Annotated in this window: 99 protein-coding genes and 1 pseudogene; 44 read left to right on the top strand and 56 right to left on the bottom strand. The window is 42.4% G+C overall.

Going from position 1 to position 115,343, the window contains the following annotated elements; all coding sequences use genetic code 11:
• Positions 1-235: 235 nt before the first annotated feature.
• From nirD to DFP80_RS05670, 11 genes are all read right to left on the bottom strand, one after another.
• Positions 236-568: a nitrite reductase small subunit NirD gene (gene nirD / locus DFP80_RS05720; RefSeq protein WP_113915856.1), complete on the bottom strand. Its 333-nt coding sequence runs from the start codon at positions 566-568 to the stop codon at positions 236-238.
• 4 nt (positions 569-572) lie between these two features.
• Positions 573-3,143: a nitrite reductase large subunit NirB gene (gene nirB, locus DFP80_RS05715; protein ID WP_113915855.1), complete on the bottom strand. Its 2,571-nt coding sequence runs from the start codon at positions 3,141-3,143 to the stop codon at positions 573-575.
• A gap of 60 nt (positions 3,144-3,203) precedes the next feature.
• On the bottom strand, positions 3,204-4,445 hold the full coding sequence (locus DFP80_RS05710) for an NAD(P)/FAD-dependent oxidoreductase (protein ID WP_113915854.1): 1,242 nt from the start codon (positions 4,443-4,445) through the stop codon (positions 3,204-3,206).
• Positions 4,438-5,286, bottom strand: coding sequence for an ABC transporter ATP-binding protein (locus tag DFP80_RS05705; protein WP_113915853.1), 849 nt, complete (start codon positions 5,284-5,286; stop codon positions 4,438-4,440). The genes DFP80_RS05710 and DFP80_RS05705 overlap by 8 nt, the downstream gene beginning before the upstream one ends.
• A 39-nt stretch (positions 5,287-5,325) precedes the next feature.
• Positions 5,326-6,297 carry an ABC transporter permease gene (locus DFP80_RS05700; RefSeq protein WP_113915852.1) on the bottom strand — a complete coding sequence of 324 codons (972 nt, stop codon included), beginning with the start codon at positions 6,295-6,297 and terminating at the stop codon, positions 5,326-5,328.
• 63 nt (positions 6,298-6,360) lie between these two features.
• The gene (locus tag DFP80_RS05695; RefSeq protein ID WP_113915851.1) at positions 6,361-7,770 is read right to left on the bottom strand and encodes a CmpA/NrtA family ABC transporter substrate-binding protein; all 1,410 of its coding nucleotides are present in this window, start codon (positions 7,768-7,770) and stop codon (positions 6,361-6,363) included.
• 354 nt (positions 7,771-8,124) lie between these two features.
• The gene (locus DFP80_RS05690) at positions 8,125-9,318 is read right to left on the bottom strand and encodes a CmpA/NrtA family ABC transporter substrate-binding protein (protein ID WP_113915850.1); all 1,194 of its coding nucleotides are present in this window, start codon (positions 9,316-9,318) and stop codon (positions 8,125-8,127) included.
• Positions 9,315-9,920: an ANTAR domain-containing response regulator gene (locus DFP80_RS05685; protein WP_113915849.1), complete on the bottom strand. Its 606-nt coding sequence runs from the start codon at positions 9,918-9,920 to the stop codon at positions 9,315-9,317. The genes DFP80_RS05690 and DFP80_RS05685 overlap by 4 nt, the downstream gene beginning before the upstream one ends.
• 214 nt (positions 9,921-10,134) lie before the next feature.
• Positions 10,135-10,755 (bottom strand): response regulator transcription factor, encoded by a 621-nt coding sequence (locus DFP80_RS05680; protein WP_113915848.1) that lies wholly within the window; start codon positions 10,753-10,755, stop codon positions 10,135-10,137.
• A gap of 104 nt (positions 10,756-10,859) precedes the next feature.
• Positions 10,860-12,191, bottom strand: a complete 1,332-nt coding sequence (locus tag DFP80_RS05675; protein ID WP_113915847.1) for an HlyD family type I secretion periplasmic adaptor subunit — start codon at positions 12,189-12,191, stop codon at positions 10,860-10,862.
• Between the two features lie 2 nt (positions 12,192-12,193).
• Complete coding sequence (locus tag DFP80_RS05670; RefSeq protein WP_113915846.1) at positions 12,194-14,482, bottom strand: type I secretion system permease/ATPase; 2,289 nt, start codon at positions 14,480-14,482, stop codon at positions 12,194-12,196.
• Positions 14,483-14,626: 144 nt separating this feature from the next.
• Here DFP80_RS05670 and DFP80_RS05665 point away from each other — a divergent pair, with 144 nt between their 5' ends.
• The gene (locus DFP80_RS05665) at positions 14,627-14,998 is read left to right on the top strand and encodes a hypothetical protein (protein ID WP_113915845.1); all 372 of its coding nucleotides are present in this window, start codon (positions 14,627-14,629) and stop codon (positions 14,996-14,998) included.
• Positions 14,999-15,039: 41 nt separating this feature from the next.
• Here the strand turns inward: DFP80_RS05665 and DFP80_RS05660 are convergent, their stop codons facing one another.
• Genes DFP80_RS05660 through DFP80_RS05640 form a run of 5 tightly spaced genes read right to left on the bottom strand, consistent with a single transcriptional unit; the run spans position 15,040 to position 19,389 of the window.
• Complete coding sequence (locus DFP80_RS05660; protein ID WP_113915844.1) at positions 15,040-16,989, bottom strand: bifunctional diguanylate cyclase/phosphodiesterase; 1,950 nt, start codon at positions 16,987-16,989, stop codon at positions 15,040-15,042.
• A 10-nt stretch (positions 16,990-16,999) separates the two neighbouring features.
• Entirely contained in the window at positions 17,000-17,722 is a 723-nt protein-coding gene (locus DFP80_RS05655) for a transglutaminase-like cysteine peptidase (RefSeq protein ID WP_206610563.1), read from the bottom strand.
• The gene (locus tag DFP80_RS05650) at positions 17,697-17,990 is read right to left on the bottom strand and encodes a DUF1244 domain-containing protein (protein ID WP_113915842.1); all 294 of its coding nucleotides are present in this window, start codon (positions 17,988-17,990) and stop codon (positions 17,697-17,699) included. The genes DFP80_RS05655 and DFP80_RS05650 overlap by 26 nt, the downstream gene beginning before the upstream one ends.
• A gap of 42 nt (positions 17,991-18,032) precedes the next feature.
• On the bottom strand, positions 18,033-18,632 hold the full coding sequence (locus tag DFP80_RS05645; RefSeq protein WP_113915841.1) for a tRNA-uridine aminocarboxypropyltransferase: 600 nt from the start codon (positions 18,630-18,632) through the stop codon (positions 18,033-18,035).
• A gap of 31 nt (positions 18,633-18,663) precedes the next feature.
• Positions 18,664-19,389, bottom strand: coding sequence for a pyridoxine 5'-phosphate synthase (locus DFP80_RS05640; protein WP_113915840.1), 726 nt, complete (start codon positions 19,387-19,389; stop codon positions 18,664-18,666).
• A gap of 145 nt (positions 19,390-19,534) precedes the next feature.
• On the opposite strand from DFP80_RS05640, the gene DFP80_RS05635 reads away from it, so the two are divergent.
• The 3 genes from DFP80_RS05635 (at position 19,535) to DFP80_RS05625 (ending at position 21,268) form a co-directional block, all read left to right on the top strand.
• Positions 19,535-20,209: a DNA-3-methyladenine glycosylase I gene (locus tag DFP80_RS05635; protein ID WP_113915839.1), complete on the top strand. Its 675-nt coding sequence runs from the start codon at positions 19,535-19,537 to the stop codon at positions 20,207-20,209.
• A gap of 44 nt (positions 20,210-20,253) precedes the next feature.
• A complete protein-coding gene (locus DFP80_RS05630; RefSeq protein WP_113915838.1) occupies positions 20,254-20,895 on the top strand; it encodes a DsbA family oxidoreductase in 642 nt (213 codons plus the stop codon).
• A 178-nt stretch (positions 20,896-21,073) separates the two neighbouring features.
• Positions 21,074-21,268: a (2Fe-2S)-binding protein gene (locus tag DFP80_RS05625; protein WP_113915837.1), complete on the top strand. Its 195-nt coding sequence runs from the start codon at positions 21,074-21,076 to the stop codon at positions 21,266-21,268.
• A 13-nt stretch (positions 21,269-21,281) separates the two neighbouring features.
• Here DFP80_RS05625 and bfr (DFP80_RS05620) read toward each other — a convergent pair whose 3' ends face one another.
• From bfr (DFP80_RS05620) to parC, 3 genes are all read right to left on the bottom strand, one after another.
• Entirely contained in the window at positions 21,282-21,746 is a 465-nt protein-coding gene (gene bfr, locus DFP80_RS05620) for a bacterioferritin (RefSeq protein ID WP_113915836.1), read from the bottom strand.
• Positions 21,747-21,757: 11 nt separating this feature from the next.
• On the bottom strand, positions 21,758-22,231 hold the full coding sequence (bfr, locus tag DFP80_RS05615; RefSeq protein WP_113915835.1) for a bacterioferritin: 474 nt from the start codon (positions 22,229-22,231) through the stop codon (positions 21,758-21,760).
• A 120-nt stretch (positions 22,232-22,351) separates the two neighbouring features.
• Positions 22,352-24,649 (bottom strand): DNA topoisomerase IV subunit A, encoded by a 2,298-nt coding sequence (gene parC, locus DFP80_RS05610; RefSeq protein ID WP_113915834.1) that lies wholly within the window; start codon positions 24,647-24,649, stop codon positions 22,352-22,354.
• Between the two features lie 181 nt (positions 24,650-24,830).
• Here parC and DFP80_RS05605 point away from each other — a divergent pair, with 181 nt between their 5' ends.
• The gene (locus DFP80_RS05605) at positions 24,831-25,562 is read left to right on the top strand and encodes a hypothetical protein (RefSeq protein ID WP_113915833.1); all 732 of its coding nucleotides are present in this window, start codon (positions 24,831-24,833) and stop codon (positions 25,560-25,562) included.
• 6 nt (positions 25,563-25,568) lie between these two features.
• Here the strand turns inward: DFP80_RS05605 and DFP80_RS05600 are convergent, their stop codons facing one another.
• The 15 genes from DFP80_RS05600 to DFP80_RS05530 all read right to left on the bottom strand — a co-directional run bounded on the left by DFP80_RS05600 (position 25,569) and on the right by DFP80_RS05530 (position 40,792).
• Positions 25,569-26,456, bottom strand: coding sequence for a GNAT family N-acetyltransferase (locus DFP80_RS05600; RefSeq protein WP_113915832.1), 888 nt, complete (start codon positions 26,454-26,456; stop codon positions 25,569-25,571).
• A 346-nt stretch (positions 26,457-26,802) separates the two neighbouring features.
• A complete protein-coding gene (gene aguB / locus DFP80_RS05595) occupies positions 26,803-27,681 on the bottom strand; it encodes an N-carbamoylputrescine amidase (RefSeq protein WP_113915831.1) in 879 nt (292 codons plus the stop codon).
• A gap of 49 nt (positions 27,682-27,730) precedes the next feature.
• Positions 27,731-29,635, bottom strand: a complete 1,905-nt coding sequence (gene speA / locus DFP80_RS05590; RefSeq protein WP_113915830.1) for a biosynthetic arginine decarboxylase — start codon at positions 29,633-29,635, stop codon at positions 27,731-27,733.
• Positions 29,636-29,883: 248 nt separating this feature from the next.
• The gene (lipA, locus tag DFP80_RS05585) at positions 29,884-30,843 is read right to left on the bottom strand and encodes a lipoyl synthase (protein ID WP_113915829.1); all 960 of its coding nucleotides are present in this window, start codon (positions 30,841-30,843) and stop codon (positions 29,884-29,886) included.
• Position 30,844: 1 nt separating this feature from the next.
• Entirely contained in the window at positions 30,845-31,489 is a 645-nt protein-coding gene (lipB, locus tag DFP80_RS05580; protein WP_113915828.1) for a lipoyl(octanoyl) transferase LipB, read from the bottom strand.
• A complete protein-coding gene (locus DFP80_RS05575) occupies positions 31,490-31,795 on the bottom strand; it encodes a YbeD family protein (RefSeq protein ID WP_113915827.1) in 306 nt (101 codons plus the stop codon).
• 29 nt (positions 31,796-31,824) lie between these two features.
• Positions 31,825-32,973 carry a D-alanyl-D-alanine carboxypeptidase family protein gene (locus DFP80_RS05570; protein ID WP_113915826.1) on the bottom strand — a complete coding sequence of 383 codons (1,149 nt, stop codon included), beginning with the start codon at positions 32,971-32,973 and terminating at the stop codon, positions 31,825-31,827.
• Positions 32,974-33,055: 82 nt separating this feature from the next.
• The gene (locus tag DFP80_RS05565; RefSeq protein ID WP_113915825.1) at positions 33,056-33,991 is read right to left on the bottom strand and encodes a septal ring lytic transglycosylase RlpA family protein; all 936 of its coding nucleotides are present in this window, start codon (positions 33,989-33,991) and stop codon (positions 33,056-33,058) included.
• On the bottom strand, positions 33,978-35,033 hold the full coding sequence (gene mltB / locus DFP80_RS05560) for a lytic murein transglycosylase B (RefSeq protein WP_113915824.1): 1,056 nt from the start codon (positions 35,031-35,033) through the stop codon (positions 33,978-33,980). Before mltB ends, DFP80_RS05565 begins: the two co-directional genes overlap by 14 nt.
• Positions 35,033-36,154 (bottom strand): rod shape-determining protein RodA, encoded by a 1,122-nt coding sequence (gene rodA / locus DFP80_RS05555; protein ID WP_113915823.1) that lies wholly within the window; start codon positions 36,152-36,154, stop codon positions 35,033-35,035. The genes mltB and rodA overlap by 1 nt, the downstream gene beginning before the upstream one ends.
• The gene (mrdA, locus tag DFP80_RS05550; protein WP_113915822.1) at positions 36,147-38,027 is read right to left on the bottom strand and encodes a penicillin-binding protein 2; all 1,881 of its coding nucleotides are present in this window, start codon (positions 38,025-38,027) and stop codon (positions 36,147-36,149) included. Before mrdA ends, rodA begins: the two co-directional genes overlap by 8 nt.
• 9 nt (positions 38,028-38,036) lie before the next feature.
• Positions 38,037-38,504: a 23S rRNA (pseudouridine(1915)-N(3))-methyltransferase RlmH gene (rlmH, locus tag DFP80_RS05545; RefSeq protein ID WP_113915821.1), complete on the bottom strand. Its 468-nt coding sequence runs from the start codon at positions 38,502-38,504 to the stop codon at positions 38,037-38,039.
• An 11-nt stretch (positions 38,505-38,515) separates the two neighbouring features.
• The gene (gene rsfS / locus DFP80_RS05540; RefSeq protein WP_113915820.1) at positions 38,516-38,869 is read right to left on the bottom strand and encodes a ribosome silencing factor; all 354 of its coding nucleotides are present in this window, start codon (positions 38,867-38,869) and stop codon (positions 38,516-38,518) included.
• A 14-nt stretch (positions 38,870-38,883) separates the two neighbouring features.
• Positions 38,884-39,543: a nicotinate-nucleotide adenylyltransferase gene (gene nadD, locus DFP80_RS05535; RefSeq protein WP_113915819.1), complete on the bottom strand. Its 660-nt coding sequence runs from the start codon at positions 39,541-39,543 to the stop codon at positions 38,884-38,886.
• Positions 39,533-40,792 (bottom strand): glutamate-5-semialdehyde dehydrogenase, encoded by a 1,260-nt coding sequence (locus tag DFP80_RS05530; RefSeq protein WP_113915818.1) that lies wholly within the window; start codon positions 40,790-40,792, stop codon positions 39,533-39,535. The genes nadD and DFP80_RS05530 overlap by 11 nt, the downstream gene beginning before the upstream one ends.
• Before the next feature lie 132 nt (positions 40,793-40,924).
• On the opposite strand from DFP80_RS05530, the gene tsaA reads away from it, so the two are divergent.
• Complete coding sequence (tsaA, locus tag DFP80_RS05525) at positions 40,925-41,638, top strand: tRNA (N6-threonylcarbamoyladenosine(37)-N6)-methyltransferase TrmO (RefSeq protein ID WP_113915817.1); 714 nt, start codon at positions 40,925-40,927, stop codon at positions 41,636-41,638.
• A gap of 11 nt (positions 41,639-41,649) precedes the next feature.
• The gene (locus tag DFP80_RS05520) at positions 41,650-41,898 is read left to right on the top strand and encodes a hypothetical protein (RefSeq protein ID WP_113915816.1); all 249 of its coding nucleotides are present in this window, start codon (positions 41,650-41,652) and stop codon (positions 41,896-41,898) included.
• A 135-nt stretch (positions 41,899-42,033) separates the two neighbouring features.
• On the opposite strand, the gene rpsA is transcribed toward DFP80_RS05520, so the two are convergent.
• The 6 genes from rpsA to gyrA form a co-directional block, all read right to left on the bottom strand.
• Positions 42,034-43,716, bottom strand: coding sequence for a 30S ribosomal protein S1 (rpsA, locus tag DFP80_RS05515; protein WP_113915815.1), 1,683 nt, complete (start codon positions 43,714-43,716; stop codon positions 42,034-42,036).
• Between the two features lie 181 nt (positions 43,717-43,897).
• Positions 43,898-44,581: a (d)CMP kinase gene (cmk, locus tag DFP80_RS05510; RefSeq protein ID WP_113915814.1), complete on the bottom strand. Its 684-nt coding sequence runs from the start codon at positions 44,579-44,581 to the stop codon at positions 43,898-43,900.
• Positions 44,582-44,600: 19 nt separating this feature from the next.
• The gene (locus tag DFP80_RS05505) at positions 44,601-46,847 is read right to left on the bottom strand and encodes a bifunctional prephenate dehydrogenase/3-phosphoshikimate 1-carboxyvinyltransferase (protein ID WP_113915813.1); all 2,247 of its coding nucleotides are present in this window, start codon (positions 46,845-46,847) and stop codon (positions 44,601-44,603) included.
• Between the two features lie 22 nt (positions 46,848-46,869).
• Positions 46,870-47,991, bottom strand: coding sequence for a prephenate dehydratase (gene pheA, locus DFP80_RS05500; RefSeq protein ID WP_113915812.1), 1,122 nt, complete (start codon positions 47,989-47,991; stop codon positions 46,870-46,872).
• A 40-nt stretch (positions 47,992-48,031) separates the two neighbouring features.
• Positions 48,032-49,111 (bottom strand): 3-phosphoserine/phosphohydroxythreonine transaminase, encoded by a 1,080-nt coding sequence (serC, locus tag DFP80_RS05495; protein WP_113915811.1) that lies wholly within the window; start codon positions 49,109-49,111, stop codon positions 48,032-48,034.
• 90 nt (positions 49,112-49,201) lie between these two features.
• Positions 49,202-51,889, bottom strand: a complete 2,688-nt coding sequence (gene gyrA / locus DFP80_RS05490) for a DNA gyrase subunit A (RefSeq protein WP_113915810.1) — start codon at positions 51,887-51,889, stop codon at positions 49,202-49,204.
• A 347-nt stretch (positions 51,890-52,236) separates the two neighbouring features.
• Here gyrA and ubiG point away from each other — a divergent pair, with 347 nt between their 5' ends.
• The 3 genes from ubiG (at position 52,237) to DFP80_RS05475 (ending at position 56,818) form a co-directional block, all read left to right on the top strand.
• The gene (ubiG, locus tag DFP80_RS05485; protein WP_113915809.1) at positions 52,237-52,959 is read left to right on the top strand and encodes a bifunctional 2-polyprenyl-6-hydroxyphenol methylase/3-demethylubiquinol 3-O-methyltransferase UbiG; all 723 of its coding nucleotides are present in this window, start codon (positions 52,237-52,239) and stop codon (positions 52,957-52,959) included.
• Between the two features lie 20 nt (positions 52,960-52,979).
• Entirely contained in the window at positions 52,980-53,723 is a 744-nt protein-coding gene (locus tag DFP80_RS05480; protein ID WP_113915808.1) for a YciK family oxidoreductase, read from the top strand.
• A gap of 203 nt (positions 53,724-53,926) precedes the next feature.
• Positions 53,927-56,818: an insulinase family protein gene (locus DFP80_RS05475; protein WP_113916044.1), complete on the top strand. Its 2,892-nt coding sequence runs from the start codon at positions 53,927-53,929 to the stop codon at positions 56,816-56,818.
• Between the two features lie 29 nt (positions 56,819-56,847).
• Here DFP80_RS05475 and DFP80_RS05470 read toward each other — a convergent pair whose 3' ends face one another.
• Positions 56,848-57,387 (bottom strand): hypothetical protein, encoded by a 540-nt coding sequence (locus DFP80_RS05470; RefSeq protein ID WP_113915807.1) that lies wholly within the window; start codon positions 57,385-57,387, stop codon positions 56,848-56,850.
• Positions 57,388-57,488: 101 nt separating this feature from the next.
• A complete protein-coding gene (gene fabV, locus DFP80_RS05465) occupies positions 57,489-58,691 on the bottom strand; it encodes an enoyl-ACP reductase FabV (protein WP_113915806.1) in 1,203 nt (400 codons plus the stop codon).
• A 164-nt stretch (positions 58,692-58,855) separates the two neighbouring features.
• Here fabV and DFP80_RS05460 point away from each other — a divergent pair, with 164 nt between their 5' ends.
• A complete protein-coding gene (locus tag DFP80_RS05460; protein WP_113915805.1) occupies positions 58,856-60,088 on the top strand; it encodes a glycosyltransferase in 1,233 nt (410 codons plus the stop codon).
• A gap of 36 nt (positions 60,089-60,124) precedes the next feature.
• Here DFP80_RS05460 and DFP80_RS05455 read toward each other — a convergent pair whose 3' ends face one another.
• The 4 genes from DFP80_RS05455 to yihG form a co-directional block, all read right to left on the bottom strand.
• Positions 60,125-60,316, bottom strand: coding sequence for a DUF1289 domain-containing protein (locus tag DFP80_RS05455; RefSeq protein ID WP_113915804.1), 192 nt, complete (start codon positions 60,314-60,316; stop codon positions 60,125-60,127).
• Between the two features lie 61 nt (positions 60,317-60,377).
• Positions 60,378-61,094: a YebC/PmpR family DNA-binding transcriptional regulator gene (locus tag DFP80_RS05450; RefSeq protein ID WP_113915803.1), complete on the bottom strand. Its 717-nt coding sequence runs from the start codon at positions 61,092-61,094 to the stop codon at positions 60,378-60,380.
• A gap of 158 nt (positions 61,095-61,252) precedes the next feature.
• Entirely contained in the window at positions 61,253-62,419 is a 1,167-nt protein-coding gene (locus DFP80_RS05445) for an aminotransferase-like domain-containing protein (RefSeq protein ID WP_113915802.1), read from the bottom strand.
• Between the two features lie 114 nt (positions 62,420-62,533).
• A complete protein-coding gene (gene yihG / locus DFP80_RS05440; RefSeq protein ID WP_113916043.1) occupies positions 62,534-63,436 on the bottom strand; it encodes a 1-acylglycerol-3-phosphate O-acyltransferase, YihG family in 903 nt (300 codons plus the stop codon).
• Between the two features lie 241 nt (positions 63,437-63,677).
• On the opposite strand from yihG, the gene DFP80_RS05435 reads away from it, so the two are divergent.
• The 9 genes from DFP80_RS05435 to DFP80_RS05395 all read left to right on the top strand — a co-directional run bounded on the left by DFP80_RS05435 (position 63,678) and on the right by DFP80_RS05395 (position 74,561).
• Positions 63,678-65,093, top strand: coding sequence for an ATP-binding protein (locus DFP80_RS05435; RefSeq protein WP_113915801.1), 1,416 nt, complete (start codon positions 63,678-63,680; stop codon positions 65,091-65,093).
• 22 nt (positions 65,094-65,115) lie between these two features.
• Positions 65,116-65,793, top strand: a complete 678-nt coding sequence (locus DFP80_RS05430) for a response regulator (RefSeq protein ID WP_113915800.1) — start codon at positions 65,116-65,118, stop codon at positions 65,791-65,793.
• Between the two features lie 19 nt (positions 65,794-65,812).
• On the top strand, positions 65,813-66,769 hold the full coding sequence (locus DFP80_RS05425; protein ID WP_113915799.1) for an AEC family transporter: 957 nt from the start codon (positions 65,813-65,815) through the stop codon (positions 66,767-66,769).
• Between the two features lie 46 nt (positions 66,770-66,815).
• Positions 66,816-68,897: a PAS domain-containing sensor histidine kinase gene (locus tag DFP80_RS05420; RefSeq protein WP_113915798.1), complete on the top strand. Its 2,082-nt coding sequence runs from the start codon at positions 66,816-66,818 to the stop codon at positions 68,895-68,897.
• A gap of 1 nt (position 68,898) precedes the next feature.
• Entirely contained in the window at positions 68,899-70,272 is a 1,374-nt protein-coding gene (locus tag DFP80_RS05415) for a sigma-54-dependent transcriptional regulator (protein WP_113915797.1), read from the top strand.
• 150 nt (positions 70,273-70,422) lie between these two features.
• Complete coding sequence (locus tag DFP80_RS05410) at positions 70,423-71,310, top strand: helix-turn-helix transcriptional regulator (RefSeq protein WP_113915796.1); 888 nt, start codon at positions 70,423-70,425, stop codon at positions 71,308-71,310.
• A 22-nt stretch (positions 71,311-71,332) separates the two neighbouring features.
• Positions 71,333-71,869, top strand: a complete 537-nt coding sequence (locus DFP80_RS05405) for a flavodoxin (protein WP_113915795.1) — start codon at positions 71,333-71,335, stop codon at positions 71,867-71,869.
• 257 nt (positions 71,870-72,126) lie between these two features.
• Positions 72,127-72,441 carry a DUF3301 domain-containing protein gene (locus DFP80_RS05400; RefSeq protein ID WP_113915794.1) on the top strand — a complete coding sequence of 105 codons (315 nt, stop codon included), beginning with the start codon at positions 72,127-72,129 and terminating at the stop codon, positions 72,439-72,441.
• 233 nt (positions 72,442-72,674) lie between these two features.
• Positions 72,675-74,561 (top strand): methyl-accepting chemotaxis protein, encoded by a 1,887-nt coding sequence (locus DFP80_RS05395; protein ID WP_113915793.1) that lies wholly within the window; start codon positions 72,675-72,677, stop codon positions 74,559-74,561.
• Between the two features lie 99 nt (positions 74,562-74,660).
• On the opposite strand, the gene gltX is transcribed toward DFP80_RS05395, so the two are convergent.
• Positions 74,661-76,142, bottom strand: a complete 1,482-nt coding sequence (gltX, locus tag DFP80_RS05390; protein ID WP_113915792.1) for a glutamate--tRNA ligase — start codon at positions 76,140-76,142, stop codon at positions 74,661-74,663.
• Between the two features lie 103 nt (positions 76,143-76,245).
• Complete coding sequence (xni, locus tag DFP80_RS05385) at positions 76,246-77,037, bottom strand: flap endonuclease Xni (protein ID WP_113915791.1); 792 nt, start codon at positions 77,035-77,037, stop codon at positions 76,246-76,248.
• A gap of 114 nt (positions 77,038-77,151) precedes the next feature.
• On the opposite strand from xni, the gene DFP80_RS05380 reads away from it, so the two are divergent.
• Both DFP80_RS05380 and DFP80_RS05375 read left to right on the top strand, forming a co-directional pair.
• Positions 77,152-78,408, top strand: coding sequence for a hypothetical protein (locus DFP80_RS05380; RefSeq protein WP_113915790.1), 1,257 nt, complete (start codon positions 77,152-77,154; stop codon positions 78,406-78,408).
• 198 nt (positions 78,409-78,606) lie between these two features.
• Positions 78,607-79,932: a TolC family outer membrane protein gene (locus DFP80_RS05375; RefSeq protein ID WP_113915789.1), complete on the top strand. Its 1,326-nt coding sequence runs from the start codon at positions 78,607-78,609 to the stop codon at positions 79,930-79,932.
• An 86-nt stretch (positions 79,933-80,018) separates the two neighbouring features.
• Here the strand turns inward: DFP80_RS05375 and DFP80_RS05370 are convergent, their stop codons facing one another.
• Entirely contained in the window at positions 80,019-81,317 is a 1,299-nt protein-coding gene (locus DFP80_RS05370; protein ID WP_113915788.1) for a M18 family aminopeptidase, read from the bottom strand.
• 88 nt (positions 81,318-81,405) lie between these two features.
• Between DFP80_RS05370 and DFP80_RS05365 the strand changes: the two genes are divergently transcribed.
• From DFP80_RS05365 to DFP80_RS05345, 5 genes and pseudogenes are all read left to right on the top strand, one after another.
• The gene (locus DFP80_RS05365; RefSeq protein WP_241560199.1) at positions 81,406-83,490 is read left to right on the top strand and encodes a carboxy terminal-processing peptidase; all 2,085 of its coding nucleotides are present in this window, start codon (positions 81,406-81,408) and stop codon (positions 83,488-83,490) included.
• A gap of 99 nt (positions 83,491-83,589) precedes the next feature.
• Entirely contained in the window at positions 83,590-83,880 is a 291-nt protein-coding gene (gene ybfE, locus DFP80_RS05360) for a LexA regulated protein (protein WP_113915786.1), read from the top strand.
• A gap of 70 nt (positions 83,881-83,950) precedes the next feature.
• A pseudogene (locus DFP80_RS05355) lies at positions 83,951-84,528 on the top strand (thymidine kinase).
• A 2-nt stretch (positions 84,529-84,530) separates the two neighbouring features.
• Complete coding sequence (locus tag DFP80_RS05350; protein WP_113915785.1) at positions 84,531-85,427, top strand: recombination-associated protein RdgC; 897 nt, start codon at positions 84,531-84,533, stop codon at positions 85,425-85,427.
• A gap of 297 nt (positions 85,428-85,724) precedes the next feature.
• Positions 85,725-86,894: a cation diffusion facilitator family transporter gene (locus tag DFP80_RS05345; RefSeq protein WP_113916042.1), complete on the top strand. Its 1,170-nt coding sequence runs from the start codon at positions 85,725-85,727 to the stop codon at positions 86,892-86,894.
• Positions 86,895-86,900: 6 nt separating this feature from the next.
• Here DFP80_RS05345 and DFP80_RS05340 read toward each other — a convergent pair whose 3' ends face one another.
• Positions 86,901-88,214, bottom strand: a complete 1,314-nt coding sequence (locus DFP80_RS05340) for a DNA recombination protein RmuC (RefSeq protein ID WP_113915784.1) — start codon at positions 88,212-88,214, stop codon at positions 86,901-86,903.
• A gap of 86 nt (positions 88,215-88,300) precedes the next feature.
• On the opposite strand from DFP80_RS05340, the gene DFP80_RS05335 reads away from it, so the two are divergent.
• The 3 genes from DFP80_RS05335 to DFP80_RS05325 are packed head-to-tail and all read left to right on the top strand — an operon-like array spanning position 88,301 to position 92,406.
• Entirely contained in the window at positions 88,301-88,918 is a 618-nt protein-coding gene (locus DFP80_RS05335) for a YigZ family protein (RefSeq protein ID WP_113915783.1), read from the top strand.
• A 2-nt stretch (positions 88,919-88,920) separates the two neighbouring features.
• Positions 88,921-91,749, top strand: coding sequence for an RNA polymerase-associated protein RapA (gene rapA, locus DFP80_RS05330; RefSeq protein WP_113915782.1), 2,829 nt, complete (start codon positions 88,921-88,923; stop codon positions 91,747-91,749).
• A gap of 6 nt (positions 91,750-91,755) precedes the next feature.
• Positions 91,756-92,406: an RluA family pseudouridine synthase gene (locus DFP80_RS05325; RefSeq protein ID WP_241560197.1), complete on the top strand. Its 651-nt coding sequence runs from the start codon at positions 91,756-91,758 to the stop codon at positions 92,404-92,406.
• 464 nt (positions 92,407-92,870) lie between these two features.
• On the opposite strand, the gene DFP80_RS05315 is transcribed toward DFP80_RS05325, so the two are convergent.
• Together DFP80_RS05315 and DFP80_RS05310 are read right to left on the bottom strand one after the other, a co-directional pair.
• On the bottom strand, positions 92,871-93,797 hold the full coding sequence (locus DFP80_RS05315; protein ID WP_113915780.1) for a histone deacetylase family protein: 927 nt from the start codon (positions 93,795-93,797) through the stop codon (positions 92,871-92,873).
• A gap of 74 nt (positions 93,798-93,871) precedes the next feature.
• Positions 93,872-94,972 (bottom strand): HD domain-containing phosphohydrolase, encoded by a 1,101-nt coding sequence (locus tag DFP80_RS05310; protein WP_113915779.1) that lies wholly within the window; start codon positions 94,970-94,972, stop codon positions 93,872-93,874.
• Between the two features lie 150 nt (positions 94,973-95,122).
• Here DFP80_RS05310 and DFP80_RS05305 point away from each other — a divergent pair, with 150 nt between their 5' ends.
• Positions 95,123-95,581: an EVE domain-containing protein gene (locus tag DFP80_RS05305; RefSeq protein ID WP_113915778.1), complete on the top strand. Its 459-nt coding sequence runs from the start codon at positions 95,123-95,125 to the stop codon at positions 95,579-95,581.
• A gap of 26 nt (positions 95,582-95,607) precedes the next feature.
• Here the strand turns inward: DFP80_RS05305 and DFP80_RS05300 are convergent, their stop codons facing one another.
• Positions 95,608-96,336, bottom strand: coding sequence for a hypothetical protein (locus DFP80_RS05300; RefSeq protein ID WP_113915777.1), 729 nt, complete (start codon positions 96,334-96,336; stop codon positions 95,608-95,610).
• Between the two features lie 193 nt (positions 96,337-96,529).
• Between DFP80_RS05300 and miaB the strand changes: the two genes are divergently transcribed.
• Genes miaB through lnt form a run of 5 tightly spaced genes read left to right on the top strand, consistent with a single transcriptional unit; the run spans position 96,530 to position 101,861 of the window.
• A complete protein-coding gene (gene miaB, locus DFP80_RS05295) occupies positions 96,530-97,885 on the top strand; it encodes a tRNA (N6-isopentenyl adenosine(37)-C2)-methylthiotransferase MiaB (RefSeq protein ID WP_113915776.1) in 1,356 nt (451 codons plus the stop codon).
• A gap of 13 nt (positions 97,886-97,898) precedes the next feature.
• Complete coding sequence (locus DFP80_RS05290; RefSeq protein ID WP_113915775.1) at positions 97,899-98,945, top strand: PhoH family protein; 1,047 nt, start codon at positions 97,899-97,901, stop codon at positions 98,943-98,945.
• Positions 98,945-99,409, top strand: coding sequence for an rRNA maturation RNase YbeY (gene ybeY / locus DFP80_RS05285; protein WP_113915774.1), 465 nt, complete (start codon positions 98,945-98,947; stop codon positions 99,407-99,409). Before DFP80_RS05290 ends, ybeY begins: the two co-directional genes overlap by 1 nt.
• A gap of 12 nt (positions 99,410-99,421) precedes the next feature.
• Complete coding sequence (locus tag DFP80_RS05280; RefSeq protein WP_113915773.1) at positions 99,422-100,288, top strand: CorC family transporter; 867 nt, start codon at positions 99,422-99,424, stop codon at positions 100,286-100,288.
• 1 nt (position 100,289) lies between these two features.
• The gene (gene lnt, locus DFP80_RS05275; protein WP_113915772.1) at positions 100,290-101,861 is read left to right on the top strand and encodes an apolipoprotein N-acyltransferase; all 1,572 of its coding nucleotides are present in this window, start codon (positions 100,290-100,292) and stop codon (positions 101,859-101,861) included.
• A 106-nt stretch (positions 101,862-101,967) separates the two neighbouring features.
• On the opposite strand, the gene DFP80_RS05270 is transcribed toward lnt, so the two are convergent.
• Positions 101,968-102,414 (bottom strand): hypothetical protein, encoded by a 447-nt coding sequence (locus DFP80_RS05270; RefSeq protein ID WP_113915771.1) that lies wholly within the window; start codon positions 102,412-102,414, stop codon positions 101,968-101,970.
• Positions 102,415-102,590: 176 nt separating this feature from the next.
• Here DFP80_RS05270 and leuS point away from each other — a divergent pair, with 176 nt between their 5' ends.
• The 7 genes from leuS (at position 102,591) to DFP80_RS05235 (ending at position 113,203) form a co-directional block, all read left to right on the top strand.
• Positions 102,591-105,038 (top strand): leucine--tRNA ligase, encoded by a 2,448-nt coding sequence (leuS, locus tag DFP80_RS05265; protein ID WP_113915770.1) that lies wholly within the window; start codon positions 102,591-102,593, stop codon positions 105,036-105,038.
• 64 nt (positions 105,039-105,102) lie between these two features.
• A complete protein-coding gene (locus DFP80_RS05260) occupies positions 105,103-105,618 on the top strand; it encodes an LPS-assembly lipoprotein LptE (protein ID WP_113915769.1) in 516 nt (171 codons plus the stop codon).
• Positions 105,619-105,833: 215 nt separating this feature from the next.
• A complete protein-coding gene (gene holA, locus DFP80_RS05255; protein WP_113915768.1) occupies positions 105,834-106,862 on the top strand; it encodes a DNA polymerase III subunit delta in 1,029 nt (342 codons plus the stop codon).
• A 132-nt stretch (positions 106,863-106,994) separates the two neighbouring features.
• Positions 106,995-109,004 (top strand): methyl-accepting chemotaxis protein, encoded by a 2,010-nt coding sequence (locus tag DFP80_RS05250; protein ID WP_113915767.1) that lies wholly within the window; start codon positions 106,995-106,997, stop codon positions 109,002-109,004.
• Between the two features lie 90 nt (positions 109,005-109,094).
• The gene (locus DFP80_RS05245) at positions 109,095-109,754 is read left to right on the top strand and encodes a putative 2OG-Fe(II) oxygenase (protein ID WP_113915766.1); all 660 of its coding nucleotides are present in this window, start codon (positions 109,095-109,097) and stop codon (positions 109,752-109,754) included.
• Positions 109,755-109,953: 199 nt separating this feature from the next.
• The gene (locus DFP80_RS05240) at positions 109,954-110,562 is read left to right on the top strand and encodes a flavin reductase family protein (protein WP_113915765.1); all 609 of its coding nucleotides are present in this window, start codon (positions 109,954-109,956) and stop codon (positions 110,560-110,562) included.
• A gap of 25 nt (positions 110,563-110,587) precedes the next feature.
• A complete protein-coding gene (locus DFP80_RS05235) occupies positions 110,588-113,203 on the top strand; it encodes a cyclic nucleotide-binding domain-containing protein (RefSeq protein ID WP_113915764.1) in 2,616 nt (871 codons plus the stop codon).
• A gap of 71 nt (positions 113,204-113,274) precedes the next feature.
• Here DFP80_RS05235 and DFP80_RS05230 read toward each other — a convergent pair whose 3' ends face one another.
• On the bottom strand, positions 113,275-113,895 hold the full coding sequence (locus DFP80_RS05230; protein WP_113915763.1) for a LysE family translocator: 621 nt from the start codon (positions 113,893-113,895) through the stop codon (positions 113,275-113,277).
• A 355-nt stretch (positions 113,896-114,250) separates the two neighbouring features.
• On the opposite strand from DFP80_RS05230, the gene dapA reads away from it, so the two are divergent.
• A complete protein-coding gene (dapA, locus tag DFP80_RS05225) occupies positions 114,251-115,123 on the top strand; it encodes a 4-hydroxy-tetrahydrodipicolinate synthase (RefSeq protein WP_113915762.1) in 873 nt (290 codons plus the stop codon).
• A gap of 68 nt (positions 115,124-115,191) precedes the next feature.
• Here dapA and DFP80_RS05220 read toward each other — a convergent pair.
• Positions 115,192-115,343 (bottom strand): IS3 family transposase (locus DFP80_RS05220; RefSeq protein WP_147243839.1); only part of this gene is annotated, 152 nt, incomplete at its 5' end.

Here is a 115,343-nt window from a genome sequence, read left to right as displayed (position 1 = left end):
TGGGCCTCGTTGCCTTTTGTAATATCTGTATGCTTTATATGTAAGCCATCGTCGGTTTACGGTGCATCAGTATTATTAATTTAGCAATAAGCAAGCCAACTTTAAAAAACACAGATAAAATACATCGAACCTTATCTCTTATAGCCTGGCAGCGACTCTTTCTGGACACTATTGATTTGTCACGCAACCAATAAAGCGCTTAAACAGTGCAGCCATGCGATACCATGCACCATTTTTAATTGATGGCAATAAACACGTCACCGTCCTCTAGTTTTGCCTGCCAATGAGGCACTGTAATATCCTCTTCAAGACATTGGCCCGACGCCAAGATAAAGTGCTGTTTATACAGTGGACTGGCCACCACCCATTGCTCCTGTAAATGTGCAACCAACCCTCGCGACAAGACATTGGCTTTGCCAACAGGGTCCCAATTACCAATAACAAACACTTTATTGCCTGACTCTGGAACATAGAAGATAGCTACTTGTTCGCCATTCACCATTGCAGCCACACCCGCACCTTCCACCAAATCCTCTTGCTTACAGATTAATTTCCACGGCATCGTCATCGTTTTAACCCACCTTTGCAATTAATTGCTGTTTTTCTACTTCCGTTGCTGGACGTATTTGATTACGTTCTTCAACAAAGACCACATTGCTATCACTTCCTTCATAATTCACAAATTGACGAAAGTTTTTCAATGCGTCGGGGTCTTCCAAGGTGCTTTTCCATTCGCACTGAAAAGTATCGACAACGTGCTGCATACGCGCTTCTAACTCACCACACAACCCTAGCTTATCGTCTATTACCACCTCTTTAAGATAGTCCAAACCACCTTCTAGTCCGTCCATCCAAACGGAAGTACGCTGCAAACGATCTGCCGTTTTGGTGTAAAACATCAATACTCGGTCAATGTATTTCACCAAGGTTTCATCGTCCAAATCTTTAGCAAACAAGTCTCCGTGCCGCGGCTTCATACCACCATTACCACACACATATAGATTCCAACCACCTTCTGTGGCGATCACTCCAATATCTTTACTCTGAGCTTCAGCGCATTCTCGCGTACAGCCAGACACGGCAAATTTGATTTTATGCGGGGAACGTAAGCCTTTGTAGCGATTCTCCAGATCAATCGCCATCTTCATACTGTCATTAACACCATAACGACACCAAGTACTGCCGACACAGGACTTCACCGTACGTAAGGATTTACCGTAAGCCTGACCCGTTTCAAACCCCGCTGCAATTAACTTTCCCCAAATCTCAGGCAATTGCGGTAAAGTAGCACCAAACAAATCGATACGCTGACCACCAGTTACTTTGGTATATAAGCCGTATTCTTTTGCCACTTCACCCAAAACGATTAACCTATCAGGCGTAATTTCACCACCGGGAATTCGCGGCACAATCGAGTAGGTTCCGTCTTTTTGCATATTAGCAAGGAAGCGATCATTGGTGTCTTGTAAGCTAATATGTTCTTTTTTCAATACATAATCATTCCAGACACTGGCTAAGATAGAGCCAACAGCAGGTTTGCAAATTTCACAACCGTGACCTTTGCCGTGTATTTTTAACAACTCGTCAAAAGTTTTGATCTCGCCAATCTTAACTAGGTTGTATAAGTCTTGTCGTGTGTAAGCAAAGTGTTCACAAATATCGCTACTCACTTCGACACCCAAGGCCAACAACTCGTTGTCGACAACTTTTTTCAATAACGCCGCGCAACCACCACACCCCGTTGCCGCTTTGGTTATGCCCTTTACATCACCGACAGATAAAGCTCCATTGCAAACCGCGTCGCTGATATCTTGCTTGGACACATTGTGACAGCTACAAATTGATGCCGTTGCAGGCAAAGCATCCACACCCAAGCCAATCGGTGCGTCGCCCATAGTAGGTAAAATAAGAGCCTGTGCTTGCTCCGGTAAATCAATCGCATTGAGATAATATTGCAGCAAGGTATCGTAATAACTGTTGTCGCCTACCAAAACAGCGCCCAGTAGCTTTTTGCCGTCTTCAGATACGACCATTTTTCGATAGCTCTGACTTAATTCATCTTGATAAACAAATACTTTGCAGCCTTGAGACTGACCGTGCGCATCACCAACTGAACCAACATCACAGCCCAAAAGCTTCAATTTCGTGCTCATATCTGCGCCAGTAAAAGTCACGCCAACACGCCCTAAAAAATCAGCTAACAAATGTTCTGCAGCGGATTTTGCCATCGCGTAACCCGGTGCCACCAAGCCAAAAACACGACCATTCCACAACGCACACTCGCCAATGGCATAAATATCGTCATCACTGGTTTGGCAGTGATTGTTCACGCTGATACCGCCACGCTCACCGACGGTTAGGCCTGATTGACGCGCCAAAGCATCTTGTGGCCGAATTCCCGCCGAGAATAAAATCAGGTCAGTTTCTAAATGAGAGCCATCAGCAAAATTCATACGATGAAAAGCCATCTCTCCGTCTACAATCTCTTTAGTCGCTGTGTCGGTATACACCTTCACATCTAGGCCTTCAATCATTTCTTTAAGAACCGCACCGCCCTTTTCATCCAATTGAACTGGCATTAAACGCGGCGCAAACTCTACCACACAGGTTTCCAAACCAAGATTTTTAAGCGCATTCGCCGCTTCTAACCCTAGCAAACCACCGCCGACAACCGTACCTCGTGTGACCTGTTTCGCACAGGCCCGGATGGCATCTAAATCGTCGAGAGTACGATAAACAAAGGTGTTCTCACGCTTATGACCTGGAATCGGCGGAACAAAAGGATAAGAACCAGTCGCCAGAACAAGCTTGTCATAAGACAATGAGTCACCTTTTTGCAAGATTAGCTGCTTAGTTTCACGGTTGATCTCGCTCACCAAGCTATTAAGAAAGTAACGCACACCATGTTCACTATATAAAGTGCCATCTGTCATAGCCAAATCCGCCGCACCTTTGCCAGTGAAATATTCACTTAGATGAACACGGTCATAGGCTAAATATGGCTCTTCACCAAACACCGTAATTTGAAATTCTTCATGGCCACCTTGAGCAATCATTTGCTCAACAAAGTGGTGCCCAACCATGCCATTACCAATGACAACGATGTGAGGTTTTTGGGTCAGAAAAGACACGGTAGAAATCATTGTTTTCCCCTTTGCAATATTAGTTTGCCTATTGGCTAGCAAGGTCTAAAACAACTTAATTCAGGCTACTTGAGGACAGCAATACGCTTCACCAAATATCAGTAAATCAAGTATGTCAGAGACATTGGTTTTATTTTGAATTAGCTGAAAATACCAGCTTCCATCGGCGACGTTGCCATAGAGAATTGCTCCAACCAGCAAGCCATCGTTGACCACCAGTTTTCGGTAATGATTTGCGCCAACATCTTTAAAAAAGATGCTGCTGTCGTCTTCTGAGGTATGAATTTTACCAACTGAAAAAAGGTTCACACCTGACACTTTTAACTTGGTTGGTGTGGGCTCTATAACAAACGCCGCCTCTTCTCCTGCTAGTGTCTTCATTAAGACATTAATTTGTGCCCAAATAGGGGCGACCAAACCGAAGGTCTGTTGGTCAAATTCACAACACTCACCCAGGGCATAAACATCAGCATGAGAAGTTTGCATCTGCTCATCGACTAAAATTGCCCGATTTGTTTCCAACCCAGCCGATTTAGCTAACGCAATTTCAGGCGAAATCCCTGCCGCCATTACAACCAAGTTGACTGCCAGCGGCTCGCCATTTTGACAAACCACATGGGACACTTTACCGTCATCTGTTTGTAAAAAAGAAGCTGGCGACTCACCAAGACGAAATTCAATACCCATTTGTTCAAGCCGATTAAGCAAAAGTCCGGCTGATTCTTCGTCTAGTTGTCGATTCAACAACCAATTCGAGCGATGAAAAACCACAACTTTATGGCCGCGTTTTGCCAGCCCCACCGCAGCTTCAAGGCCTAACAAGCCACCACCTACTACACAAATAGACTGGCAGCCTTTCAGCTGAGTCATGGCTTCTACATCATTCCATGTACGAAACCCCATTGCGTTAGGAGCAGATGCTCCCTTGATAGGTAATACACTTGCACGAGAGCCCGTCGCTAACACCAATTGGTCATACGTAATTGTCTGTCCACTGGATAAACGAATCCTTTTTGTCTCTAGATCCAGACTCGTTACAGGATCATTTGAATGAATCTGAACGCCATCATCTTGCATTTTTTGCGTATCGACTAATGGCATATCAGCAGGAGAAATATCATTCGCCAATAAAGAAGACAGCATAATTCGGTTGTAGCCAACGTTAGGCTCTTCTCCAATCAAAACGATCTGGAAAAAATGACCATATGTCTGCCATAAATCATTTGCCAACTTGCTGCCAGCCATCCCAGCGCCAACAATAACAAGACGGCGTTTATTCGCCTGATTCACCAAACTAGGCATTGGCAACCTTGACACTAGGGGCCGTTTTCTTGCTCTTAGCGGCGGCTTGAATAGGCTCTACTTTGCGTTGCTTTTCATACAAGAAAGTTAATACTTGAGTGCGGTAATCTACGTATCTTGGGTCATTCGCCAAAGCCAGACGATCACGAGGACGTTCAAGATCAACATGCAGGATCTCCCCTACTGTTGCCTCTGGCCCATTGGTCATCATCACAATACGGTCTGAAAGCAACACAGCTTCATCCACATCATGGGTGATCATAATCACTGTATTGTTAAGGTCTTTTTGAATTTCCATCAAAGAGTCTTGCAAGTGCGCACGAGTCAAAGCATCCAAGGCGCCAAAAGGCTCATCCATCAACAAGACACTCGGCTCCATCGCCAATGCTCTAGCAATACCAACACGCTGCTTCATGCCGCCTGAAATTTCATCCGGACGTTTGTCCGCTGCATGCGTCATATGTACCAACTCTAGATTATGCATAATCCAATCATGCATCTCTTTCTTAGATTTGGTTTTACGAAAAACCTGCTTTACCGCCAATTCAACATTTTGGTAAGACGTTAACCAAGGCAACAAAGAATGATTTTGAAACACCACTGCACGCTCAGGCCCCGGGCCTTTTACTTCTCGACCATCCAATAAAATTCCGCCCTCTGTCGCATCATACAAACCAGCCACTATGTTAAGAACCGTCGATTTACCACAACCTGAATGTCCGATCAGAGAGACAAATTCGCCTCTCTCTATTTTTAGACTGACATTATCCAGCGCTTTAAACGGCCCTTTTGGCGTTGGAAACTCAATTGAAATGTGACTGATGTCTAAATGTGTTGCCATGTTTCTCTCCAATCCAATCTGTTTGTAATGAAAGTCTACTTAGCGCAGTACCTGAGTTTTATCCCAAGAAACAAAACGCTGAATTGTCAGCATGACTCTGTCTAGCAAGTAGCCAATGAAACCAATCATCAACACCGCCACCATAATTCGACCTAATGAATTCGAACTACCGTTCTGAAATTCATCCCAAACAAATTTCCCTAATCCTGGGTTTTGCGCCAACATTTCCGCCGCGATCAATACCATCCAAGCAATACCGAGCGACAAGCGCAGGCCAGTAAACATCAGCGGAATTGCCGACGGAATGACGATTTTTATCACATGTGTCATCCAACCAAGGCGCAGTACTTTTGATACGTTAAGCAAATCCTTCTCGACAGCTGCCACCCCCACCGCGGTGTTAATCAAGGTTGGCCACATACAGCACAAGGTGACCGTAAACATAGACGTCAGAAAAGATTTAGAAAACATCGGATCATCCGACACGTAACTCGCACTCACCACCATGGTAACCAGAGGCAGCCAAGCCAGCGGAGACACAGGTTTAAAGACTTGAATAACGGGGTTTAACGCACTGTAAACAGAGCGATTTAGACCAATTAAAATCCCCAAAGGAATGGCGATGAGGCTCGCCAAACCAAAGCCAGCCAATACGGTATAAAGACTGGTAAATATTTGATCAAAAAAAGTAGGTTTGCCTGTGTAGTCTCTTAACTTACCAACATAACTTGGATCTTTGGTTTGTCGCTCAGCGATACGCACCTCTTGACGAACATAAAACTTGTCTTCTTTTACACGCTCTCTCTGATGCTCTGCAACGAGGCTGTTCCATTGTTGATAAACCACCACTGGACCAGGAAACTCACCCAAAGAGGTGTGAACTCGACTCGCTCCAACTTGCCATAACAAGATGAACACTAGAATGCCAAAAACAGGTAGCAAGATTCCCTTAAAAGAGAAAGCGCTAATTTTGTCTTTTAAAGAGGCCATAGTTACACTTGGTATCATCATCTATTTCTCACTTTATTTAACCCGTAAAGCGACCACGACTATGGCCGCTTTATCCTATTTGGTTTAAATTTGGTCATCGCCTTTCAAACCGATCTTGAAGCTTTTCAAGTAATCATTTGGGTGTTTTCCGTCATAAGTCACGCCATCAATAAAGTCACTTTGTGGTGGTTTAAAACCCTCTTCTTTATCGAAATCAGGAAACTCATTCGCGGTCATCACCCCCTCTTCGATCAAGGCTTTTGCGGCTTGTGCATAAATGTCAGGGCGATAGACATCCTTCGCTATTTTCATAAACCATTCATCGGATTTCGGTTCTGCAATTTGCCCCCAACGACGCATTTGCGTCAGGTACCAAATCGCATCGCTGTAATAGGGGTAAGTCGCATGATGACGGAAGAAAACGTTGAAATCAGGAATCTCGCGCTTGTCGCCTTTTTCATATTCAAATGTCCCAGTCATACTGTTGGCAATTACATCGTAATCAGCACCAACATATTGGCTTCGAGAAAGTATTTCTACGGCTTCAGGACGATTAGCATTGTTGTTCTCATCTAACCATTTCGCCGCACGAATCATGGCTTTTACAACACGAATATGAGTGTTTGGATATTTTTCTGCCCAGTCGCGACTCACACCGAATACTTTCTCTGGGTTGTTTTTCCAGATTTCATAATCCGTAATGACTGGCACACCAATACCTTTAAACACGGCTTGCTGGTTCCAAGGTTCACCAACGCAATACCCTGAAATCGTTCCAGCTTCCATTGTCGCTGGCATTTGAGGAGGCGGAGTGACAGATAACAAAGCGTCGGCGTTAATTTGACCGCTGGTATCGCCTCGCGCTGGCGCGTAATAACCCGGATGAATGCCACCAGCAGCAAGCCAATAGCGCAGCTCGTAGTTATGAGTCGAAACAGGAAATACCATACCCATTTTGAAAGGTTTACCTTGCGCTTTATAACCATCGATCACAGGTTTCAATGCACTGGCACTGATTGGGTGAACAGGCTTGCCGTCTGAGTCATTTGGAATGTTTTTCTTCATTTCATCCCAAACATCGTTTGAGACCGTAATGCCGTTACCATTCAAATCCATACTAAAAGCCGTCACAATGTGGGCTTTTGTACCATACCCAATGGTGGCACCAAGTGGCTGACCTGCTAGCATATGAGCACCATCTAACTGACCATCAATAACTCGATCCAATAAAACCTTCCAGTTTGCTTGCGCCTCTAAGGTGACGTACAAACCTTCGTCTTCGAAATAGCCTCTCTCATACGCAATGGCTAATGGCGCCATATCGGTTAGTTTGATAAAACCAAATTTAAGCTCTTCCTTTTCAGCGTAGCCTAGCTCTGCATGAGCCGCTCCAGACAAAAATGCAGAGCTCAACAATATAGAAAGACTAACTTTTTGAGTGGCATTGACGAATGTCGGCAAAGGAATTACCGATTTCAAAAATCTTAGGTTCATAGTCACGCTCCGCTTAAGGATAAAAAAATACAAAAACAAAAAAAGGCGCATGCGAATCACAAAAAAATGTGTTCGCAGGCGCCTTTGCCATTCAAGAAAGCCCTACATTGGGCTATCAATAATGTGGGTGATCATTAACTATCATTGCTAATTTCACCAAATTTTTTTTAAAACTCTATGTTTCTATATGATTAATAAAGCACACAACGTGCCAAAAAAAACAAACGGTTGATTTTCATAGACTTTAATAAAGCATCTTCATCTAATGCATCTCAATATACGTATAAAACTAATTCCTGCGCCCAATTAGCATGCAGAGCGCACTAAAAAAAGACACTCAAACACTTCATAAAACTACTTATCAAAACCATTTAAAATACCATCTGGGTGCAATCGTATTTTTCCTGTAGCAACGGAGTCTAACCAAGTCGACTCATCCTCAACAGACAAATACCAATCCGGAACACCCTTATCTTCAGACAAACCTAATGCTTTATAATAAAGGTCTTGGCGGTAAACCTGCTCCGCCACGTCATTAAGCGAATGAATATCCCCCAATTGATGCCAACGGTGCATTTGCGCCATAATCCACAAAGCATAACTGGGCAAAGGTTTATTAATCTCACTACCAGAAAAGCGCTGATAAGCTTCCATAGGCCAATCGAATTGCCCCTTTGGTTTAATGGCACTAAAACCATAAACCAACTGCTCTAAGGTGCAATTCAAGTAATCAGGATGACTTAAAATACTCAGCAATTCAGTTTGGTTACTTGGTTCATCTACCCACAGACAGGCTTTTTCCAAAGCACGGATAATGGATAAATACACCCTTTGATTCTGTTCAGCCCAAACAGAATTCACTCCAAAGACTTTTTCTGGTGTGCTGCCCCAAATTTCATACCCCGTCACTAGCATGTGGCCAATACCTTGCTCCACAGCAAGGCTATTCCATGGTTCACCCACGCAATAACCATCAATATCGCCTTGCCTTAAATTATCCAGCATTTTCACTGGTGGAACGACGACTATCCGAACATCTTTGTCAGAATCAATTCCAGCGCGGCTCAGCCAATCTCTTAACTGATAGTTATGGGACGAGTAAGGATAAACCATTGCAAAACGCAGTGGACCAGCATTATCGCTACGTCGATCGAGCAATTTTTTCAATGCTGCACCAGTTCGAATATCAACCGAGGAATCAGCATAATGCTGCAACTCTTCGTACAAAGCATTACCAATAGTAATCCCGTTACCGTTATGACTAACGGTAAAACTAGTCTGCATGGCCGTCTTAATGGTGCCGATTCCTAAGCTGGCCGCAATCGGCATAGACGCCAGCATGTGTGCGCCATCAAGCAAATTGAAAGCCACCTTGTCTCGAACACTTGCCCAAGATGCTTCTTTAGATAACACCACATCCACACCTTCTCGAAGGAAAAAGCCTTTTTCTTGGGCAATAACAAAAGGAGCGCAATCGATCAATGGAATAAAGCCAATACGCACCGGCTCACTATTTTGAATAATATTATTTGCCTGCATCTGGTTCATTTTGAGCCTCCCATCAATTCCATCACAGAAATAATATTACGAGCTACGTCTGTCATTCTCTGACTACGATCCATCGCTAGTTTTCGCAGTGCTTTATAAGCGGCAGGCTCATCACATTGTTGATGTTTCATTATCAGACCCTTTGCTTTATCAATGAGCTTACGATCTTCGAGTTGACTTTTTACAGACTCTAATTCCGATCTTAATGCCTGAAACTCTCGAAACCGTGCAATGGCCACTTGCAGTAATGCTTTAACGCTACCACTATTAATACCATCAACCACATAGGCACTGACGCCCGCTCGAATGGCAGCTTCTACATGCCGAGAGTCATCTTCTTCGGCAAACATAACAATCGGACGAGGATTATCTTTGGTAAGTCGAGACATATTTTCCAACATATCTCGATCGGGGGATTCAATATCAATAATAACCATGTCTGGCTGACATTCTGTTACGGCTTCGGTTAGATTCTTGGCATTTTCCAATCGTCTCACCACACGATAGCCACTATCAATCATGGCCTGCTCTACAATGGCTGCTCGTGCTGGCTCATTGTCAACAAGCATCACGGTTAATTCTTTTTCAGGGGGCGCAGACATGGTGCATTCTCTTAAGAAATATGGAGTAACACCTACATAAAATGCAAGATATGCGCCATTTAGACACACTATATTTCCAGAGATTAAACGCAAAAAAGGCTCAAAATAGAGCCTTTTTAAAAATAATATTACATTACATATCACTACAACAACAAGAATGGACTGAAAGAGTGCAAACTAGCCTGCGTAAAGTGTCAAATTGATGCAGGACGTATCACGCTTGAGCAAGTAGTGCTAAAGCCAAACGATCTTTGGTATTAGTTTTCTTAAAAACAGATGTTAAATGAGCCTTCACGGTACGCTCTGTAATATCCATTTCAAGCGCAATTTGCTTATTAGATAAGCCTTTTGCAACATGCTGAGCAACATCCAACTCTCGCTCAGATAGGTCATCAAGCTCAACATGGTGATTTTCTGCCGGCGCAGTTGACTGCATAATAAGCTGCTGAATAAAAGCTTTACCACCCCAGATTTCTCCTGAGCCAACAACCGACAGCACTAGAGAAAGCTGCTCTTTGCCTATATAAGGAGCACATTGCCCACTAATGCCGACTGAAAAAAGCCTTAAAGCACCAGCTTGACTTAACTGATTAGGGAATACGATCACCTTTTGATTTGGAAAGGCTGAGTAAAGCGCAACCACTTCCTCAACTTGTTTAGGTAAAGACGTATCTTCTAAATAAATAAAGCAATACTGGTAGTTGGATGCGTCAGTCTCGAGTGCATGATAGACATCTTCCAATGTTTGAACTCGAACTAATGAAGTACTTGCACCGACTATTTGATTCCAATGCTTCCATACGGCGTCGTCTGTATTCCAACACAAAATTTTCAAAATAAGCCTCATCCTATAAAGTGCGATAAACCATTCTAACCAGCAAAGGATAACGAGTTGTTAACATTTGTAACTAAGTACCGCGCTCGGAAAGTTTTTTGTAATCATCGCTCACGAAGCGCATTTTGTTTTGCTTTTAAAATAGGTTTTAGTAGGTAATCTAATAGTGTTTTCTTACCTGTAATGATGTCTACTGTAGCCTGCATCCCAGGAATTATCGGTAATGGCGCTTCTTTCGTCCCTAAATAGTTCTTATCTGTTCTCACTCTAACCAAATAAAAGCTGTTACCTTCTTCATCAAGAATAGTATCCGCACTAATGTTTTCAACAACACCATGTAAACCGCCAAAGATGGCAAAATCATAAGCTGAAAGTTTTACCACTGCGCTCAAATCCGGCTTAATAAAACCGATATTTTCAGGGCGAACTTTTGCTTCAATAAGTAGCGAGTCCTCAATCGGAACGATTTCCAGTAAATTCATGCCTGGCTTAATAACACCACCAACCGTATTAATCTGAATCTGCTTTACAATACCTTTCACAGGAGAGCGCACCTGCGTTCTCGATACTTTATCTTCCAATGAAACATTGCTTTCACGAAGTTGATCAAGCTTACTTCTCACCCCCGTAAGGTCTTCTTGAGCATCTGCTCGAAATTTCGCTTCCGCTTCGTCAAACTTACTTTGCGCTTCTTTTAATGCTGACCGAGCACGAGGGATTGCTAACTGGGTAGCCTCTAGGTCTCCTTGCAACTGATTAACTTGGCGCTCTAATTGCAACAATTCAACCCTAGAAACGGCGCCTTGCTCAAACGCTGGCCGGGTTAAGGTTAATTCTTCTTTCGAAAAAGCATAACTCTGCTTTAGATTTTTTAGTTTTGCCTGTAACTCAACGACTTCTTGCTTCTTTTGTTCAATTTGCTGCTGAAAGCTAACTTGATTGGTTCTTAGGGAGTCCAAACGATTTTTATACAAGTCTAACTCACGATTCACTACTTCAGGGTATTCCTTAACCGTTTCAGGGTCGAACTCTGGTTGGACTCCATAAGCTTCGGCCTGCAAGCGGGTTGCACGGACTCTTAAATTGACAGATTCAGCTTGCTGCTCACGTAATGATGATAATGCTTCCGTATTTTCGATCGTCATCAACACTTGTCCACTATCAACCACTTGACCAACTTTGGCATTAATTTCTTTTAGGATACCACCTTCAAGGTTTTGAATTTGCTGGACTTGGCTAGAGGGAATAACTTTCCCTTCTCCCACCGTAACCTCATCTAAAGCCGTATAATTAGCCCATACCAATGCTACAGCTACAAAAATGAAAATAACCCAAAGGATAATTCTACCGCCACGTGGGGTTTTCAACATCAAGGCCGCATTTCGGTCTGTTAGATACTCTAAATCATCTTGTGAAATCGAATTTTTATTACTCATTATTAACTGACCTTCAACTTGCCTTGACGAAGCGCTTCATGCACTTGCGCTTTTGGACCATCAGCAATCAAGCGACCATTATCCATCACGATAATTCGATCAACCATATCTAGCATAGAGGCCTTATGTGTAATTAGAATAAGCGTTTTATCTTTTACCCCATCGACTAAGCGACGCTTCATACGCGCCTCGGTCGTATTATCCATCGAGGCCGTTGGTTCATCCAAAATCAAAATTGGCGGATCAAAAAGCAGCGCCCTTGCAATAGCAATACTTTGGCGCTGCCCCCCTGATAACAAGGCGCCGCGTTCACCAACAATACTATCTAGACCGCTTGGCTTACGATTAGCAAATTCAGATACACCAGATAAATCTGCTGCCCGAATGATTGCATCGTCTTCCATATAGGGAACACCCATTACAATATTATCTTTAATAGAACCGTAGAATAAATTCACATCTTGCGAAACAGCACCAATATTTCGACGCAGATCTGTTGGGTTAACTTGGCGTAAATCCACACCATCAATTCTTATTGCACCACTCTCAGGCGTATAAAGCCCAGTCATCAACTTACCAATCGTCGACTTACCAGAGCCGATCCGACCAATAATGGCCACCTTTTCACCTTGCTTAATATTAATATTAATAGCACTGATGGCGGCTTGCTCTTGATCAGGGTATGTGAAGTTAACTGCCTCAAACTGAAATTCACCTTTGAACTTTGGACGATGAGTAAATTTGACATCATCAGGGTTTTCAACAGGAGAGGACATAATTTCGTTTAATGAAGAAAAAGCAGATTTAGCTTGGTTATAACGTGTCGCAAGGCTAGCCACTTGTCCCATAGGTCCAAGCGCCCTTCCAGTCAACATAACAGACGCTACCAAAGCCCCCATACTCATATTGCCTTCCGATATTTGATAAACGCCGACAATAACAATAATCACTGTTGTTAACTGCTGAGCAACCATAGCAAAAGAGGATGACGATTGTGATAATTGACGCGTTTTCACCCCCCAATCAGCAATATTACCGACAGCATTTTCCCACTGTTTTTGTATTACACCTTCGGCATTATTGAGCTTAACACTTTCTGCGTTATACAAACTTTCAATCAACACAGCATTTTTTTGTGATGCCGTTTTTTGACTTTCTTCAATTGAGCGACGTAATGGTATTTGTATAATAATGCTATATAAAATAATTAACGCTATTGTCACAATAGGGATATAACCAACGGGACCACCAATCAGCCAAATCACGCCAATAATCAAAAACATAAAAGGAATATCGACCAAGGTGGTGATAGACGCCGACGTAATGAAGTCTCTAATGCTTTCAAATTCTTGAAGATTTTTAGCAAAAGCACCGACGGACTTGGGTCTCGATGCCATAGTGATATTATTTACTCTGGAAAAAATCGCCGCAGATATCAAAATATCAGACTTTTTACCAGCAATATCAATGAAATAAGCTCTTAAAGTACGCAATAGAAAATCGAATAAATATACAACAGCAGCACCGATAGCCAACACCCACAGCGTATCGAATGCATTATTCGGCACTACTCGGTCATACACATTCATAACAAAGAGAGGGCTCGCAACTGCGAAAATATTAATCAATAAAGAGGCAATAAAAACGTCTCGATAAATTCGCCAAGAACCCGCAATAGTCCCCCAAAACCAATGCCCTTTTTTGGCGCCTTTTTCCTCACTTTTCTCAGAGCGTTTATCAAATTGATACAAGGGTCGAACAAAGAAACAATAGCCAGTACAAGACTCTGAAAGTGTTTCGATAGACAGTATAATTTCGCCTTCGCCCGATTCCGGACGAAGTATTTTGGCGGTACCTTGTTTTTTATCCAACTCCAGCAGAATGCAGGCTTGCTGATCTTTTAACAGCAACACTGCAGGCATCACCATGTCAGGAATTTTTAACAGAGATCGTTTAACAAAGCGCGTGCTAATACCAATACGCTTAGCCGCTCGCTGAAAAAGCTCTGGCGTCATGGCATTGTCTGTAATTGGTAAGCCTGCAGCAATACCATCAGAGGTATAAGGATTATGAAAATATTTGCTTAACAATACTAAGCAATCTAACAGAGGGTTCGGATATTCTAATGAAGCGCCTTGTGTATTCCACTGCTCTGCATTCTCTTTAGAGCTTTCTTCAACTCCTGTATCCGCCTTCTCTTCGTCTGATTCATTAGTGGTTTCATTCTCTTTATACGAATCATTTTCTAAAGGTGACGAAGAGTTCTGTTCTGAACGACCAGAGTCAGACATACTCTATATTCTCCTAAAACAACGGAAACCTGTTTTTTTATAAACAGATAAGCTACTAATTATAGTCTAGAATAGTGTTTATTAAGTAAGATGTGAAGTGAACTTACCACCTTAGTACAAATTGAAACACAGAAGGAAATCAATATGCTATACGCAAAAGTCAATGAAAAGGGTGTAATTATTGATGTGGCAACATCTCAATCAGATGAGTACAAACTACTGGTTGCCCCAAATGACCCGACAGTTGCTAGCATACTGGAAAAAAAGTTTACGGCTGCAAGCACCAGCACTCAAGATATACTCGCCAGCTCTGATGGTGAAATGATGCGAATTCTGGAAGACCTAGTCGATCTTCTTACTGAAAAACGCCTAATACAATTTACTGAACTACCTCTAGCGGCACAGAAAAAGCTACTTGGTAGAAAATGGGTACGTGGTGTACATAGCAGCCATGACGAAAGCTTAATGACAGATACAGGTATGGCCGAAGGCGACGACGAAGATTCGCTAATCTAAAAATACCAATACCTTAAACGCAAGATAAGTAGCAGAAATCACTACATATCTTGCGCACGACCAATTAAGAACCCTTGCCCACCTGACACATCAAAGCGTTTCAAGGCTATTAATTGTTTTTCACTCTCGACACCGGTTGCGATCACTTCAATATTTAAACTATTAAACATCTTACATAAGGTGTGCATAAAGAAAGACTCAGACTCCTTACCTGCTGCCATTCGTGTATAAGAAGAATCCACTTTCACATAGTCAGGCATCAAGGTTTGTAGGTATTGAAAAGCGGAAAATTGCTTACCAACATTATCAATCCCAAATAAGACACGCTGTGTTTTCAACATTTGCGCGAGCGCATTTGCTTGTTCTTCTTCAATCAAAACACTCTGCTCTGAAATCTCAAACATCAGCTTACTTTTCACGTCCGCACTAAGAAGGCTTAACGTTTTATTTAGCCATGCAATAAAATCCGGTTTAGCATATGAAGAAGCGGATAGGTTAACCGTTAATGGGATAGTCAATTGTCTTAATTTAATATGCTCTATCACTCTCCCTATGATAACTTGGTCGATTTGACTGCCTAAGTTAAATTGCTCAGCTAAGCCAATAAAATAGCCAGCATGGTATTCTTTTCCTGCCTGCTCCAAGCCCATAAAAACTTCTTCATGAAGCACTGTAGAATGCCCATCCAAAGTGGTCACTTTTTGCTTCTTGAGTTTAAACGATTTATGCAAGATAGCTGATTCTAAGATGTCTTTCCAAGCCGTCCTACTAATAGCCATGTTTCGACCCATATTCAGATCAAACACCCGACTAATATTGCTACCTTCTCGCTTAGCTTCACGAAGAGCCGCGTCAGCTTGGGACATAGCGCTTGAACGCTCTACCGATCCATCTATGGTTACCCCACCGATATTTGCCACTGCGGCAGAGTAACTTATACTGGCCGTATTTAACTCCACCAACTCAGCCATAATTTCATCAACTACTTTGGTTAACTGGCTATGATCAAAATTAGGAATAAGTAAAACAAAGTCTGCGCCAGACAAACGTGCTAGAGTCGAAAAAGAAGAAAGCGTTGACACCTTTTTAGTCAAAATATCGGCGGCAGACTGAATAAACATATCAGCGGATTCATAACCTCGCTCGTTATTTAACTTACCCAGATCCGCTAAACTCACCAAAACCAGACCGTCTATACCACGCTCTCTTTCACCAAAATGCGACTTCATCTGACTTTCAAAAAAGTGTCGATTACCTAAACCACTAACAGGATCTTTAAAGGCTCTGGCTTGCAGCCATTGAGCCGTTTCAACCTCCGAAGCAAACTCCTTTTCTAATTTTTCAGCCATGCGATTCATAGACAAAACCACAGATTTCAGTTCTCGTGTTTTAGGCACGGCAATGGTTTTAATAAAGCGACGCTGCTGAATCGCTTCTGCTTGTTTTTCAAGCTCAGCTAAAGGACGGAATAAATAACGTAAAGCAAAGCTACCAACAATAAGTGTAATCGCGCCAATCACAAAGAAAGATACCAATAAATCTCGCGATGCTAGCCAGAGTTGATTATAGCCATAGCCAGCACTACCGGTTATGTAGACTTGTCCAAGCTCACTCCAACCATTTGAAATAATGGCTTTGGCTACAGGAACCTTAAAATCGATCAAATCAATAAACCAGGCCGGCACTCCGTCTATTTTAGTCTCATTAGAGCGAGCTATATCCTTGTCAGTATCATACACATGAATACGCACTTCAGAAAAATAGCCACTATCGAATACAGCATTGATGCTACTTTCCACTGATGCATAATCTTCCAATGCCATAAAATCAGACACAGACATACTCAATGAGGTTGCAGAATCTTGGGTCGTCGATTCCAATTGCCCAATCAAATAACCTTTTGTGGTATTAAAATTTATGCCCATCACCACGGCAAGCATCAATGAAAATATGGCAATAATCGTCATCATTAATTGGCGGAACAGTGTCATCCAAGTTCTCCTAATTTGTCATCGTATTAAAACGATTATTTAAGTCTGTCCACAAGCTCAATCTTGATGAGCCACCTACCAATACACCACGCCCTTTTTCTTTTGAAAGCCACAAATTTTCTGCATTAAAGGAATAAATAGGCAAAAGATCATTGCGCTTTGACGCGGGCTTTAATTCTTTATCTAGATTATCAAGCAAGACAGGGATGGAAGTAGGTTTATGATAGTAGGCCAATACCATATGGTGTTGGTTTAGCTTTAACGCCTTTACATATACTAGTCGTAGTTTTTCATCTGGTACGCCAAGTTCCCTAAGCGTAAAATACTTAGCAATAGTAAAGTCTTCGCAGTCTCCAGCTTGCATGCCTAAAAACTCAATGGGCGTTGCCCAATAATCTTCCTTTCCCCACAAGGTCATGTCATCAACAAAATCCATTTGGTTGAAGAAGTTATTAACCTGAGTGAGTTGATCAACGATAGATAGCGATCGAGAGTTGTCGATCAATTTTCGCCAAGCAAGGATGCGTTTTTCTGCGTTTGAACCATAAACTGAGCCAGCCTGTTTCGCTAACTTTCTATATTTATCCGACACATCAGCATACAGCCAAAAATGTGGCACAAAGCACATAATAAGAAGCACACAAACAAGACGTTTGGAGCTTCTTAAGTACGATAAAAACGAATCTAATCGTTTTTTCACACCAATGTTACTGACCAGACTGAGACTTTGCATTAAAAGCGGCTATCTGCTCTGCGGTAGCTTCTGGTTGATGCTTCGCTTTCCAAGCGTCATAAGGTTCGCCATAGACGAACTCTCGCGCCTCGTTATAGTCCATTTGAACACCTAGCTGCTTGGCCTCTGCCATATACCATTTACTTAAGCAGTTACGACAAAAACCCGCTAGGTTCATCAGATCAATATTTTGCACAGATTTATTATCGTCAAGGTGCTTCAATAGGCGACGCAATACCGCGGCCTCAATTTCAGTTTGTTTGCTCATAATCGTCTTAATTCTCTCTATTTTCTTATCACAAGTTAGCAATTAATCAGGATGTCGATGACTCAAAGGCTGCTTGCGCCATTGCCATTCTTGCGCTGCCAACATAAATTCTCGCAATGGTTGCATGTTTTCACCAGTCACTTGCTCTATCGTATAAGCACAGGCCTCTAACGTTGATAATGACTCAACGTTAGGCGACTTGCGAATACTGTATTGCCCTACTGGCGGGTGAGAAAAACTCACAGCGTCAAATATACGCAACAAGGGCTCACTGAAATACAATTTTTTCGCCTTACGCCAAGTCGCATCTAGCAAAATTACACCTTCAATTTCAGACGCAGTTTCAGCACTCATCACTTCTATGGGCACAGCACGATCTGTCGGAAATACCAAACGCCATTTAACCGGATCTTTTTGCCTCAAGACACTTATCATGGCACTTTGGTTTCCTGTCGAAATACATTCTACCGACGGCAACCCTAAAGATAACAGTGACACTGTGTTCTTCGCATGGCGTGCTTCTTTAAGGTCTTGTAAAATCAAGATTTTTAATCTTGTCGCAAGCTTAGGCACCCACTGACAAACACACTGATTGGCCAAAAAGAGACAATTGTCACAGCGAGTTCTTTTTGCGCATTGCATAGTGCCGCCTCTTACCCTAGCCGCTTACTTTTTATGCCAATTTTTCTAAGTAAGCTTTGACCACGTTATTCCAACCTAGTTCTAAAGCCTCTACCGTCAATGCATGACCAATTGATACTTCCATAATTCTACCTTGCCCACACAAAGCCTGAACGTTGTTCAGGTCTAAATCATGTCCAGCATTCACTTCTAATCCAGCATCCAATGCGGCTTGAGCAGCTTGCTGGTAGGTGTCAAGAATCTCATCAAATCCCTCTTTGCCAAACCCATTAGCATATGCTTCTGTGTACAGTTCAACACGGTCAGCACCCACCTCTTTCGCTAATGCCATATTTTCTGGCTCAGGGTCCATGAACAGAACAACACGAATGCCTTTTGCTTTGAGCTTCGCTATCACTGGACGCAATGCATCTTGGTCACGAGCAATATTCCAACCGTGATCAGATGTCAGCTGATTTGGATCATCTGGTACTAAGGTACACTGGTCTGGCTCAACTTCTAATACAACATCCAAAAACTGAGCATCAGGAAAACCTTCAACATTTAATTCAGCGCCAGGAAAACGCTTTAATAGCACCTTCAAATCATGAGCATCTTGATAAGTCGCATGACGCTGGTCAGGCCTTGGGTGAATGGTAATGCCAAACGCGCCCAGCTCCAGCGTGCGCTCTGCCATATCAATCAAATTTGGATAATCTCTTCCACGAGAATTACGAAGCAAGCCAATTTTATTCAGATTAACGCTTAAGTGTGTCATTCAACTTCTCTCGACAGGGTCATTTATTAGCATTATAGGACAAACACATAGCATCCTTCACTAAAATACCAAACAAGTTATCCGCTCAGCCAATATATAGAGCTAGGCTTATGATAAACTGGGCACCACAAAATAGGAGTCCAATATGAAATACGAACTCTTTCAATCCATTTATGATAGAGCAGCCCTTCGCCATGGTGGGAAAACGCACCTAGAAGCTATGCTCTCTGTGCCTCTGAACACAACCCAACTAAGTCAACACAGCGACGATAGATGGCTGGCGGCCTTCTCTCAGAAAGTTTTTCAATCTGGCATTAATTGGCAAGTGGTTCGCAACAAATGGCCCGGTTTTGAAACGGTCTTTTTCGGTTTTGATATCGAGAAAATGCTACTAATTCATGACGAAATGTGGGAAGAAAAAGCTAAAGATGTGCGCATCATTCGTAACTTTGGCAAGGTAATGACAATCCGAGAAAACGCCCTGATGATCAACGAATGCCAGGCTAGCCATGGGTCATTCTCTAACTTTGTAGCTAACTGGCCGAATGACGACATTATTGGTTTGTGGGCCTATTTGAAAAAACATGGCGCTCGTCTTGGTGGCAACACAGGCCCTTACACGTTAAGAGCAATGGGCAAAGACACCTTTATGCTCACCAGAGATGTTGAAGGCTATTTGCGTCAACATGAGATCATAACCACAGGAAGAGACACTCAGTCCGCGTGGAAAGCAGCCCAAGGCGCATTTAATCATTGGCATGAAGAAAGCGGACGTTCATACACAGAAATTAGCCAATGCCTTGCGTTAAGCGTCAATTAAACACTATACATCCTCAGCAACTTAACTATTTTTTAGGAGAACATATGGCCGATCTGCGTATCGACATTATTTCAGATGTCGTTTGCCCTTGGTGCTATTTAGGCTATTCACGCCTCAAACAAGCCATTGAACAATTGGGAGATGATTACCGAATCGATATTCGTTGGCAGCCCTTTGAACTGCACCCTGATATGCCGTTAGAGGGTGCAGACCGTGAAACTTACCTCGGCAAGCGCTTCGGCAGCCCAGAAAAACTAAACGAAGCCACGCACGCTATCCAACAAGTCGGCATTGAAGCGGGTATTCAATTTAACTTCTCTGAAAAAGACCGAATCCCTAATACCAAACTTGCTCACCAATTTGTGCTTGCTGCCACTAAATCAGGATTAGCGACACCTTTTGTATTGGCGATATTCCACGCCTATTTCACAGACGGGAAAAACATAGGATCAAAAAGTATTCTAGAGGAAATAGCAATTAGTATTGGCCTGCAGACAGCAGACATTGAATACGCACTAAGTACAGAAGCAAAAACACTGACCGAAAAGAAACTACAACATCTACGTAGTTTGGATATCCAGTCTGTACCAACTTATGTCATCAATGACAAATACATGGTTCACGGTGCACATGACCCTGAGTCTTTCCTCAAAGTGCTAACCGACATCGCTGAAAAAGAGCTATAGCCTACCAAAATGCTGATAAGGCCAAACCTACTATTTAGCCTTATCAGCACAACCCGCTAATAAACCTTTGAAAAAACTATTAAACAGTGCAAACAGATAAATTTTTATCTATTGATAATCATTAACATTAAAAATAGAATCCAATAAATAGAATATTAGTGAGAGTGATTTTCATTTTATGTACGTTTGCATTTGTAACCGAGTATCAGACAGAGAAATCAAAGCGTCCATTCAAAATGGAGCGACGACCATGCGTGAGCTATACAAAGAGCACAGCATTGGCAACCAATGTGGGAAGTGCTGCCAGTGCGCAAAAAAGCTACTAAACAGTGAGTTAATCAAAATTGCTGAAACCCAAGTTCAAGTAGCTTAATTGCAGCATTGAATTACATTTGAGATTGCAGGTAATTTTCAAGACCAGAACTGGCAATCAGATGTTGCTGAGTTTCAAGCCAATCTATTTGCTCTTCTTGCTCTTCTAGTATTTTTTCCAACGTATCGCGACTCATAAAGTCTTTTTTCTGCTCACACAATTCGATAGCCGCTTTCAGTGCTGGCAAAGTATCTAATTCAAACTCTAAGTTAGCCGAGATCATTTCTTCACTATTTTCGCCAATGCGCAAACGACCAAGGTCTTGTAGATTAGGCAGTCCCTCTAAAAACAAAACTCGTTCAATCAAACGATCAGCATTTTTCATTTTTTGAATGGAGGTTTTATAATCTGCCTTATCAAGTACACTAAAACCAAAATCTTTAAACATGCGAGCATGAAGAAAATATTGGTTAATACCAACCAGTTCATTCGCCAATACTTTATTTAGGCCAGAAACTACGTCACGATCCCCTTTCATAGCGCCTCTCCTTAATTACCCATCTGCGATTGGTAATAGTTCTGCATGCCAATTTTGCCCATTAAGCCAAGCTGTTTTTCCAACCAATAAACATGATCTTCTTCAGTATCAAACAATAACTTCTCAAGAGTCTCACGTGTTTGGTAATCACCTTCAGACTCACATATCGCAATAACATCTCTTACACAGCGAACCACTTCAAGCTCAAGAGTTAAATCATTGCTCATCATAGAATGCACATCAGAGCCAATTAGTAAGTCACGACGTTTAGTCATGCATGGCACACCTTCCAAAAATAAAATTCGCTTAATAAGCCAATCTGAATGTTGGGTTTCTTCTTCCATTTCATGATTAAGGCGATCATATAACTTACTCAACCCCCAATCTTCATACATACGTGAATGGATGAAGTACTGATCAATGGCCGCTAGTTCATTCGCTAATAATGCGTTTAAACCGTCGATTACTTTTTTACTACCTTTCATGTTAATTTCCTCTGATTGCTGGCAAGTCCATTTCGCATAACGAGTACAGTACTCAAAACCTGACTAATAAAATACTAGAGTCTAGTACATAATCCCAAACTCTAGTATTGGTTTGCTTTTTTAAAAAAGTTCCTGGCTAGGCGGACTGTCAGTTTTCACAACCTTACCTTCGCCCACTTTCACTTCAAGACTGTCTATTCTCTGAAGCCCTCTAGGCAACTTCAAGCCTCTTCGACCACGTTCCCCTAAATATTCCTCTAAATCTTTTTCCGTAAAGGAAATAAAACGCTTACCGGCATAAGCCGTTAAAAGGTCATTTGGCTGAACACACGCCAGAGCAACAACTAACTCCTCTCTATCAGCAGCCCGAGTGCTTGGGATACTGAGCATCTTATTCCCTTTACCTTTCGCCATTTTAGGCAATGAAGCAACATCAAACGCTAACATACGACCTTCGTTAGAAACAGCAACGACACGGCCCGACGCTGGGTTCTGAACGAAGACTGGCGCCATTACTTGGGCACCTTTCGGTAACGACAAGGTCGCCTTACCCGCTTTGTTCTTAGCGTATAGATCTTTTAGTTGAGCAACAAAACCGTAACCTGCATCACTTGCTATGAGGTAATGAGCCTCTTCACTATCAAGTACAGCAGAGACAATAGTAGCGTCTTTTTCTAATGAAATACGACCAGTAATCGGCTCACCTTGACCACGAGCAGACGGCAAGGTGTGCGCTTTAATCGAGTAGGTTCGTCCATTAGACGCTAATAATACAAGTGTTTGATTAGAACGACCTTTAGTACTCACTAAGAACTCATCACCAGACTTATAACTTAAACCACTCACATCAATATCATGGCCTTTTGCCGCCCGGATCCAACCCTGCTTAGAGATCACCACGGTAATAGGATCATTTGACAATAAATCCTCTTCACTAAAAGCTTGCGCTTCTTTGCGAGATACAATTGGAGTACGACGATCATCACCAAAGTCATCTACCGCTTCTTGAATCTCTTCGGTAATGAGTTTTTTCAACTTACGATCAGAAGACAACAGCCCTTCTAGTTTCTTACGCTCTTTTTCTAGCTCGTCTTGCTCGCCTTTGATGCGCATCTCTTCTAGCTTCGCAAGGTGGCGCAATTTCAATTCAAGAATCGATTCAGCTTGCGTATCACTCAAACCAAACCGAGTCATCAACTCTACTTTAGGCTTTTCTTCCGTACGAATAATCTCGATAACTTCATCAATATTTAAGTAGGCAATCAACAAACCTTCTAAAATATGTAAACGATTATTAACTTTATCAAGACGGAACTGTAAACGACGACGTACGACATCAATACGAAAACGCAACCACTCAGACAAAAAGCTCTTGAGCGGTTTCACTTGAGGCAAACCGTCTAAACCAATTACATTCATGTTTACACGGTAGGACTTTTCTAGGTCTGTGGTCGCAAACAAATGCGTCATGACAGAATCAATATCCACACGGTTCGACTTAGGTACAATCACCAATCGGGTCGGGTTTTCATGATCTGATTCATCACGTAAATCCACCACCATTGGCAATTTTTTCGCCTGCATTTGCGCGGCAATTTGCTCTAATATCTTACTACCAGACACTTGATGAGGCAGTTCATTAACAACAATTTCGCCTTCCTCAATTGTGAAGCGAGCCCGAGCCTTAATCTGCCCTTTACCGGTTTCATAAAGCTTAACAATGTCGCTTTTTGGCGTAATAATTTCGCCACCCGTTGGAAAGTCGGGTCCTTGGACATAGTTAAGCAGGTCACCTAATTCTGCATTGGGATTATTAAGCAGGTGAATACAAGCACCACCAATTTCACGCAGATTATGTGGCGGAATATCCGTTGCCATACCAACTGCAATACCAGTGGTACCATTCAATAATAGGTTAGGTAAACGAGACGGTAAAACAGATGGCTCTTGCAATGTACCATCAAAGTTAGGCGTCCAATCCACAGTGCCTTGACTGACTTCTCTCAGCAACACATCTGCGTATTTTGACAAACGAGACTCTGTGTAACGCATAGCCGCAAAAGACTTCGGATCATCAGGCGCGCCCCAGTTACCTTGACCATCAACAAGTGGATAGCGATATGAAAAAGGCTGAGCCATCAACACCATAGCTTCATAACAAGCACTATCGCCATGAGGATGAAATTTACCTAACACATCCCCCACGGTACGAGCCGATTTTTTGTATTTGGCACTGGCTTTCAGGCCTAATTCGCTCATTGCATAAACAATACGACGCTGAACGGGCTTCAAACCGTCACCGATATGCGGCAAGGCTCGATCCAAAATAACGTACATAGAATAATTCAAGTACGCTTTTTCTGTGTAGTCTTTTAATGAAAAGGTTTCATTCGACTCGAAATTTGACAACTCACTCAAGGAATCTTTCCTTCTATAATCGTTTACATGGGCAAATTATCGGCACATGCGGATTTCATAAACTAATATGGGCTCAACTATAAAGAAACATCCCAACTCACTGCAACACTCAGCGTAAGATTATCATGGAAAGGTCGCTATTCTCGTGTTTCAATACGTTCGATAATTAAAAAGGTACGCGATGGTGAACTTATCTGATCAAAACACACACGACCCAATAAACTATAGCCTTGGGGACTCTAGTAAACGCCTTATCATCCACCAACAAGATGACCTTTTTGTTGCGCATGAACATCTTTTTCAGAACGATACGCCAACCCGCTTTTATCATCATGAGACAGACACCTTTCTTTTTATCGCAAAAGGAGAATTATACTTACAGCAAAAAATGCGACAAAATAACGAGCAAGAAACTGTCTTAAAGCAACATCAGGGAGTTTGGCTAACAGCACAAACAATCAACAGCATCACTTTGCTCACCCCAACGGTTGAACTGTGCTTAATAAGGCTAAAAAACGCTAACCAGTCTGAATTGAACAGCTCTCTTAAGAAAGTGTCTTCTGGTACAGTGGATTCAACGTTAGGAAGAAGCAAAATTAAAACATGGCCACTTTGGCAAGGAGAAGCGGGGCACATTGCGTTAGAACTTTACCCGCCTCAATTCAAAGAACCGCTTTATTATCAGAAAACGGCCACACAATACCTGCTCCCTTTAAACGGCACGCCATTTATCTCAAACAACAAAAAAGCCTCTAAAGCCTGCCCAAATTATGGCAAAGTCATTGCCAAAAAGGAGCCAAGGGCTGTTTTCAATCCAAGCAATGAAAGTGTAACTATGCTGTCTGTTATGACTACACAAAACATTAAAGGGCGAATATTGCTGCTAACAAAGCCTGCCTCTGACACACTCTAGCTTATTTTAACGCAACACTAATGCTGTCAGAATATGATCTTCCCATTGTCCATTTATTTTCAAATAATCCCTTGCAACACCTTCTTTATCAAAACCTAGCTTCTGCAATACTGCCGCACTTCGAGCATTTCTTGGCATATAGCTCGCCTGAATGCGGTCAATATGTTGCTCCTTATGTAGGTAATCTATTCCTGCTTTCAAGGCTTCTTGCATAATCCCTTTGCTCTGCTCGCTTTTTCGTAAACTATAGCCAAGATTGCACGCCCGAAAGACACCACGAATGATGTTTGAGTAATTTGTATAAGCGAGCATTTTGTCTTCATTAGGAGAGAGAAAACAAAGGACAATCCCTTTATCTTCCAGAAAGTCTCGACGCATCTCTCTAACACGTAATTGGCAAGTTTCTAGCGAGTAATAACCATCGCTCCTTAAAGGCTCCCATGGCGCCAGAAAATATTTTTCTTGATTAATATAATCATGCAAAAGAGGCGCTTGAGTTTCATCTAATATTTTTAACACTCCCCTTTCGGTCACAATCCTAGGAAAGCGTGAAGCATGTATATCTTGATTAGAGCACTTAAATGACATGTCCTTCATTACTTCGAACAGCTTTAGAGAATATTCTTCATACCAGAAACTTTCGCCAATGGATAAGGTTCTACGCTGCATATCATGGCTCAACCAATCTTCAGCAGCTTCTTTAGTTTGCCAATAAGTCATCAACAAATCCATTTCACCCGAACCATATTCTGCCCCTAAGTAGCCCGGCTGACCTTGCGCCAATTCGAGCATTTTTTCGGCCATTATGCGATAAGTCAAATCATTTAACATAAGCTTGCTAGACAAGATGACGGCAAAATACGGCAATTTATTTGGGGAACTAAATACGTTCATTGACTCTCTAAAATAAATGATGAGACCTTTTAAGTAGATGAACAGGCAAAATTATATTCACATCTATTTAAAATCTCTGTCTATAGTTAATATCTAAGTTTTGGACAGATCTATACTGACGAGGATACGCTTTATTATAAAGCCTTGTAATAAAAAGCATTTTACTCGCTTCAAATTACCGTCAGAGTGTTTTAAAAGCACAAGCATTGCACTGCTTCTTACATACTAATTTTAGGCTTCGAAAAGCCAAGTGCAAATAGATCTTCCTTATTGATGCTTCCCCTTGCATCAATAAGGATAAGGAAAGCCTTGTGCCCGCATCCTGCGGGCACTTTTTTGCCTTTTACTACTTACTCCAAGTAATACCCGCACCTGAAGTAATCGCTTGGTACTGATCTGGACGACGATCCCGAAACAAGCCAAATGACTGACGCGCGTTACGAATAACCTCTAAATCATACTCAGAATACAATATGGTATTTTCGTCACGACCAGCTTCACATTTCATTGCCCCCATTTCATCCGTCATAAATGAAGAACCGTAAAATTGAATAAAGCTGTTTTCACCATTTTCACGACCAACACGATTTGCAGCAATGACTGGCACCATGTTTGCGGCAGCATGTCCTTGCATCGTTCTCTGCCAGTGGTCCTTAGAGTCCCATTCAGGGTAAGGAGGTTCAGAACCAATTGCCGTAGGATAGAAAATCAGCTCTGCGCCTTTTAAGGCTAGCTCACGAGCAAGCTCTGGAAACCATTGATCCCAGCAAATACCACAGCCAATTCGCCCAAACCGTGTATCCCAGACTTTCACACCAGTATTACCTGGTGTGAAATAGTATTTTTCTTGATAACCAGGACCGTCAGGAATATGCGTTTTACGATACAAATCCATCACATCGCCATTGGCATCGATCATCACCAATGAGTTATAAAAGACATTGCCATCGCGCTCAAAAAAACTAATTGGCAAAACCACGCCTAATTCTTTCGCAAGAGCACTCATCGTCTGAATAGCCAAACAATCATTGACTGGCTGCGCCCAATCGAAATACGCTGGCTTTTGATCAATGCAAAAATATGGCCCCATAAATAATTCTTGCAAGAGAATAATATTGGCCTGATTTGCTGCGGCTTCTCTGACTTGTTTAACCGCATTATCTAAATTTGCTTGAAAGTCTGTACTGACCGCCATTTGAACGCAGGCTACTTTTACGTTACTCATCTCTACTACCTCCAAAAAATATATATTGCGTCACACATACAGGAACAATTTATACTTGGGTCAAATATGTTGTACCTTCCAACACTTTTTTATACGTTGCTAGCAAAGTCACTTGCTCTTCTTGACCAAGCGGACTAGCAGCGACCCTATCCTGATAACGCTTCATTAGTTCGTGCTCATTATAGCTAACAGACTTAAGCACATCCTGAACACTGTCACCTCTTAATACGTGATCAATTCTGAAACCGTCGTCTGTTAGATACACGTCGACAGAACAAGTATCACCAAATAAATTATGCAAATCTCCTAAGGTTTCTTGATAAGCCCCAACCAAGAAAAAGCCCATTAAATAATCATCACCTTTTGGCGGCGGCGGAGGTAATGGCAACGAAGACTCAATACCTTGACCATCAACATAGCTATATAAACAACCATCTGAATCACAAGTAACATCTTGAATTTTACCTCGAAAGGTTGGCGCCTGATCCAAACCCTGCAAAGGCAACACTGGGAATAATTGATCAATCCCCCATGCATCGGGCATAGACTGAAACACCGATAAATTAACAAATAGCTTCTCTGCCAAACGCTCATTTAGCTCATCAATGACAGCACGGTGACTTCTATTTCGATTATCTAAACGAGGCAACAAATTTCGACATGCGGATAAAAACAGATTCTCTGCTTGCGCCCTTTGTGAAAGATTAAGCTGACCGTGGCTATATAGAGTCAAGCTATCATTAAAATCATCTAGCAAGTCATGATAAATCTCAACCAAAGATCGACCTTCCTCTTCATTCTCACCTTTCAGACTCTGATAAGATGCCCAAAGTCGCTGCAGCTCTAACTCACAGTCTTCAGCTGGCTCTTCAATCGGCAAGAGCTCTGCACCATGAGAGAAGACATCTGCAATCATCATCGCATGATGAGCGGTCACAGCTCGACCAGACTCAGAAATTAAATGTGGGTGTGGAAGATCGTATTGCTCACAGACATTATGGAAAGCAAACACCACGTTATTCGCATATTCACCAATACTGTAGTTTGCTGAAAAATCATTCTGGCAACGCGTACCTTCGTAATCCACCCCCAAACCACCACCGACATCGACCCATTTAACTTTGACGCCCATTTGGTGGAGTTCAGCATAATAGCGAGCACATTCTTTCAAGCTGTTTTGAATATCGCGAATTCGTGTAATTTGTGAACCTAAATGAAAGTGTATCAATTCAAGGCAATGCAACAAGTCTAATTCACGTAATCGATCAATCGCCCGCAGTAACTGTGAAGTTGTCAGCCCAAATTTCGATTTTTCGCCCCCACTATTTCCCCAATGAGTGGTACAAGTAGACGCTAATCGAATACGAATACCAATACGGGGCTGAACACCAATTTTATCTGCTTCTTCTAGAATCCAATCAAGCTCGTGCATTTTTTCAACAACGATAAATACTTGATGGCCCATTTTTTCAGCCATTAAAGCAAGATGAATAAACTCACGATCTTTGTAGCCATTACAAACAATGATGCCATCAGCATTTTTATGCATTGCCAGAACAGCCATCAACTCGGGCTTACTGCCTGCTTCTAAACCAACAGTAGCCGCATTATCAGGCTGACATGCCGCAATCTCTTCTACGACTCGACGCTGCTGGTTTACCTTAATAGGGTAAACAATGGCGTACTCTGCTTGATAAGCATAATAATCTATTGCTTGTTGAAACGAATTGGTAATTTTCTCAATTCGTGAATGAAGAATATTTGGAAAACGAACTAGGCATGGGTAAGGAATACCTTGTTGCTTAAGTGCTACAGAAAGCTCTGTCAAATCAACACTATTTTCTCTATCAGGCAGCGCAATGACGCGCCCTTTGTCATTGATCGAAAAAAAGCCACTGCTCCAATGGCTTACATTGTACAGTTCCATAGAATCTTTAATTGACCAAGGCTTCATATTATCTCCAAAAATCCAAATAACCGTAAACTAGCACCCTTTCTAATCAAGTAACGTCATAGAAAAACACAAGCATATTTTCTAGGTGTAGTTCAAATAGAGACCTTTGTACGATGTTACAAGTGGAGCCCAAGCGAGCCTATTTTCAACAAAGTATTAATGAGTACTGTAATAGTACAAAGGTCTTAAATAAAAAAAGCGGGGCTAAGAAATCTCTTAACTCCGCTTTATTCTAACAAACAAAAAAATTAAGAAACGTGCTCACCATGTGCCTGCTTATCGGCATGGTAAGACGAACGGACCAAGGGTCCACAAGCCGCATGTTTAAAACCGAGCTCTTTTGCAACCTCTTCATAACGTGCAAATTCTTCAGGCGGTACAAAACGCGCCATCGGGAAATGATGCTTAGAAGGCTGTAGATATTGGCCTATCGTCAACATATCAACGTTATGGGCTCGCAGATCTTTTAGCACTTCAACTATTTCTTCAAACGTTTCACCCATACCCACCATCAAGCCAGATTTAGTCGGTACATCAGGACAACGATCTTTAAAGTTTTTCAAAAGATCTAACGACCACTGATAGTCAGACCCTGGTCTTACTTGGCGGTATAAACGCGGAATGGACTCTAAGTTATGGTTAAACACATCAGGTGGTGCAATTGAAAGTGTATCAATCGCTACTTCCATACGACCACGAAAATCAGGGACAAGAGTTTCGATTTCAATATTTGGACTTTCTGCACGCGTCTCTGTAATACAATCCACAAAGTGTTGAGCACCGCCATCACGAAGATCATCACGATCCACGGAAGTAATAACTACATACTTAAGCTTCATATCACGAATAGCAGCCGCTAACTCTTTCGGCTCATCAGTACTAAGCGGATTAGGACGACCATGCGCAACATCACAGAAAGGGCAACGGCGAGTACAAATTTCACCCATAATCATAAAGGTAGCAGTGCCATTACTGAAACACTCACCTAAATTTGGGCAGTTAGCCTCTTCACAAACTGATGCTAATTTATGCTCACGTAAAGTAGCCTTAATACGGGCTATTTCAGGTGACGCAGGCATACGGACACGAAGCCAATCAGGCTTACGTGGGATTTCTTCAGTAGGAACTATCTTAACGGGAATACGTGCCATCTTATCGGCACCACGTAGTTTTTCCCCTTGGACAACGCGTTTGCGTTCTGCTGTCATTCTATTTCCACCCTTGTTGGATAGCCGGATATTTATATCCGAGTTGCTCAGCCAGCTGATTCGCTAACTGGGCCTTTACATTCGATAAAATAACGTCTTTGTTAAGACGCTTCATATCAACCATTTGTAAGCCTTGATAGCCACATGGGTTAATACGATTAAATGGGGTGAGATCCATATCAACATTTAAGGCAAGTCCATGAAATGAACAGCCTCTGCGCACACGTAAACCCAGTGACGCAATTTTTTGTTCATTGACGTAAACACCTGGCGCATCTGGTTTGGGGTATGCTTCGATTGAATTCAGCGCAAGCGTACCAACTACAGAATTTTCTAGCACGCTCACCAGATCTCGAACACCTATTCCTAGACGTTTTAAATCGACCATAACATAAGCCACTAATTGCCCCGGCCCATGATACGTGACCTGTCCACCACGGTCGACCTGAATAACAGGAATATCACCTGGGGCCAAAAGGTGCTCTTGTTTACCAGCTTGGCCTTGCGTAAACAAGGGTGGATGCTCTAGCAACCAAATCTCATCAGCCTCATCTTTTGAACGAGTTTGAGTAAATTGCTTCATCCGCTCCCATGTTTCAGCATAGTCGACAACACCTAAATCGCGGCAAATTAAGTCGAGATCCATTTACATGACCATCTTAACGGCTTCAATTGACATCAAGTCACTGTGCAAAGCCGATAACTGACCCTCACTTTGAGCCACAATACGAAAACTGAAGCTGATAAAGCGCCCCTTACTAGAGCGGTTAATATTCTCTGCAGCCGTATTCATCTCTGGAGCATGAACAAGCAATCGCTCCGTTATTTCAGTATGGATACCATCTACATCAAGTGAAACCACTTTTATCACATAATCTTCACAAGGGAACTCTATTTTAGGTGCATCAACTGCATTCTCAGCCTGATCACCATTCTTCGTAATTAATGCCATTAATTTAATCTACCACTCGCTATTAGGGCTTAAAACAAGTTCATAAAGAAGAGTTTTATTTTATCAAACATTCGCTTGAAGAAACCACCTTCATCCACGGCTTCTAGTGCGACTACTGAGCGCTCTACTAATACATTCCCTTCAGAGCCAACAACAATCTTACCTAATACATCACCTACAGCAATTGGCGCCATAATTTCTTCCTGCATATCAAGTGTTGCAGGAATAGATGCTCCTTGTTGACGCGGCATTGTTACCAACACATCTTCAGCAAAGCCCACCTTCACATTAGGCTGGCTACCACCCCAAACACGGGCATTATTCACCACTTGACCACGACTATATAACTTACGAGTTTCATAGTATCTGAAGCCGTAATCTAATAGCTTCTGAGACTCAACAGCTCGAGCCGTATCAGAATTCGTCCCCATAACAACTGTAATCAAACGCGTACCGTTTCGAACCGCAGAAGCCGCCAAGCAGAAACCAGCGGCATCTGTGTGACCAGTTTTCATACCATCGACGGTTTTATCACGCCACAGCAACTTATTACGATTTGGCTGGCGAATATTGTTGTAGGTAAATTCTTTTTCAGCGTACATGCTGTAATTTTCTGGAAACTGCAAAATAGTTGCACGCGCTAATTTGGCTATATCGTGTGCACTTGAGTAATGACCTTCTGCAGGAAAGCCCGTTGCATTTACAAAGTGCGAGTTTGTCATGCCAAGAAGTTGAGCGTGCTGATTCATTAAATCAGCAAACGCCGACTCACTACCAGCAATATACTCAGCTGCCGCTACACTCGCGTCATTACCTGACTGAATAATGATACCGCGCATTAGGTCTTCTAACTTAACTTGCGTTCCTTCACGAATAAACATACGAGAACCTTCCATTCTCCATGCTTTTTCGCTCACATTTACCATATCATCCAATGATAAATTTCCGCGAGCCAGCTCATATTCAATAATATAAGCCGTCATTAATTTCGTTAGACTTGCTGGAGGCAAAGCCTGATCAGCATTATGCTCTACCAAAATATCGCCAGTATATGCATCCATAAGAATGTAACTACTCGCTGATAATTGTGGTGGCGTTGGGATTAATGAAGGAGCAGCAAAAATAGAGCTGCTCACGAAGCAAAATACAAGTGATAAAGTAACTAGGAGTTTTTTCATACTCAAAAATATCGTCTTCTAAAAAAATGTTAACAAATGATACTAGAGCCCTCTAAGAATCTCTAGCCCAAACAAAGCGTACCTAAGGTACTAAAGCAACTCTTACGGGGTTACCGAAACCTTCTTGCTGTAATTTTTGTCGCCATTGAGCCAACTCATTAGCATCAGAAAAAGGACCAACCAACACCTTAAACAAACCATCATCTTGCTTATTAGTGACAACCTTCACACTCGTATCAAATGCCTCAAAAAGACGCTGCTTAAGTTTATCCGCAGACTCTTCTGAGCTAAATGCACCCATTTGAAGATGAGAAAAAGCCAATTCAGAAGAAGTACTTACCTTCTCAACTGGAGGAGCAGACGGCACCTTTGCTGGCAAGGCTTCTGGCGGAGTCACAGGCTCTTTAGCAACTATTTTAGGTGGGCTATATGACTGCCCTCGTGCTGGCGTAATTGCCTCAATTCGCACTCGAGCCAAACCTTTTTTATGATAATCAAGACGAGCCGCTGCAGCATAAGAAAGGTCTATCAAACGATCGCCATGAAATGGCCCTCTATCATTAACCCTTACAATAACAGAACGCTGGTTATCAAGATTCGTCACTTTTAGATACGTAGGTAACGGCAAAGATTTATGGGCTGCAGAAAAGCCATACATGTCATATGTTTCCCCATTTGAGGTCTTATGCCCATGAAATTTTTTACCGTACCAAGACGCAGTGCCCTCAGCCACATACCCTTGAGCAGAATCCATTACCCAATATTTTTTACCCCATACTTCATAAGGGCTTTTATTGCCGCCACGACTCTTTGCCTCCCACTTTGGAACTAGATCAGGCAGATGATCCACTTTGATATCACCTGTCGGTGCATGGTCTTGTAAAATGGAATATCGCCCTCCACCTGATGCCTTTTCATAGTCCACATCATCTTTCCCCAAAACATGACGCGTACTCATACATCCATTCAATACCAGCAAACTCACGCCAGCAACAAACAGCATGTTAATTACTTTCATAGGCCCCTATACTCTCAGCGAGCTCCAATACAGACATGGCATATCGTCTACTAGGGTTGTAATCCATAATCGTGAAGAAGTTTTCATACGCCAGCCAATACGTTACATCTTCGGGGCCTGTTCGCAAACCAATCAGCCCCGTCTTTTGCGAAACAAAAGACTGCGCTGGAAGCACATTTAATGCAGACCACTCGGTCATCTCTGCACTAGGCGCCCTACCACGATTAATCAAGTCTTTCACCCTGTCTGGATCTTCTGCATAAGCCATTACAAACCAAGGTTGCTGAGACTGCCAACCATGATGCTTTAGGTAGTTTGCGACACTACCAATAGCATCAGCTTCAGACTCCCATAAATCTATATGCCCATTATTGTCATAATCTATTGCCAATTTTTGATAGTTGCTGGGCATAAACTGCACCATCCCCATCGCTCCACTGTATGACCCTTTTGTTGCGCCAATGTTCCAACCTTCTTGGCGAGCAAGTAATAAATACGCCTCTAACTCGCTTTGGAAATACTCTTTTCGCCTTGGGTAATCAAAGGCCAGCGTTGTAAGCGAGGTAAAAACATCCTTTGACCCCGTAATACGGCCGTAATAGGTTTCTACACCGATAAGAGCCACAATCACATTGGGTTCAACACCAAACTCCTGTTCAGCTTTACGCAACCACTTAACATTACGCTTTGCAAACTCTCTACCAAGCCTTGCCCTTTCTTTATTCACAAAGCGAGTCTTGTACTCATAAAAAGGGGTTATGACTTCAGGCTGGTTATCCGATTTCTCAATTACTTTAGGACGTACTTTTATATGAGAAAAAGCTAATTCAAGGCGTTCTTTGTCATAAGCATGCTCTTTAACCAGACGATTTATAAAGGATTGAACCTCGGGGTTGCCCGCATAAGAATCCGCCCACTCTTTGGGCATATCTTCAAGCAGGGACTCACTGACTCCCGAATTTGAAGGCAATGTAGAATGATCCATACTACTACACGCAGTTAGACCAAGCGCCAAAAACAACAACGTAGCTTGCTTAATCATTATCTTGCTCTTTTATGTGTTTGTATTGACATAAGAATTCCAAATGTCGCCATGATAGTAATAATAGAAGTGCCACCATAACTAACGAGTGGTAAGGGTACCCCAACCACAGGCAGAATGCCTGACACCATGCCAATATTTACAAACATGTATACAAAAAAGGTAAGCGTCAGACTACCTGCTAATAATCGCGCATAATTATCTTCTGCATTCGCAGCAATATATAACCCCCGAGCAATGACAAGCAAATAAGCTAATATCAATACTCCACACCCCAGCATACCGAATTCCTCAGCAAGCACAGCAATAATAAAATCCGTATGGCTTTCTGGAAGAAAATCCAACTGAGCCTGAGTTCCTTCTAAAAAACCTTTACCATAAATACCACCAGAGCCAATGGCAGTTTTAGACTGGATAATATTCCAACCAGAGCCCAGCGGATCACTTTCTGGATTCAAAAAAGTTAACACTCGCTGACGCTGATAATCATGCATGAATTGCCATAATGTATAACCAGCAATAGGTGCCAATGCGGCCGCACCTAATATATAGCGCCACCCCAGCCCAGCAAGAAATAGGACAAAAACACCAGAGACAGCAACTAATAAAGATGTCCCTAAATCAGGCTGCTTTGCAATCATCAACACGGGTAATGCGATCAATCCAAGAACGACTAATATTTGTTTAAAACTAGGGGGGAGTTGCCTATCCGAAAAGTACCAAGCTATCATCATGGGCATAACAATTTTCATAATTTCTGAAGGCTGAAACCGTAACCCTCCAGGCAACGCCAACCAACGTTGCGCGCCCTTCGCACCAACACCAAATAACAATACCCCAACCAAAAGCACAGCAATAAAAATAAATAACATTGGTGAAGCGCGTCGCATATATTTAGGTGGCAGTTGAGCTAGCGCCACACAAATCAGCAGACCTATTATCAATCGAAATATCTGTCTCTCAACCATAGCCACATTTTGACCTGAAGCTGAGTACAGAACAAACAACCCGCCACAAATCAGCAGCAACAACGCCCCCATCAACAAGACATCAACATGAACCAGCTTCCATAAACGAGCATTCGTAAAAGACAGCGCTCTGCGATAAAAGCTATCAGTCATCTTTATTACCTTTTAAATAATCATAACGCGCTGGATAATCATCATGCAGATAAGCATCAAATAATGCCCTCGTTAAATCTGCAGGTTTAGAACTACTGCCACCGTTTTCAAAAATTGCAAAAACGGAAATTTTAGGGTTTTTAGCTGGCGCAAAACCGATAAACAATGCATGGTCATGCAAACGCTTTTCAAGCTTATCTGAATCATACTCTTCATCTTCTTGAAGACTAAATACCTGACCTGTGCCTGTTTTTCCTGCGATATCGTAATCCGTCCCCCGCAAACGTCTTGCCGTACCATGCGAATCCGTTACTACTTTACGCATAGCATCAATCATACGATCCCAATTACGCTGATCCTTTAATACGATATCATGCTCATCACCAAGCCCACCTTCAAACTCAGCAGGCTGGTCACCAACAAGCTTCGTCATACGAGGGTAAAAAAAGTGCCCTTTGCTTGCTAACGCAGAAGTAGCCGAAGCAATTTGTACCGGTGTTGCCACCATAAACCCTTGCCCAATACCAACATTCACAGAGTCCCCTGGATACCAGGGCTCTTTATACTTCGCCTTCTTCCACTCATTAGAAGGTAATAATCCATGACTTTCACCATTCAAATCAAGCAAGTTTGTCTGACCAAACCCGAAGCGTGTTAAGAAATTATGGATAGGCGTGATACCCATCTTGTTGGCTAATTGATAGTAATACGTATCCACTGACTCAATAATCGAACGCTCTAGATCAATCCACCCGTGCCCTGTTCGTTTCCAATCTCTATAACGACGACCATCAGGATTTATTTGATAATAGCCTTTAGCAAAATAACGCTCTGTCCATGATGAAAAGCCATATTCAAGCCCAGCAAGCCCCATGAAAGGTTTGATTGTTGATGCAGGAGGATAACCGCCACGCAAAGCACGGTTAAAAAGAGGGAGTTTTTTGGATTGACGTAATGTGGCGTAATCATCAACTGAAATGCCCCGCACAAAAAGATTAGGATCATAACCAGGCTTAGATACTAAAGCGAGAATTCCACCTGTTGTGGGGTCTATTGCGACTACTGAGCCAGTATAATCCCCTAAAAGATCATAGGCATACTGCTGAAGTCTGGCGTCTAAATACAAATGAAGGTCTTTACCTGGTGTAGGGTTTTGCCGCTCAAGCTCAGACATAATTCGCCCTCGAGCATTTACCTCCACTTTACTTAGGCCTGCTTCTCCAAAGAGGGTCTTTTCGTAATACCCCTCTACACCAGTCTTGCCGATAAATAAGGCACCTTGATAGGCTAATTTATCAACTCTCTTAAGGTCCTTTGAGGTAATTCGCCCAACGTAACCAATCGCATGTGCAAAAGCCTCACCATAAGGGTAGTAGCGGGTTAATTGAGCTTCTACCTGAACACCATCAAGTTTATATAAATCGACAGATACTTTGGCCCACTCTTCATCGGTCAATTGGGATTTTAAAGTAAGGGATTGATAAGGGCGACGATACTCTTTGCGCCTTTCATCGAAATCTTCCCATTCACTATCGCTAATATCAATAATGCTAGAAAGCATTTTTTTGAGCTTGGGAAAACTACCGACACGCTCAGGTATTACCGTCAGACTATGTATAGGACGGTTGTCAGCTAACACCAGTCCATTACGATCATATATCAACCCTCTAGGAGGTGGCTCAGTAACCAGCATAACGCGGTTATCATTTGCCTTAGTTTGATATAACTCATGCTCTACCACCTGTAGATAAAACAGTCGAGCCATCAAAACAATGGCCATCAGCAACACAAAAATAGCGGCAGCAAATACCCGCTGCTGCGTCAGACGCTGCTCTTGGCGATAATTGCGGAAATTTTGATGTCGACGGCTCACAACATTACCTTATCTATGATATGGATGATTGTTCATGAGCGTCCAAGCACGATAGATTTGCTCTGCTAAAATAACTCTTACCATAGGGTGTGGCAATGTCAGGCGAGATAAAGACCAAGCCTGATCAGCACGAGCGGTACATCTAGGATCAAGACCATCAGGCCCTCCTACCAACAGGCTTACATTGTAGCCATCCATTCGCCACTGCCCTGTCTGATCGGCTAATTGATCGGTAGACCACTCTTTTCCGAGAACTTCCATTGCAATTACTTTATCTCCAGAAGGTATAGCCTCAAGCATACTATCTCCTTCCTTACGAATAGCTTTTGGTATATCAGTATTTTTTCCACGAGGCGACATAGGAATTTCGACAAGCTCTAACGCGAAATCTTTCGGTAGGCGCTTAGCGTACTCATCGTACCCTTCAGTAACCCACTTTGGCATCTTATTACCAACAGCAATCAAACGAACACGCATTAAAAAGAGCCTTACATTTGTTCTGGCTTAATATCCCACAGTTTCTCAAGATCATAAAATGCTCGAGCCTCTTCCGTCATCACATGCACAACAACGTCATGCAAATCAACCAGAACCCAATCGCTGCCCATACCACGACCTTCAGAACCCAACGGCTGAAGACCTTGACCTTTTAAATGCTCAAAAACATTTTGACCCAAAGCATTAACATGACGCTTTGAAGTACCGGTACAAATAACCATGTAATCCATCATGTCAGTATGATTTCCTACATTCAATACTGTGATCTTATCGCCTTTCACATCTTCCAATGCTTCAACAGCAAAAGCCAAAATTTGATCTGCAGTGAGGTTAAGCTGACTCATATAATTACGTTACCCTATCGATATAATTGATGTTCTTCTAGATATTTTTGGACGGGCTCTGGCAACAAATAAGCGATCGACTCGTTTTTACGAGCCAATGCCCTAATCATGCTAGAGGATATCCCTAAAGGAGTAAGAGTCTCAAACCAGACCCGCCCTGAGGGCGCGCATTGTAACTCATGCGGCGATGCGGCACGATAGTTTTCGCAAAAACCGCTCAATTCAGAGATCAAGTCAGGTTCCCAGCCGGGACGTGACACTACCAACAAATGAGCGTATTGAATAATCTCCTGCCAATTATGCCAAGTAGGAAGAGATAAAAAACTATCCATCCCCAGCACCATAATCAGTGATTCATCTGAGCCAATTTCCGCACGAAGATCCCGTAGCGTATCAATACTATAGCTTGGACCTTCTCTATCGATCTCACGAGAATCAACACTTAATCGATCATCGCCTGACACCGCAAGCCTAGCCATCTCTAGCCGTTGTTGAGGCAAAACGCTTGGCCGATCTTTATGAACAGGTTGAAAGCATGGTATCAACTTCAAAGCAGAATAATGATAACGATCTAAAATCTCAACCGCCGTTCTTAGATGACCATTATGAACAGGGTCAAATGTCCCTCCCATAATGGCCAATCCAGAAGCCTTCACGCTGTCTCTAGTTGTCACGAGTATGACCATCGCCAAGTACGACATACTTCTGACTGGTCAATCCCAACAAGCCTACAGGCCCACGAGCATGAATCTTGTCAGTAGAAATACCAATTTCCGCCCCAAATCCATACTCAAAACCATCCGCGAAAGATGTCGAAGCATTTACCATCACTGACGATGAATCAACTTCTGTCATAAACGAACGCGTCTTAGAATAGTTTTGTGAAACAATCGCATCTGTGTGGTGAGACCCATACTTATTGATATGGGCAATTGCCTCCTCCATATCAGACACAACCTTAATAGATAATTTAGGAGCTAAATATTCTGTATACCAATCCTCTTCTGATGCTGCCTCTATCGTCGAGCTGATAACACGAGCTTGGTCACAACCCACTAATGAGACACCTTTTTCTTGCAGTGCAATCATCAACTTAGGCAAAACAGCCTCGACAATCGCTGAATGCACCAACAAGGACTCCATTGCATTACACACACCGTAACGACGGGTTTTGGCGTTCATAGCAATAGCAAACGCTTTTTCAAGATCGGCCTCATTATCAATATAGACATGACAATTGCCATCCAAATGCTTAATAACAGGTACACGAGCATCTTTACTAATACGCTCAATCAGACCTTTCCCACCACGAGGAACAATAACATCGACAAATTCAGGCATAGAAATTAACATACCAACAGCTTCGCGATCGGTCGTATTAAGAACTTGCACTGCATGTTCTGGCAAACCAGCAGCGATGACACCTGCCGTTACAGCCTCAGCAATAGCTTGATTTGAATAAAACGCCTCGGACCCACCACGCAAAATAGTCGCATTGCCAGATTTCAAACATAAACTTGCAGCATCAATGGTCACATTTGGACGAGATTCATAAATAATACCAATCACACCAAGAGGAACGCGCATCTGGCCGCGCTGAATACCAGATGGCAGATACACCATATCTGATATTTCACCAATTGGATCAGGCAATGTCGCCACTTGCTTTAAACCCTCAATCATGCCGTCAATACGCGCATCATCAAGCAACAAACGATCTAGTAAAGCTGAATCCAAGCCTTTAACTCGACCATTTTCCATATCCTTAGCGTTTTCAGATATCAATCGAGGTCGAGCATTTTCCAAAGCGTCTGCCATAGCAAACAGTGCCATATTTTTTTGCTTTGTGGATGCTTTAGCAAGAAGACGAGAAGCCGCCCTAGCTTGCTGACCAATTTGATTCATATAAGATTCTAAAGACATTTTTAATCTCTAATAAAAGTAAAAAGAACAAACAGTAGATCGTCAAATAAGTCGCGATCTATTTCACCAAGTCAGTATACTATCATAATATTTTTATTCATTTAGCGCAGATTTACACGTAAGGACCTTCCATTGCCACCTAGCAACTCTTTCACCCTTAACACCATTGGCATAGTGCATTCTTGTTATAAGGAAAAATTCGGCATACCACGACAACCTGGGCTGGTAACTGAAGCAACAGCACGCCTTGAACTCATTCCTCCTTATAGCAGATTAGACATACTAGAAGGCCTAGAAAGTTTTTCACACATTTGGATTCAGTTTGTTTTTCATGCTTGTATGACAGAAAACTGGAAAGCCAAAATACGACCTCCTCGCCTAGGAGGTAAAACAAAAATGGGAGTTTTTGCCACACGTACAACCCATAGACCCAACCCCATAGGATTATCCGTTGTAAAAATCGGTAACATCTACCAAGAAAACAAAAAAACCTTTATTGATTTACACGGCGCAGATTTACTAGACGGCACCCCCGTTCTTGATATAAAGCCTTACCTACCCTATGCAGACAGCATCACAGATGCACAAGGAGGCTTTTTTCCTGCACCAGCACAAATCAAGCCCGTATTATTTTCAGAACTAGCAAAGTCTCAATGCGAAAACTACGAGAATTTGCACAAAAGAGAAATAACAACTTTAATTAAACAAGTTATTGGACAAGATCCCAGACCTTCCTATTTATCAGAACAGCTTGATCGAGAGCATGGAATCACGCTTTGGGACATCAATATAAAGTGGTGTGCAAGAAACGACCACTTTGAAATACTTCGAATCGAAAACAAATAAGAGAGTGGGAGATGAATAAAAAGCAGTTTTTAAATACTTACAAAAAAATTGACTCGCTCAACCAAGAGAGAACAGAAAACACCCAAAACCAAGCACTTTATCGCTCAGAACACGACGAACGTCTAATAAAAGACTTCCATTACGCCAAATTCCAAAAAAACCTCCATAACGCCCAACAAAGTAAAGCGCTCAAAGAGCTGTTAGAGAAAGAGAACTGGGGCGAAGAAGACACTGAAAAATTACTTAACTCTCTGCGATAAAAAAAACATACACCAAGCCTATACCCATGGTTATCCACATGTTCTGTGTATAGTTTTTCTGTCAATAAATTCAAGAAAATAAGACAAAAAAAAGCGGACCTAAGTCCGCTTTTTATGACAACTATTAACCCAAACTTAGTTTTGGTTTTCTAGTTGTGCTTTGATCAAATCACCGATAGTGGTTGGACCATTAGTTTCTGCTTGTTGCTTCTCAGAATGAGATTTCAACGCTGCTTTCTCTTCAGTAGCATCTTTCTGCTTGATAGAAAGAGTGATAGTACGCGCTTTACGATCAACATTAATGATCGCAGCTTCTACTTTATCACCTTCTTTCAATGCAGTAGTTGCATCTTCGATACGCTCGCGGCTGATTTCAGATACTTTCAAAGTAGCTTCAACACCTTCAGCAAGAACAACTACAGCACCTTTCGCATCAACTTCAGAGACAGTACCGTTAACGATAGTGCCTTTGTCATTTTCAGCAACGAAAGCAAGGAACGGATCTTCTTCTAGCTGCTTAACACCTAGAGAAATACGCTCGCGCTCAGCATCGATAGACAATACAACTGTTTCTAGCATATCGCCTTTCTTGTATTGACGTACTGCATCTTCACCAGTTTCGTCCCAAGATAGGTCAGATAGGTGAACAAGACCGTCGATACCACCGTCAAGACCAATGAACACACCAAAGTCAGTGATAGACTTGATTGCGCCAGAGATTTTGTCGCCTTTGTTGAAAGAGGTAGCAAATTCTTCCCATGGGTTCATTGTGCACTGCTTGATACCCAAAGAAATACGACGACGCTCTTCGTCAATATCAAGAACCATAACTTCAACTTCATCACCAATCTGAACAACTTTAGATGGGTGAATGTTTTTGTTAGTCCAATCCATTTCAGAAACGTGTACTAGACCTTCTACGCCTTCTTCAAGCTCAGCGAAGCAACCGTAATCAGTCAAGTTAGTAACTTTAGCCGTTACTTTAGTGTTTTCTGGGTAACGAGCTTTGATAGCAACCCATGGATCTTCACCCAACTGCTTAAGACCTAGAGACACACGGTTACGCTCGCGGTCAAACTTAAGAACTTTAACGTCGATTTCATCGCCAACAGCAATGATTTCGCTTGGGTGCTTAATGCGTTTCCAAGCCATGTCAGTGATGTGAAGAAGACCATCAACACCACCAAGATCAACGAAAGCACCGTAGTCAGTAAGGTTCTTAACGATACCTTTAACTTCTTGACCCTCTTCAAGAGAAGCAAGCAATGTTTCGCGTTCAGCGCTGTTAGTCGCTTCCATAACGGCACGACGAGATACAACAACGTTGTTACGTTTTTGATCAAGCTTGATAAGTTTGAACTCTAGATCCACACCTTCCAAGTGAGACGTGTCGCGGATTGGGCGAACATCTACCAAAGAACCAGGTAAGAAAGCACGGATGTTAGCGATATCAACAGTGAAGCCACCTTTGACCTTACCGTTAATCACACCGTGAACGATGGCATTTTCTTCGTAAGCTTTTTCAAGCACAGACCAAGTCTCTGCACGCTTAGCTTTTTCACGAGACAATTTAGTCTCACCGAAACCATCTTCAACAGCGTCAAGTGCAACTTTAACTTCGTCACCGATGTTTAAGTTAAACTCACCACTATCCGTTAGGAACTGAGAACGAGGAATTACGCCTTCAGATTTAAGACCTGCATGAACAGTTACCCATTCGCTGTCAATATCAACAACGATACCAGTAACAATTGAGCCTGGCGCCATTTCGACGGTTAAAAGGCTTTCTTCAAACAGTTCTGCGAAGCTTTGAGTCATTGTATTTCCTATATAGTCGGCCCATATAAATAACTAGGCCATATCCACATCGCCAGCAAATGTGGGTCAATTTTTTTGGATGATGCGATAAAGGCTTGCTGGCACCCTTATCGACTTGAATAACATTTAATCTATTCTAGCACATTCTAGACACAAAAAAGTAGACGCACAAAAGAACAGATTATACGAGACCCGCTTTTGCTGTTTCAGCAAAAATCATCTCGACAACCTGCTCTATGGTTAAATCTGTACTGTCTATAACTAAAGCGCCTGCGGCAGGCACAAGAGGAGCAACAGCTCGATTAGCATCACGCTCGTCTCTCTCTTTAATCGTTTTAACTAGTTCATCTAGATTAACAGCTTCGCCTTTTTGCTGCAATTGCTGCAAGCGACGCTGCGCCCGCTCTTCTGCCGAAGCCGTTAAGAATACTTTAATCTGCGCAGAAGGAAACACGATCGTCCCCATATCACGACCATCCGCCACCAAACCAGGCGCTTGCGAAAAAGCCCGCTGACGAAGTAACAAACCGTCGCGAACTTCTGGAATAGCCGCCAATTTAGACGCACAATTACCCACTTCTTCAGTTCGAATAGCCTGAGTAACGATCTCGCCCTCTAGAATAATTTCAACTTTACCTTCTTCTGACTGCACAAACTGTATGTCCAGATGCTCAGCCAAGACTTTTAACGTCTCAACATCATCTGAAGACATGCCGTGATGCGATACAGCAAGTGCAAGCAGTCGATATAACGCACCACTATCTAGTATGTGCCATCCCAGCCTTTCTGCGATTAATTGACTTACAGTGCCTTTACCTGCACCACTTGGACCATCAATCGTAATAACTGGGCCTTGGTTGATCATAACTATTCCTCTTAAAAAACTATTGCGCCACAGTGCAGTAAAAACCTAACTGCATAGTGACACTCTCCAACTCGTTAAATTCTTCTAATAATTTTTGGCAATCATTCACTTTTGTAATCGACTGACTTCGCGCCCCTAATGCCAACATAGCAAGCGCTAATTTATCATCACCAGCACAATCCAACTCACCACCCGATGGAAGACCACCCTGAATAAGCAAGTCACCATTCTCATAAACACAGGCAATCTTCATCTGCTTAAGCGCATCTACCAGCGCCAACACTCTATCTTCACAATAATAAGGCAAAGAGCCAACGCCATGAATGCAGCTTTCACCTTTTGCATAAGCCGCAGCAACACACAGCAAAGGCAACTCGCTCCTAAACTGGTAACTCTGTTCTGACGATAAAATAAAAGAGTTAAGCTCAGCAAAAGCTGCTCGAACACTCCCCTCATACAAACCCGAACCACCCAAATCAGGAATAGTGACGTCCGCACCTATCGACTTCAGAAAGGATGAAAAGGCATATGACACAGAATCTAAACCCGCATTATCAATGAGCAATTCAGAACCTGGCAACAAGTTCGCCAGCAACACCAACCAAGCCATTTCATATTCATCACCAGACAATACAATACTCGTACCCACTAAAGGTGCGGAAACAACTTTAAAACCGTCAGCTTGATCTAAAATACTCACACCAAAATGGCGCAGCAACACTTCACAATGAGACAATCCGGTCAACTCTGTCACGACGCTTCCTTCAGCCGGAGAATACAAAGCAGCTAAAAAAGCCGACATACGTAACCGCTCAGAACCAGTCTGCAGATCAATACATACATTCAGCGACTCACCCGGAACAAGACTAACAGGCAGGCAATCGGCGACGTCAGAGACCACACTCCCACCCATCTTGCGCACTAAGGAAAACAAGTCACCCATCGACTGATTTAGCAACTTCTCCTCTGCCACAACTGACACAGAAAATGACTGTCCTGCTAAAACAGGCAACAACAAATACAGACTTTCGCGAGACTGATGGACATTAATTGGCGCAATGGGCGCCTTTAAACCACGAAGACCAACACCATGGACACGTAAGCAATCAGAAGACACCTCCTCAATCACCACCCCCATATCCCGAAAAGCTTGAATTGTAATACGGACATCACCCGTCAAATCAACGTTCTTTATTTCACTTACACCCTCTGAAAGCGCCGCTATGGTAATGACTTTATGTGACAAAGATTTGTCACCCAATAAAGAAATATCACCTTTAATAGCAGAAGCAGGTAAAACAGAGACTGAAACCGGCCGAACTTCTTTGACAGAACCAATTGTACGCTGCTCTAACAATCGAAGAAAATGATCTCGCGCAGACTTAGCACGAGTAAAAACACCAAACATGCTGGCACCATCACCTTGCTCTATTGCAGCACGCATATCAGCAAGGCGATCAGTAAAGTGATCTAGCGTTGCCAAAGTCGCATCTTTATTTGCCATAAAAACATCGCGCCACATCACAGGATCACTAGACGCAATGCGAGTAAAATCGCGGAAACCACCCGCCGCGAATTTAAAAATATCTTGACTACGTTCGCCATTAGCCAACGCATCAACTAGAGTATAAGCAAGCAAATGTGGCAAGTGACTTGAAGAAGCCAACACGTGATCATGATGATTAACATCCATACTCACGACATCTGCCCCAACAGCACGCCAAATACGATGAAGACGATCTAACAAGACAGGATTGCTATCAGATAGAGGCGTCACTATCGCCATGTGCTTTTCAAAAAGCAGCGAATTGGATGCCAACACTCCACTCTTTTCCGCCCCAGCAATAGGATGACCTGGAATAAAGTTAGTTGGCACACACCCAAAAACCTGACGAACCGCCTCTACCACACTCCCTTTGGTCGACCCTACATCTGTCACCAATGTATGCTCAGATAAAAAAGGTTTAAGGTCAGTCAGAACAGACTCCATCGCCCTTACTGGAGTAGCAAGAATGATAACATCCATTTTAGGGACATATTCAGCAGACATTTCAGCAGGGAAATCAATCACCCCCGTTGAAACACCTAGCGCCAACTCCCCTTCTCGACGATCAACAGCATATAATGTAGCCAAGCCGCGCTCTTTTAATGCTTTCGCAAATGAGCCACCTATCATGCCAAGACCAATGATCATGACATTGCCAAATTTCTTTTTCTCTTGAGACGTCACATTAGCCGACGCCTGAAAACCATTTTCACCAGTCAAAGCACAACACTCTTATAAACCACTAAAGCACAGCTACAGGATAGGAACCCAACACCTTCACTTCCGATGCACGCTCACGTAACTCATCAATTACAGCACAACATCCTTCATCTAGATAATGACCGACGAAATCAATATAAAATATATAACCCCAACGACTCATTAAAGAAGGACGAGTCTCTAAACGCGTCATATCAACACCATGACGCTCGAAAGCCTCAAGCAGCCTATACAAAGCACCAGGCTCGTTTTTTGCGCTAATTAGCAACGATGTCTTATCTTTACCACTTGGTGGAACCTCTTGATTACCAACAATCAAAAAGCGAGTCGTATTATCTGGACGATCTTCAATATTAGAAGATACCTTTAGCAAGCCGTACAACTCACAGGCTATTTCACCCGCAATCGCAGCAATAGCACGACCACTGCGACCTGCCTCAGCCGCGAGGCGAGCCGCCTCGGCATTCGAACTCACCGCAATACGCTCAGCATGTGGCCAATAACGATCCAACCAAGCACGACACTGCGCTAAAGATTGCTGATGTGAATAAATATGAGTTACGTCTTCGGCACTAATATTAGGACTCACCAATAGATGATGATGAATACGCTCTTCCACTTCCCCACAAATTTTCAGACGCGAGTCTCGAAAACTGTCTAAGGTATGATTAACAACACCTTCTGTTGAATTTTCAACTGGCACCACACCATAATTAGCTGCGCCAGACTCAACCTCACGAAATACTTCATCGATAGCGGCCATTGGCGCACTAACAATTGATTTACCAAAATGCTTCAACGCAGCTTGCTGCGTAAAAGTGCCTTCTGGCCCAAGAAATGCGATGCGCATTGGCTTTTCAAGCGCTAGACATGAAGACATCACCTGACGAAAGATCTTCGCCATTTCTTCATTACCCAAAGGCCCTTCATTTCGTTCCATTACCTTACGCAAAACTTGAGCCTCGCGTTCAGGACGGTAAAAGACTACCGCATCATCGCCCTGATCAGCCAACTTAACTTCAGCTACTTTTTGAGCGCACGTTGCGCGTTCGTTGATTAGTAATTGTATTTGCGAGTCAATCGAATCAATACGATCACGCAATAAAGGCAATGTACTCGGCACTGCTTGTTTAGAATTTGACATGCTATTTATTATCCGTAGAGATTATTGTCTTTAAAAAGTATTATCCGTGACGCTTTTCAAAACCACGCATAAAATCAATCAAAGCCTCAACACCTTCCAACGGCATTGCGTTATATATACTTGCACGCATACCACCAACAGAACGGTGCCCCGCCAAAGTACGCAAACCAGCAGCCACAGACTCCTGCAAAAAAAGCGATTCAAGGGACTCATCTGCCAAAATAAACGGCACATTCATACGAGATCGATAGTCAGGATCAACAGGGTTTGAGTAAAAATCGCTAGCATCAATGAAGTCATATAAAGCTTGCGCTTTACGAATATTAATCGCTTCAATCGCCTCAACACCACCTTGCTCTTCCAACCACTCGAACACCAAATCGGCCAGATAAATCGCAAAGGTTGGCGGTGTGTTAATCATGGAGTCGTTTTTCGCCAAATTCGCGAAATTCCAAATAGATGGCAATTCATCACTGCAACGTGCCAGTAAATCCTTGCGAACAATACAAATAACTACACCAGCAGGGCCCACATTTTTCTGTGCGCCAGCGTAAATCAAGCCGTACTTGCTCACGTCAATTTTGCGAGACAGAATCGTTGAAGAAAGATCTGCAACAATCGGCAAATTTGTTTCCGGCAACCCAGAAAACTCTAGACCGCCAATAGTTTCGTTTGGACAAAGGTGCAAATAGGCCGCATTCTCATCCAGTTCTAAAGTAGAAAAATCAGGGACCGTAGTGTAATTCTGTTCTTTTGAAGACCCAACTACCTTTACGTTAGTGTATCTCCTAGCTTCTTTTATCGCCTTTGAAGACCAAGCACCAGTATCTAAAAAGCAGGCAGAATCAAAGCCGTTCACTAAATTCGCTGGAATTTGAGCAAATAGAGTAGACGCACCACCCTGAACAAATAAAATTTCATAGTCATCGCTAATATCCATCAAACGTGACAAACGCGCCTTAGCCGAGGCAAGAATAGACATAAACTCAGAACTACGATGACTCATTTCCATAACAGAAACACCAGCGCCATGCCAATCTAACATTTCAGCCTGCGCTTTTTTTAACACCGCCTCGGGAAGCGCTGCTGGACCTGAACAAAAATTATATACTCGGCTCATCCTGCTTATTTACCTCTAGTATTTTCAGGAACTACTTTAAAAGAACAATCTACAACAAAAGCGACGCACCTAGGTGCGTCGCTTTATTTACTATTCCGTATCGCTATCAAGGATATCTGGAGATTCATCGCCATCATCTGGCAACTGATCAACAACGGCATCACCTGCCTCATCAACCTCAATATCTCCCTCATCATCTTCGACAACACGCTCAATGCCAACCAGATGCTCGTCATTGGTCAAACGAATCAAAGTAACACCTTGCGTATTTCGCCCCTGACATGACACTTCCGTCACGCGAGTACGAACCAAGGTTCCTTGGTCTGTAATCAAAATAATCTCATCCGTTTCATCAACCTGAGCAGCCCCTACAACTGGGCCATTACGCTCAGAAACTTGAATCCCGATAACACCTTGACCGCCACGACCGTACACAGGGAAATCTTCTACTAAAGTACGCTTGCCATAACCATTCTCACAAGCCATCAATACCGCAGAACCATCCTGAGGAACAATAAGCGAAACAACCTTAGCATCTTCATTCAAGCGAATACCACGAACACCTGCCGCAGTACGACCCATTGCACGAACGTCAGACTCTTTAAAGCGGATTGTCTTACCTGATGATGAAACCAACATAATATCGTTTTCACCATTGGTAACAGATACACCAACCAACTCATCTGTCTCATCTAAGCTAAGTGCAATCAAGCCAGTTGAGCGAGGACGGGCAAAATGCTGCATCGCAGTCTTCTTAACCGTGCCGTTTGCTGTCGCCATGAATATATAGCTACTAGCTTCAACAATAGCATCATCAGCCACGTCATCGCTTGCTTCAGAGTCAGCCTCAGCCTCTTCGATAACAGGCAATGGCAACAGAGCAGAGATAAATTCCCCCTCTCTCAAAGGCAATAAGTTCACAATCGGACGACCTTTTGCACTACGACTAGCTACCGGAATTTCAAACACTCGCAACCAATAGACTTTACCAAAATTACTGAATAACATGATGGTATCATGGCTACTGGTAACCAATAGATGCTCAATGTGATCTTCGTCTTTCATACTCGCAGATGACTTACCACGACCACCACGACGCTGAGCTTGATACTCAACTAATGGCTGAGATTTCGCATAACCCGTATTCGAAATCGTCACTACCATTGGCGCTTCATCAATCAAATCAGCAATAGTTAAATCCTGACGAGACGTTAAAATCTCAGTACGGCGAGCGTCGCCGAAAGTATCCCGAACCTCTTCAAGCTCCTCACGAATAACTTCCATCAAACGATCTGGATTAGATAGAATATTTAGCAACTCACCAATAAGCTCAATCAGGGATTTATATTCACCCAACAACTTATCGTGCTCTAAGCCTGTCAAGCGATGCAAACGCAAGTCCAAAATCGCTTGCGCCTGATCTGGAGACAAATGATAAGCACCATCAACAAAACCGTAGCCAGCGTCAAGATCATCAGGACGACAAGCATCAGCACCAGCACGCTCAAGCATAGCCACCACATTTCCTGGCTCCCAAGACTCGCTAACAATTTTCTCTTTTGCTTCTGCAGACGTTGGCGATGTGCGAATTAACTCAATGACGCGATCAATGTTCGCCAGTGAAACAGCCAAACCTTCAAGAATATGACCACGCTCGCGCGCTTTACGAAGTTCATAAATAGTACGGCGAGTAACAACTTCACGACGATGCTTAACAAAGCACTCAAGAATTTGTTTAATATTAAGCAACTGAGGACGGCCATCAACCAAGGCCACCATGTTAATACCAAACACTGATTGCAACTGAGTTTGCGTAAAGATGTTGTTAACAACAACATCAGGGTTTTCACCACGACGCAGCTCTATAACAATTCGCATACCATCTTTGTCAGATTCGTCACGAAGCTCACTGATGCCTTCCAGTTTTTTCTCTTTAACTAGCTCGGCGATTTTTTCAATTACTTTCGCTTTGTTTAACTGATAAGGAATTTCAGTGAAAACGATGGCTTGGCGATTGCCTTTTTCCATGTCTTCAAAATGGTGGCGGGCACGCATGTAAATACGACCGCGACCCGTTTTGTACGCTTCAATAATACCTGCTCGACCATTAATAAACGCCCCTGTTGGGAAATCTGGTCCAGGTATATGATCGATAAGCTCATCAATAGTAATGTCAGCGTTATCAATAACCGCTAAACAACCATCGATAACCTCACCAAGATTATGAGGAGGGATATTAGTCGCCATACCTACCGCAATACCTGCCGAACCATTTACTAACAGTCCGGGCACGCGCGCAGGCAGCACTTCTGGCATAAATTCCGTGCCATCGTAGTTAGGCACGAAGTCGACCGTTTCTTTCTCTAAATCCATCAAAAGATGATGAGAGATTTTCGCCATACGGATTTCGGTATAACGCATTGCCGCAGCACTATCACCATCGACAGAACCGAAGTTACCCTGACCATCGACCAAGGTGTAACGCATTGAGAATGGCTGCGCCATACGAACAATCGTATCGTAGACAGCAGAATCACCATGTGGGTGATATTTACCGATTACATCACCGACGATACGCGCCGATTTTTTGTACGGTTTATTCCAATCATTTTTAAGTTCATTCATCGCAAATAGAACGCGACGGTGAACAGGCTTCAACCCGTCTCGCACATCAGGTAATGCTCGACCTACAATTACACTCATTGCGTAATCTAGGTAAGATCCCTTAAGTTCATTTTCGATACTGACGGGAATAATTTCTTTGGCTAATTCACCCATAGATACAATCGATCCTTATGCCTCGGAGTCAAAAAGACTCCCTAATATCTTTTTATAAGCGCCGCATTGTACCATAAGGAAATAAATAACACCCCTTCAAGGAGCATGTTTTGTTGCTCTATATTACATTTATAGAAACCATCTGCTGAACGCCTTCTTTAGCAAAGCAAGTTTGCTATTGGTCACCTCCTAGGTTGGCGCTATACTAGTAGAGACGTTAAAAAAAGACGCCTCTACCTTGAGACCATTAATTGGCAAAATAGCATCACAAAACACAGACCAGCTGTTCAGCACAACGAACACCGCTTTCACCAATCTTAGCGATACAGAAAAACGGAAATCAAACCATGACAAACGCACAACAAAATAATGTAGACCTAAATGAAGTAGCAAAGTTTGAAGCGCTTGCAAGCCGCTGGTGGGATACTGAGAACGAGTTCAAACCCCTGCATGATATCAATCCATTGCGCACAGACTATATAAACGAGCACAGCGAAGGCCTTCAAGGAAAAAAAGTCATTGATGTTGGCTGTGGTGGTGGCATTTTATCAGAAGCCATGGCAAAGCTAGGCGCGAACGTTAAAGGCATCGACATGGGCGAAGCCCCTCTTGCCGTTGCAAAACTACACAGAGAAGAGTCAGGGCTTGATATTGATTATGAAAAAATCACAGCGGAAGAAATAGCACAACGAGAAGCTGGGCAGTATGACGTTGTCACTTGCCTTGAGATGCTCGAACATGTGCCAGACCCATCGTCTGTTATTAAGGCTTGCATGACTCTAGTTAAGCCCGGCGGCCACGTATTTTTCTCTACCATCAACAGAAATCCGAAAGCATACCTTTTCGCCATTGTCGGTGCCGAATACATTTTAAAAATGCTACCGAAAGGAACGCATGATTACGCCAAGTTCATCCAACCAGCAGAACTCAACAATTATGCAAGATTAGCCGACTTAGAAGTCAAACACATGACAGGACTAACTTATAACCCTCTCACCAAAATATACAAACTTAACGACAAAGACGTGTCCGTCAATTACATGATGCACACTCAAAAAATCGACGCCTAACTAAGGCATAAGGAGGAGATATGTTTGATTATCAAGCCCCAAGCCAACTACTTAAAGACAAGGTAATCCTTGTTACCGGAGCAGGGGATGGCATAGGAAAAACTGCAGCTATCACCTACGCAAAGCATGGCGCAACCGTCATTCTTTTAGGTCGCACCACAAAAAAACTCGAAGCTGTTTACGATTACATTGAGAAACAACAATACCCACAGGCCGCCATCGTTCCACTAAACCTTGATGGCGCAGCCGAACACGATTACCTAGACCTTGCCAACACCATAGAAAGTGAGTTTGGCCATCTTGACGGCATCCTTCACAACGCCAGTTTATTAGGCGAGCGAACCACCCTAGCAGCCTACGACCCAACCCTGTTTGAACAAGTCATGCGCGTCAATGTCACCAGCCAACTAATGCTCAATCAAACCCTCCTACCCTTGATGCAAAAAGCCGAAAATGCCTCTATCGTTTTCACTACGTCTAGCGTCGGTAGAAAAGCCAAGGCTAACTGGGGAGCCTATGCTGTATCAAAATTTGCGACAGAAGCCATGATGCAACTCTTTTCCTGTGAACTAGAGGACCTATCGCCTAACGTTCGAGCGAATGCTATCAACCCTGGCGCAACCAGAACTAATATGCGCGCAAACGCCTACCCAGATGAAGATCCAAACACCCTTCCTACCGCTGAAGACATTATGCCGCTTTACCTTTATTTAATGGGTAAAGACAGCCTTACTGTAAACGGCCAATCACTGGATGCTCAATAAAGTAAAAAAACACCAAACGCAATGGGCAATAGATTAGCCCATTGCGCCCCACCATACGCTTCAGTTAATCTGAGGGCATGATCAACATTAAAAGAAAAATCATCACCTACTGCGCCCTACTCACTATACTTGTATCTTTTCCGATACAAGCCCATACCTTTCACCCAACCGAAAGCAACACACAACAAGAAACAAAAAAATTTATGATCAAAGGCAGCACCACACCTCAAGCCACTCAAGAAAACAACCAAACAGAGACACTACAAACCGGCAAGCAGTCGCTAGAAACCTCATACAATAAGATAATCAACATCCCTAATAAGAGCCTGACAGACAAAAACGACTACCACCTAATAACACTGAATAATAATTTAAAAGTATTATTAGTAAGCGACCCTCAGGCTGAACGCTTTGCCGCCTCTCTATCTGTCAATGTTGGTAATTTTCAGGACCCTGACAACCAACAAGGACTAGCCCATTTCCTAGAACACATGCTCTTTCTTGGCACTGAAAAATACCCAGAAGCAGGCAACTACCAATCCTATATAAATACCCACGGCGGCTCACACAACGCCTACACCAGCACAGATACAACTAATTTTCATTTCGACATCAAACCCTCCGCATACGAAGGCGCACTAGATAGATTTTCACAGTTTTTCACTTCACCACTTTTTAGTGAATCCCTCACACAAAGGGAAAAAAATGCCGTAGATTCAGAATACAAAGCCAAACTTAAAGATGAAGGCAGGCGAAACAATCAGGCACTTAAAACACTACTAAACCCTGAACACCCATACAGCCACTTCACCGTTGGCAGCTTAGAAACACTCAAAAACAGACCCAACGCCCCTTTAAGAAAGCAATTACTCAAACTCTATAAAGAGAACTACTTTAGCGAAAACATGGCACTAGTGATGGTAGCAAACCTACCCTACAACCAAATGGCAACACTTGCTCGCCAGTATTTTTCAGATATTCCAAGCAAAACTCCCATACCTAAGAAACACTACCCAACACTCACAATAAAGAACAAGCCACAATTACAATTTGTGCGCTCACTAATTGACAACAGCACATTAAACTTTTACTACCCAATAGACGCCCAAGGTAAAAACTACAAAACCCAACCAACACGCTATTTATCTTATATTTTAGGCAATGAAAATAAGGGATCGCTATACGCATCACTTAAATCTGAGGGGCTAATTAATGGCATATCAGCAAGCACAAGCACAGACTATGGTGATAATGCATTATTCTCTGTGAGAATCGCCCTAACCGATGAAGGCTTAAAAAAAGTGGACACAGTAGCAAAACGCTTTTTCGCCACGCTTAGCACCTTAAAATCCTCTCCAATCAACCCACTCTACTTGCAAGAAGGACTAAAACTTAGCCAACTCATGTTCAACAACCAAAGCTATGTTAACCCCCAAAGCTTAGCGAGATCTCTCTCAGCAAGAATACTCAAAACCCCTACCGAAGATATTTTAAGTTGCTACCGCTTAGAGTCTGCCGCGAACAAAAGCCAAGTTCGCCACCTTCTAAAACAGCTATCCCAAGATAATCTTTTAGTACAGCTAACATCAAACCACGAATTTCCAGAAAGCTGGGCAAAGCAAACGCCAATATGGAAAATTGAACCTTGGTACCAAAGCAGCTACAGCAATAATTACTTTAGTCAATTATTTTTAGACATCATCAATTTATCAGTAAAAAGTACGCAGGTTAGCCTGCCAGAAAAAAATAATTTCATTCCCGAGTCTTTAGACCTAATCAACAAAAAAGACCCCTCGCCCACTATCATTTTTCAAAAAGAGGGCTTCACTTATTGGAACAAATCCGACTCGAGCTTTGGTAAACCCACCGCAATGAACTTCCTAGCAATACGCTTTGCCGATGCTGCAAATACACCAAAGCACACTTTACTAAACAAATTATGGAGTCGACTTTTTAATGACAGCATAAGCGAACTAACCTATGCACCCTATATAGCAGGTCTAGGTTATGCATTTTACCCCCATGCAAATGGGGCAACATTACGAACCAGCGGCTACTCAGACAAGCAAAGTGCCTATGTAACTTGGCTAATAGACCAACTTTTCTTATTTCGCCCAACACCAGAGCGTTTCAAACAAGCAAAAGCCCAACTAGCAAAAGACCTAAGCAACCAAAAAAGCCGACAGGCCTACCGTAATGCTAGCAGCGCACTAAGCACGTTAATTACAAAAAACAGCTTCACCACGAAGCAACTCGAAGGGGCACTAGAAAAGCTCTCCTTAGAAGACCTTCAACAATACACAAAAAGAGCACGAGAACGTTTTGACATAGTCGGCTACAGCACAGGCAATCTAACAAAAGAGCAAGCCGAAAAGCTTGCGAACGCTATTTATGAACGCTTTAGCAATCGACTCACCCCTAGAAAACCACTTGAGATTGAGACAAAAAACCTCACCTCTCAGCAGAATTATCACTACCAATTCGAGTCAACAAGCGACGACAAAGTGGTTTTATACGCATTAATAGACACCAGCGCACAGCTAACCCCAAAAGCCATAAAGGAAAAAGCCTACTTTTCAATACTCAGAAAATTACTCAACAGCCCTTTCTATCAAGAGTTAAGAACCAATCAGCAGCTCGGATATATTGTTGGGGCACAAAACCTTAGCATACGAAACACCCCTATATTAGGGCTACTTGTACAGTCCCCAAACACTGACACTCTTAGCATCATACGCGCCATAGAAGATTTCCTAAAAGAGCAAAGCAAAAGACTACCGAACATCTCTGAAAAAGATTTCTCACAAGCTAAAAGCGCCTTGCTAAGCGAACTTAAAATGGCCGCAAAAAATCTAAGCGATAACGCCCTAAATGAGTGGCATCAAATTGCTAAGCCCGATCCAGATTTTTTAACGCGGGAAGAGTGGATAAACAATGTGGAAGAAATTCAACGCACGGACTTTATTGCCTTTATCAATCGCAAACTGCAATCAACAGATACAACAAAAATAATCATTCACAACAAAGCATTTCCAAAAGAACTCACAGAGCAACAAGACTGGAAAAAAACCTCCCCTAACTCACCTAGCCTTTGAACTAGGATAATTAAGGATAAACGAAAAAATCACCCTCCGATCAGCTTTTCCAGCTTCTCCTGATCGGTTGCAGGAGCACCTTTTGGCCCACTAGCCGCTGGCGCAACACCCTGACCAATTGGCGAAAAATCCCCCACATCTGGCTGCACTTTATCCACTGGCGCAGTGTCTTTTTTTACCTGATCACCAAAAACACCAATCTCTGGCATCATCCGAAGACGTTTAGCCTGAATATCCTCAGGTATATTTCCAGTAAATAAAACAGTAAACGGCGCCTCTTCTGTTCTCTTATTTACCTCGTCGTATATCGCCTGCTCACGCTCGGCAATGGTATTTTCTTCCAAATACGACATACCTTTTCCATCCGCCGTTATAACAATATTTGGACCCAGAGTCATTTTCGCCTTTTCTGCAGGAATAACAGCAACTTCCTCCCGAGAACTTACAACCACCTGATGCTCAGTATGAATCACCTGATCCCCATAAATAATATCAACCGGTTGTCGCTCAATAGTCTGGGCATTGGCAACTAAAGACACCACACCCAACAACCCTAATGAAAATTTCATAATCACCCCGATACAAGACTCCATTCACTATAAGAGATAAACTGCCATAAAAAAAGGAGCCCAAGTAATACTTGAACTCCTTATTAGACCTTCAATAAAAATTAAAGGGTAACAACATCAAAATCCGCTTCTGGATTCGCTTCAGCATCGTAATCAACACCATCTACGCCAAAACCAAACAACTTCAAAAACTCATCTTTATAAAGCTGATAGTCTGTCTCAGCAAACAAGTTAGCATCATTTACCTGAGGCCAAAGCTCACGACAAGCTTGCTGTACGTCTTCACGCAATTCCCAATCATCCAAACGCAAACGATTTTTGTCGTCTGTCAATTCTGCTGGATTGTGGTTGTTGTACAAACGCTCAGAGAACATGCGATAAATCTGATCCATACAACCTTCATGAAGGCCTTTTTCACGCATCACTTTGAAGACCATCGCCAAGTACAAAGGCATCACTGGAATAGCTGAAGACGCCTGAGTTACTACAGACTTCAATACGGCAACATTCGCACCGCCGCCGATTTTAGCTAATTCAGAATCGATGGCTGCAGAGGCACGATCTAAATCTTCTTTCGCTTTACCAAGCGCACCATGCCAATAAATCGGCCAAGTGATATCAGAACCAATGTAAGAATAAGCTACGGTACGAGCACCTTCCGCCAAAACACCTGCTTCTTGTAAAGCAGACATCCAAAGCTCCCAATCCTGGCCACCCATTACGGTTGTAGTCGCTTCAATCTCTTCTTCAGTTGCTGGCTCAATTTCCGCTTCAATGATGACATCTTTATTCGTATCAATGGCAGTGGAGCGGTAAGGCTGACCAATAGGTTTAAGAACTGAACGAATCACCTCACCTGTTTCAGGCATTTTACGAACCGGAGATGCCAGTGAGTAAACCACCATATCTACTTGACCAAGATCTTGCTTAATCAAATCAATAACGGTGTCGCGAGCTTCGTTTGAAAAAGCGTCGCCATTGATGCTTTTAGAATACAAGCCTTCTTCTTTAGCCACTTTGTCGAATGCCGCAGAATTGTACCAACCTGCCGTACCGGTTTTTTTCTCAGTACCTGGCTTTTCGAAGAAAACACCAATTGTTGCAGCACCTGAACCGAACGCCGCAGCGATACGAGAAGACAAGCCATAGCCACTTGACGCACCGATTACGAGTACTTTTTTAGGACCGTTTTCAATCGCCCCTTTGCTTTTAGTAAAAGCGATTTGATCTCTTACGTTTTGCTCACAACCTACTGGATGCGTTGTTGTACAAATAAATCCGCGAATCTTTGGTTTTATGATCATAATATCTTCTCAACGTCATGTTTTGCTTACGTCTTGCCTGGCAATCCCTTCAAATGAGGCAGACAAGACAAATCTTCCTGCCATGATACAATAGCCGGACGAATATGTCCTGATTCTGCTAAAAATTCAGAACCAATAAACCATTGAAACCTTGAGAGAACACCGTGCACCTACTCGTCATCGGCTATGTCTGGCCAGAACCAAACTCTTCCGCTGCAGGCAGTAGAATGATGCAATTACTCAACTGCTTTCACAAAGAGCAATGGCACATCTCTTTTGCGAGCCCCGCTCAGCAAACAGAACACATGGCCGACCTTTCCCTGCTGGGCATTGAAGCCGAGCATATTGAGCTCAATAGCACATCATTCGATCATTATATTGCACACAAAAAGCCAGATATAGTGGTATTTGATCGCTTCATGATGGAAGAACAATTTGGCTGGCGTGTGGAAAAGTTCAGTCCAGACTCATTACGAATCCTTAATACGGAAGACCTTCACTCACTAAGACAAGCTAGACACAATGCGCTGAAACAAAATCGAGACTTTGCGGTTGAAGACCTTTATAGCGATCATGGCATTCGAGAAATCGCCGCCATTCATCGTTGCGATTTAACCCTGATGATTTCGGAGGTAGAAGCAAAACTACTGGTCGATGAGTTCCACGTGCCAGAAACGCACGTATTACACCTCCCCTTTATGCTGCCAGAACCACAAAACACAGACACTTTAATCAGCTTCGAAGATCGCCAGCATTTTATTAGCATAGGCAACTTTCGTCACGCGCCAAATTGGGATGCAATCCTACAATTAAAAACAGAGATATGGCCAAAAATCCGCAAACGCTTACCGAAAGCTGAGATGCATATTTACGGCGCTTATCCGCCACCAAAAGCCACACAGCTGCACAATGCAAAAGAGGGCTTTTTAGTGAAAGGCTGGGCTGAAGATGCTCAAGCCGTCATGCAACAATCGCGACTTTGCTTAGCGCCATTACGCTTTGGTGCAGGCATTAAAGGCAAATTAGTTGAAGCCATGCAAGTAGGCACTCCAAGCATAACCACCAGCATTGGTGCAGAATCTATGCATGGCGCATTCCCATGGAACGGGGTGATAACCGACGAAATAGAAACCTTTGTTGATGCCGCTGTTTCCCTCTATGAGGACAAAGAAAGCTGGTTACTGATGCAGCAAAATGGCAATAGAATCTTACAAGCGCGCTATCAAGCAGAAGAATGGGAACCGAAATTAATCAATCGTTTGAAACTACAGCTTCAACTAAAGGAAAATTTGAGAAAGAAACATTTCTTGGGATTGATGCTACGACACCACAGCCTTAAAAGCACACAATACATGTCACAATGGATAGAGCTAAAGAACGCAGGCGAAAATACTTAAAAAAGAAAAGATAGATAGCAGAGTCAGCAAAAGCACTTAACTAACAAACTGACTCTTAGCTTCCCTCTCTCGAACTTTCTTCATAACCGCCTGCTGCGAAGCCTTATTCATACTTCCCCACTGACTGATTTCCTTACCCGTTCGATAACAACCGACACAGATATCCTCATCATTAAGAAGGCACAAATTAACGCAAGGAGATTTTAACTGAGGTTTTAGCTTGGTCATTTTTAATCAGTGCACCCAAAATAAAAGGCCCTAGCAAAGAACTCCACTAAGGCCTTTAGTTCTAATATTCAGCGTTATGATAAACGCGCTGAACATCATCCAAGTCATTCAATAGGTCTAAGAAGCGATCAAACTGCTCAACGTCTTCACCTTGAATTTCTGTCATGTTTTGTGCAACAAATTGAATTTCATCAACGTCAAATTCAACCTCTCCAAATGCATCCAACAAGGCTGATTTTGCTTTACTATAATCAGTATGTGGGGCAAATACAGTGACTTTACCGTCTTCTAACTCGATATCAGTAACATCCACATCAGCCATCATCAAGGCTTCCAACACAGCTTCTTCATCTGTCCCTGAAAACACAAAAATAGCACTGTGGTCAAACATATGACTCACACTGCCTTGGCTACCAATTTTGCATTTCACCTTATTGAAACAGGTGCGCACATCACCAAAAGTACGGTTGGGGTTATCAGACAAGCAATCAACGATAACCATGGTATTACCAGGACCAAAACCTTCGTAGCGAGCAGTATCAAAGTCTTCTCCACCGCCACCTTTCGCCTTATCAATCGCTTTATCGATAACGTGAGTTGGCACCTGATCTTTTTTAGCTCGATCAATCAGAGAGCGTAGTGACAAATTACCATTAGGGTCGATACCACCGGATTTTGCGCAAACATAAATCTCGCGGCCGTACTTACTGTAAACCTTGGCTTTTTGGTCAGACGTTTTTGCCATGGACTCTTTGCGGTTTTGAAAGGCTCTGCCCATTACATATTCCTATTCTATACAGTCTTAAAAATAAGATTCTAACGTGTCGCCCAAAAAGAAGGAACTGCTAGCCAAGTATAAATACAATAAAAAATGAGCCTTACTGCCACAAAAACACCGTAAAACAAAAACCCTGTCAATATCTAAACAAACGAGAGCTAGGCAAGCTGCCGAATGACTTTCGCAATTACCATAATGGCCTGTTGAATTTGTTCAGGCGAGACACGAGCAAAACTCAACCTTAGAAACGAATCATCAAATGGACTTTTACACGGAAAAAATGGCGTTCCAGGAAGCACCAACACATTATCCTTCAATGCCTCAGTCAGCACTAATTGCGATGAAACACCTTCGGGCAACTTCACCCAAAAGAACATACCACCAGCTGGAAGCGAAAACTTAATGAGATCACCAAGCTCATTTTGTAAAGCCTCCGCCATTGCATCTCGCTTTTCTTTATAGGCTTTTTGGAGCTTGATAACGTGGTCTGGATATTGTCCAGACTTGAGGAACTGGGCAATCATGCTCTGACCAAGACGATTGGTATGAAGGTCAACGGCTTGTTTTACTTTAACCAAGTATGGAGAAAAAGCATCGCAGGAAACAATATAGCCAGTACGTAACCCAGGCCACAACACCTTAGAAAAACTTCCCATGTACAACCAAGGTGCTTGTTTGATCAAAGTGGAAATAGGCGTAAGATCGACATTGTCATAACAAAGATCACGATACGGGTCATCTTCAATCAGCAATATATTTTTTTCATCGAGCAAGGCGGCAATCTCGCGCCGGCGCTCCAAACTATAACAATGCCCAGCTGGATTCTGAAAGTTTGGAATCAAATAAACCGCTTTCGGGTGATACTCCTCAATCGCATCACGCAAAGCGGATACAGACATACCTTCGGCATCAGACAGAACATCTTGAACCTTCGCCCCCTGCAACTTAAACACCTGACAGGCTGCCAAATACGTTGGCTGCTCAGTTAAAATGGTCGAATTTTCATCTAAAATCAGACGACTAACGATATCTAAACCTTGCTGTGAACCATTAGTTACCAGCACATTACCTATCGATGATTGAATCCCACGTTCTGCGGCAATCGATACTATGCATTCTCGTAGAGCCTCTTCTCCTTCACTTGGCCCATACTGGCGACTATCAACTAGTTGCTTCAATTCTGGATAGACGGGCATCAAGTTTTCGTCTGGCAAGCCTCCAGCTAAAGACAAAATGTCTGGCTGTTGACTATAATACAGCAACTCACGAACCAAAGAAGCTTCCATATTTCGCGAGTGAGAAGTCAATAAATGAGAAATATCCATACCAAGCCGCCTCAAAAAATTAAGAATAGAGAAACAGAGTCAGATATTTTCTTAAAATAGAAAAGATACAATTCCCGATTGATTGAAGGATACAGAAGGAAAAACGATTGCTCCCTACTCAAGACCCTTCACTTCTGTTTGCAATAAACACTCAAACTGCTGATCTTTTTGCTGCCAAAGCTTATTCACCCATTGCTGAAAATACGCCCTATACTCTGCATCATTTTGGTAGTCACCAAGCAAAGAATGATCAATCGGCATCACTCGAATATGCACTTTAATATCAGAGACCTCACCACAAAGATAATCAAAAAATTTCGGAGCTCCCTCTGGATAAACAATGGTCACATCAATTAACTGATGCAACTTGCCATCCATTGCATTTAACGCAAACGACAGGCCACCCGCTTTGGGCATAAGAAGGTGCTTATACTGACTCGATTGTTGATCATGCTTTTCAGGGGTAAAGCGAGTCCCTTCAAGAAAGTTCATAATCGAAACGGGGGAATACTGAAATTTATCGCAAGCTTTTTTCGTCACCTCAATATCTTTCCCCTTTAACTCAGGTCGTTTTTTGAGTAATGCTGAACTATAACGCTTCATAAAGGGGAACTCTAAGGCCCACCAAGTCAAACCAATAAATGGCACCCAAATAAGCTCTCGCTTTAGAAAGAACTTAATAAAAGGTATGCGTCTATTAAACAAGCGCTGCAAAACGAGAATATCCACCCAAGATTGATGATTAGCCGTCACCATATACCAATCATCCAATGCAAAATCATGCGTACCCGAGACTAAAATGGCAGAACGCCCTAAATAGCGCTGATTGATGTTATTCACCCCAATCCAAAATGTTGCGATATTATCCAGCACAACATTTAAAGCGGCGCGCGCTGATGCAAATGGCAAAATACACTTAACCACAGCCAAAACCATAACTGGAACGAAACAAATCAAGGTATTGGCAACAATCAAAATAAATGAAACCGAACCCTTCAACATAAGTAAAACAGGCATAAATAAACCTAAGAGACAAAACCCATGCATGATACTAAAGGAAACTCTTTATTGGAAATCCTCATTATTTACACTCCAACTAAGTAGCCAGCTTTCACTGTAAAACTGTATAGTAAACAGACGATTAGAATGACTAACGAACTAGCTTGATACCATGGACATTACAATCTTGTATCGATAATTATTAACGCCCTGTCAATGATACATAAACAGGACACACAATAGGATTTCAAACTCCACTATGGCCGTGACCAAAGGGTTAAAGATTCGACATAAGCTTTTTGCAGTTTTTGTTTTAAGCAATATTTTACTCATTGTTTCAATGTGGCAAGTATTTCAATGGAGCTTTGATAGAGGGTTTGTATCCTATGCTACAGAGCGAGATCGCGACTTCTTAGAACAAATGGCAAATAGAACCGCCAATCTTTATATCTATTACGACGATTGGTACTTTTTGGTTCAAGAAAGTCGGATGGAAAGAGAGTGGTATAAGGCAAAGGTTGAGAACCTACGTGACTTGGTTCCGCCACCCAGTACGCCTAACTTGGACTTAATTTATCCATCTCAGTATTACCGTCAACGTTTTTTATTATTTGATGCCAAAGAAAATCCGATAATAGGCAAAACACGCTTTACTGACGCAGAAACACACGCTGTCACTGTCAATAAAAAAGTTGTTGGCTATGTTGGCTTACGTTCAATACGAGAGCTGGTTCAAGATCAGACATTACGATTTGTTCGCCAACAGGGTGAAGCATTTTTGCTTATCTCTGCCTTCATGTTGGCCATTGCAGCACTCTTAACATGGCCACTGGCTCAATGGCTCAGCCGCCCTATCATTTCCATGCAAAAGGCGACAAAAAAATTAGCGGCAGGAAAGTTCGATACTCGTATATCGGTAAAAGGTGCAGATGAGTTAGCCAGCCTTAGCTGTGACTTCAACAACTTAGCTTGCACCTTAGAGCACACTAGAGAAGCTCGTAAACGTTGGGTTGCTGACACAGCGCACGAACTAAGAACACCGGTAGCGATTCTTAGAGGGGAAATTGAAGCGATGCAGGATGGTATTATTAAAATGACACCTGAAAGCCTCTCATCCTTACACCAAGAAACACTACACATTGCGCGCTTAATTGATGACTTAAACCAATTGTCGATGCATGATGTGGGTAGCTTAAGCTATGAAATGGAAGATATTTCGATAAATGAGATTATTGAACAAACTGTTCAGTCTATGACTCTTCCCTTTAATGAAGCGGGTTTAGAATTAGAGTTTGAATATTCTCAAAAAAGCCCTATTGTTATGAATGGTGATTCAGATAGATTACATCAGCTCTTTTCGAACCTGATGAATAATTCATTAAAATATACAAATGCCCCTGGTGGGCTAACCGTAAAATTAGCCAAAAAGAACAAGAAAGCCATTATTCTTTTTGAAGACACGGCACCGGGTGTTAGCGACGAAGACAAAAATAGAATTTTTGAACAGTTTTTTCGTATTGAAAATTCAAGAAATCGTGCAACTGGCGGACGGGGCTTAGGTCTCGCTATTTGCGCCAGTATTGTGGATGGACATCAAGGCACAATCAGTGCTTATCACTCCCCAGATGGTGGCTTAGGTATAAAAGTAGAATTCCCTTTAAACTACTCTCGTTAAACGAATAGGAACGAATAATATTATGAGCAAAGTACTGATTATTGAAGACGAACCAAAACTAGCAGAGCTAATGTCAGCTTACTTAGAACAAGCGGGCTATGAGCATCATCACCTTGACCGCGGCGATATTGCTGTTAATTACATCAAAAATAACCAAGTTGATATTGTTCTATTAGATCTAATGCTACCCGGTTTAGATGGCGTAGAAATTTGCAAACAAGTTCGCCAATTCAGTGGCGTACCTATTATCATGGTAACGGCAAAAGCGGAAGAGATTGATCGTCTGATTGGTTTAGAAATGGGGGCTGATGATTATGTATGTAAACCTTTTAGCCCGCGCGAAATTGTTGCTCGTGTAAAAGCCAACCTACGTCGCGTAGAGCTCGACCAAGCAGAATCACCAAGAACAGATGGCTTCGATCTAGATGTAGATCGCCTACGCGCAACTTACAAAGGCGATTTAATCGACTTAACAACTGTTGAGTTCCAATTGCTTCAATTGCTAATCAAAGAACCTGGTCGCGTTTTCGGCCGCGATCTTATAATGAAAAGCATTTATGCTGACAGCCGTGTAGTTAGTGATCGTACTATTGACAGTCACATCAAAAAACTGCGTAAAAAAATCTCTGCTGTGGCCCCAGAATTAAATGTCATCCATTCTGTTTACGGTGCTGGCTATCGTTTCGAAAACAACGACTAACAACTCCCTTACCTAAGGAATGGCGTTGAACAATTTTTTTGATGTCTTGGTATTTTCTTTCTCTATAACCATGCCAATATTTTTGATATTGGCATTAGGAGTTATTTTATACCGAATACGAATCATCAATGATAACTTCATTGATGTTGCATCTAAATTAGTGTTCAACGTTACACTTCCCGCCTTACTTTTCATTAGCATTTCCAAGAGTGACATATCTTCAAACACCGACTATTCATTAGTGGTATATGCAATGATAGCGGTAACACTGACCTACATAATATTAGAGCTACTCCTGTCTATTTGGGAGCCTAATAAAGGCGAACGTGCGGTTTTAGTTCAAGGCGCTTTTCGCTCAAACATGGGAATTATTGGTTTAGCCTATTGCGTCAACGCCTATGGAAATGATGTTTTCTCCGTAGCATCCGCCTATTTAGGCGGAGTGACCATATTATTTAATGTCTTATCTGTCATTGGACTAAGTCGAGCCCTAGGTAAAAATACCAGCTTGGTGAGTATCTTAAAAGGCATCGCAAAAAACCCACTTATTATTGCTATTTTAGCCGCCTTTATTACTTCACTATCAGGGGTAACTCTCCCCTCAACACTCTACAAGGCAGGCGATTATTTTGCACAAATGACACTGCCGCTAGCACTTTTATGTGCAGGGGCATCGCTCAACTTTAAGTCGTTAAAAAACGGCATGCTAGGCGCTATACTGGCATCCATAGGCAAACTTATTCTCATCCCCTTCGTACTGACTTTTGGCGGTTTTTTATTAGGTTATCGCAACATGGAGCTCGGCGTATTATTCCTCATGTCATCTGCTCCAACAGCATCCGCTAGCTATATAATGGTCCGGGCTATGAACGGTAACTCCTCGCTTGCAGCAAACATCATCGTTATAACCACCATTGCCTCCTTGATTAGTACCAGCATTGGCGTTACTTTGTTACGCAGTTTCAATTTAATCTAATCCGATTAATGACTGGTACATATAATAAAGGCTAGCGAGACTCTCTTTGATTTCACAATTCCGTAAACATCGCCTTTTCTTTCTTAGTTTCGGTTGCACCCTACTCACCCTACTATTCTTTGGTGTAAACACAATCGCCTACCAGGCACTCATTATAGAAAAGCATTCAGAAGGCCAAGACAAACTACTGGATTACGTTATTGAGTTGCGCAACGAATTAAAAAACTATCATATTCTTCCTTATGCGCTTGCTGACAATCCAACTTTACTTGCCTTTATGAACAATCCTAAAGACCCTGTTTTAACGCAGCGATTACAACGCCAACTAGAGGATTTGACCCATGTATCCAAAACACAGGATTGGTTTATTTTATCGGCACAAGGAGACCTTTTAGTCTCCAGTGAGCAGTCCCCGCATTTCGATTTAGACGACTACTTCAGTAAACAAGACCTAAGCAATGTCCTTAAAGAACAGCAAGGAGAATATATACTGGTATCGGGCTATAACCCAAAACAATATAAATCAGCTCACCTAGTATTGGCTCCTGTCTATACAAAAACAGGCTTAGCTGGCGCAGTTGCCGTTAGAATTAACGTCAGTGATTTGATTGAACGCTGGAACCTTCTTGACGATCTCGTAGTCATGACTGATCAAAACAGCCTCATATTTTTAGCGAGCAAATTAAACCGCCTTTTAGTGAGCAATTGGCTAGATTCACCTACGGAAGTTAAGTTTCTAAACAATACTCGCTCTAAAGTTTACCACCTAAACGATGAAAACTATCTTTTACAGAATGTCACTTTAGATGATCTAAAATGGCAAATTCACTATTTATCAAATTTAAAAGGTATTCACAAAAAAGCTCAGAACATCGCTTTTATCAGCCTTGGCATTTTTGCTCTAATATTTCTTTTCTGGCTATACCGCCGCGAGCGATCTTTAAAAATTGCCTCTAAATTAGAGAACGAAATACTGATTGCTAATAGCGCTCAACGTCAAAGAGTTTTAATAGAAAATACGCATGTCGGGCTTCTGCAACTCACAAAAAGAGGAGAAATATCCTTTGTAAACCCGATGGGAGTACGCTATTTTGGTCAGAGAGCTGAACTTAATAACCATTATTTACATGAATTCCTACCCAATTGCCCAGAAAATAAAATCGCATTAGCTTTTATTAAATCCTTACACACACAAGAGGTTACGGGAAATACACTCGCAGAAAACCTATTAGAGCAAGAAGTCGTCTTGCAAAAAGAAGACGGGTTAGTTTTTCCAGCACTACTCTCAGTATCCTCCTTAAAGTGGAGTGATTCACAAGGCTACTTAGTAACCCTACTTGATATTAGTAAACGAAAAAAAGCAGAGCTAAACTTACTTGAGGCAAACACCCGCCTTGAGGAACGCGTATTGGAACGAACAAAGGCACTTGAAGCCGCTCAAAAGGAGCTATTAAGAACCGAAAAACTCGCTGCTATAGGACAAATGTCCACCGCCATTGCACACGAGCTAAATCAACCCTTAACAGGCATAAGAACGTTAGCCTACACTGCAGAACTATTACTTAGACGCCAAGATTCAGAGCAAGCGTTAAAAACCCTCATCGACCTAGAATCTCTGGTTGTAAGGATGCAAAAACTAACTAGCGAGTTAAAAGTACTCGCCTATCGAAGACCTGAACAGCTTGCTCCAACCTCAATCAAGAATTCTATAGAAGGAGCCATAGAAAGCCTTGGAGATGATGCCAATAACGTTCATTGGGAAATTACATTCAAGGATTTAGACTCCGTCATCGCTGAGCCAACTCGATTAGAGCGTATATTCTCTAACTTAATTAGTAATTCAATTCAGGCTTGTGCAGAACTAAAAATCATACCGCATATAAAAATATCCTTAGAAAAACACGACACTCAAATAACCATAAACTACCAAGACAATGGCCCAGGTATAGAAAACACTCAGCTCATTCATATTTTCGAACCTTTTTTTACGACAAAGCCAATCGGAAAAGGTTTGGGGCTGGGCCTTGCCATTAGCGCCAACCTTGCAAAAGACATGAATGGCGTACTCAAAGCAAGCCACGATGATGAATCAAGACTCGTATTCCGCTTAACACTGTTAAAGGCCTAATATGGAAAACTGTAATCCCAATAATCACATTGAAATCTGGCTTCTTGACGACGACGATATTGTTCGCTCAACCACGGCGCAGTGGTTGCGTTTATCAAACTATGAAGTAAGAGAGTTTCAAGAAGGCCAAGAGTTACTAAACCAATTTAGGCTTGGATTACCTTGCATTATCGTTAGCGATATACGTATGACGCCAATCGATGGCTTAACGCTAATGAGCATCTGTCTATCAAAAGAAAATGAACTGCCATTTATCCTTATTACTGGACATGGGGACGTCGACACCGCCGTCAACTCCTTGCGTGACGGTGCGTTTGATTTTCTTGAAAAACCCTTCGACCCAAACAGACTGCTACAAACAGTCGAAAAGGCCATTCAACTGAGAAGCGTTCAACTCCAACATGCCAATCAGTCACAATACCTTGGAGACTTGCACGGCTTAGAAGAAACCATTATTGGTAAAAATGAGCAGATCGTCCGGGTCAGACAACAAATTCTCACCTTTGCTAGTATGGACACGCATGTCATAGTGTATGGGAAAACAGGCTGCGGCAAAGAGCTAGTTGCAAAAGCGCTACATGACTGCAGCCCTAGAAGCTCCAGCCCTTTTGTTGCCATAAACTGTGCCGCTATTCCAGCAGAGCTGTTTGAAAGTGAGCTGTTCGGACATGAAGCCGGCGCTTTCACAAGTGCTAATAAACAAAGAATTGGCAAACTTGAGCACGCCAGTGGCGGGACCTTGTTCCTTGATGAAATAGAAAGCATGCCTCTGGCGATGCAAATTAAATTGCTGCGCGTATTACAGGAAAACCAACTTGAACGAGTCGGCAGCAACAATACTATCCAAATAGACCTAAGAGTAGTCGCTGCTGCAAAAAGTGACCTACAGACACTAGAAAATTTTAGGCAAGATTTATTCTTCCGATTAAATGTATCTCAAATACATCTCCCCGACTTACGTCACCGAGGATTAGATATCCCATTGCTTTTTGAACACTTTTGTCGCATTGCAGTTAACGAACGAGGTGGAGATTTTAGGCAACTCAGTCCAATCGACCATGAGACCCTGACATTGTATGGTTGGCCAGGGAATGTCCGGGAGCTTAGAAATGTCGCACTACGTTACGCGCTTGAACCCAATACCAGTGTGGCCAAAATTTTAGCAGGTTATCAAGCTCAGGACGATATAGACACCATCACACCGCTTCCCCTTAGCGTCAAGGTACAAGAGTTTGAGCGTAGTTTAATTGAAGCCAGCATTCGACAGCAAAAAGGTAACATTCAGCTTGTCTTAGAACAGCTTCAACTACCACGCAGAACCTTGAACCAAAAAATGCAAAAATACGGACTCAATAGAACAGACTATTTAGACTAACACCCACCCCGCTAACCTTCTTTCATAAGCGCACATCAGATAAACATATTAATAAAGTGATTCTCATATAAAATTTTTAATGAGAATCACTTGCATTGAATGCCAAAAGAATCTTTAATGATAACCATTATCAGATTGAGGCAACATACGATGCAATTAAACATGCGCGATGTGTATGACAATGCAGGCAACATAAAAGAAGAAGTGGCACCATGGCTATCGGGTCACAAACAACTTTTTTCTCTACTTCCGAGTTTGCAATTAATTAACCAACACCTAAGTAGTAATGCTGATGTTTCAATCCATGAAGAAGCGCAATCAGGTATCTATTTCTCCTTCTTAGCTTCGGGACCAATCAAAACAGCAAAAGACATTAACTCTGTGCAAATTACATATCAGCCAAAAAATATCAACGGCCAGTTTATGATGGCAAAAGGAGATGAGCACAGTTTGCTTCAAACCCGCATTAGCCCAGTCCAACTGGCTGCAATACTTGGTGAAACGGAAGATCAAATTATTCAGCATTTTACGGCTATGGGAGAAAAACTGGGGAATGAGCATGGAATCATCCAACTCCCTATCACAGAAAGAACCATGTCATCGATGGATCTGATACTGGCACACAAAGGCCACTCCATCAGCCTTGCTGGGCATCTTTATTCAGTCATATTTACACTAATTGAACAATTGCAAATGCTTAGCCACTTATCGCAGTGTGAAGATTGCCAGAGTAAACTGTTCCATGCGCAAAACCTAATTGAAACCCCTGAGCACGACGCATTAAATATCAAGCGATTAGCTCAACAGGTTGGACTTAACACCGAAGCACTCGAAATTGGTTTCAACCTTATCGTTGGGCAACCTATAGAGCATTACTGCACTCGCAGCCGAATTAAATCTGCAGCAGCTCAATTAAGGCAAGACCCCAGCGCTAAGCCACATATTGTTGCTCAAAGCGGCTTTTCTGAAGATCAGTTTGAAGCGGCTTTTATTCAACACTTTGGTGTCAGTAGCCACCAATACGGACAAATTCACTAAATGTTAAAAGTTAAGGCATAACATGGCTAAATCAACAATTGCCCTTATTTACGGCACAGATACAAACAATACCGAAGAAGTTGGCCATAAGATTGCCAAACAGTGGGAAGAACTTGGCGAGCAAGTAGATATATTTAACATCAAGGATATTGAGCTTGGCTTACTAGAAGAATATTCCATGCTCATTTTAGGTATCCCAACTTGGGATTTTGGCGGCATTCAATCCGACTGGGAAGACATTGGAGACAGCTTAGCTGAACTTGCCCTTGAAGATACCGTTATAGCGCTATATGGACTTGGCGATCAGTTTGGTTACGGCGATTACTTCATCGATGCCGTAGGCTGGTTGTATGAAAAACTATTACCAACAAATGCTACCTTTATTGGGCAATGGTCTACAGAAGGTTATGAATTTGAGGCCTCTAGAGCCTGTATTGAAAGTAAAAAATTCTTCATCGGTTTGGCGATCGATGAAGATCAACAGTTTGAACTCACTGATCAGCGTATTGAGCAGTGGGTTATCCAACTTTACGCAGAGAGAGCTGTAGAAGCCGCCTAAATTATCGCCTGACTGGCCATTTGATTGAAACTAACGACTCAAATTTGGTTTACCCACACATTCGCTGCCCCGAATGCCCAAATTTAGTTTTAATCAGTGAGATAATTTTACGACTTGCTCTAAATAGCGTGAAGACCGTGGCTACCTCTCCTTTCTCTCCTGCTTGGAGGTAGCCACGAATTTCTTTTCAGAAACTATTTTTTTCTAGCCACTATTCGTTATGATGTTAAAAACCTATTAAGATTTAGTTGGCGCACATGAACTTACAACTTTCTGACATTATTATTCTGCTTTTAATTGCTGCTGTTATTTACTCTTGGTGGAGAAACACATCCATACGAGAACAGGCACTAATAAGTGCCAAAAAACACTGTGAATCACTGAACCTACAACTACTTGAGGATAGTGTTGGCGGCGATGAATGGAAACCCACTTGGCATCATGGAAGAGTGAAAATAAAAAGATCCTACAAATTTGAATTCAGCTCCAGCGGGATTGCCCGCTACTCCGGAAAAATCAGTTATCTTGGGGACCAAAAAATTAAAATATGGCTAAGCCCACACGATTTTTAGCTCATACATACCTTTAACCCGCCGCCATAAAAAAATTAACGAAATACAGCGCTCCCGCACAAGATAAATCCATATTTTTATGTCAATTAATTGCAAATAAGGTCATAGTAGAAATAGAATGCTTAAGTAAACATTTGTAATGCTTTAATAGACTGAATTATGAAGGTTGAGATGCCAATGACACTCATCCACGTCTATTCGTTCCACCTATAATAAAAAGTGCAGGATATAATATGTTGGCAAACCTTAGTTTTCGTACCAAGTTACTCTCATTATTGATTGCGGCTATTCTTGGATTCGTTGTTGTGACTGCCGTTGCTTTACAAGGATTGAATGTTCAAGAAACCTCATCTTCAAAATTTGACCGTCTCACCACAGTGGATAAAGACCTAGCCTCTCTAGCCATTACATTGATGGAAGAATACGAGACACTATCTGGCATTGATAATAGTACTTATGAAGGCTTTTTGGAGGCATTAAATGCTAACCATGAAAACTTCATGATGACACTTGAAGGAGATATGAATCTACTTCAAGATCCAGAAGCAAAGAATAATATAAGTAACATTACTTCTTCATTAGCAAACTATAGCGATAACCTGAAGTTACTCGTCAATCAAAGACAAAAAGTAGGCTTTAATGGTTCCTCGGGGCTAAAAGGCGAAATTTCACAATTAGGCGAAAAAGTCACAGAAGAAATTTCTTTTCTAAGCCTAGTTAAACAAGAATTCCTACCCGTTCGTGAAGCCGAGAAGAACTTTATTTTTGAGCCAATCGCAGAAAATAAAGCCGCGTTCATGGAGCGTTACGAAAAATTCTACAAACGCGTGACGAACTTTGGCCTTGAAGAACGTTTCGGTGACATTATTAATCAGTACTTTTCAGCCGTTGAAAATTTTGACAAAGAGAATCAAGAATTAACAGATTTACAGTCACAGTTTGTAGAAAGCAAAGCAAACTTTGCTCAAACTCGTCTAACAGCTGTTGATTACATGCAAAAAGCGGTTTTAGATGCTCGCCAACAAGCTTCAACAAGCTCACAACAAGCTAGTATCAGCGTCATCATTGTTAGTATTGTTGTTGCTATTATTGCTGCCCTTATGATGATGGGGATTGGTCGTAGTGTAAAAAGTACACTCAACCAAATCATTAAAGATCTAGGTAAGGTTAAAAGTGGTGATTTAACCGCTCGTTTACATGTAAACCAAAAGCGTAATGATGAGTTTGACTCTTTATGTAGCTCTGTAAACGAAATGACAACAGGATTAGGGTCAGTTATTGGTGAAGTTGTTGATACCACTCAAGGCGTCAATAATATGGTAACTGAACTGAATACTTCTGTTACCAATATCGCACAAAGCAACCGCTCAGTGAGTGAACAAACAAATTCGCTTGCCGCAGCAACCGAAGAAATATCCACCACTATATCTAGTATTTCGAGCACAACTGAAGACCTAAGTAGCCAATCCCAACATACTTACGAGTCTGCTAAAGTTGGCGCTGAAACAATTAAAGGTGCTCTGTCAAATCTTTCAAGCACTATTAGTGTCGTTAATAAAACAAGTGAGCAACTAAACGAGCTTGGTCAATTATCTAAAGATATCGATAACGTTATCGGCATGATCAATGACTTGGCAAACCAAACAAACCTTCTTGCACTAAACGCTGCGATTGAAGCTGCACGTGCCGGTGAAGCAGGTCGTGGATTCTCAGTCGTTGCCGATGAGGTGCGCTCACTTGCTGAAAAGACAGTCGATGCCACCGCTAAAATCACAGATATTGTCAGTACAATTCAGTCATCAACACAAACGGCAATCGAGACAATGCACAGCGGTCAAGAAAGCTTGCATTCGATTGAAGAGTTCAGTGAAAAAGCAGAATTGGCTATTCGTGAAATCGAGCGCAATGCTCAAACAAGCTCAGCCTCTTCCATTGATATGGCTCGCTCCATCCAAGAAGTTGCGAAAACGGCGGTACACATGAGTGAAGAAATGGACACAATTGCGCAGCAACTTCAACGTGATAATAGTTATATTAATAGCATTGAAGGTAATACCCGTGACATTCACAGCCAGGTTAGCAGCTTAGATAACAAAACGAGCATGTTCACTACTCGTTAATCTAAACAATAAAACTAGCGATATAAAAAAACCGACTTTGACAGTCGGTTTTTTTTGGTCATTTTTCGTTAGTAAAAAGAACACTGCCCCTAGATATAACTATAGGTCAGCAAATTCTTTTTCCCAACGTTTCGCTTCTTTCTTAGAAGGACCACCTAGAGCATTCACTGCTGTACGCATACGAGCACGTGAGATATCAGAACCTAGAATCGCCATTGAATCGAAAACAGAAACAGACGCGGTTGTTCCAGAGATAGCAACAAATAATGGCGCAAAGAAATCTTTCGGCTTAACCTCCATAGCTTGAGCCAAAGTTTTCATTTCATTAAAGATTTCATCTTTTTCCCATTTGCTCAATGCTTCCAAACGCCATAAAGCGAACTGCATTGCCTTACGCAGCATTTCTTCTTCCATCTTAATTGAAGAGAAATCTTCTTTGGTAATTGGCAACATACCTTTTAAGAAAAAGCCAGCTACATCAGCAACATCCGAGAAAGTTTCAACACGCGGAATCACTAGCGGCAGAATCTTCATCAAATATTCGGGGTTAAGCGCCCATTCAACATATTTTTGAGCAAAGGTTTCAGGTGTTAAATTCTCACGAATCCACATACCATTTAGCCAGCTCAATTTTTCAACATCAAAAACTGGACCACCCAAAGAAACACGCTGAATATCAAAGTGCTCGATCATTTCGTCTAACGAGAATTTTTCACGCTCATCAGGCATAGACCAGCCCATGCGGCCCAAGTAGTTTATTACCGCTTCTGACATGTACCCCATACGCTGATAATATAAAATACTCGTTGGGTTTTTACGTTTTGATAACTTAGATTTATCAGGGTTACGTAACAAAGGCATATGACATAAAGTCGGCATATCCCAACCAAAGTATTGGTATAACAAAATATGCTTAGGCGCTGAGTTGATCCATTCTTCACCACGGATAACGTGGGTAATTTTCATTAGATGATCATCAACCACATTTGCCAAATGGTAAGTCGGCATGCCGTCTGCTTTTAACAATACCTGCATATCCACTTGAGCCCAATCAATTTCAATTGTGCCTCGAAGCATATCCTGAACAACACATGTACCCTCTTCAGGTATTTTCATACGAATCACATAAGGAATACCAGCATCTAATTTTGCCTGTATTTCTTCTGGTGTCAGGTTAAGTGCACGACCATCATACTTTTGTGGCAAGCCTTGCTCTTTTTGCTCATGACGCATTTGATCCAATTCTTCAGTTGTTTCAAATGCATAGAAAGCATGGCCCTTATTGATCAACTCTTGAGCGTATTGCCCATAAATATCGCCCCTTTCACTTTGACGATAGGGACCATATTCACCACCTACATCAGGTCCTTCTGCCCAATCTAGACCTAACCAACGTAGCGCATCTAAAATCATTTTTTCTGATTCTGGTGTACTACGAGTTTGGTCAGTATCTTCAATACGTAAAATGAACTTACCGCCCATTTTGCGTGCGAAGGCCATATTAAATAGCGCAATATAAGCTGTACCTACATGTGGATCACCCGTTGGAGACGGTGCAATACGTGTTCTTACCTCTGACATAAAAATCTCTTTTATTAGTTGCCTGAAATGCCGCTATTATAAGCGTCTCATAAGATATGAGTAAGGGGTTAAACTGAACTTTTCTACTTAAGAAGTTTGATATTCACTCAACTTTACTTTCTATATACCTAAGCTGCGAAAGTCGAACCCCTATTTCCACATCTGTTTTCAAAGCAACTAATGAGCGAGACAATAAGCACTGCTCATACCCTCCCGCCAACATTGACTGAATACGCTCTGAAAAAAACGGTAAGTTTGCATAAATCTCTTCGATTGTAGGAAACGAACCGATGATACCTAAGGCCGTTTTCGGACCAATTCCTTTAACACCAGGGATACGATTGGTGGTATCTCCCACTAAAGCCCAATAATCTATTAGCTGTTCAGGCTCAACACCATATTTTCCAGGCACCCAGATCTTGTCATAGCCTAATTTAGCAAAATAATCATATTGAAGGATTCGATCATCCCCCAGTAGCTGGGTAAAACCTTTGTCTGTTGAAATAATATAAGACTTAACATTTATACTCGCTGCCTTTACTGCTAACGTCGCAATAAGGTCATCGGCTTCCCAACCATCAATCCTCAAACAGGGTAAATGATTGAAACGAAATACTTTTGCAAAGCTTGGCAAAGAGTCAAGTAAGGCGTCGTCCATTGGAACTCTACCTAGTTTATATTCTGGGTAAACTTGGTGACGCCATGTTTTGCCATTTGAGTCAAATACAACAACAGCGTAAGAGGGAGAAAATTGGTGAGTGAGTTTCGCTAAAGCTTCAACGGCTATACTTTGAGTCCGCTCAATACGGCGAGTGGGATCTTTCTCTGACTCTAGTGCGGCATAAAGACGCCGGATCAAGTTCAATCCGTCAACAATTAGTAATTTTTTATCCACTCCAAACCCTTATTTTTGCTGCATTGTTTGACGTTTACTTGAATTTAATAGGGTAACATGGGTAAAGATTCATCACGACAACCTGACTACCGTTATAACCAAAAGGATTCTGTTATGAACAAACAACCCGTCTATTTTTGCCTTAGCATTCTTTTAGGAGCAACGACTCACAACGCTTTTGCCTCACCTTTAAACGCTGTTATCGGCTTAGACAATAGTCAGATTGTGGAAACCAGCAAGCAGCTCAGCCTTCATCCGAACTCAGGATCACTGCTACCTCTCCAAGACAATTTCGCGCCTATCACTCACCTAGAAAACGACGTTAATGCCAACTGGTTTGATTTAATAAATCAAAAAGTAAGAGTAGAGCACAAACAAAGAGAACTAAATTATACAGGCACTCTAGCCAAAATCGAACAAAACACACGTTCTTTTGTACTTAGTAATAAAGAATTTTCTATGACATTGCCCATGGACGATTTTTACTTAATTCCACTGGAGAATTCCAACTCAGTAGATACCAAAACTAAGGATAAAACAGACACAAATAAAGCGACGCCTTACAAAGTAAGCTATCAAACTAATGAGCTTTCGTGGACGCCACAACTAAGTTTGATCTTTGATGGTGATAATGTTTCCATTTCCCAGCAAGCACTTATCCACAACAACTCAAGCTCTACCATTGAAATACAAAATAGCCTGCTACATTATTCCCGAAGCAGCGCACCTCGCCTCTATAAAGCTGAGCGCAGTTCGCTTGCGATGAGCACAGATAGAGCTGACGTAAACTATCAAGATAATGAAGTAAGCTATTCCCTAGGTGGGGCTATTTTGTCCATCGCGCCATATTCAAATACCTTAATCCCTTTACCTAGTAGCAAGAGTACAATTGATAAGCAAACACAGAAAGCAAAGCTTTATACTTATGGCAGCAACTCTGGAAAAATCAGCTTAAACTTCTATAACAACGTCAGTTTTTCATTACGCAAAAATGGTCTTCCTGGCGAATACAAGACATTTTGGAAAAGAGGAGACCTTCTTATTCCAGGAAATACGATGCACTTAGACACGAATCGTGAAGGTCGATCAGTTAGCGTTATGACAAATAAAAGCCAAGATATCACTGGTTATTTAACCTTGGTCAGTGCCTCATCACAAAAACTACCTAGCACTCAAGTCTGGAAAGCAACTATTGAAAATCACTCAAATACGCCTCAACAGTATTCAATTGAACAAAGTACTAATGGCGTTGTGGAAGTATTAGAAGGTAGTGATGTGGTTCCAATAAATGCGAATAGCTTAATAATTTCAGGGGAAATAAAAGCAAACTCGCAAAAAACGATTACTTATAAAGTAGATGTAAAAAACTAAAATAGAAGGAATGTGAAAAACATTGATTAAAAAAACAGCTCCGCTTGCATTAATTTTTCACATTCAAACTCTATTTAAAATATTTCGTTATGATATGGTCAATAGTCATAATAGATATAGCAAGAATGGCACTGCCGAAAGCGAAAAACTTAAGGTACTATTATAACTATATTTCATACTACGAGCCCACAGAGATCTATGAAAAAGCATATTATACCATCACTCATCGCTGCAGCCGTTCTAAGTAGTACAGCTGCCCATGCTGAAAGCATCTACGAAGTATACAAACTTGCTAAACAACATGACCCAGGTTTACGAGCTGCCGCAGCGACATACCAAGCGCAAAAAGAAGGCGTAACCGTTACCAAAGGCAACTTATATCCTAGCCTTAGTTTTAGTGGCAGCTTAGGCTACAGTAATGTTGATGCCCCCTCTATTGAATACGACAACAATTCAAATACATTATCACTGGATTTAAGCTACCCAATTTACTCTCCAGCGCTCAACTATGCTGTAGATGCAGTAGAAATCAGTTCAGAAAGTGCAGGCGTTAGCTTTAATAACTCCGAAGAAGACTTAGCACTAACCACTCTAACTGAATATTTTAACCTACTAATAGCCCAGTCTACTCTGCAAACAACGGAAGCTTTAGTAAAGAGTACCGCAAGCCAGTTAGATCGTGCCAAAAAACAATATGAAGTTGGTTTGGCTTCTATCACCGATTTACAAGATGCCCAAGCAGAATATGACTCAGTACGCGTGACTGAATTAAGCGCACGATCCAGCGTATCTTATGCGCAAAAAACTTTATACCAAAGAACTGGTCAAGTAATTAATAACATCCCTCAGCTGGCTAAAAACTATCCTATACGTCTAGATCCAAATATGACGGTAGACACCTTAATTGCCAAAGCACGTATGGATAATAAAGAGCTACAAATACTCAATTACTCAGTTGAAAGTGCAGAGAATAACATTAACATCCAGAAAGCCAACGGACGCACTCCAACCGTGGCTATTACAGGGTCCCTGTCTCGCACTGACAATGACTACAGCGTTAGCACTTCATCCTTAACTGATGGTGCGACTAATACCTCTTCCATTGCGTTAGGCGTTACCATTCCGTTGTACAGTGGTGGAGCGATTAACGCTTCTGTTAGACAAGCAACAGCACAAGCTGAGTCAGCGACCGAACAAAGAGCAAGTTCATTGCAGGCAATCGAACTTAATATTCGAAGTCTATATCTAGACCTACAAACGGCAGTTGCTCAGATCGATGCTCAGCAGCAACTCATTCGATCTCGCACAAGTGCTTTAGAAGCGACTAAAGCGGGTTACGATGTAGGTACCCGCAACTTAGTTGAATTACTGGATGCTCAATCTAATCTATATAACGCACAGAACACATACGAGCAATATCGATACAACTTCGTAGTGAAAAAGCTAAACCTGTTAGAGGTAACTGGCGACCTTACAGAAGACAAAATCAAAGAACTCGACAAATGGTTAGTCGCAAAAAACTAATTTAACGTTGAACATTGCCCAATGAAAAAGCCGCAAAACATCGTTTTACGGCTTTTTTCGCTTTCCACTCAACCAATCATTTTAACTTAGCGAGCAATCAGTTTTTCTCGTTTGGTGAAACGAGCCAGCACTTTAAACAAACCGAATGCATCACGACTACCAGCCAACTCACGAATAGAGTGCATGCCAAAAGTAGGTAAACCGATATCAATTGTTGGCACACCAATTTCACCTGATGTAATTGGCCCTATCGTACTACCACAAGACATATCGCTACGCACAACAAAACACTGAACCTCATAATTCTCTTCAGCAGCAATATCGCGATACACACTGGCTGTTTCGCTATTTGTTGCATAGCGCTGATTAGCATTTACTTTAATCACCGCACCTTTATTAATAGAAGGTGCATGGTTCTTATCGTGCTTATGAGCGTAATTTGGATGCAAAGCATGAGCATTATCAGCTGAAACCAACATAGACCGCTGTATCGTCTGAACATATTGCTCTGGATTCGGGGTTAGGCGACGCAATACATCCTCTAAAAATGGGCCATTTGCACCGCAAGCAGACAAACTACCAATCTCTTCATGGTCAGTGCAAATAAGCAAGCTAGGACGTTGTTGATCGGACTCCAACAAAGCACGTAAACCAACAAAGCAACTTAACAAATTATCTAAACGCGCTGAACATATATACTCTTTATGCAAACCAACGAGAGCAGCTGGCTGTGTATCGTACAAGCTCAACTCAAAATCAAGAACCATATCAATAGACAGATCAGCATATTGCTTTTCAAGCTGGGACTTTAACAACTCATGCAGATCAAACTCGTTTTCTGCACCGCATAAAATGGGTAAAATCTCTTCTTGCGGATTAACAGAAAAGCCTTCATTGGCTTGAGGATTCAAATGGATCGCTAAGTTAGGTACCACAGCGATTGGGTCTTTAAAATCCACTAGACGGCTTATAATATCGCCATTTTTTGTTTTCAGCGTAATACGACCTGCAATGGATAAATCTCGATCTAACCAAGTATGGAGCAAAACACCGCCGTATACTTCAACCCCCAACTGGTGATAACCAAAGCGATCAACTTGCGCATTAGGCTTCAATTTCAAACAAGGGCTGTCCGTATGAGCCCCAATCATACGCCAACCACTTTGACTCAAATTGAGCTGAGGCGTTGTAAAGGCGATCAAAGAAGATTCATTGCGCGTAACAAAATACTTCCCGCCCTCTTCTACCACCCAATCATCTTCTTCTAATAATTCAGTAAAGCCTTCTGCCAGTAGAGCATGACGCATACTAGCAGTAGCATGAAAAGGAGTCGGAGAAGACTGAAGAAATGACAGTAAAGAGTCGTTAAAATTTGAAAATTCCATAATGTCCTATTAAGCAAAATGCTTTAAAAAAGTGACTTTTTAACACTTTGGCTAGCCTTACAGCCCAGTGTCTAATATGATTTTACCAATGACGTATAAAATAGACAGAGAGAGCCCTTATCGGATGAACTATAAACGCCTTTTGCTTTGCCTTTTAACAGGCTATACCTTTGCCTCAACACCTGCGTCTGCTTATCAGGAGCTACAGCCTCCTCATGAATATGACAAAGTATCAAAAGAGCTCGTTGAGATGCTTGAAGGCATTCATTATAACAGACCTCAGATTGATGATGCTATTTCCGAAAAAGCTTTCGATTACTATATTGATTCCCTAGACCCAAGCAAAAGTTTTTTCCTAAAAAGTGATATAGACAAACTATCTCAATACAAAGATAGCTTTGACGATGCCTTAAGAAATGGTGACACGACGGTCGCATACACAATTTACAACCTTTACCTTGAGCGTTTAGAAAAACGACTTGTAAGCCTTCAAGACCAGTTGCCGGAGATGATCAAAGGCTTCGACTATACAATCGATGAGTCTCTTAATGCAGATCCAGACACCCTAAAATGGGCGACAACTGAGACAGAACTGGATGACTACTGGCGCAAACGATTAAAAAACCGAGCGCTAACCATGAAGTTAAACGGTGAAAGTGAAGAGAAAATCCTATCTACACTTGAACGCCGCTATAAAAATCAAATTAAACGCGTCGACCAAACTAACGCCGTTGATGTATTTCAAACTTTCGCCAATTCAATCACCGCAGCGCTTGACCCTCATACCAATTACTTTGCACCGCGCGCCTCAGAAGCCTTTAACATTAACATGAGCTTATCTCTAGAAGGCATAGGTGCGGTTCTGCAAATGGATGACGACTACACCAAAGTTGTACGTTTGGTTCCTGGCGGACCAGCAGCAACTCAAAGTGAGCTATCACCTAATGATCGTATTATCGCAGTAGGCCAAGAAGGCGAACCTATGATCGATGTCGTCGGTATGCGCCTTGATGATGTTGTCGACATGATCCGTGGTGAACGAGACACCACAGTAATATTAGAAGTCACGCCAAGCAAAGGTGACACCCAGACAAGCAAGCGCATTAGTATTGTGCGAAAAAAAGTGAAGCTAGAAGATCAATCAGCTAAAAAAGAAATTGTTGAAGTAGAACGTGATGGCGAAAAATACAAAGTTGGCGTTATTACTCTACCAACTTTTTATTCAGACTTCGCGGCCATCCAAGCGGGCGATAAAAACTACAAAAGCTCTACTCGCGACACTAAAAATCTCATCGAGGAATTACGCAAAGAAGATATTTCAGCGCTTATTCTTGATCTAAGAAACAATGGTGGCGGTTCTCTACAAGAAGCCAATGCCTTAGCTGGATTGTTTATTCCATCTGGTCCAACCGTACAAATCCGCGATCAAAGTGGACGTGTCACACCATTAGGTGATTCAGATCCTGCTATTGTTTACAGCGGCCCTATGGCTGTTTTGGTAAACCGTATGAGCGCATCTGCTTCTGAAATCGTAGCTGGTGCTTTACAAGACTACGGGCGCGCTCTGATTCTTGGCGACCAAACCTTTGGCAAAGGCACTGTTCAAGTATTACAAGACATGGACAAAGGACAACTGAAGGTTACTCAAGCAAAATTTTATCGTGTCTCTGGTGAAAGCACCCAACACAAAGGTGTGATGCCAGATATTGCCTTCCCATCATTGGTCGATAAAGACGCAATCGGGGAAAGCGCATTAGATAACCCTTTACCTTGGGATAAAATCCATGAAACGCGCTACCCGATATACTGGAATATGCCTGCTTACTTACCTATTTTAGAACCGCGTCATGAAGCAAGAATGGCTAAAGACCCAAATTTCATTGCGATTAATGGGCAAATAGAAGAATTTAAAAAACAAGCTGAGACCTATAAAACCATTTCTCTAAAAGAAAGCACTCGCATACAACAAAAAGAAGACAACAAAAAAAGTGAGCTAGAACGAGAGAACACTCGTCGCAAAGCACTAGGGCTCGAACTACTTACATCGGTTGAGGATATTAAACCCGTAGAAGAAGACACTTATGCCAAAGAAGCCTCTGAGATCCTATTAGACTTTATTGCCACCAATCAAATGGCAGAGAAGCAAGCAGAGCAAAAAACAGCACAAAACTAAACGACAAAGCATAAAGAACGAAAAATAGTATTACACTGTTTTTCGTTCTTTATTTATGCGTCATCTAAAATCCTTAACCCACTATACGAACATTACACCATGGCAAAAGCGTCATCTGACCGGAACACAATCGACCTATTTGGTAAATCCCCTGGCCGTCCTCGCACCCAACCTCTCACTCGCAAAGATCAACTCAAGATTAATAAACGAGCACAACGCGAAAAAGAAAAAGCACAGGGGCTAAAACGCTTAGAACTCATCATAGAGCAAGAAATGATCGACAAACTAGATAAACTCTGCGAGATAAATGGGTTAAAACGCGCCGAGTGGTTAACACAACAAATTAACAAAAGCTTAGCGACGCCCAAAAACACAAGATCCAAAAAATAAGGCCATTCATGATGGTGATTTGCTATACTCACCAGCCAAATGAATTAGCAAGCTACCGAACAGATTTAATATGGCCAAACTGTACTTTTACTACTCGGCAATGAACGCTGGAAAATCCACTGTTCTACTGCAGTCCGCTCATAACTACCAAGAGCGAGGTATGCGAGTTTTACTCCTTACAGCATGATAGACGACCGATTTGAAACAGGGCAAATTACCTCTAGAATTGGCATATCAGCAACAGCCAGTTTGTTTGATAATAATAATGACCTCATCACATTAATCAAAGATGATGATCAGTCAAAACCCTTAAACTGTATATTGATTGACGAAGCGCAATTTTTAACCAAAGAGCAGGTATTCGACCTTTCTGATGTTGTTGATAAGTTGCATATTCCTGTTTTGGCATTTGGTATTCGAACAGACTTCCAAGGTGAGCTATTCGAAGGCAGCAAAGCATTACTCGCTTGGTCAGATAAACTAATAGAATTAAAAACCGTGTGTTACTGTGGCAGCAAAGCGACTATGGTCATTCGACCCAATGCACAAGGAATCCCCGTAAAAGAAGGCGCTCAAGTAGAAATAGGCGGCAACGACCGTTACTTGTCCGTTTGCCGAAAACACTTTAAAGAAGCCGTGAGAGACTAATTATGTGGTTCAAAAACGCCCAGATATTCCAATTAAAAGATACCGAATCACTAGATACTAATGAGTTGATTGACAAGATTCCTGAGTTCCCGCTAAAAGAATGTGGCTCTCAGGAAGAGTTCTCTTTCGGCTGGCTTCCTTTAATTCGTAATAGTGAACAATGGAGCCTAGCCAGTGATCGCTGTTTATTGTTCCGCGCAGGCAAAGAGGAAAAAGTCTTACCATCTGCTGTTGTACGCGAAGAGCTAGAAGCCAAAGTAGCTGAAATCGAGCTTATCGAAGGTCGCAAAGTGGGTCGTAAAGAAAAGTCCGACATGAAAGACGAATTGGTTTTCACACTCCGCCCAAAAGCCTTTTCAAAGCGCACAGACATCTGGGCATACATTGATTTACAAGCTCAAATTCTAGTTCTCAACAGCACGAATGCCAGTATGACAGAGTCATTGTTTAAGCACCTGCAAACGACACTTGGCAGCTTCCCTATGACGCCATTACAAGCACAGGTTTCACCGTCTTCATTAATGACAGATTGGTTAGTAAAAAATGAAGTGCCAGCCAGCCTAGAAACAGGTGATGAATGCGAAATCCAAGATGCCTCTGAAGACAAAGCAACAATTCGCTTCAAGTCTCTAGAGCCTCTATCAGAAGACGTGACCCGCCATTTACTACAAGGCATGGCAGTGAAAAACCTTGGCCTTCGCTGGACAGACAAACTAAGCTTTGTGCTGCATGACGATCTAACATTGCGCAAAATCAAATTTGATGATGCATTAAAAGAAGCGGCTTTCAACGATTCTCAAGGTGGCGGCCTATCAGACATGGACGCAAATTTTGCACTAATGTCATTAACTATGAGAGAGTTTTTCGCCTCTTACTGCCTATGGTTTGAAATCAATTAACAGCCCATCTTTTCTTAACTCCCCAACCTTTTCCACAGATATCGTGGATAAGCTTGGGGAGAACATTGGGTAAGCTAGGTAACAAGGCACTCTTGCTACAAAGATTCAAAATGCACCAATTTGAACAGATATAATCTACCCTAATTAGCAAAGTGAAATTCAACAAAAATATCACTTAACGCCAGCATTAATTCCTAATTGAACTCAACCTATTTATAGAAACTTAAGATAAATTGAGTAAGATGAATTATGTTAAGTGGCCTTCGTATTAAAAACCATAACAGGTCAAAATACCTCATGACAAAGCAGAAGCAAGAACAAGATATAGCGATAAGAGTCACACTCGTCGGAGCCGTTTGGGACGCCCTACTAGGTTTAGCCAAAATAGTAGCCGGATATTTTTCTCAATCCCAAGCTTTGATAGCAGATGGTATTCACTCATTATCCGACTTAGTCACCGATGTCTTTGTCTATTTTGCGTCTGCTAATTCACGCCAAGGACCAGACGAAAACCACCCTTACGGCCACCTTCGTTTTGAAACCCTAACGACTGTTTTTCTTGGTATGGTTCTTATTGTTGTTGCCTTGGGCATCGGCTACAAAGCTCTCAGTGCAGAGCAATCACAAGCTCAATTAACTTGGTACGGACTTGCGGCTTTAGTGACAACCATCGTTGTCAAAGAAGCTATCTTTCATTACACCAAAAAAGCGGGCGACAAAATTGGCAGCAAAATGTTGATTGCCAATGCATGGCACAGCCGCAGCGATGCACTTTCCTCTGTTGCGGTGCTAATTGGCTTAGTTGGGGTTTACTTCGGTTATGGCTGGGCCGATATGGTGGCCTCTATTGTTGTTGCTTTGTTAATCGGCAAAATGGCTATTAGCATGGTATGGGAAAACCTAGCAGAACTGGTAGACACAGCCCCCGATCCAAAGCTCATTGCGCAAATCAAAGACACCGCCAACAGCCTAAAACACATCATGGCACCTCATGATGTTCGAGCTCGCTCTATGGCGGGAAAAATTTATCTAGATATGCACATCCATGTACCGAGCCATGCCAGCGTCAGCGAAGGCCATTACCTTGGAGATTTAGTAGCTTACACTATTAAACAAGCACACTCTCAAGTGGAAGATGTCATGGTACACGTTGATACTGACGAAACCATTCAAACTGACAGTTTTACCCACAAATCAGGAAAGCCGCCACATTTAAAACTGCCAGCACGCCATCAAATATTGGCAGATTTGGGCTTTTTACTACGCCAGCACTCAGGCTATGTGGATATACCTAACTCTCGTCTGCACTATTTAAATAACAAACTTGATTTAGAAATCATTGCCAATTCAGCCAACACTCCAGAAGGTACGGACCTAGCGCAACTAACAGCAAGAATACTGCAGGAATTACAAACAACAAGCTATATCAACAAAGCCACCGTACTTTGGGCTTTCCCTGCACAATAGAGAAAACTAATCACCAGACTTGTCAGTAAGAGTATCGTCGTTGAGATACTCCACTGGCAATGCTTTGCTTGTTTTCGCGCCCATCATTTTCAATTTCTCCGCCCTAGCAACCAAATTACCACGCCCTGCTGTTAACTTCTTCAAAGCGGCATCATGAGTACGATTCACGGCTTCTAACTTACTTCCTATGTCATCCATATCCTGAACAAAGCCCGAAAACTTATCGTACATAGCACCAGCCTGACGAGCGATCTCAATGGCATTTTGACTCTGTTTCTCGTTGCGCCAAATATTTTGAATAGTTCGTAAGGTCGCCAACAAATTTGACGGTCCGACGATAATAATATTGTGTTCAAAAGCTTCACTAAATAAACCGTTGTCGCCCTGTAATGCCAATCCAAACGCTGCCTCGATAGGAATAAACAGCAACACAAAATCCAGTGACGTGACACCAGGCAAGTCATGATAAGTCTTAGCGCTCAGCTCTTTCATATGACGTCGAACCGCATCTAAATGCTGCTTTAACGCTCTATTTCGATCTTCATCAGTTTCAGCCTCCATGTAAGCCAAATAACTGATCAACACCATTTTCGAATCAACGATAATTTGCTTACCTTCAGGAAGATGAATCACCACATCTGGCTGTAAACGTCTACCTTCTTCGGTTTGATAAGATGCTTGCGTTTCGTATTCACGACCTTTTTCCAGACCTGATCGCTCTAAAATACGCTCCAAAATCACTTCACCCCAACCACCTTGTAGCTTATTTTGACCTTTCAAGGCATGAGTCAAACTCACCGCATCGTCACTAATTTTCTGATTCAGTAGCTGAAGACCTTTGATTTCTTTCACCAAAGAAAAACGCTCACGCGCTTCTTCTTGATAACTCTTCTCTACACTTTCTTGAAACTTCTGGATTTGTGATCCAAGTGGCGTTAACAAAGAGCCTAATTGGCGCTCATTTTCTTTTGCCAATTGTTGACCTTGCTGACTCATGATTTCATGGGCCATTTGCTTGAATTCTGTTTCGTTTTGCTTTTTTTGCTCGCGATAAAAGGCTTCTTTTTCCTGCCAAACACTTTGCGCGGCAGCAAATTGTTGCTCTAAAGTCAGTGACTCTTTTTCCAAATAATGAATCTGATCTTTCGAATGCTCTAAAAGACGCAGCAATTCCTCATTTTGATGCTGCATTTTTTCTTGTGTGTGCTGCCACTGACGACGCATAGCCTGTACAATACCACCAGCAATGCCAGATAGTAGAATCGCGCCGATACAAAAGCCCGATAACACCCAAACTGATTGCGAAAGCCAATCTGTCATATAAATTTAAACTCGCTATTTAAAATGTCTGTTTTAATACGGCATTGGCGCATAAAGCCGTCGCACTAAGGTTTCAATAAGTTTACATGGATTACTACCTAAGCCCAACACACACGCAACGCTTTGATCTAGAAATAAAAAATAGTCAGTTCATTACCACTGTTTGCCGCACAAACGGCCGTGATGCAGCAAAGGCTTTTATTGAAGAAATGCGCCAGCGCTACCCTGATGCAAACCATCACTGTTGGGCATTTATCGCAGGTATGCCGAACAATGCCCATTTATGGGATCAAAGTGACGATGGCGAGCCCAAAGGAACCGCAGGAAAACCCATGTTGAATGTGTTACAACATTCAGATTTTGGTGAAACAACGGTGGTCGTGACACGCTTTTTTGGCGGTGTAAAACTTGGAGCAGGCGGCTTAGTCAGAGCCTATAGCCAAGCCGTGCAAGAAGCACTGTCGCAAACAGAATATGAAAATGTGTATCCACGCAGCCCCGTTCAGCTAAAAATCGCCTACCCTTTACTGGGAAAGGTTGAATATTGGCTAGAACAGAGCGATATAGAAATAACCAACAAAACATACAGTGACAACATAGTCATAGACCTTGCTGTTATTGAACGTACTTGGCCTGAACATAAAACCGTCTTGACGGATTTGTGCCAAGGCAGCTTAACTTTAATTAAACCGGACAACCAATAACTATGTACCAAACTGGACAAAGATGGAGTAGCCGCAACGAGCCAGATCTCGGCGTAGGCATGATAGTAGACACACAAAACAAGTCTTTTACCTTGCACTTCCCTGATGCGGAAGCGGATCGTCAATACTCAAATGACCAGACCAGTCTTGTTCGACGCACTTTAACTGTCGGCGATCAACTGCACTTCCAAGATGAAACCTTCACCGTATTAGAAGTGGAAGAAATTGATGACTTAATCGAATACCGTATCAGCGAAGATGATGATTGGTTAGAAGAATCCATCATTCAATTTCCTCGCAACGACAAAAACGAGCTAGATTCTTTATTAGCCCTGTCACCAGCTCGTCGTATGTGGTTTGACTTGCGTCGCCATACGCTTGAACACCAAGCTGCGAATGCTGCATCGACAGTACGTGGCCTAATGGGCTTAAAAGCAGAACTTCTACCACACCAAATTTATCTCGCCCATGACATTGCTAATCGCCCGAAAGCACGCGCTCTATTGTGTGACGAAGTGGGGATGGGTAAAACCCTAGAAGCAGGCCTGATCTTACATCAACGCTTATTAAACGGCCTTTGCAAACGCGTACTCATTTTAACGCCAACTAACCTACAACATCAGTGGCTGGTTGAAATGCTGCGCCGCTTCCACCAGCCATTCTCACTGATTAACGAATCTGTGTACGAAGATTTCACGGAAGGCGACGACAACCCATTCGAACAGCAACCATTCGTCATCTCGCCAATCGATTGGGCAAGCCAACACCCCAAAGCCACTCAACATATGTTGGATGCCGAATGGGATATGGTGATAGTCGACGAAGCTCATCACCTTGCTTGGCACCCTGAAACACCAAGCATAGGCTATCAAGTCGTAGCACGTTTAGCTGCGAAAACAGAATCCTTATTACTATTAAGCGCGACACCAGAACAAACTGGCGAGCGTGAGCATTTCTCCCGCTTACAGCTGTTGGATGCCGATCATTATCATGACTTCGAGCACTACCAAGTACAACAGCAAGCCTTTAAGCAAGCAGCAGAATTGGCAGAAACCTTATTACCCTTCAGCCAAGAAAACGGCTCACCAGAAGCGCTTGATTGGAATGTGGAATTTGGCGCCTATCTAACAGAAGTCAGTGCCAAAGAATGGTTCCAAGCACTCACCACAAAATCGGGAGCAGAACAAACCGAGGCGGCAAAAGAAGCCATTAGTTGGCTGATCGACCGCCACGGAACGGGGCGCGAAATGTTCCGCAATACACGCGCTGCAGTGGGCGGCTTTCCCGATCGTTACCTACATCCTTACCCATTGGATAATAATGAGTATTTCGAATCTGCGAATCGTCACGTACAACCAGAAACCGAAGTCGCCGATGGCCTATGGGAAAAAGATCCGCGTTGGGTTTGGCTAAAAGAGTTCTTAGAATGCCAAGCAGACAAGGTTCTTGTCATTTGCCATAGTGCAGACATGGCACAATGGCTAAATGATCAGCTGACTTTCGCCGGCTTCCAAAGTGCGGATTTCCATGAACAAATGCCACTGATTCACCGTGATCGTGCTGCAGCGTATTTCGCAGACGATGATGGCGCACAAATTTTGGTGTGTTCAGAAATCGGCAGTGAAGGACGTAATTTCCAATTCAGCCATCACATTGTCATGTACGATCTACCTGAACACCCAGACTTACTTGAACAGCGTATTGGTCGCCTTGATCGCCTAGGGCAACTAGACGACGTGCAAATACATGTACCTTACATCAAAGAAAGTGTACAAGAACGTTTATTCCACTGGTATCACCACGCTCTGAATGCATTCTGCCGCACCACAGGGTCTGGTGATAAAGTTGAAGAAGCCTTTGGTGACAGCCTGCATGCCTATTTGCACGGACAAGACGACGACACAGATCTGCTTAAAGAAGCCAACATTTACCATGAAGCCCTATTAAAGCAAATGGAAGAAGGCCGAAATCGCTTGCTAGAAATGAGTTCATGCCGCCCAGAGCAAGCCCATGCGTTAATCGATCAGATTAACAACCAAGCGACAAAAGGTCTGCACCATTATATTGAGCAAGTTACTCACGCGTTCAATATCTACGCAGATTGTATCAATGATGACCCAGATAGAGCCGCTTGGTTCTTGCGTCCTTCTACCGACATGATGCTCGAAGCACTGCCAGGCATAGAAGAAGAAGGTAAAATGCTCATGCTTGATCGCCGTCAAGCTAGCCAGCGTGAAGACGTGGCGTTCGCAACCTGGGAGCACCCGCTAATAACCATGCTAATGGACGAAGTTCAAGGTTTTGACTCTGGCAAGCTAACCTCAGCTATTTTGCCAATCGCTGCGCTGCCCGAAGGCACAGTATTGGTAGAAAGTATGTTCGTCATTGAAGCAACAGCTCACCCACGCTTGAAATTGGCACAATCTCTACCAATGACACCAATGTGGCAATTGTCTGACTCCAACAGTAAATTCTTACATCAGCAATTTACAGCGGACAAGTGGGCAGAAAAACTTAAAGGCGTACCAAACCGAGTCGCAGAACAATGGGTTGCCGCCTTGCGCAAAAACCTTATTGAAGTACTGCAAGCGCACCAGTTGAATGCTCAAGACCAAGCCCGTCCGATTGTTCACGCTGCAAAAACGTCTTACCAACATCGTTGCCAAAATGAAATCGAACGTTTAGTGGAACTGAAAGCCTTCAACGACACCATTCGTGATGAAGACATAGAACGTCTTGAAACCAACATGCAAGAAGGTTTGACCCGTATCGACGAGCACCAAATCCGCTTGGATGCAATTCGTATCATCTTAACAACTAAGCCGGAATAACATCCTATGCAGGATGCTATGCCGAGTTTTGAACTATCTCGCTTAGAGATATTGTACGAAGACGACTGGTTTGCCGTCATAAACAAACCTGCTAACAGCTTATCTGTGCCCGGTCGCGGCCCAGATAAGCTCGATTCTATTTTGTATCGAGCAGAATGTTTATTTGGTGAAGCCTTTGCTATACATCGTTTGGACGAAGCCACCTCAGGTCTAATCCTTGTGGCGAAAACCCACGAATGCCAAAAACGAATGTACGCGCATTTTCGTGAAAGAGAAGTCAAAAAAGAATACCGCGCCTTGCTGCGCGGTCATCTTTTGGGTGACAAAGGCGAAGTGCGAAAGCCATTGCGCTGCGACTGGCCCAATCGGCCAAGACAAATCATCTGCACCGACGAATGGAGTAAAGACTCCATCACCTACTGGGAAAAAATGGCTTACGAAGACAACACTACCCGTGTTCGACTCGTGCCTTTTACTGGTCGCTCTCATCAACTTCGTGTCCACATGCAAAGCCTCGGACACTCGATTATTGGCGATGAATTCTACGACCCAGCGTTTCAGAACGACCCTAGGTTATTGTTGCACGCCTATCGGCTAGAGTTTAGACACCCGTTCACAAACGCTTGGGTCGCGTTTGTCGCGGCCTGTCCTTTTTAACTGCAAAACCTTCTTTATTCCCTCCCCTTATGTCTTCCAAGGGAAGGGTTATTTCTTTGGTTTTTTAAAGTATATTTGCTTCCTCTCAATGACTCTTAGCGGCAGCTTTTTTCCGCTCTGCTGAGCAGGTAACTTTTTGCTAGCGCCCAAAAACTTCAGTTTAAAGGAAAGCAAAAATTCGCTTCATCGGGCTTTCACCCAAACGTCTCATTCATTTTGTTTTATTTTCACAATCCAGAATTAACATGGAAATCTTTTGATACTGCATTTCGAACACTAAATATATATGTTCCCGAGAATCTTAAAGGGTCATCATTGAGTATTAACATTAGAATGGTGGCGAAAATCCTATCATGGAAACTGAAAGTCCTAAATCAGCCCTCTGAATTTTTCAATCACAATGGAGAGCCAACCTGCAAACCTCATGTGCTTGACAAAAAAAGCTAAGAACTCCTAAAAAATACCTACAAAACATATTTCTTCCAAACCAAATTCGCAGCTTGATGCAGCAAGCTATGTCGCCACGCGACTTTTTCCTCTTGTCTATCGTAACCTCCACCAATGACGCAGGCGGTAGGAAGGTTGAACGCTACGCAAGTTTCGATGACGTATTTATCTCTTTCCAATATGCCTTGGTCAGTTAGGTTAACGTAGCCAAGTCGGTCATCTTGATGAACGTCGACGCCCGCGTCGTAGAAAATAAAGTCTGGCTGATGCTCAGTAAGTATCGCTGGCAAGGTGCTCTGTAGAATAGATAAGTATTCTTGGTCATTCGCGCCTTTGGGAATGGCGATGTTGATGCCTGCAGTTTGCTTGTTTTGCGGATAATTTTCTTCGCAATGCCACGAGACAGGAATAATATCAGCTCTGTCTTTAAAAAAGGCGACAGTGCCATCACCTTGGTGTACATCGCAATCCAATATAAGTACTTTCTTTGCCTTACTCGACTCGATCATAGCGGATGCTGCGACTGCTAGATCGTTAAAGATACAGAACCCAGCGCCATTGGAAGGGTGTGCATGATGCGTACCACCAGCAAGATGACACGCCAAGCCATGTTGAAGCGCAAGCTCGCTGGTAAGTATGGTACCAGATACGGCACGAAGGGTTCGCTCGACTAACCATTCAGACCAAGGCAAACCGATTTCTTTTTCTTCTTGTTTACTCAACTCGCCACGAATGAAACGTTGTACATATTCTTTATCATGGGCCGACATTAGTAAGGTAAGTGACAATGGTTCAGGGGTATATTCATTCTCCGCCGTTAAAATTCCTTGCTCTCTTAAAGATTCAGCCAGTAAGCCAAACTTACGCATAGGAAAACGATGCCCTGCTGGAAACGGGATACTGTAATGAGGGTGAAAAACGAGCGGTAACAAATTGTCATTCATAAAACAGAGGGCTTATCTTTTTAAAAAGAGCGTCATGCTACCAAGGGTCGCTTGGGTGGCGCTAGCTTCTTTTACTATTTGCTTTTAGCAACAAGCACTTTTCGAATGGCGGCGTTAAAGGATTCAATAAGGTGTGGCGGGAAACCTTTACCGCTTTCAAAATTCACCATTTGCACTGCGCGCATAGCGCTTTTGTTATAATCGCTACCAGATTTGCCCCAAACACAGTCGATAAACATAACAGCCATGGATAGGATAAAGGCACCTTGTGGTATCAAGGAGCCGACCAAACCTTCTGGAAAGCCAGTACCATCAAAACGTTCCTTGTGCGCTTTGACCATGTCGACAGCCTCCTCCCAACCTTCATGCTTAGAAAGCAATTTAGCGCCAACTAACGGATGGTTAAGCTCTGCTTGACGCCTTGCATCTTCATCTTCCTTACAATTCAGAATAAGCGCCATGCCCATGTTATGCATGTAAGCTGCGGCACTCAGTTGAGCTGGATCGACTGACATTTTGCATTCAACATTAATTAATTGACACAGTTTGAGAATTCGCTCGCCACGCTCTGATGAATAACCCAACAAGCGGTTAAGCTTTTGACTAAATCCTACAAACAAATCAATATCATTTTTTTGCACTTCACTGTAGTCAACTTTAACAATTACCGAAGTGGCTGCTGGCTCTTCTTTTACCTCTTCCACAACACGGCTACATTGTATAAGCAAGGCGGCCGCCATTTCTGGTCGCTTGCTATCCTCTTCTTCAGCATAAATAGAATCCAGACCTTGTTGCAACTGATCACGAACTGCAACTTCGGCAACATGAGACTGATAAATTTGCTGAAGCAAGTCATAGACTTTTTCAATAACAACAATAATCAACTCACCTAAATTAGGGTGATATTGAATGTACCCACCACGCATACCATCAACGATCTCTTCTAGTTTATGCAAAACACCAACCAGTGGATCAAGAAAGCAAACGGAGCAGTTGCCTTTCATGCTATGTAATGAGCGAAAAAGTTTGTCTAATTTATCAAATGAAAAGCCGTCATCTTCAATACTATTTACGGCTTCTTCAATTTCTTGTTGTGCTTCCACATAGCACTCGAGCAAGTCATCCTTGAGTTCTTTTTCCAACGCTGAAAACGCTTTACACGCAAAGTGGCTCATTTTTTTCTTCCATTACAAGGCCTTAACGACTTTGAAATACATTTAGACCTATTCAAAAAAACGTCAAATTATAGCATCACCTTCTTATTGTAGTTAGAATAACTGTAAGCGTGAACATATAGTATGTTTCATTGTGCAAACGAGGTATCCATGCAAAATTACTGGTTAATGAAATCAGAACCAGATGCGTTTTCAATCAATGATTTAAAAAGATTAAAGCGTTCACCTTGGGATGGCGTAAGGAATTACCAAGCTCGAAATTTCATGAAAGAAATGAACGAAGGTGATTTGATATTTTTTTATCACTCTAGCTGTAACCCTGCTGGCATTGTTGGAACAGCCAAAGTCTGTAAAAACGCTTACCCAGACCATACCAGCTGGGACAAAAATAGCGCCTATTACGATGTTAAATCAACGCCAGAAAAACCACGTTGGTTCATGGTGGATGTAGAGTTTGTTGAACACTGGTCATCCATAGTGACACTAGCAGAATTAAAACAACACCCTGAGCTGGCTGATATGCGACTAACCCAAAAGGGCAGCCGTCTTTCTGTCATGCCCATAACTAAAAGTGAATGGGAGTACATTGTTACCCTATTAAAGAAATAATAGATCGAGAAAAGTCGTAACTAGAATTAATGGAACTCTCGCTCGCGCTGCTTTAAAGAAACGGCATAATCAAAATAATACAGAGCCACCATCCCCAAATAATCATAGTCTTCGCTCGTTCTAGCAATTATCCCTAGGCTGCCCATTCGACGGTATTTTTGGGGTTGAAAATACGTTTCAAGCCGCCAGCCAATTTCATCTACATTATATTTTTCTCGATATAAAGAAGCGCGTAGATCGTCATTGAAATAATAACTAATGCCAATACGAGAACTCGTCACATTACTTAACGTTGTATCAGATGATATGTAGTTAGCCGTTAATGACACTGGACCGATAAATGTTTCGCCTAAGAATTGCCCAATAACATCGCGTTCCGTCTTTAGGGTTTCATCCATAGGCTCCAACTCGGTCACACCGAGACCTAAACCCAATCGCCCATATTCATTGCGTAAAAACCAATTAGAAGAAAATTCAGATTGCGCGAAACTAGTCTTTGACGAGCCTGTAATAAGATAGTTACTGTTTAACAGTAATTGTGTAGATAAATAGTCGTTAATCGGAATATTCACTTTAAAGTCTATATTCATCAGCGACTTTTCATCCAGCAAGCCATAACCAAGCCCAAAAGCAAAATTTGGCATGTCGCTTGTTGCCAAGCTGACCTCTGAACCCTCTTCTAACAAGTCACTTTCAGCATAAAGATCACTACTTACCGCTAACGACAATAAAAGAATACGAAAAAATACGCTCAAAACACATCCACACTAACATTTGAATTATGCCGCTATTGTGACTGGTCTTTTGCAAAAGCTCCAGCAGCAAAATAGGTGACTATTTCGAGATTAAATGAAGGGAATTCAGAACACCTCTGGGATTCGGAAGCAAAGCCCAATATAATAGCCCCAAAGTCGATTAGACGAACTCATTTTTAGGTTAATACGTTACATGGCAAAAAAACTTTTTATCCAGACTCATGGCTGTCAAATGAACGAATACGATTCATCTCGTATGGCTGATTTACTTGGCGAAAGCCATGAAATGGAACTCACAGACAACGCAGATGAAGCAGACGTTTTGCTGCTTAACACTTGCTCTATTCGTGAAAAAGCGCAAGACAAGGTCTATCACCAACTAGGTCGATGGAAGAAGTTAAAGCAAAAAAATCCAGACCTTGTTATCGGTGTAGGTGGTTGCGTAGCGAGCCAAGAAGGCGATGCGATCCGCAAGCGAGCTAAACATGTTGATATGATTTTTGGACCTCAGACTCTGCATAAATTGCCAGATATGGTTAATGCTGCAGGAAAACACATCCCTATCACAGATGTAACCTTCCCTGAAATCGAAAAATTTGATCATCTGCCTGCGCCTCGCGTGGAAGGAGCTGAAGCTTTTGTCTCTATCATGGAAGGCTGCAGCAAATACTGTACTTTCTGTGTGGTTCCTTACACTCGAGGCGAAGAAGTAAGCCGTCCGTTTGACAGTATTTTGAAGGAAGTTTTGCAACTTGCAGAACAAGGCGTACGTGAAGTTCATTTATTAGGGCAAAACGTTAACGCCTACCGTGGCGATACAATGGAAGGTGACGAAGCCGACCTTGCAGACATCATTCATGCGGTTGCACAAATAGATGGTGTTGAGCGAATTCGCTTTACAACGTCTCACCCAGTAGAGTTCAGCGACAGCTTAATCGAAGCTTTCCGTAACGAACCTAAACTGGTCAGTCACTTACACCTACCGGTACAAAGTGGAGCCGACAATATACTCAGCGCTATGAAACGTGGCCATGACCGTCAATATTACATTGATAAAATCAACCGCATTAAAGAAGCGCGCCCAGGAATTAGTTTATCTTCTGATTTTATCATTGGCTTCCCAGGCGAAACGGATGACGACTTTGTCGATACCATGAATTTAATTCAAGAGATCGGCTTTGATCACTCGTTTAGTTTTGTATACAGTCAACGACCAGGGACACCTGCGTCTGATTTAGAAGATGACACGCCAGAAGACATTAAGAAAGAGCGACTAGCTATTTTACAACGCCGTATTAGCCAACAGGCTTACGACATTAGCTTGTCTATGGTCGGTGAAATGCAGCGCATTCTGGTTAGTGGCTATTCGCCTCGAGACCCGGGACAACTTCAAGGTCGAACAGAAAACAACCGGATTGTAAATTTCCGCGCGTTCGATCCTCAACTAATTGGTAAATTTGCAGATGTTGTTATTACAGATGCTTACCCTAATTCCCTACTGGGTGAACTGGTAAGCTCTGAACTTGATTCTGACTTCGTACTTCAATAATCAAAGGTAAATCTTGGAAACCACACAGACAACCCAACAAATCCGTTTAGTTCCTGCCGAAGCCGACGCTTTGGTTGGACTGTGCGGTCAACTCGATGAGAACATCAAGTTAATCGAAAAACGACTTGATGTCTCTATTAAGTATCGTGCCGAGCTATTCGACATTTCCGGTGAAAACTCTGAACATGTAGCGGCAACAAAAACGCTGCTAGAAAACCTCTACCGCGAAGCGCTAGCGAATACAGAAATATCACCCGAAACGATTCATCTTTATCTACAAGAGTCAGCGATAGAATCGCTCACCAGTAGCAAAAAAGAAAAATCTGATCAGCTGGTGATTAAAACTCGCAAAGCCTTCATCAAACCGAAAGGTAAAAACCAACAAGGCTACGTCAAGCAAATTCGTAAACACGATATTAATTTTGGCATCGGACCTGCTGGTACAGGCAAAACTTACTTGGCAGTGGCTTGTGCGGTCGAAGCACTCGAAGCCGATCGTGTTGAACGTATTATGTTGGTTCGTCCTGCGGTTGAAGCGGGTGAAAAACTGGGGTTCTTACCCGGTGATTTATCACAAAAAATAGACCCGTACTTACGCCCTCTTTATGATGCCTTGTATGAAATGCTTGGTTTCGAATTGGTTGATAAGCTGATTGAAAAAAATGTCATTGAAATCGCCCCCCTTGCCTTCATGCGTGGTCGTACTTTGAATAACGCCTTCATCATTCTTGATGAAAGCCAAAATACAACAAAAGAACAGATGAAGATGTTTTTAACACGTATCGGCTTTGGTTCAACGGCTGTAATCACAGGTGACACCACTCAGGTCGATCTACCTCGTGGCACAAGCTCTGGCTTAGCTCAAGCAATGCATGTATTAAACGACGTTAATGGCATCAGCATGACACACTTCAGCTCTGCTGACGTCGTTCGTCACCCGCTAGTGCAGCGTATTGTTGAGGCTTATGACAAGTTTGACATTGAAGTTGAAGAAGAAAAGAAAGCACGAACTGAAGCTCGCTTAATAGCGCACGCAGAACAGTCTGCAGGTAGCAAATAATGGCGCATTTAGAACTTGATCTACAAATCGCGACAGAAGATACTGCGAACATTCCAAGCGAAGAAGATTTTAAACACTGGGTCGAACAGGCCCTTTCGGACTCTGATGAAGAGTTTGAAGTCACCATTCGCATTGTCGATGAAGAAGAAAGCCACGCACTTAATCATGAGTACCGTGGCAAAGACAAGCCTACCAACGTCTTATCCTTTCCATTCGAGGCTCCTCCTGGGTTAGAAATTCCATTATTAGGCGATTTGGTCATCTGCACTCAAATTGTGGCAAAAGAAGCCGTAGAACAAGATAAAGAGTTATTACATCATTGGGCTCATATGACTATCCATGGCATCTTGCATTTACGCGGCTATGACCATATAAATGATGATGAAGCAGATGAAATGGAATCGATAGAAACAGAGTTACTAGCTTCCTTATCGATTTCCGATCCTTATTTGATTAAAGAGTGAGTTAACACCCCAATGAGTGACGACCGATCGAGTTTATCCAACGATCAACAAAAATCTTGGTTTGAACGTTTAACCCAAGCATTTAACGACGAACCACGCAGTCGTGGTGACATCGTTAAACTTTTAGAAGCCGCAGTGAAATCCGACGTTATTGATCGTGATGCCTTCACTATTGTAGAAGGTGCGCTAGAAGTTTCTGAAGTTCAAGCACGCGACATCATGATTCCACCTTCTCAAATGGTGATCATTAAGTCCGAAGATGACCCTAAAACGTCAATTCGTAAAATAATAGATTCTTCTCATTCACGCTTCCCTGTAGTTGGTGAGGACTCAGATGAAATTCTCGGTGTTCTACTTGCCAAGGACTTATTGCCTTTATTATTCAAAGAAGGCGATATCACAATAGAAGATATTTTAGCGCGTTTACGCCCTGCTAACTTTATTCCTGAAAGCAAACGCCTAAACGTATTGCTAAATGACTTTCGCACCAAACGTTATCACATGGCACTAGTGCTAGACGAATACGGCAGCGTTTCTGGCTTAGTCACGATTGAAGACGTGTTAGAGCAGATTGTTGGTGAAATTGAAGACGAAACCGACAAACTAGATGACGAAGGCATTCAAGTCACAACCGAACCTGGCGTGTATCTTGTACCGGCGTTGTGCCCAGTTGAAGATTTCAATGAATTTTTTAAAGTTGACCTCAACGAAGAAGAGTTCGATACCATTGGCGGAATACTGGTCCAACAATTTGGTCACGTTCCACTACGTGATGAAGAGCTTTTCTTCAATGACTTCCATTTCCGTATTGTGAAGTCTGACGGACGCCGAATTAAAACCATTCAAGTCACCAAACCAACCATCAATACACAAGATTAATATGACCATACCTCACCCCGACTTAACCCATACCAAGACGGGGTGGGAGTCGCGCTTAACAGCTCAACTCTCCAAGACACCTCCCGCATTGATTGGCCTGATCGGCGTTATTGCTGGTGCATTAGGTGTCACTAGCTTCTCACCTTTTCACTTCTGGCCCGGCTACTTTATTAGCCTAATCGTATTCAGTTTGCTCACTTTCACTAGCACAACAGCAAAATCCGCCTTTTGGCGCGGAGCCTCTGTTGCATTAGGTTTTTTCGGTGCTGGCGTTTCCTGGGTATATATTAGCATTGCCGAATACGGACAAGTTGGCAGTCTAATTGCTGGGCTCATTACTTTTTCCTTTGTTGCTGTGCTCTGCATTTTTTGGGCACTATCTGCATGGACATCATGGAAGCTCATCCAGCGCTTTCCGAAAACTCCTGCTAGCCTATGGATCACGTTCGCTTTATTGCTTGGTGAGTTTGCCAGAAGTACGCTGTTTACTGGTTTCCCTTGGCTGCTACCTGGCTATGCAATTGAAAACACTTGGCTATTTGAACTGTTACCCATTGGCGGTATCTGGCTCACTAGTTCTTGCGTTATATTGACTTCTAGCGTGATCGGCGGAGTACTATTAAAACACACCAATCAGCTTATGCTGTGTTTTGTACTTATAGCCATCTGGTTAGGTTCAGCCTATTTAAGCTACTCCCCTGTTTCTTGGGTAAAGCAAACAGGCACCTTAAAAACCACCTTGGTACAAGGCAATGTAAAGCAAGATGAAAAATGGCGGGCCGAAACGGCTGGAAAATCCCTAGCCTATTACCAACAAGCAACGATAGAGCACTTAGACAGTGAATTAGTGGTCTGGCCTGAAACGGCCATCACGTATTCTTATCCTAGAATAAAACCCTATTTAGCCAGCTTCAGTAAAGAGCTAAAAAACACCAACACCACGTTAATTACTGGCATTCCCGATATAAGCGAAGACAAAAAAAACTACTACAATGCGATATGGGCAACTGGTAATGGGTTTGGTCTTTATTACAAACGCAGACTGGTTCCCTTTGGCGAATACATTCCGTTTGCAGAATACATAGGCCCGATTCTAGATGTGTTCGGCATGCCTATGTCCAGTTTTAAACCTGGCGATGACAATCAGCCAGTTCTTCAGGTTGGCGAATGGGGTATCGCTCCCTTCATTTGTTATGAAATTGTTTATGCCGAGCAGGTAAGACGAATGGTAAGAGACAGTGATTTTCTAATCACGATTAGTAATGATGGCTGGTTTGGCACGTCTTTCGGCCCTTGGCAGCATTTGCAAATCGCACAATTCAGAGCAAAAGAATCTGGTCGCTATGTTATTCGCGCGACCAACACAGGTATTACTGCATTCATTAATGAAAAAGGTGAAATCGTTGAACAAGCACCACAGTTTGAGAGAACAACCCTAACGGCCGAGGCAAAAGCCTTTACAGGCAATACACCTTATGTGCAATGGGGCTATTGGCCAACCTTTTTGTTACTGGGTATTTGCCTGGTCTTTTCCTACTTAACTGGGGTAGTGCTCAATAATAAAAACACTTAACCAATAGACTACCTATCTGATAAAAATACGGCGCAACAAATGAATTGTTGCGCCGTATTTTTATATACACCAAACACATGTTAATCAATCAAAAGCCAGTGGCTAATTACTCAGCTTTAATTGCCTGATCATCATGAGTCGACATCAAACCATAATGACATACTTCACAAGGCGCTAACGCTTGTTTGGCCTCGACCACATTGTCATATCCACAAGACATACAATGATAACTTCCAGGCTCAACCACTGTCCCGACCACATGACATTCCTCTAACGGTACAGGATTATTGTTGGCGTGATTAATCAACCATAACAAGGCTATATCTTCTTTCTCATCAAGCTCTTCGGCCAATTCATGGCTTTCATCAAGCACGTAATGCCAATTCGCATCAACCCATGCTTCGGTGTAACCCATTTTGTCATGCCAGTAGGCTGTCATCAGGGCAACATCTTCTAAAAACCAATCCTTCGCTCCAGTCAATGTTTTACGAGCTTCTTCGACTAGATTGGATTCGATTTCGCTATTTGACGAATCTTTTTTCATAGATTTCATAACTCCTCCTCTATGCACCTTCTAATTAGGGCTCCATCTCTATAAAATAGCGGATATTTTCGGACTCTGTTGGCTATTGCATCATTATCTTGAGCTATGCCGCTATAATGGCCTCTTTTCATTAAAGAGAATACAGGTCTACCAACCTTTCGTCGATCACGGGATAAGAATACATCATGCAAGAACAATATAATCCGCAGCAAATCGAACAAGCTGCCCAATCTTTTTGGGACGAAAATAAAGTCTTCAAAGCCATCGCTGATTCCAACAAAGAGAAGTTCTACTGCCTTTCGATGTTCCCTTACCCAAGTGGCCGCCTACATATGGGTCACGTTCGTAACTACACCATTGGCGATGTAATTTCTCGCTACCAGCGTATGCAAGGCAAAAATGTCCTACAGCCAATGGGATGGGATGCTTTCGGTCTACCAGCTGAAAACGCAGCAATCAAACACAAAACCGCACCAGCAAAATGGACGACTGAAAACATTGCCTACATGAAAGGCCAACTTAAAGAGCTTGGCTTTGGCTATGACTGGGATCGTGAAATTGCTACCTGTACACCTGAATACTACAAATGGGAACAGTGGTTCTTCACTCAGCTGGTTGAAAAAGGCCTAGCTTATAAGAAAACCGCTGCAGTGAACTGGTGCCCACATGACCAAACAGTACTTGCCAATGAACAAGTAGAAGACGGTGGCTGCTGGCGTTGTGGTACCACTGTAGAGAAAAAAGAAATTTCTCAGTGGTTTATTCGAATCACAGATTACGCTGAAGAATTATTAAACGATCTAGACCAACTAGACGGATGGCCTGAAAAAGTAAAAGCCATGCAACGTAACTGGATTGGTCGTTCTGAAGGCTTAGAATTCAGCTTCGAAGTTGAAGGCAAAGCAGACCGTTTGTCGGTTTACACCACTCGCCCAGACACCATTATGGGGGTAACTTATGTTGCTGTTGCAACACAGCACCCATTGTCTTTAGAAGCCGCTGAAAGCAACCCTGAATTGGCAAATTTCATTGCCGAAAGCAAGCTAATGTCGACCACTGAAGCCGACATGGCAACCGTCGATAAAAAAGGCATAGACACTGGTTTTAAAGCCATTCACCCAATCACTGGCGATGTGGTTCCTGTGTTTGCCGCCAACTTCGTATTGATGGAATACGGTTCTGGTGCAGTGATGTCGGTGCCAGCCCATGATCAACGTGATTTCGAATTTGCGAAAAAATACGACTTACCGATCAAGCAAGTGATCCAACCTGCTGACGAAGAAACAGCCAAGATTGAAACAGAAGCTTACACCAACAAAGGCATACTGTGTAATTCAGGTGAATTTGATGGCTTGGCCTTTAAAGACGCTTTCGATGCCATTGCCGCTTGGATGACTGAACGCCAGCTAGGCGAGGTAAAAGTCAATTACCGTTTACGTGATTGGGGCGTCAGTCGTCAGCGTTACTGGGGCACTCCGATTCCAACCATTAACTTGAAAGACGGGTCTGTTGCACCTGTTCCAGCTGACCAACTGCCAGTTGAACTGCCAACAGATGTGGTCATGGATGGCGTAAATTCGCCAATCAAAAACAACCCAGACTTTTCATCCATTATGTTTAATGGCGAAGAAGCGGAACGTGAAACCGATACTTTCGATACTTTCATGGAGTCATCTTGGTACTTTGCGCGCTACTGCTGCCCAGATTCTACTGATGCCATGCTAACGGAAGAAGCCAATTACTGGCTTCCTGTTGACCAGTATGTTGGTGGTGTAGAGCACGCCATTCTTCACCTACTTTACTCACGTTTCTTCCACAAATTGCTGCGTGATGCTGGTCTTGTGAACTCAGATGAACCGTTCAAACGTCTGTTAACGCAAGGCATGGTGAACAAAGACGGCACCAAAATGTCTAAATCGAAAGGCAACACTGTCGACCCTCAAGAAATGATTGAGAAATACGGCGCCGATACTGTGCGTTTGTTTATGATGTTCAGCGCGCCACCAGAGCAATCACTAGAATGGAACGATGCTGGTGTCGATGGTGCTTCACGTTTCTTACGTCGTTTATGGGCGCTGTCTTACCGTCACAGCAACGCTGGAAAAGTAGGCGAACTAAAAATTGCTGAATTAAATGGCGCTCAAAAAGCCTTACGTCGTAAGACTCATGAAACTATTCAAAAAGTCTCCGACGATATCGAGCGTCGCCAAACCTTCAATACAGCCATTGCCGCTGTGATGGAGCTATGCAACGAAATCAGCAAGTTCGAAGACACATCTGAATTAGGCCTTGCTGTAGAGCAAGAAGCATTAGAAGCAGCCACGTTGTTATTGTCTCCAATCGTGCCTCACATTGCCCATCAGTTATGGAGCGAATTAGGCCACAATGACAACATCGTTAATACGCCTTGGCCTACACTAGATGAAGATGCCTTGATCAAAGACGAGCTGACGATTGTCGTTCAAGTACTGGGGAAAAAACGTGCTGAATTGACTGTTTCTGCTAGTGCAGATGATAAAACAGTTGAAGCTGAAGCTCTTGCTCATCCGGGTGTTGCCAAATTCCTTGAAGGCAAGACTGTGCGTAAAGTCATTGTTGTTCCAGGTCGCTTGGTCAATATTGTTGCTAACTAATTGAGGCTCTAAGGGATGGTTCTACCATCCCTTTTTCCCTTCACACAAAATAGAGATCACGGATATGATAGCCGCATTAACACAAACAACTCGTCTCGTTTTATTAGCGCTGCTAACCATGAGCATTGTCGCCTGTGGATTCCATTTACGTGGCGAAAGCAACATTCCAACCAGACTAAAAGTATTAACCCTAACTTCTGAAAGCGGCTCTGATCGCTTTGATCGATCCTTACGCATTGCGCTTACCAAAGCAGGTGTTGTCGTTATCGATAAAGCCTCTGCGAATCAAGATACTCTGAATCTAAAAATCAATGCCATTAAAACACAAGATATAGAACTAGCTCGTGACGCCTCTAATGATGTATCGCAACTTCAGCGCCGTTTAAGCAGTAACTACTTTATTCGCCAAGCGGATGGCAAGTCTCTTTATGGACCGCGATCTATTAACACCACAAAAACACTCACTAATCAGAATGCTGAAGCAAGTGCCAAACTTTCATACAACACATCACAAGTCGCTATTATGTATGAAGACCTAGCAAAACAATTAGTATATGACTTAAGTTATGCCCCATTATAACTCGCATCACTTTTAGACAAACCATGAAGCCTTTGCACTATGTCACGAGCGAAACCAAGACTAGGCAAAAATAACCGAAAAAACGGATAGCTACATGGATGTATTTATTAAAACGATGCAGGGAACCAAAGCCGAGTTATTGGTTATAAATGAGCATTTTGCGTTTGTTTTTAACAAAGTATTGAAGAGCACAGTAATAGTGAAAAGGTCTCAGAATGAAAGTCAGAGCTGACCAGTTACCAGCACAGTTAAAAAAGAGTTTAGCACCTATTTATATTATTTCTGGTGATGAAGTCTTATTGTGTCAAGAAGCAGCAGACACCATTCGCAAAACGGCCCAACAGCATAATATTGATGAACGTCTGCGCTTCGTTGCTGATGCACAGTTTGATTGGCAAGATGTCATCAACGAAAACCAGAGCTTATCCTTATTCTCAACTCGTCGCCTGTTTGATATTCAAATAGACAAAATGGGCGAAAAGCACAGCAAAGCGTTAACGCAATTAGGCCAGTCGTTGAGCGAAGACAACATTATTTTGCTCACCCTACCCAAAATTGATGTACGAACTCAAAAAACCAAGTGGTTCACTCAATTGGAATCACAAGGCGTGTTCATACAAATCTGGCCAATAGATGCGAATAGATTACCCGCCTGGGTGCAACAAAGAGCGCAAGCACTCGATTTATCACTTACTCGCGATGCCGCTAGCATGATTTGTGAACGCGGTGAAGGCAACCTACTAGCACTTTCTCAAGAGCTAGAAAAACTTGCTCTCACGCATGGACAGGGCATCCAAATTGATGCAGAGAAAGTCGCTGAGTCTGTTGCCGACAGCAGCCGTTACTCAATTTATGATTTAAGCGATAGACTGTTGATGGGAAAAACCAAAGACGCCATGCACTGTCTACATCAACTGTTAGGTGAAGGCGTCGAGGCCAACATTATTCTTTGGCTCTTCAATCGCGAAATCCAAACCTTGGCAAACTTACTACAAAGCATGCAATCTTCTAGTTTTAAACAGGCCTGCCAAGGCGAAAAAATTTGGGACAAGCGCGTACCTTTTTACGAAAGCGCCATGTCACGGCACAACAAAGTCACTTTGCCTTATATGCAAAACTACTTAGCTTTAATTGATCAAAGCATAAAAGGATTAGATGGCCCAAGTAGCGAAACCGGCTTTCGCAACCTAGTGATGATGTTTTGTGGTTACAAGCCTGTGGTCACTGAATTAGACTTATCATAAGCTAAATTTATGAAAATGTGACTATTATCAATATATTACGTATTTAAACTAATAAAAACATAAAGCCAATATTGTTCTACCCTTAATAATGGGATGATAGAAAAAACAATCTAGCTCTATGGAGACTTTTTTATGGCTTGGTTTAAACGAAGCACATTAACCTCACCTAATACCAGCAGTGCAAATCAGGGCATTAACATTCTTCAGCTAACTTACGCTGAACTCTCTGAAGCTACACTGGCTAAACTACAGTTCACCGAACAAAAAACACAATTAATCCTTGCGTTTGTATCATCCAATCTCGATTTTGAGAGTACTGTTGAAAAAATCCAGCAATTAACACCCTTCTGTGAAAAAGTCGTTGCTGTGATGACATCTGGCGAGCTTAACAGCCAACAAGAGAGTTTTTATCAAACGACCGATGGAAAGTGGGATACCATTGTCTTACAAAGCTACAGCGAAGAGCTACTTGCCTCCACTGAAATAAAAACCGTCCCACTGCATTGCGAAGATTTAAAACAAGGCAAAGCAACCAAAAACAAGCAAGATAGAATTCGTGCTATCCAGTCTGAAATTGAAAGAATAAATGTAAATATGGCCATCCACTACCAAGATACCATTGCGATTACATTTATAGATGGCCTATCGTCTAGCGAAAATTTTTTTATGAAAGCTTTGTACGATAGCCAGCGCTTCCCTTGTCATTTTATAGGCGGCTCAGCTGGTGGGAAGTTAGATTTTAAACAGGCTTCGGTCTACGACGGTAAAAAAGTTGCTCATAACTGCGCTGTCGTTATTTTCACTAAATTGGCAGCTAATATTCGCTACGGCATTCTAAAAACACATAATTTTCAAAAAACCAAACGCTCTTTTTATATCGCCGAATCAGACCCACAAAAACGCACCGTGACAACAGTCATTTCTAAATCTACAGGCAAAATTGTCAACATTGTTGACCACCTTTGTGACTATTTTAAATGCCAACCAAATGACCTCAATGCAAAACTAACGAATCATTCTTTTGCCGTTGAAATTGGCAATGAGCTATTTATACGATCCATCGCCAGCATTGATTTAGACAACAAGATCATCCATTTTTTCTGCGACTTAGATTTTGGCGATGAGCTTATACTAGTAGAGGCCAAAGGTTTTGCGGATAGTACAAAACAAGCCTTTGACGAATTTATGCAAGGCAAACCACAACCGATTGCTATGCTAGCCAATGATTGCATCTTACGCCGTTTAAACAATGCGAAAGCGCTCAAAGAACTCACAGCCTTCCAAAGCATTCAAGCCGCTGGCTTTTCTACATTTGGCGAGTTATTAGGTGTGCACATGAACCAAACACTCACGGCATTATTTTTCTTTAAAGTAGCGAAAAACGAGCCTTTTTCAGATCATATCGTTGATAACTTCCCCATTCATTACAGTTACTTCAAAGAATTTTTTACGTTATCAAGACTGAATAGTTTAATGCAGATCAACCGTTTGCAAGCAGACCTGATTCATTATCTATCTGAATATCGTCCTTTGCTTGAACAAGTTGTTATTAGCTTCAACCAAATAACAACTTACTCACAGCAAACTGAAGCCATTATTAGTGATGTGAGCGGCACCTTTCATGATTTGAAAAATGACATCAATGCACAGGAAGATGGCCGAAAAGCATTGAGCGGTAACGTTGCCCAACTGAAAAATAACTCAGAGCAAGTTCTTGCCATTTTGAAAGTCATTTCAGGAATTGCCGACCAAACTAACCTTCTCGCACTTAACGCAGCTATTGAAGCAGCGCGTGCTGGCGAAGCTGGCAGAGGGTTTGCGGTAGTCGCTGATGAAGTTAGACAACTGTCTAAAAACACCCAGGACAGCTTAAACAAAACCGGAGAAACCATCTCCTCCGTCACAAAGTCTACTGGCTCTATCAGCCAATCAATCGAAAGCATTGAACAGTTTATGTCTCGACTCACTAATAACACTGGCGAATTAACGGCACAAATTCAATCCTTAGGTGATGCCTCCAACATGGCCAGTAGAGATGTCTGCGCGAACATAAAAGCGATTCAAGATATGACATCTCGAATGTCTGAAATAGATAAAGAAGTCAAAGTAATAGAGAGTTTAAAGCAAGCTAATAACCTGTAATTCGATAAAGTGAAGTTTACGTTGTTAGACTTCACTTATTCTCGCAGCCTGTTATTATGCGGCCTCATCATGCCCTAGGTAAAAAACAGAATGAATAATGAATCCATTGTTTTGGAAGAACTCACAGTCTGGAGCACGCCACTTTTCGTCACTCAAATGCCAGACCATGACTTTTTAAAAGAGGCATTACTCGCAACGGTGTACCAACAAAAGTCGTCTCAACTCACGGCGATTGAGAGCCAAGTTGCCCCAAAAGCAAAACATGCCCTCCACGAAAGTACACTGGATTTCTTAGAGCTTGCAGACGCCAATGTTATGGAAGCGAAGCGGGCTTTAGAAGAGCTCATTTTAGACATTGCCGCCTCCGTCAACCAAGCGTTCTGGCCTGCAGACATGGAAGCGGACGCACATATTATTGAATCTTGGTATCATGTTACGCAAAAAGGCGGCTATCACGATGCGCATTCTCATCCAAACTGCTCTTGGTGTGGTATTTATTATTTGGAACCTGGTGATGCCAATATCGAAGGTAACGGCGGCCTGAATCGTTTTTATGACCCAAGAGTCAACGCTGAACATTACGCGGATCCAGGTACCGCCTATTTAGGAGGACATGGAGTGTGGGACTTTACCCCCAAAGATGGCCAAGTAATTATTTTTCCATCGTATCTAAAGCATTCCGCTTTACCCTATTTCGGCGACACTGATCGTGTGGTCATTGCCTTTAATGCCATCATCGAAGCTTACTAAGCCAAAGACAAAAACACGCCTGAGGATGACGAGCTGCTTGACGCCCAAAATAAAAAAGCTTCAGTAAGCTCGGACTTTCTTTTCGCCTCACATTCTCTGCTGGTTACAATAAATTTCATAAGTTTCCACTCAAAGATTCACAATGGATCGGTATTTGTAGTAATTTAACAAGTAATGTTTCATAACCATGGGGAAATTTATGCGTTTCCAGTTTGATCAACTCAGCGGCAATCAGCGCTATCACCTGATCACTCAAACCATTACGCCACGTCCTATTGCGTGGATCATGACCAAAAATGAAAACGATAGTTTCAACCTCGCCCCTTTTTCTTATTTTGCTCCTATTTCTTCAGATCCTGCCCTCTTAACGGTTTCCATAGGCAATAAAACCTCTGATGTCGCCAAAGACACAAAATATAACCTAATACGAGAAAAGGAATGTGTTTTGCATATTCCAAGCGGAGATTTAGTCAATGCTGTAAACGAGAGCGCAGCCACGCTATCTTATGGTGAATCAGAACTACCCAGGACAGGCTTGTCGCTAACTAACTTTACCAAGGCACTGCCGCGAATTGCCGAAGCCAAAATTGCTCTTCACTGCAAATTGTTCGATATACATACGCTAGGAAACACATCGTTCAATGCGATTTATTTAGAAATTTTAGATTTATACATCGATGAAGATCTTGTAACTGAAGAAAACTCTCGGATTTTCATTGATAATAAAAAACTTAACCCTCTTTCACGACTAGGTGGCGACGACTATGCGCTTTTAGGCGAGACAGTGACGATGAAACGTCCGAACTAGGGCAATACAGATTTGAGGTAAAAAGATGGATATAACGACACACATAAATGCATTCCCTTTTATGGCAGATATTGATGCCGAGTTAGCATCATCCTTAACCAATTTAGCCTCCATTAAAACGCTAACAGCTGGCGATATTCTGGCTAAACAATTTGAGATTGGTCAAAATATTTATTTCCTTTTGGAAGGTGAAGTTGCCATTTCAGTTCCATTGCAGGATACCGGAAAATCTTACAATGTCGGCATGATCAGCAATATTTTATCCCCTATTGGTTGGTCTGCTTTCCGTCATCCTTCGCGTTATGCGACCACATTCACAGCAACTAAGTCTTCCAAATTGCTCTATTGGCCAATTGTTGAATTACAAAAAATTCTCAATGCCAATTTACCTTTCGCCAGCCAGTTCTTACAGTTTGTTTACCAAGAATCTTTGCCCGTTCTCACCAATGTACAAAATCAAACGCGCCCTTTCTTTTCTAATGAGTCATTAGCTTTTGAAGAAACTCGACCACTAATCGATTCTGAAACGCAAGTTCACGCACTAAAAGATGCCATCAGCCTACTAAACTATGCCCCTTTTTGTGAGACATTTACCCAAGCAGAAATACACACTTTAGCCAAAAAATCATCCATTCTGCTCGCCCATCAAGGCGACATTTTAAGTCAGCAAGATCAACCTGCTAATGGTTTGTATATTCTCATCAAGGGTAAAGTTGTCATCAGCTATCAAACTGACTCGGGGGACATTATTACCACCAGAACGATCTCCCGCAGCGGAACCGTATTGGCTTGGGCTACCCAAAACAAAGAAATGAAAAATCGCACCTCGATCATTTCATCCAGAGATAGCAGTGTTTTATTTATAAAACGTGATGACCTACTAGAGATATTTGAAGACAACCCTAAATTTTCAGTTAAGTATTTATACCGACTTATTTGGTTGATCGGCGCACATTTATTAGCGGCGAGAATGCGCTATCTTTCACAAATAGCAAATGATGAGGTTCTAGCCGTCAGCAATGTAATAGACCAAAACGCAGCGCTGTTACCTGTCAGCTCACCTCTGTATAAAGTCAGCGAATTGCTAAAAAGCGCAATCACTACAGACGAAGCCTTTGGTGTTCTTTATAAATGCCTGCATTTTGGCTGTGTACTGGAGCGCACTATTTCTGGTATGTGCTTGGATATTTTAAAAGATTTACAGCGTGAAAATGCTTTTTATCGCCATCTACAAAATGTCTATGACACCATAAATAATTTGCCCAAAGAAACACCGGCTTTAGATGCTAGACGCTTAGGTACAGAGCTGTTCAAACAAGCTTTCCAACAAGTTCCTTATGTTGTTAAAGGACTAGAGAATCTACCCCAAAAAGCGGGTTCTCTGTTCATCTACAACCATTTACTAGGATCACCAACGAACCGTTTACCCAATGGCTTCCGTTTTTCTATGGATGCGCAATTTATTAGCTCAATGATTATTGACAAACAATACGGTATTTCTGGGCAACGTGTTGTTCGCCGTAGTAAAGAAAGTGAGTTTTGGCGTGATGATTTTTATGGAAAATTCGGCAATATATTTATCAATAGCTGGGAAGGCCTAACCAAAGGCACCCCAGAGTATGATGAATTTATCAAACAATCTCAGGATACGTTGTGTCAGAACTTCCCACTAATGATCTCTCCAGAGGGGCAAAGTTTTAGCACGCAACAATCCCCAGGCGCCTTATTACCACATGCTTTTGAACTTGCAGGTTCCATGGAAACAGAAGAGCCATGGATAGTACCGATTGTAGTCGCAAACTTTGACAAACGAGCCGACCATAACCTTTATACGGTGATCATTAAACCTGCGTTCAAACTGTCTAGTAAAGTGGATTACAAAGATAAAAAAGCGCTGGCAGAATTTTTAGTGTCATATCAGGAAGAATATAAAGGCTATGTAAACGAGGCAGTTGAGCTATCACGAGAAATTCGCCAATACCCTATATTTAGTGGTAAAAACGGCTACCGCTCGAACGTAATGAGTCTGAATCAAATCGATGTAGAATTCGAGTCAGATGTACGAGAACTGGAATTCCACTTAGCTTATCAAGAATACAAAGAGCAGCCAGTGGCATTTTATGGCTCTTCCACCGTGCGCTTATGGAATGACTTCACTCATAATTTCCGAGACAAAAATGCCATTAACTTAGGCTTTAGCGGCGCTACGCTTGAAGCTTGCGTGTACTATTTTGAGCGTATCATCTTGCCACATAAACCACGCTCCTTGGTCATTTACGCAGGTGACAATGATATTGGTAATCACTGTAACAGCAATAAAGTAGTTGACCTCTATATTGAGCTACTGCAAAAAATTGATCGCCATTTACCTGGTATTCCTGTCACACTCATCAGTATTAAGTGCAGCCCTACGCGATTAAAAATGCGTAAAACAATAGAGCTAACAAACAATCAATTGATACGACTTGCCAAAACACGTCCTAATACTCAATACGTTGATTTGTTTTCTACTTTATTAGACAAGCATGGAGAAATTAAAGAAAACCTATTTGAAGGCGACAAGCTGCATTTGAACTCAAAAGCCTACGAACTGTGGAGCACAAAGCTACTAGAAACAGAAAGCTTTATTTTTCAAAAGTAAGTGCTTTAATTGAACCTCCCCCCTATTGGTTTCCAACTATTGGGGGGACTTCACTAGGAAAAGTTTTCGCTCTAAATAAATGCCCCAATCACTACTTTCAACCCAAGTAATATTAAAATACTTCCCATACTTCTATCCACCCAAACAGTATGTCGACGTAACCAAGACAAGACCCGCCCACCAGCTAACAACAAAGCAACAATCACATACCAACCTGTATCAATCACCACGACAGTTGCCCACAATTGAAACTTGATCAAGGTATTAATTTCGGTGGGAATCAACTGACTAAATAAAGCTAAAAAAAACAAAGCCGCTTTAGGGTTCATCAAGGAAATCATCATGCCGTCACGAGCAGATTCCCAATAAGAAGACTTTTGGCCTTCAACCTTGACATCCTGACCTTGACCAGCAAAACGCCACGCCTTAACGCCTAGCCAAGCAAGATACAGCCCACCTAAAACAGTTAATACAGAGAATATGTTCTGGTGTTTAGACATCAATATAGCAAGGCCTTGTAGCGTCAAAAACGCCCAGAAGCCAATCCCTAAACCATGTGTTATGGCTGCCAAGACGCCATGTAAAGGAGATTGAGAAACCGATACCCGTAAAATAACAGCTAGACTCGGACCTGGAGAAATAGCCCCCATGACACAAACAGCAACCAAAGAAAGCCAAGTAGTAAGATCCATATTTTTCTCTTAATTAGTATTATTAGATTGGATAAAATTCGCCAGTATTTTATCCAATCTAACGCGAAAAAACGAACACCTCTGAATCAAAACCAATCGAATAAAAAACACATTAGTGTATTGACCTTTTAAAGAAAAAAGGTCAGCATAGAAAAACTTACTATTTACAAAGATTTCCTATTACCCTATGAATAACAATATCTTAAATAAACGCAACGGCGATAAACGTAAGGCTAAGAAGCTTTGCGACGCTGACGTGTGGAAGTAAGATTTAAACAACTCCCCGGCAGCATTCTCGCTGACGGTTAATCTATCTTTTCAGCAGAATGCATACCGGCCAAAATGAGGCAAAAGTATGTTCTACGGCGCAATCACAGCACTAATCACTCCGTTTCGTAATGGTCAATTAGATGAAGGGGCTTTGCGTAATATCGTACGCTGGCAAATAGATCAAGGTATCAATGGCTTAGTTCCTGTTGGTACAACAGGTGAATCACCAACGCTAAGCGAACACGAACACAAACGTGTTATCGAAATTACCGTACAGGAAACCAATAAAGCCGTACCTGTTCTGGCAGGGGCAGGTTCAAACAACCCTGTTGAAGCGGTAAATTACTCCGAATTCGCTTACCAAGCTGGAGCAGATGCGACCTTACATGTGGCTGGTTACTACAACCGTCCAAATCAAACCGGTTTGTATGAACACTTCAAATACGTCCACGACAACAGCAAATTACCTATCGTCCTCTACAACATTCCGCCTCGCTCTGTTGTTGGACTAGAGGTTAATACATTAGCTCGTCTGGCAGAACTACCAAGAGTCATCGGGGTAAAAGATGCAACTGGCGATTTAACCCGCCCAATTCGTGAGCGTGCTTTAATCAACAAACCTTTCAATTACCTAAGTGGTGACGACATCACCACAGTGGCTTATAACGTTGGTGGTGGTAATGGCTGCATTTCGGTAACCTCAAACGTGGCACCAAAACAAGTAGTGGAATTACAACGACTATGCCGTGAAGGTAAATACGTAGAAGCAGCACAGTTACAAGACAAATTATTTTCTCTTCATAACGCGCTATTCATTGAACCTAACCCAGCAGGCCCAAAATACGCCATGTCATTATTAGGTCTTTGCACTGAAGAGTGTCGCTTGCCTATGGTACCACTGCAAGACAGTACCAAAGCCACCATTCGTCGTATCATGGAAGAATTAGACCTTATCTAATTTTTATCATTACTTAGTTTCATAAAAAAGCCCGCATCTGAAGTGACCCCATAAAGTTGGACACTTTATTAACCGGCTAACAATGCCTGATTTCGGTACTCTACCGGAGTCAGGCCATTTAACCTCATTTTTATTCGTTTCGTATTGTAGTAATCAATATACTCTTCAAGTTCTTGGATCAGATCATCTTCGTCCTCGAAGGTTTCGCCATGGAACATTT

The sequence above is a fragment of the Marinomonas rhizomae genome (genome assembly GCF_003315485.1).
Lineage (GTDB): Bacteria > Pseudomonadota > Gammaproteobacteria > Pseudomonadales > Marinomonadaceae > Marinomonas > Marinomonas rhizomae.
This window is presented reverse-complemented; position numbering and strand designations above follow the sequence as displayed.

Coding starts and splice junctions, on each gene's coding strand:
- DFP80_RS05270 (WP_113915771.1), bottom strand. CDS start 102,414: ATGAAATCTATGAAAAAAGATTCGTCAAATAGCGAAATCGAATCCAAT.
- yihG (WP_113916043.1), bottom strand. CDS start 63,436: ATGCCTGTTTTACTTATGTTGAAGGGTTCGGTTTCATTTATTTTGATT.
- DFP80_RS05425 (WP_113915799.1), top strand. CDS start 65,813: ATGGCGTTGAACAATTTTTTTGATGTCTTGGTATTTTCTTTCTCTATA.
- DFP80_RS05670 (WP_113915846.1), bottom strand. CDS start 14,482: ATGTCTGACTCTGGTCGTTCAGAACAGAACTCTTCGTCACCTTTAGAA.
- DFP80_RS05370 (WP_113915788.1), bottom strand. CDS start 81,317: ATGGAATTTTCAAATTTTAACGACTCTTTACTGTCATTTCTTCAGTCT.
- rsfS (WP_113915820.1), bottom strand. CDS start 38,869: ATGAGTCAGCTTAACCTCACTGCAGATCAAATTTTGGCTTTTGCTGTT.
- DFP80_RS05565 (WP_113915825.1), bottom strand. CDS start 33,991: ATGAAAGTAATTAACATGCTGTTTGTTGCTGGCGTGAGTTTGCTGGTA.
- DFP80_RS05250 (WP_113915767.1), top strand. CDS start 106,995: ATGGCTTGGTTTAAACGAAGCACATTAACCTCACCTAATACCAGCAGT.
- DFP80_RS05345 (WP_113916042.1), top strand. CDS start 85,725: ATGACAAAGCAGAAGCAAGAACAAGATATAGCGATAAGAGTCACACTC.
- pheA (WP_113915812.1), bottom strand. CDS start 47,991: ATGTCAAATTCTAAACAAGCAGTGCCGAGTACATTGCCTTTATTGCGT.
- DFP80_RS05640 (WP_113915840.1), bottom strand. CDS start 19,389: ATGACACACTTAAGCGTTAATCTGAATAAAATTGGCTTGCTTCGTAAT.
- DFP80_RS05305 (WP_113915778.1), top strand. CDS start 95,123: ATGCAAAATTACTGGTTAATGAAATCAGAACCAGATGCGTTTTCAATC.
- lipB (WP_113915828.1), bottom strand. CDS start 31,489: ATGGATCTCGACTTAATTTGCCGCGATTTAGGTGTTGTCGACTATGCT.
- rodA (WP_113915823.1), bottom strand. CDS start 36,154: ATGACTGATAGCTTTTATCGCAGAGCGCTGTCTTTTACGAATGCTCGT.
- nirB (WP_113915855.1), bottom strand. CDS start 3,143: ATGATTTCTACCGTGTCTTTTCTGACCCAAAAACCTCACATCGTTGTC.
- ybeY (WP_113915774.1), top strand. CDS start 98,945: ATGGCGCATTTAGAACTTGATCTACAAATCGCGACAGAAGATACTGCG.
- DFP80_RS05705 (WP_113915853.1), bottom strand. CDS start 5,286: ATGGCAACACATTTAGACATCAGTCACATTTCAATTGAGTTTCCAACG.
- DFP80_RS05230 (WP_113915763.1), bottom strand. CDS start 113,895: ATGGATCTTACTACTTGGCTTTCTTTGGTTGCTGTTTGTGTCATGGGG.
- DFP80_RS05410 (WP_113915796.1), top strand. CDS start 70,423: ATGCAATTAAACATGCGCGATGTGTATGACAATGCAGGCAACATAAAA.
- DFP80_RS05480 (WP_113915808.1), top strand. CDS start 52,980: ATGTTTGATTATCAAGCCCCAAGCCAACTACTTAAAGACAAGGTAATC.
- DFP80_RS05445 (WP_113915802.1), bottom strand. CDS start 62,419: ATGGATATTTCTCATTTATTGACTTCTCACTCGCGAAATATGGAAGCT.
- DFP80_RS05630 (WP_113915838.1), top strand. CDS start 20,254: ATGGCCGATCTGCGTATCGACATTATTTCAGATGTCGTTTGCCCTTGG.
- nirD (WP_113915856.1), bottom strand. CDS start 568: ATGACGATGCCGTGGAAATTAATCTGTAAGCAAGAGGATTTGGTGGAA.
- DFP80_RS05470 (WP_113915807.1), bottom strand. CDS start 57,387: ATGAAATTTTCATTAGGGTTGTTGGGTGTGGTGTCTTTAGTTGCCAAT.
- DFP80_RS05450 (WP_113915803.1), bottom strand. CDS start 61,094: ATGGGCAGAGCCTTTCAAAACCGCAAAGAGTCCATGGCAAAAACGTCT.
- DFP80_RS05350 (WP_113915785.1), top strand. CDS start 84,531: ATGTGGTTCAAAAACGCCCAGATATTCCAATTAAAAGATACCGAATCA.
- leuS (WP_113915770.1), top strand. CDS start 102,591: ATGCAAGAACAATATAATCCGCAGCAAATCGAACAAGCTGCCCAATCT.
- DFP80_RS05455 (WP_113915804.1), bottom strand. CDS start 60,316: ATGACCAAGCTAAAACCTCAGTTAAAATCTCCTTGCGTTAATTTGTGC.
- DFP80_RS05665 (WP_113915845.1), top strand. CDS start 14,627: ATGCTATACGCAAAAGTCAATGAAAAGGGTGTAATTATTGATGTGGCA.
- aguB (WP_113915831.1), bottom strand. CDS start 27,681: ATGAGTAACGTAAAAGTAGCCTGCGTTCAAATGGCGGTCAGTACAGAC.
- lnt (WP_113915772.1), top strand. CDS start 100,290: ATGACCATACCTCACCCCGACTTAACCCATACCAAGACGGGGTGGGAG.
- dapA (WP_113915762.1), top strand. CDS start 114,251: ATGTTCTACGGCGCAATCACAGCACTAATCACTCCGTTTCGTAATGGT.
- DFP80_RS05435 (WP_113915801.1), top strand. CDS start 63,678: ATGGCCGTGACCAAAGGGTTAAAGATTCGACATAAGCTTTTTGCAGTT.
- DFP80_RS05710 (WP_113915854.1), bottom strand. CDS start 4,445: ATGCCTAGTTTGGTGAATCAGGCGAATAAACGCCGTCTTGTTATTGTT.
- DFP80_RS05625 (WP_113915837.1), top strand. CDS start 21,074: ATGTACGTTTGCATTTGTAACCGAGTATCAGACAGAGAAATCAAAGCG.
- DFP80_RS05575 (WP_113915827.1), bottom strand. CDS start 31,795: ATGGCATTAATTACGAAGAATGGTGATCAGGCTGAGAATGCAGTTGAT.
- DFP80_RS05240 (WP_113915765.1), top strand. CDS start 109,954: ATGCGTTTCCAGTTTGATCAACTCAGCGGCAATCAGCGCTATCACCTG.
- DFP80_RS05395 (WP_113915793.1), top strand. CDS start 72,675: ATGTTGGCAAACCTTAGTTTTCGTACCAAGTTACTCTCATTATTGATT.
- rpsA (WP_113915815.1), bottom strand. CDS start 43,716: ATGACTCAAAGCTTCGCAGAACTGTTTGAAGAAAGCCTTTTAACCGTC.
- DFP80_RS05605 (WP_113915833.1), top strand. CDS start 24,831: ATGGTGAACTTATCTGATCAAAACACACACGACCCAATAAACTATAGC.
- DFP80_RS05570 (WP_113915826.1), bottom strand. CDS start 32,973: ATGAAAAAACTCCTAGTTACTTTATCACTTGTATTTTGCTTCGTGAGC.
- DFP80_RS05340 (WP_113915784.1), bottom strand. CDS start 88,214: ATGACAGATTGGCTTTCGCAATCAGTTTGGGTGTTATCGGGCTTTTGT.
- DFP80_RS05675 (WP_113915847.1), bottom strand. CDS start 12,191: ATGAGTAATAAAAATTCGATTTCACAAGATGATTTAGAGTATCTAACA.
- fabV (WP_113915806.1), bottom strand. CDS start 58,691: ATGATCATAAAACCAAAGATTCGCGGATTTATTTGTACAACAACGCAT.
- DFP80_RS05660 (WP_113915844.1), bottom strand. CDS start 16,989: ATGACACTGTTCCGCCAATTAATGATGACGATTATTGCCATATTTTCA.
- DFP80_RS05650 (WP_113915842.1), bottom strand. CDS start 17,990: ATGAGCAAACAAACTGAAATTGAGGCCGCGGTATTGCGTCGCCTATTG.
- DFP80_RS05365 (WP_241560199.1), top strand. CDS start 81,406: ATGACGTATAAAATAGACAGAGAGAGCCCTTATCGGATGAACTATAAA.
- DFP80_RS05325 (WP_241560197.1), top strand. CDS start 91,756: ATGCAGGATGCTATGCCGAGTTTTGAACTATCTCGCTTAGAGATATTG.
- DFP80_RS05260 (WP_113915769.1), top strand. CDS start 105,103: ATGATAGCCGCATTAACACAAACAACTCGTCTCGTTTTATTAGCGCTG.
- bfr (WP_113915836.1), bottom strand. CDS start 21,746: ATGAAAGGGGATCGTGACGTAGTTTCTGGCCTAAATAAAGTATTGGCG.
- DFP80_RS05530 (WP_113915818.1), bottom strand. CDS start 40,792: ATGTCTTTAGAATCTTATATGAATCAAATTGGTCAGCAAGCTAGGGCG.
- cmk (WP_113915814.1), bottom strand. CDS start 44,581: ATGATCAACCAAGGCCCAGTTATTACGATTGATGGTCCAAGTGGTGCA.
- DFP80_RS05690 (WP_113915850.1), bottom strand. CDS start 9,318: ATGAACCAGATGCAGGCAAATAATATTATTCAAAATAGTGAGCCGGTG.
- DFP80_RS05700 (WP_113915852.1), bottom strand. CDS start 6,297: ATGATGATACCAAGTGTAACTATGGCCTCTTTAAAAGACAAAATTAGC.
- rlmH (WP_113915821.1), bottom strand. CDS start 38,504: ATGCGTGTTCGTTTGATTGCTGTTGGTAATAAGATGCCAAAGTGGGTT.
- ybfE (WP_113915786.1), top strand. CDS start 83,590: ATGGCAAAAGCGTCATCTGACCGGAACACAATCGACCTATTTGGTAAA.
- DFP80_RS05685 (WP_113915849.1), bottom strand. CDS start 9,920: ATGTCTGCGCCCCCTGAAAAAGAATTAACCGTGATGCTTGTTGACAAT.
- gltX (WP_113915792.1), bottom strand. CDS start 76,142: ATGTCAGAGGTAAGAACACGTATTGCACCGTCTCCAACGGGTGATCCA.
- DFP80_RS05375 (WP_113915789.1), top strand. CDS start 78,607: ATGAAAAAGCATATTATACCATCACTCATCGCTGCAGCCGTTCTAAGT.
- DFP80_RS05475 (WP_113916044.1), top strand. CDS start 53,927: ATGATCAAAGGCAGCACCACACCTCAAGCCACTCAAGAAAACAACCAA.
- DFP80_RS05310 (WP_113915779.1), bottom strand. CDS start 94,972: ATGAGCCACTTTGCGTGTAAAGCGTTTTCAGCGTTGGAAAAAGAACTC.
- DFP80_RS05645 (WP_113915841.1), bottom strand. CDS start 18,632: ATGCAATGCGCAAAAAGAACTCGCTGTGACAATTGTCTCTTTTTGGCC.
- DFP80_RS05235 (WP_113915764.1), top strand. CDS start 110,588: ATGGATATAACGACACACATAAATGCATTCCCTTTTATGGCAGATATT.
- bfr (WP_113915835.1), bottom strand. CDS start 22,231: ATGAAAGGTAGTAAAAAAGTAATCGACGGTTTAAACGCATTATTAGCG.
- DFP80_RS05280 (WP_113915773.1), top strand. CDS start 99,422: ATGAGTGACGACCGATCGAGTTTATCCAACGATCAACAAAAATCTTGG.
- miaB (WP_113915776.1), top strand. CDS start 96,530: ATGGCAAAAAAACTTTTTATCCAGACTCATGGCTGTCAAATGAACGAA.
- DFP80_RS05520 (WP_113915816.1), top strand. CDS start 41,650: ATGAATAAAAAGCAGTTTTTAAATACTTACAAAAAAATTGACTCGCTC.
- DFP80_RS05600 (WP_113915832.1), bottom strand. CDS start 26,456: ATGAACGTATTTAGTTCCCCAAATAAATTGCCGTATTTTGCCGTCATC.
- DFP80_RS05315 (WP_113915780.1), bottom strand. CDS start 93,797: ATGAATGACAATTTGTTACCGCTCGTTTTTCACCCTCATTACAGTATC.
- DFP80_RS05405 (WP_113915795.1), top strand. CDS start 71,333: ATGGCTAAATCAACAATTGCCCTTATTTACGGCACAGATACAAACAAT.
- DFP80_RS05430 (WP_113915800.1), top strand. CDS start 65,116: ATGAGCAAAGTACTGATTATTGAAGACGAACCAAAACTAGCAGAGCTA.
- DFP80_RS05380 (WP_113915790.1), top strand. CDS start 77,152: ATGAACAAACAACCCGTCTATTTTTGCCTTAGCATTCTTTTAGGAGCA.
- DFP80_RS05245 (WP_113915766.1), top strand. CDS start 109,095: ATGAATAATGAATCCATTGTTTTGGAAGAACTCACAGTCTGGAGCACG.
- DFP80_RS05635 (WP_113915839.1), top strand. CDS start 19,535: ATGAAATACGAACTCTTTCAATCCATTTATGATAGAGCAGCCCTTCGC.
- serC (WP_113915811.1), bottom strand. CDS start 49,111: ATGAGCCGAGTATATAATTTTTGTTCAGGTCCAGCAGCGCTTCCCGAG.
- DFP80_RS05335 (WP_113915783.1), top strand. CDS start 88,301: ATGGATTACTACCTAAGCCCAACACACACGCAACGCTTTGATCTAGAA.
- speA (WP_113915830.1), bottom strand. CDS start 29,635: ATGAAGCCTTGGTCAATTAAAGATTCTATGGAACTGTACAATGTAAGC.
- mltB (WP_113915824.1), bottom strand. CDS start 35,033: ATGATTAAGCAAGCTACGTTGTTGTTTTTGGCGCTTGGTCTAACTGCG.
- DFP80_RS05415 (WP_113915797.1), top strand. CDS start 68,899: ATGGAAAACTGTAATCCCAATAATCACATTGAAATCTGGCTTCTTGAC.
- lipA (WP_113915829.1), bottom strand. CDS start 30,843: ATGACAGCAGAACGCAAACGCGTTGTCCAAGGGGAAAAACTACGTGGT.
- rapA (WP_113915782.1), top strand. CDS start 88,921: ATGTACCAAACTGGACAAAGATGGAGTAGCCGCAACGAGCCAGATCTC.
- holA (WP_113915768.1), top strand. CDS start 105,834: ATGAAAGTCAGAGCTGACCAGTTACCAGCACAGTTAAAAAAGAGTTTA.
- ubiG (WP_113915809.1), top strand. CDS start 52,237: ATGACAAACGCACAACAAAATAATGTAGACCTAAATGAAGTAGCAAAG.
- DFP80_RS05655 (WP_206610563.1), bottom strand. CDS start 17,722: ATGCAAAGTCTCAGTCTGGTCAGTAACATTGGTGTGAAAAAACGATTA.
- DFP80_RS05695 (WP_113915851.1), bottom strand. CDS start 7,770: ATGAACCTAAGATTTTTGAAATCGGTAATTCCTTTGCCGACATTCGTC.
- gyrA (WP_113915810.1), bottom strand. CDS start 51,889: ATGGGTGAATTAGCCAAAGAAATTATTCCCGTCAGTATCGAAAATGAA.
- DFP80_RS05400 (WP_113915794.1), top strand. CDS start 72,127: ATGAACTTACAACTTTCTGACATTATTATTCTGCTTTTAATTGCTGCT.